Raw genomic sequence first — 89,284 nt, 5'->3', positions numbered from 1 at the left:
CGCTTGCGCCAATGGCTCAGGTCCGAGCGCTCGTGCGGGAACGCGTGCTGGAAGAACTCTTCGCCGGTGAAGTACTGGAAATACGGGTCGTGGACCCAACGCTCGCACACCCCCTCATCGGAGAGGCCGTAAATGTGCTTGAGCAGGAGCAGCCCAATCACGAAGCGGGTCGCGATGCCTGGCCGACCGTTCTCGCTATAGAGCGGAGCGATCTCGCCGTCGATCCAGTCCCAATCGACCTTGCCGGCGAGCTGAACCAGCTCGTGCTTCAAATTGATGATCTGGTCCAGCCTGGCCCGGAACAGATCGCCCGATCCCGTCGTCCTATGCTTCTTCGGTCGCATCGCCACCTCCGATGCGACCACCGAATCATGACTGGCGATTCGACGGAATCCTGAAAATGAAATTGCAAGGTTCCGATGCCCCAAGCATCAAAATCCTGCATTCCAAAAACAGTCCACAAAGTCAAATGCGATCCTAGCTCAATCGCTTAGCCGCTCTTCACGGACGACTCGACTAATCACAACCGGCTCGGAGTACTGGATCGCCCGCCTTCGCGGGCGATGACACCGAGAATGTAGCACCAGTCTTCCGCTACTCCGCCGCCACCGCAAAGCGGCTGTTCTCCAGTTCCGCTTCCAGCCGCGCCTTCTCCGCCGCCGCCACCTTGATGTTGGCTTCTTTGATATGCCCGAAGCCGCGGATCGTCTCCGGCAGCCGCGCGAGCCTCGCCAATAGCGGGATCTGCTCCGCTTTCAGCCCGGCGATCCGCTGATCGATCATGTCGAGATAATCCGCGACCAGCTTCCGCTCGGTCCGGCGCTCCTCGGTGCGGCCGAACGGATCGAACGCGCCGCCGCGGAGGAATTTCAGTTTGGCCAGCACGCGGAAGGCGTGGATCATCCAGCCGCCGAATTCCTTCTTCTGGAGATGTCCGGTGGTCTTGTCGCGCTGTGCGAAGATCGGCGGGGCCAGATAGAACTTCAGCTTGAAGTCGCCGTCGAATTTCTCCGAGACCTTCTTGGAGAAGCTGCCGTCGGTGTAGAGCCGCGCGACCTCGTACTCGTCCTTGTAGGACATCAGCTTGAACAGGTTTTTCGCGACAGCTTCGGTCAACTCCGTGGATGACGGCGAGACCGCCTTCTCCGCCTTCCGCACCTTGGCAACGGCCGCGAGGTAGCGGTCCGCGTAGGCCTTGTCCTGATAGCCGGTCAAAAACTCGGCGCGCGTCGCGATGATGTCGTCGAGCGACTTCGCCGGCGTGGAGGCCCGGCTCCTGAACTGCAGAACGCTGCGCACCCGCGACATGTCGTGGGCGGCGAGACGTTCCCAGGTGAAGGCGAGCTTGTTCATCTCGATCGCGGCGCCGTTGATCTCGATGGCGCGGAGCAGCGCTTCCAGCGACAGCGGGATCGCGCCCTTCTGGAAGGCGAAGCCGAGCATGAAGGGATTTGTCGCGATCGAATCGCCCATCAGCGCGGAGGCAATACCTGTGGCGTCGATGATGTCGAGGTTGTTGTCGCCGACGGCGTCGCGCAGCACGGTCTGCATCGTGCCCATCTCGAAATCGAGATCGGGGTTTTGCACGAAGCTCGCGGTCGGCTGGAGATCGGCATTGATATACGCCGCGTTCGGCGCGGCTGAGCGCCGAGGGACCTGCCGAGACGATCATGTCGCAGCCGAGGATGACGTCCGCGCCGCCGGTGGTGATCCGGACCGCGGAGATGTCTTCCGGCTTCGCGGCGATGCGCACATGGCTCATCACCGCGCCGTTCTTCTGCGACAGACCGGTGAAATCCAGCGCCGAGCAGCCGCGGCCGTCAACATGGGCGGCCATGCCGAGCAGCGCGCCGATGGTGATGACACCGGTGCCGCCGATGCCGGTGACAAGGATGTTGTAGGGGGCGTCCAGCTCACGCGCGGGTGGCAGCGGCAGGTCGACAAACAGCTGGCCTGAGTCGACTGTCGATGTCTTGATCCGCTTGAGCGTGCCGCCATGCACGGTGACAAAACTCGGACAAAAGCCCTCGACGCAGGAAAAGTCCTTGTTGCAGTTCGACTGGTCGATCTGGCGCTTGCGGCCGAACTCGGTCTCCAGCGGCTGCACCGAGACACAGTTCGAGGCTTGCGAGCAGTCGCCGCAGCCTTCGCAGACCAGCTCGTTGATGAAGGCGCGCTTGGCGGGATCCGGATACAGCCCGCGCTTGCGGCGGCGGCGCTTTTCCGCGGCGCAGGTCTGGTCGTAGACGATGACCGTAAGGCCCTTGATGTCGCGCAGCTCGCGCTGAACGGCGTCAAGCTCGCGGCGATGATGGATGGTCGCGCCTTGCGGGAAGTAATTGCCGTCAGGGTACTTGGTGGGATCGTCGGAGACGATCGCGAGGCGCTTGACGCCCTCGGCCCAGACCTGTTGAGCGATCTGGGCAACGTTGAAGCCGCCCTCGGCCGGCTGGCCGCCGGTCATCGCGACGGCGTCGTTGTAGAGGATCTTGTAGGTGATGCTGATGCCGGCGGCCGATGCCGCGCGAAGGGCAAGCAGTCCGGAATGGGTGTAGGTGCCGTCGCCGAGGTTCTGGAAGATGTGCTGCTCGGTGGTGAAGGGCGCTTGTCCGATCCAGTTCACGCCCTCGGCGCCCATATGCGAGATCAGATCGGTGCGGCGGGTCGGCATGCTCAGGGCCATGCCGTGGCAGCCGATGCCGGCCATGGCGCGGCTTCCCTCGGGCACGCGCGTCGAGGTGTTGTGCGGGCAGCCCGAGCAGAAGAATGGCGTGCGCGCCAGTTTGATTTGCTGGGAGGCCGGAACAGGAGTGTCGAAGGCCTCGAGCCGGGCGAGGCGCTGCTCAAGCACCGGGCTGTGGTGGCCGAGCTTGCGCAGCCGCGCCACCAGTGCGGCTGCAACGACGGTCGGCGTCAGTTCGCCCTCGCTCGGCAATAGCGGCGCGCCTCGCTCGTCGCGTTTTCCCGTCACGGTCGGGCGCCGGGACGCATCGATGTTGTAGAGGATGCGCATCAGCTGGTCTTCGATGAAACCGCGCTTCTCCTCGACGACCAGCACGTCCTGAAGCCCTTCGGCGAAGCGCTTGGCGCCGGTTTCCTCGAGCGGCCAGGTCAGTGCGACCTTGTAGATGCGCAGGCCCAAATCCTGCGCATCCTTGTCGGTGATGCCCAGATCGGCCAGCGCCTGCCGCAGATCGAGATAAGCCTTGCCGGTCGCGACGATGCCGAGCCGTGCCGGCCTGGAGTCGAGCACGATGCGATCGAGCTGGTTGGCACGCGCAAAGGCCTGCACCGCCGCCATCTTCGGGCCGAACAGGCGCCTCTCGGCGTCCAGCGGCGGATCGGGCCAGCGGATGTTGAGGCCGCCGGGCGGCATCTCGAAATCGTTGGGGAGCTTGATCTGGATGCGTTCGGGATCGCTGTCAATCGAGGCCGAACTCTCCACGGTCTCGCTGATCGCCTTGAAGCCGACCCAGCAGCCGGAGAAGCGCGACAGCGCAAAGCCGTAGAGGCCGAGGTCAAGATAGTCCTGCAGTGTCGCTGGGTTGATCACAGGGATCAGCGCCGCTGCGAAGACCTGCTCGCTCTGGTGCGCCAGTGTCGAGGACTGGCAGCCGTGGTCGTCGCCGGCGAGCGCGAGCACGCCGCCGTTGAGCGAGGTGCCGGCGGCATTCGCATGCTTGAGCGCGTCGACCGAGCGATCAACGCCCGGCCCCTTGCCGTACCAGATGCCGAACACGCCATCGACCTTCGCGCCGGGAAACAGGCCGACCTGCTGGCTGCCCCAGACGGCGGTCGCCGCGAGGTCCTCGTTCAAGCCGGGAACGAAGGCGATGTCGTGCTGCTGGAGGTGTGACTTCGCGCGCCACAATGCGTGGTCGTACATGCCGAGCGGGGAACCGCGATAGCCCGAGATGAAGCCGCCGGTGTTGAGGCCCTGAAGCCGGTCGCGTTCGCGCTGCAACATGGGCAGGCGGACCAGCGCCTGCGTGCCAGACAGGAAGATCCGCTTCGATTCGAGCCGGTATTTGTCGTCCAGCTCGACCTGCATCAGCGTCATTCGGAAGTCCTCGTCTCTTGTTTGGCTTTTCTTCGACTTGGGGTTTGCGCTGCGGGAGGGAGGAGCGGCTGCGCGACGCGAATTGTGACAGTCAAAGGCATGCACAGGCGAAGTCAATATCGCTGGCCGCATCCGTGGCGCTCCTGCTGGTCATGGCTTGCTTGCGGAGGACATCGTGACTGCAAGCGCGCTCGACACTGAGATCACGGAGACAGCTGAGGCTCCGATCGGGCCATGGCGCCACCCGCGCCAGATGCTCCAAGCAGAGGTATTGCGCGGTACGGCCGATATCGTTGCTGCGCCGACAGCCCTCGACGTCTTCGCGAACTCATGCCGCTGGCGACCCCATGATCCTCAAGACCTGAAGGTCGCTCTACATGACGACGCTGAAGGCCTCTTGCGCGCACCATGGGGAGGAGCATCGGGGGCTGTATGGAGCGGGTCGCTAGCGCCACCTTCGTCGTTCCGGGGCGCGCGTCGCGCGAGCCCGGATCGATTTCAGCGCGTGTTTAGCCGCCCGATGGATTCCGGGTTCGACGCTTACGCATCGCCCCGGAATAACGACGGAGAGCGCTCATCCTTTGGGCAAATGCACGCCGCAAAGCCGCCGCACAGCGAATAAGCAGACCCCGGCTTTCCTAATAACATTCTGACAGCGCAGTAAATTTTCCTGCGCCGTCGGCTTAATCGCAATTGTACACAATGGCATGGCGCTTGCAGAACTCCTGCAGAGAGAGTTCTCGCGGGGGCCTTGAGTCATGTTGAACTCAACCAAGCCGACACTGGGTGTCATCAGCGCCGAACCGGAGCCGGTCAAGCTCGACTGGCCGGCCACCGCGCTTCTCATCATCGACATGCAGCGCGACTTCATGGAGCCCGGCGGTTTCGGCGAGACGCTGGGCAACGACGTCAGCCAGCTCGCGCGTGCGGTGAAGCCGATCGGTGCCGTGCTGAAGGCCGCGCGGGATACCGGCATGCTGGTGATCCACACGCGCGAGGGCCATCTGCCCGATCTCTCCGACGCGCCGCCGGCGAAAGTCGAGCGCGGCGCGCCATCCCTTCGCATCGGCGACCCCGGTCCCATGGGACGCATTCTCATTCGCGGCGAGGCCGGCCACGACATCATCCCGGAACTCTATCCGCTCGACAGCGAGATCGTGATCGACAAGCCCGGCAAGGGCGCATTCTACGCCACCGAGCTCACCGACGTGCTGGAGAAATACGGCATCGAAAATCTGCTGGTGTGCGGCGTCACCACCGAAGTGTGTGTCAACACCACCGTGCGCGAGGCCAACGACCGCGGCTATCGCTGCGTCGTCATCTCGGACGGCTGCGCGTCCTACTTCCCCGAATTTCACGAGATGGGCCTGAAGATGATCAAGGCCCAGGGCGGCATCTTCGGCTGGGTCGCAAGCTCAGCCGCGGTTCTGGAGGCGATGAAGATTTCCACATCAGCGTAGGGGCATCACCATGAGCACAAGCACGACGGGGACGGCCGGCACCTTCGAGTTCAAGCCGGCACTATGGACACCGGGCGACTGGAACGCGTTTTTCGGCTTCGGCACCAACATCCTCGTCAACATGCTGGTGCTCACGGGCCTGCTGCGCTTCGTCCTGAAGATGCCTGACAGTCTCGTGTTCGGCCGCATCCTTCCCGCACTCGGGTTGATGATGTGCCTTTCCACCTTCTACTACGCGTACCTCGCCTATCGTCTCGCGCAGAAGACCGGTCGCAACGACGTCTGTGCGTTGCCGTCAGGCGTCAGCGTGCCGCATATGTTCATCGTCACCTTCGTGATCATGCTGCCGATCACGATCAAGACCGGCGATCCGCTCAAGGGCTGGTCGGCCGGCCTGGTCTGGGTGTTCTTCCAGAGCTTCATCCTGATGATCGGCGGGTTCATTGCGCCTTTCATTCGAAAAATCACGCCGCGCGCGGCGCTGCTCGGTACGCTCGCCGGCGTCTCCGTCACCTTCATCTCGATGCGACCGGCGCTCGAAATGTACATGACGCCACAGATCGGCCTGGTCTGCTTCGCCATCATCCTGGTGAGCTGGTTCGGCGGCGTGAAATATTGGCGCGGCATTCCCGCCGGTCTCGTTGCGATCGCGGTGGGCATGGTTATCGCCTGGGGCTCGAACCTGTTCGGCCTTGGTCTCGGCGGGCTCAGCGTCAAGGGCGTCAGTGATGCCTTCGCGAATTTCGGCTTCTCGGTGCCGATCCCGGCGGTGGGCTACGTCTTCTCCGGATTCGAATTCCTTGGCGTCATCCTGGTCACTGCCATTCCGTTCGGCATCTATGATCTCGTCGAGGCCATGGACAATGTCGAGAGCGCGGAAGCCGCCGGCGACGAATATCCGACCACGCGCGTGCTCACCGCCGACGGAATCGTCAGCCTGATCGGCTGCCTGATGGGCAACCCCTTTATCAACGCCGTCTATATCGGCCATCCCGGCTGGAAGGCGATGGGCGGCCGCATCGGCTATTCGGCCGCGACCGGCATCATGGTGGTGGTGCTGGCCTGGTTCGGCATCATCTCGGTGCTGCTGGCGCTGGTCCCGGTCGTCGCGATCTCGCCGATCCTGCTCTATATCGGCATGCTCATTGGCGCGCAGGCGTTCCAGACCACGCCGGTCAAGCACGCGCCCGCGATCGTGCTGGCGCTGACGCCGCATTTGGCCGCCTGGGCCAAGCTCCAGATCGACACCATGCTGGGCTCGACCATGAACGCGGCTGCGACCGTCGGCGGAATGGCCGCCGACAAGGCCGACGCGGTCAAGGCTGCCGCGATTGCAGCGCTGCCGCAGCAGGGCGTGTTCTATCACGGACTCGAAGTGATGGGCGGCGGCTCCATCCTCGGCGGCCTGATCCTGGGTGCGATCGGCGTCTTCATCATCGAGCGCGACTTCGAGAAAGCCTCGGCATTCGCGCTGGTTGGTGCGGTCCTGACTTACTTCGGCTTCATGCACGGCGAAGCCGTCGGCATCGGCGGCGGATTTGGCGTCACGCCCGCGGTCGCGTTCGCCTATGCCGTGATGGCCGCCGGTCTGTTCGCGGCCAGCAGGCTCGGCGCGAGCGAGCCTTACATGCCGCACGCGGACATGCACGCGGCACCGGCGGAGTAGCTACCCGCCCTTGACGGCACCAGCGGTGAGCCCGGCGACGATCTGTCGCTGGGCGAACACCGTCAGCAGCAGCACCGGGAGGGTGACGATCAGCGCGGCGGCCGCGAGCGGCCCCCAGCTCAACTGGTCGAACGAAATCATATTGTAGACGGCGACCGGCAGGGTGCGGGTCTCGCGTCCGGCCAGCACGATGCCGAACACAAAGTTGTTCCAGGAGAAGATCACAGCCAGGATGAAGGCAACGGCGATGCCGGGCTTGGCGATTGGCAGGGCAACGTGCCGAAAGACCTGCCAGCGCGTGGCGCCGTCGATGAGGGCTGCTTCTTCCAGCTCCATCGGCGTCGTCTCGAAATAGCCGATCATAATCCAGATCACGATCGGCACCGTGACCACGAGGTGGATGATGATCTGCGGCACCAGCGTGCCCAGCAATCCCAGCCATTGAAACATGAGAAACAGCGGGATCAGATAGGACAATCCCGGCGTGATACGGGCGATCAGGATCACGATCGCAGATCTGTGCGCGGCCATCCGCGCGATGCCGTAGCCGGCGGGAACGCCGACGAGCAGCGCAAGCAACGTCGCGCTGCCGGTCACGATCAGGCTGTTGATGAAATAGGTCAGGAAGCGGTTGGAGGCGAGCACGTCGGCATAGTTCTTCCAGGCGACATGCTCGGGGAAGAACACCGGCGGGTAGGCGGCGTTGTCGATCTCGAATTTGAGCGACAGCGACAGCATCCAGAGAAAGAACAGGATCGCCGGCGACACGATGACGAACACCGAGAACCACAGGCCGATCTTGCCGACGATTTGCCTTGGAGTCATGTGCCGCTCGCGATCTCGGTCCACAGCATGCGCTGGCGCGCGTAGAGCATCACCGCCGCAAGCAGGACGATCAGCAGGAAGAACACGACAGCAATCGCCGAGCCGTAGCCGAGGTCGTAGTAGGAGAAGGCGACGCTGTAGAGATAGATGTTGATCGTCTCCGACGCCGATCCCGGTCCGCCCTGGGTGATTGCGAAAATGATGTCGAAGCTCTTCACGGCGTCGATCATGCGGATCATGCCCGCGATGAACAGGAACGGCATGATCAGCGGCAGGGTGATGAAGCGGAACACCTGCCAGATGCTGGCGCCGTCGATCTGTGCGCTTTCATAAGGCTCGGTCGGGATCGCGGCGAGGCCGCCGAGCACGATCAGCATGACCAGCGGCGTCCATTGCCAGGTCTCGACCAGCACCAGCGAAGGAATGACGGTCGCGGGATGGAATACCCAGAGCTGCGCAGGGATTCCGACCAGTGACAGCAGATAGTTCAGCACGCCGAGCTGCGGGTGGAACATCATGGTCCAGACCAGCGCGATCGCCACCGGCGTCGCCATCATCGGCATGATGAAGACGCCGCGCAGAAAGCCGCGGCCGGGAAATTTCTGGTGAAACACCACGGCCGCAAACGTGCCGAGCACGAGCGGCAGCAGCACGGACAATATGGTGTAGACCAGTGTATGTCCGACGGCCTCGATGAAGCGGGGATCGCTCGTCAGCCGCAGATAATTGGACAACCCGACGAAGGTGGTCGAGGAGCCGACCTTCCACTCGTTCAGGCTCATCCAGATCGTGAAGACCCACGGGAAGATGATGATCGCGATCACGACGACCAGCGCCGGCACCACGAACGGCCAGTACGACGGCGGCCGCAACGCTTTCTCCGGCGCGACATCAGACTGTGCCGCGCCCGGAGTCGATTGTGTCAACGCACTCACGCCTTCTCGCTACGCTCCAGGATCGGCCGGTACTGATCGTTGGCCTTCTTCAGCTCGGCGGCAGGATCGGCGCCGGACAAGGTCGCAGTGACGGCCGCGCCGACGATGTCGCGGAATTCGGCGACCGGGATCACGACGGGCAGGCCCAGCTTGCTGATCTTGCCGGAATCGATCACCGATTGCAGCCACTCCTTGGTCTTGACGCCCTTCTGGACCTCGGCATCGCCAAGGATCGAGTTGCGGAACGGGACGCCGCCGCCGGCCTGCAGCAGCCGCGCTCCTTGCGTTTTCGAGACCACCCATTGGCAGAGCAGATAGGCGGCTTCCTTGTTCTTGCTCGCAGCGGCAACGCCGATGCCGTCGCCATAGGTCGAGGAATATTGTCCCTTGGGGCCGGCGGGCACGACGGTGTAGCCGACTTTGCCGACAACGCGCGAGGCAGCCGGATCTTCCAGCGGCGGCGCCCAGCCGACGCCGTCGATCCACATCGCGGATCGGCCTTGCGTGAACGAGGCCATCGACTCCATCCAGTTAAAGCCGGCGACGCCTGGAGGTGCCGATTTGGTCAGGAGCGTCTGATACAGCTTGGTCGCGGCAATGGCTTCCGGACCGTCGGTCAGGATGTTGCCCTTGGCGTCGAGGAATTCTCCGCCATAGTTGAGGAAGAAGTTGCTCCACATCGCCATGTTGGCGTTGCGCAAGCCGCGCCCGACAAAGCCGTAGATGCCTTCCTTGGTATCGGTGAGCTTCTCGGCCGCCGCAGCCATCTCATCGAGGGTCTTGGGAACGGCGACGCCCTTCTTCTCGAACAGCTCCTTGTTGTAATAGAGGATGAAATAATCGACCGACCACGGCAGCGACAGCATCTGGCCCTTGTCGTTCCTGGCGTATTGCAGGCCCGCGGCCGAGAAGTCGCTTTCGACGAGATCGGGCGCGGTCAGCGCCGGGTCCTTCATGAAGGGCGTCAAGTCGGCGAGCCAGCCGGCCTTCTCGAACTGCCGCTTCTGCACGTGGTAGCTGAGATGGACGACGTCGAAGCTCGGCCGGCCCGAGGTGAACTCGATCACCACCTTCTGGCGCTGCTGCTGCTCGGGAATCTGCTCCGCTTCGACCTGGATGCCGGTGAGCTCGGTGAACTCCTTGACGTATTTTTGCAAGTTGTCGCCGCGGGGCCCCTTGGCGAGGATCACCTCAAGCTTGGTCCCTGCGTATTTCTTCCAGTTCACCTCGGCGCGCGCCGGCAGGCCTGTCAGGCTGAGCGCGCCAGCTGCAGCGGTGCCCGTCAAGAGCGTACGACGCGAGATTTTGTGGTTGACCACTTTTAGGTCCCTCCCTGTGACTCAATTTGGGCGGATACTAGCGGCCGTTCCGCGTCTGCCTAGCCCTAATCTGTGGAATTCAGGGCCGCACGGCCGGCGTCTCCATCGGCAAGCCATGCGCCCGCGACATCAGATAGAGTTCGAGCGCGACCAGCTCGGGCGCGCCGAAATCATAGGCCTGGGCGCGGACGCCCGTCATGCAACTGCGTAGCCGGCGCTCCAGCGATCCCAGCGTCTGCCATTCCAGGCGATAAAGCGGATAGCCGGTCGGCTGTCCCTGCGTGATCGGCGCGCCGGCAAGTCGCTTGTTGAAATTGTCATCGTGGCAATTGGTGCAGGCAAGGTTGAGTTGGCCCTCGCGCTGCATGAAGAGGTCGCGGCCCTGGTCGACGAATGGCTTCAGTTGCGGATCGTCGCCGGCCGTGATCGCGACCCCGCGCGATTGATGCGCGACGAAGGCGGACAGCGCCAGCAGGTCGCGGCTCTCGTAGGGCAGCGCCGGTGCCTGCTGATGATTGCTGCGGCAGAGATTGATGCGCTGGTCGAGCGTGACGGGGCGCGCCAGCGCCTTGTCGAAGGCCGGATAGCGCGCCGCGACGCCTTTCATGCTGCCACGTGCATCGCCATGGCAATCCGCGCAGGCTTTGTCGGCGCTGCCGGTCCTCTTCGTCCACAACGCCTCACCATCGAGCACGAACAGCATCCCGGGATTTGAGGTGTCGTCATCCTGCATCGCGCGGGTGTCGGGCCCCATGAACGAATAGCCGGAGCGGCGCGCGTCCGGCGGAATCTCGCCGGCGAGCAGGGCAGGGCCGGTGGCGAGGAGCGCCGCGGCCGATATCGTGCGCCAAAAACTCATTCGACCGTGATCGACGCCGATGCGCTGGACGAATAACCGTTATCGCCGATCCACTCGAACTCGAGCTTGCCGCTCTCCTTCGCGACCGTGAAGAACGACAGATAGGGATTGGCCGCAATCGCCGGAAAGAGATCGGCGCGAAAAATCTCGGTGCCGTTATAGCGGCACGTAAAGCTCGTGATGATGTCGCGCGGTACCAGCGCCCCATCCGCGGTGTGGCGGAAGCCGGTCTCCATGATGTGCGAGGTCAACGTGCGGATCTCGATGATTTCGCCGCGTCTGGCTTTCGTGGGAACGTTGATGAGCGCAGCCATCAATTCATCTCCTCGGTGCAGGCGGCCAGCGTCACGACGATTTCGGTCGTGACCTGCCAGAACGTGTCGTCGGAAAGGCGCGCGATCGCCACCACCTTCTGGGTGTCGGCGAGCCGAATCCGGGTCGAGATTTGGGCGCGGCCGGAGGAGGGGCCGAGATGGAAGTTGCCGATGTTCGGCTGCGGGTTCTTCTCGTTGAACACGTGGATGCTCTTGACGTAGTCGTCCGCCGTCATCGGGCTCGCGACGCTCACGGTCATCGGCACCGTGTTGCCGTTCTCGACCAGCGGCGGAATGTCGAGCTTCACCTTGCCGGTGCGGACAGGTGCTTCGCCGACGACGTTGCGGATCGCGGCGGTGAGCATCGCCGGTGTCGCCTCGAGCGGCCGCAGCGTGAGGATCGGGATCGTCCCGGCGAACGTCACGCTTCCGGCAAGAGTCACGAATCGGCGTCGCGTGGTTGGCATGAACAGTCCTAGTCCCGAAGCGTTGCAAGAAAAGCCACGATGTCCTCGATCTCGGCGGCGGACAAGATCGGTTTGCCGGCGAAATTTCGCCCGACCCGCACGAGGTGGTCGGTGCGATAATAGGACGGCATGATGGTCTCCGGGTTGAAGCGCGCCGCATCGACCAGTCGAAGCCGCAACTGGCTCACCGTCCAGCGGTTCCCCGCACCCGAGAGGTCTGGCGCGAGGTCGCCCTGGAACCGGGTTTCGGGGAAGGGACCGGAATGGCAGAGGATGCAGGTCGTCGTGCGTGCGAGCACGAGCGCGCGCCCGCGCGCGGCATCGCCGGGCGCGCCGGTGAGCGATTCCGCGATGCCGTCGCCGACGACGTTGTAGGGCACAAGCTCGTCCGCGTTAGCAGCGCCGGCAACACTTGCGGCGATCAGCGCTGCGATATGGACCAATGCTCTAGCCAAAGGTGTCCGCCGTAATGGTCTGAAACCAGCGCTCGGCTTCAGCCGCCTCGCGGGCGCGCAATTCGCGCGGCGCATCGACGGGGCTGGTCGCTCCGCCCTCGACCTCGGCGAAGATGTCGCCCCTGGGCTGGTACTTGCCCGCGAGTGAAAAGCCGTAGCCGGGTGCGACGATGTTGTAGCAGACGCCTATCAGTCGCGGCGTGTCTGGTGCGCGGCCGGCAAGGAGGTTCACGATCGCGGCAGCGCAGGCCTTGCCCTGTGCGCTTGCCGCGGATGCCGACTTGGGAATGCCCCCGCCGAGGCAGGCATCGCCGATGACGTGGATGTTCTGGACAAGTTTCGATTCGAAGGTAACGGGATCGATCGGGCACCAGCCGGTGGCATCCGCAGCGCCCGCGATCTCGGCGATGCGTCCCGCTCGCTGCGGCGGGATCACGTTGGCGACCTCAGGCGTGTAATTGCCGAATTCGGTGACGATGGTCCTTGTCGCGGGATCGACCGAAGTCACGCGGCCGCCTTGCGACAGCCCGATGCGTTCGATCATGTCGCCGTAAAGTTCCTTCCACGCGCTCTCGAACAGTCGCTGCTGGGAGAAATTGTCCTTGGCATCGAGGATCAAGACTTTTGAGCGCGGCTTCTTCGCTTTCAGGTAATGCGCAATCAGGCTGGCGCGCTCATAGGGCGCCGGCGGACAGCGCGAGGGATTGGCGGGGATCGCAATGGCGAGAGTGCCGCCGTCCGGCATGGCCTCCAGCTGCCGACGCAGCAGCAGCGTCTGCGCACCGGCCTTCCAGGCGTGCGGCATTTTTTCTGATGCCGCGTCGTCGTAGCCGGGCAGGGCTTCGAAATGGAAGTCGATGCCGGGGGAGAGGACGAGACGATCATAGGGCAGCGCAACGCCATCGGCCGTCACGACGCTGCGCAGTTGCGGCTCGATTGTGGTTACGGCTTGGCCGATCATCGTGACGCCCTCGGCGGCGACCTTGTCATAGCCAAATTGCTGAGATTCGATGTCGCGAAGGCCGGCAATCACCTCGTTGCTGAAGGGGCAGGAGGTGAAGACCGCATTGGGTTCGATCAGGATGACTTGCAAGTTTGCCTGCGCGCGCTTCAGCGCGCGGGCGCACGCTGCGCCGCCAAAGCCGCCGCCGACCACGACGACGCGGCCCGCCGATTGCGCGCGCAGGATCGAAGGGACGGCGAATGATGTGGCCGCGGCGGCGATGCCGAGGATGGCATCCCGCCGTGTCACCGGCGCATTCATGGGTCTTGTCCGGAAAGTGTGCCGCGGCGGCCGTTACGGCCGCCGCGGCGTGTCTCAGGCGAAGGTGATGTTCTGGTCGCGCAACGGCACCGAACGGATGCGTTTGCCCGTCGCCGCGAAGTACGCATTGAGCACCGCTGGCGCTGCGACGCCGATGGTCGGCTCGCCGACTCCGCCCCAGAACCCGCCGCTCGGCACCATCACCGATTCGACCTTCGGCATCTCGTTGATGCGCATCGAATTGTAGGTGTCGAAGTTGGTCTGCTCGATCTTGCCGTCCTTGACGGTGCAGCCGCCGTAGAACAGCGCGGAGAGGCCATAGACGAAGGAGCCCGCGATCTGCCGCTCCACCTGCGCCGGATTGACGACGTAGCCGGGATCGGTGGAGGCGACGATGCGATGCACCTTGATCTTGTTGCCGTCGGTCACCGAGATCTCGGCGGCGCCGGCGACATAGCTGCCATAGCCCATCACCTGCGCGATGCCGCGATAGATGCCTTGCGCCGCCGGGGTGCTCCAGCCGATCTTCTCGGCCACGGCATTGAGCACCGCCAGATGCTTGGGGTGATTGCCCATCAGCTTGCGGCGAAACTCGATCGGGTCCTGGCCTGCGGCCTGGGCCAGCTCGTCCATGAAGCATTCCATGTAGATCGCGTTGTGATTGATGTTGACGCCGCGCCAGAAGCCCGGCGGAACGTGCGGGTTGCGCATCGCATGCTCGACCAGGAGGTTTGGCACGGAGTAACCGAACGCGGCTTCGCCGGACTGGGCGACGCCCTGGAATGCGGCCGGATCCATGCCGTTCTGCAGCGCTTCGGGGCGGAGCGAGAACAGGATCGATTGCCCGGACAGGCGGTAGTGCAGCGCGACCAGATTGTTGTCCGCATCGAACGCGCCGGTCATCTTGCACTGGGTGATCGGGTGATATCTGCCGTGCGCCATGTCCTCTTCGCGCGACCACAACAGCTTGATCGGCGTGCCCGGCATCTGCTTGGCGATCAAGACGGCCTGACGGACATAGTCGGTCTGGCCGCGCCGGCCGAAGCCGCCGCCGGGCATCACCTTGTGCACGTCGCACTTCTCCGCCGGCAGGCCCGACGCTTCCAACGTGGCGGCGAAGGCCGCCTCGCCATTCTGCGTGCCGCACCAGACCTCGCACTTGTCGGCCGTGTAGAGCGCCGTGGCGTTCATCGGCTCCATCGTGGCGTGGTTCTGGTAGGGATAGCTGTAGACGGCCTCGATCTTCTTGGCGGCACCGGCGATCGCCGCCTTGGCGTCGCCGTTCTTGTTGCCGACATAGGCCGGCTGCGCGTTGTCGAGACCCTCGGCCAACCACTTTGCAATCGATTCGCTCGAGACCTTGGCGTTGTCGCCCTCGTCCCAGACGATCGGCAGCGCCTCCAACGCGGTCTTGGCCTGCCACCAGGTATCGGCAACAACCGCGACCGCGGTGTCGCCGACCTTGACGACCTTCTTGACGCCTTTCATGTCGGTGATCTTGGCTTCGTCATAGCTCTTCAGCTTGCCGCCGAACACCGGGCAATCCTTGATCGCGGCGTTCAGCATGCCCGGCAGCTTGACGTCGATGCCGTAGATCATGGTGCCGGTGGTCTTCTCGGCGGTGTCCAGCCGCTTCACGCCCTTGCCGATCAGCTTCCAGTCCTTGGGGTCCTTCAGCTTGACCTCGGCCGGCGGCGTCAGCTTGGCCGCGGCCTCGGCGACCTTGCCGTAGGTCGTGGTCTTGCCGGACGGCGTGTGGGTGATGACGCTGTTGGCGGCGGTGCATTCGGACGCCGGCACTTTCCACGCCTCGGCGGCGGCCTGGATCAGCATCACGCGTGCGGTGGCACCGCCCTTGCGGACATAGTCTTGCGAAGAGCGGATGCCGCGGCTGCCGCCGGTCGAGAAATCGCCCCAGACGCGCTTGCGGGCGACGCTCTGGCCCGGTGTCGGATATTCGGTCGAGACCTTCGACCAGTCGCATTCGAGTTCCTCGGCGACGAGCTGGGCGAGGCCGGTGAGCGAGCCCTGGCCCATTTCGGAGCGGGCGATGCGGATGACGACGGTGTCGTCGGGCCTGACCACGACCCAGGCGCCGATCTCGGGGGAGCCGTCGGCCGCGCGGACCACGGCGGGGCCGCCGAAGGGGATATCGAGGCCGATTGCGAGACCTGCGCCGACCGCGGCGGTGCCGATGACGAAGGCACGGCGGTTCATGCTGGGAGAGACATGCTTGTTCATGTGGCGGCTCCTTACGCGCTTGCGATCGTGTGGATCGCTTCGCGCACCTGCTGGAAGGTGCCGCAGCGGCAGATATTGGTGATGGCCTCGTCGATGTCGGCGTCGGTCGGCTTCGGCTTCTCGCTCAGCAGCGCCGCCACCGCCATGATCATGCCGCTCTGGCAATAGCCGCATTGCGGCACGTCCTGGGCAATCCAGGCTTCCTGCACCTTGTGCAGTGCGTTGCCGGAGGCGAGCCCTTCGATGGTCGTGATCTTCTTGCCTGCGGCCTCGCCGACCGAAACGCCGCAGGAGCGGGTGGCGACGCCGTCGATGTGAACGGTGCAGGCGCCGCATTGTGCAATGCCGCAGCCATATTTCGTGCCGGTCAGGCCGGCATTCTCGCGGATCGCCCAGAGCAGGGGCGTATCCGGCTCGACGTCGAGCGTGAAGGTTTTTCCGTTGATTGTTAGGTTTGCCATCGCAGTCCCCTGATTGGCCCAATCCACCGATTGGACTCAGGGGCGCAATGTGTCCGGCAAATTGGAAACGTTCAAATCAACAGTCCGGGGGGTAGCCGCCAGAGATTTGCTCCCTGGGCGGCCCGCGGCACGGCTTGGGGCGACGTCTACCGGCTTCCGTGCGCAGACGCCCTTGGAACCGGAGCGACAGTTTGTCTCTTTTGCCGGGGTGCAAGTCGACAATGCTCTGCTACAGTGGAATCAGCCAAAAAGAGGTTCCATGAACGTACCGCAGCCTTGCAAAGTCCTGATGCTCTATCCGCTGTTCTCGGCAGAGTCCTTCTGGAGCTTTGGCGAATCCTGCAAAGTGTTGGGCGTGAAGCGCCCTGCGGCCCCTTTGGGGCTGATCACCGTTGCCGCGATGTTGCCCGAGCACTGGACGGTCCGGCTGATCGATTGCAACACGGAAGCCTTCAGCGACGAGGATCTTTCCTGGGCCGACGTCGTCTTCACGGGCGGAATGATGCCGCAGCAGGCCGACACGCTGCGCCTGATCGAAATTTGCCGTGCCGCGGGCAAGCCGGTGGTCGTCGGCGGTCCCGATCCCACCTCAAGCCCCCATATCTATGAGAGGGCCGACTTCCAGGTGCTCGGAGAGGCCGAGAGCGTTCTCCACGAATTCGTCGCGGCCTGGGACAGTGGCGCCCGCTCCGGCGTCTTCATCGCGCCAAAATTCCAGGCCGACGTCACCAAGACGCCGGTGCCGCGCTTCGACCTGCTGAAGTTCGAGGACTACCTTTATCTCGGTGTGCAGTATTCCCGCGGCTGCCCGTTCACCTGCGAGTTCTGCGACATCATCGAGCTCTATGGCCGGGTGCCGCGAACCAAGACGAATGAGCAAATGCTGAACGAGCTCGACAGGCTCTACGCCATGGGCTACCGCGGCCATCTCGACTTCGTCGACGACAATTTCATCGGCAACAAGAAGTCGCTGCGGCTGTTCCTGCCCCAGCTCGCCGAATGGCAGCGTGCTCACGGCTATCCCTTCGAATTGTCGACTGAGGCCTCGGTCAATCTGGCCGACGATCCCGAGCTGTTGGAGCTGATGGGTCAGGCGAATTTCTTCGCCATCTTCGTCGGCATCGAAAGTCCGGATCCGGCGACGCTGGTCGCGATGCGGAAGAAGCAGAACACGCGGCGCAACATCGCCGAGAGCATCCACAAGATCTACGCCGCGGGCATGCTCGTCACCGCGGGTTTCATCGTCGGCTTCGACAATGAGAAGCTCTCGATGGCGGATGCCATGATCGACTTCATCGAAGAGGCGGCGATCCCGGTCAGCATGGTCGGCCTGCTCTATGCCTTGCCGAACACGCAGCTGACGCGCCGCCTCGAGCGCGAAGGCCGGCTGCACCCCGGCCACGATTTGGCGCCGACCATCGGCGCGGATCAGTGCACCGCCGGGATCAACTTCGATCCGGTGCGCCCGTTGCGCGACATCCTGACGGACTACAAGCGCGTGCTGGAGCACATCTACAGCCCAGAGGCCTATGCAAGGCGCGTTGATCGCCTGATGACGCTGCTCGACCGGTCCAGGCAGCGCCAAGAGCTCGCCGAGGGCGATATCCGCGCCGGGCTCGGGGCGATGGAAACGGTGCACAAGGTGGTCACAGCCCTTCCCGAGGCGCGAGGGCCGCTGTGGCAGACCTTCATGAACTGCGCCAAGCGCGACACCTCATCGGCGCGGATTGCCGTGCAGATGATCGCGGCTTATGCGCATCTCGGGCCGTTCTCGCGCAAGGTCATCGCTGCCATCGATGAGCGCCTCGCTGCGCTCGACGAGGAGACCGTCATTCCGGCCGCGACTGTCGACGTAACGGCGGCCCGGCATCTGGCCTGACGGTCTACTTCACCGCCAGCCGCAAAAAGCTCATCACGCTGCCGAGCGCGGCGAAGCCGGCGCCAAGTGCCAATGCCACGACTGCGCCGTCGTGACCGGCCAGCGAGAAGCAGGCTGCGGCGAGCGCGGCCCCCGTCGTCTGCCCGGTCAGGCGCGCGGTGGCGACGATGCCGGAGGCGCTGCCGCTGCGATGTGGCGGCGCGCTCGACATCACCGCCTTCATGTTCGGCGCCTGGAAGAAGCCGAATCCCATGCCGCAGATCACCATCCGCCAGATGATGTCGGGGATCGCAGGATTGGCCGGCAGCATCGCCAGCAGCGCCATGCCGAGGCCGAGCATCACGAGCCCAATGCCGCCGAGCAGTCCGACCGCGTGCCGGTCGGAGAGGCGCCCCGCGATCGGCGCCATGATGCCGACCACCAGCGGCCACGGCGTCATGAAGAAGCCGGTCTCGACCTGCGAACGCCCCAGCACGTCCTCGAAATAGAACGGCAGCGAGACAAAGGCGAGGCCCTGCACCGCGAACGAGCATACCGCGGTCGCCGCCGACAGCGCGAACATCGGCCGACTGAACAGATCGATCGGCAGCATCGGCGCGGGATGGTCGGCATGGCGGCGCGTCAGGATGAAGCCGAGCACCAGGGCCGTGAGCAGCTCGATGCCCACGACCACTGGTGACAGATTGTGCGCAGCACTGCCGATGCCCGTGATGAACAACCCGAGACAGGCCGACGCCAGGATCGCGCCGAGGAAGTCAAAGCCGTGATCGGCGCGCGGCGTTTTCGGCAGCATCGCAAAGCCGATGCCGATCGCGACGAGGCCGAACGGGATGTTGACGGCGAACAGCCATGGCCACGGGCCGAGCGCGAGGATGGCGGAGGCGATCGAGGGACCGAAGGTGAAGGCGGTCGCGACCACCAGCGCGTTGTGGCCGAAGCCGCGGCCGAGCATCCGGCCGGGATAGACGAAGCGCACCAGCGCCGTGTTGACGCTCATGATGCCGCTCGCACCTAACCCTTGCAGCGTGCGCGCAACCAGCAGGCTCTCCAGCGACCAGGCCACCGCGCAGAACAGCGAGGCGATGGTGAACAGGATCAGGCCGCCGAGATAGATGCGCTGGTGCCCGACGATCTCGCCGAGTGCTCCCAACGGCAGCAGCGTCGCCACCAGCGCGATCTGGTAGACGTTGACCACCCAGACCGATTGCTCAGGGCTGACATGCAGGTCGCCGGCAATGGCGGGCAGCGCGATGTTGGCGATCGCGGTGTCGAGCGAGGCCATGGCCAGCGCGGTGAAGATCGCGGCAATGGCCCAGCGCCGCTGTGCGGGCGGAAGGCCGTCGGAAATGGTGTGGTCGGGCTTGCGCGCGGCGGCGGGTAACGTGATTGTCATTGCGTTAGCGCGTTGCTCCGGCGGCCGGCTCCAGGGGACTTGGCATGTACTACGGCGCGGCCGCCTTCCACAGGCATATGCTTGCATGCAGTGTATGCGCGAAGGCTGGGCGATGATTCCTGGCGCCGGCGTATGATCGCATGAGCTGCTGCAATGTCAGGGGAGCGCCATGCACATCGTCGTTTTGCCCGGTGACGGCATCGGGCCCGAGATCACGACCGCGACATCAGGCGTGTTGCGTGCCGCCTCCGAGCGCTTCCAGCTCAATCTGCGGCTGGAGGAGCACGCAGTTGGCCATGCGAGCCTCAAACAATTCGGTACGACGGTGCGCCCCGAGCTGCTCGACATCGTCCGTGCCGCCGACGGGCTGATCCTCGGGCCGACCGCGACTTTCGACTTCAAGGACGAGGCCCATGGCGAGATCAACCCGTCGCGGTATTTCCGCAAGAACCTCGACCTCTACGCCAATGTCCGGCCCGCACGCACCTATGCGGGGCTGTCCGGCCGGGTCGGTGATTTCGACCTTGTCGTGGTGCGCGAGAACACGGAAGGGTTTTACGCCGACCGCAACATGGAGCAGGGCAATGGCGAGATGCTGGTCACATCGGATGTCGTGATCTCGCTGCGCCGGATCACGCGCCATTGCTGCGAACGCATCGCGCATGCGGCGTGCCGGCTGGCGATGAAGCGGCGCAAGCATCTCACCATCGTGCACAAGGCCAATGTGCTCAAGCTCGGCGACGGCATGTTCCTCGACATCTGCCGCGAGGCGGCGAATGCCTATCCCGGCCTCGCCCTCGACGACATCCTCGTCGACGCCATGATGGCGCATGTTGTACGCAACCCCGACCGCTTCGACGTCATCGTCGCCACCAACATGTTCGGCGACATCCTGTCCGATCTCACCGCAGAGCTTTCCGGCAGCCTCGGCCTCGGCGGCTCGCTCAATGTCGGTCACAGCCACGCCATGGCGCAGGCCGCGCACGGTTCGGCGCCTGACATTGCAGGCCAGGACGTCGCAAATCCGGTCTCGCTGGTCCTGTCGACGGCCCTGCTGCTGGCCTGGCACGGCGAGAACAGCGGCGCGGTACGGTACGAGGAAGCCGCTCGTGCGATCGAGGTGGCGGTGGCAAAAGCGATCGGCGAAGGCAGGGCAACGCGCGATGTCGGCGGCAAGCTCGGGACCATCGCGGCGGGGGCCGCGATCGCAGAGATCTTGCAGGCGGAGTGAGGTGGTCCTGCGGGTCTTGCGTGTTTTTTTTAAAGGCTCAAAACAAAAAACGCGAAAACAACCCCATGCACAGTAGAAGGCCCCTTGATTAATAAGGGATTTCCGAAACGCGCAGCGACGACATTTGCCGCGGCCATGACGTTGACGCGTCGGGCAAAACACTGGCAGGATGCCAGGACTGCACCGGTCCGCAAAAGACCATGTGTGCTTCCCGCGAAGGAGCGATGCCCGCTCCTGTGCTGAAGCAGATCTACGCGGGCAGCTCCGGCATTCACCTTTTGGACCCGTTGCAGACGTTAGGCTGGATATGTTGCCTTTTCCACCGCACGTTGAGGTATCATAAATTCTGAACTGCTAGCTGGGTTGTATGGCCTGGATTGTTGCCTTCGCAGTCTTAGTGTTTGTTTACCGTCGCGCGACGCGTGCTGGCGACCGGCTTGCGGAACTGAAACCGACGGGAATGCTGCGCTCGCCGCTGTTCTACTCACAAACGGCGCTCCTTTGCGTTCTAGTGGTGCTTATGTTGGCTCCGGGTTACCTGCCACACGAGCGGTGGGCTGTTGCCGCCTATCTTGTCGTCCTGGTGATCGTGGTAGCAGCGCTCTTGTTCGTGCGGCGCGCATTGAAATGGCGCTACCCCGTTTAATGTGATCACTTCCGCTTATGGCCCTTATCGTCGCTTGGCATACGGCATCGGCAGGTCCGGAGTCTGGCTAGAGCAGAAGTCATCGCCTCCGGTGCAGACTGCCGCCTTTGACCTGACCCGGTCATCAGTGCAGCTTGGACCAACGTAGAACAATGGCTGTTCTCAGCCGGGGTGTATGAGATCGGATTGATAATGAAACGACGAGAATTCCTGACTTTGGTTGGTGTGGCGTCTGCGTTGCCTCTGGCAGCGCGAGCACAGCAAGTGAAGCGAATGCCCCGAATTGGCCTTCTCCTCCCCCCACCGCGGAATTTGGAAGTAGACTCATTCCTCAAGGGGCTCAGCGATCTCGGTTGGGTTAACGGCGCGAACATTCATGTCGAATATCGCGACGCCGGTGGCGACGACGCCAGGCTGCCGGCGCTTGCGAATGAACTTGTCGCTCTTGATATTGACGTTCTCGTCACAGCCACATTCCCCGGGATTCTTGCCGCTCATAACGCGACGGCAAAAATTCCGACCGTAATGATCGTGGGCCCCGATCTGGTGACCATAGGCCTTGCAGCCAGCATGGCTCATCCTGGCGGCAACATCACGGGGCAAACCTTTTTCCTCACAGAACTGGCTGCAAAGCGCCTGGAGATTCTCGCAGGCTTGGCTCCCTCGACCAGACGCGTGGGGGTGCTCATGCAGCGAGGAAATCCCCTGAACAACGCTACAATGAGCACCATGAGGAACGCGGCGCAGGCATTGAAGATGGAGCTACTACCTATCGAGGTCGACGTTCCCGGCGATCTCGAAAGCGCGCTGTCACTCGTCGGCTCTAACCCGATGGACGGCCTCGTGATCACGGACGCAAACGCGTTTGTCACCAACACGTCCATGGTGGCCGCGATTGTGGACAAATGCAGGGTGCCATCGGTTGCCGCACCCATCGTCGCCTCCCGCGGGGCCGCCCTGATGGGTTACGGTGTGGACTTCACCGCAATGTTCCGCCACGCGGCTGTTTTCGTCGACAAGGTATTGAAGGGTGCCAACCCCGCCGAGATTCCCATCGAGCAGCCGACGCAGTTCAAGACCGTCATCAACCACAAGACCGCAAAGGCGCTCGGCGTCGAGATACCTCCGTCGTTGCTGGTGCGCGCGGACGACGTGATCGAATAACTGCGGCGGCCTTTCGGCGAGCGGGCGAGCCAATTCGCTCAGAACTGATACCTCCTCAGCCCCCCATCCACCGGGATCACCGTGCCCGTGATGTAGCGCGCCACGGGCGACGCCAGAAAGACCGCGAGCGCGGCGAGGTCTTCGGGCTCGCCCCAATAGCCGACAGGAATCTCCTCCTCCGCGAACCGCTCGCGATAATCGGGCGCGTAGTTGCGGCGGATCTGTTCGCTCATGATGCGGCCGGGCGGGATGCAGTTGATGGTGATGCCGTGCTCGCCGATCTCACGCGACAGGCCCTTGGCCCAGGCGTGCACGGCGGCTTTGGCGGCGAACGCGGCGTTGAGGCCTTCCGGCTCGGACTTGCCGGTGATGTTGACGATGCGGCCCCATTTGCGTTCGATCATCTGCGGCAGCAGCGCATGCGCGATGCGGCGATAGCTGGTGAAGTTCAGCGCGATCGCTTCGTCCCATTGGCTGTCGGGCGCATCGACGGGGAGGGGGCGGCTGCCGCCGGCATTGTTGATGAGGATGTCGACATGGCCGAGCTCGCTCACGGCGAAGGCCGAAATCCTCTCCGCCGCGTCCTTGGCCATCACGTCCTGCTCGAATGGCGTGATCAGACCGGAGCCGACTTCGCTCACCAGCTCGGCGAGCAGGTCGGTGCGCCGTGCCACGCCGACGACGCGCACGCCTTCAGCAGCCAAGCCCTTGGCGATGGCACGGCCGATACCGACGCTCGCTCCGGTGACGACGGCGGTTTTCGATTTGAGCCCGAGATCCATGGTGACACGCCCTCTTGTTTGCTTTTCTGCTTGTCGCTGTTCGTTCGGCTGTTCGTTTTTCTGTTCGTTTCCTGCCCTGTCCCGTCAGCCTGATTTGCCCGACCGGGACGAGCAGTGGTAACCAAGAGCCGCGTTGAAGGAAACACGAAAAAGAAAAGGCGCCGAGCGATGGTCTGGGATCCGCAGCAATATCTAAAATTCTCGGGGCACCGCCTCCGGCCCGCCGTCGACCTCTTGATGCGGATTCCGGATTCTGGCCCGCGTGCGGTTGCCGATCTCGGTGCCGGCGCCGGCAACGTCACCAGGCTGATCAAGGAGCGTTGGCCGGACGCGACGGTGACCGGTGTCGAGGGATCAGCCGAGATGGTTGCCGCCGGCCGCAAGGCGGCGCCGGACGTGGAATGGTCGCACGAGGATCTCGGCCATTGGCGCCCGACGAAGCAATATGACGTGGTCTATTCCAATGCCGCGCTGCACTGGCTGCCCAATCATGCGGCACTGTTTCCGTCGATCATGGAGAAAGTGACGCCCGGCGGAATGCTCGCTGTGCAGATGCCGCGCAACTTTCTGGCGCCCTCGCATGTGCTGATTGGCGAGACGGCGCTGAACGGTCCCTGGCGGTCCAAGGTCGAGCATCTCGTCACGCCGCCGCCGGTCGAAGCGCCGGCCTATTATCACGGTCTTCTTGCTCCTATGTCGGCCAATATCGACATCTGGGAGACCGAATATCTGCAGGTGCTGGAAGGCGAGAACCCCGTGAAAGAGTGGACCAAGGGGACTTGGCTGACGCGCTATCTCGACATCCTGCAGGGCGACGAGAAGGCAGCGTTCGAAGCCGCCTATGGGATGAGGGTCGCGAAAGCCTATCCGAAGAACGCCGCGGGACAGACGCTGTTTCCCTTCCGGCGTCTGTTCATGGTCGCCCAGCGCAACGGCTGATCGTACTGCCGCAATGCGACATAAGCGCTCGCTTCCGGGAACGCAGCAGGTGCCGGGTTGCGCAAGACAGCTTGGCTGCGGCAAATTGGGCTTAGGTCTAGTTGTTCGGGTGGCGGATTGCTGTCAGTACTGAAATCGGAAAACAAAAAAGACCCGGTTTTAGAGGTTGTTGGGAGGTTCGTTCATGCGCAAGCTGCTTCTTGCGGTCGCCGCCGCAGCTGTTCTCGTGAGTCCCGTCTTGTCTCCGGTCTTGGCCCAGGCCCAGAGCCCGATCGTCATCAAATTCAGCCACGTCGTTGCCAACGACACTCCTAAGGGCAAGGGCGCCCTGAAGTTTAAGGAACTCGCGGAGAAGTACACCGACGGCAAGGTCAAGGTCGAAATCTACCCGAACTCCACGCTGTACAAGGACAAGGAGGAGATCGAGGCGCTGCAGCTCGGCTCGGTGCAGATGCTTGCCCCCTCGACCGCGAAGTTCGCACCGCTCGGTATCAAGGAATTCGAGGCGCTCGACCTGCCCTGGTTGTTCAAGGACGACCAGACCTATTCCAACGCGATGACGGGCACGATCGGCAAGTGGCTGTTCCAGAGGCTCGAGACCAAGGGCATCACCGGGCTCGCTTATTGGGACAACGGCTTCCACATGCTCTCCGCTAATCGTCCCCTGATGAAGCCGGCCGATTTCCAGGGTCTGAAATTCCGCATCTCCGGATCGAAGGTCGCCGACCAATATCTCCGGATCATGGGCTCGATCCCCCAGATCATGGCGTTTTCTGAAGTCTACCAAGCTTTGCAGACAGGCGTGGTCGACGGCTGCGAGAACACCGCCTCCAATTACCTGACGCAGAAATTCTACGAGGTGCAGAAGGACATCACCGTGTCCTATCACGCGCACCTGCAATATGCTGTGATCGTCAATTCGAAATTCTGGTCCGGCCTGCCGCCCGATATCCGCGCCCAGCTCGAGAAGGCGATGAACGAGGCGACCGACTATACCAACTCGATCGCGCGCCAGGAAAACGAGGATGCGCTGGCCGAGATCAAGAAGACGGGCAAGACCACGCTGCATTATCTGACTGACGCCGATCGCAAGGCGTGGCAGGAAGCGATGCAGCCGACCTACAAATGGGCGAAGGGGCGGGTCGGGCAGGAGGTGCTCGATCTCGTCGCCAAGGAACTCGACGTCAAGATGAACTGACGCCGGCGCGCTATAAGAACAACCATGAACGGTCGGGGGTGATCGCACTCCCGGCCGTTGCTCTTGAATGATGAGCCAAGCTGAGGGGACCAAGTTGCTGCGTGCATTGAATCGTGTGCTCGATCATCTCGAGGAATGGCTGATCGCGACGATGATCGCGGCCGCGACATTGCTCATCTTCGTTGCCGTGCTGCACCGATATGGCGCCGGGCTGTCGATCGACATCGCCAAATGGGCGGAGGCCCGCAACCTGGCCTTGCTGGCCGTCCCCGCGCGAGCGGCGTTCGTCTGGCTTGCCGCTCTCGATTTGTCCTGGGCGCAGGAACTCTGCATCTACATGTTCATCTGGATGGCGAAGTTCGGTGCGGCCTACGGGGTGCGCACCGGCATCCATGTCGGCGTCGACGTCCTGGTCAATGTCCTTCCCGGCGGATCGCGCCGCCGCGTCATCACGTTCGGCCTAATGTGCGGCGCCCTTTTCACTGCCATCGTGTGCTATTTCGGTGCCGCGTTCGTCGGCCAGATGTGGCAGACCGGCCAGCAATCCAACGATTTGGAAGCGCCGATGTGGCTGGTGTATCTCACCATCCCGCTCGGCTCCGGGCTGATGTGCTTCCGCTTCCTGCAGGTCGCCTGGTCGTTCTATCACACCGGCGAGCTGCCGCATCACGACATGGCCGGCGTCGAGGGCGTCGAAATAGACCCGGTCCATCCGGCCCCGGTCACGCGCAGTCAGGTCGTCCGCGACGAACGCAGCCCGCTCGGCTGGGTCCTGATGTTGTTGCCGGTCCTGATCGTCGCCGTGTGCTTCGCCCATTCGGCGCACGTGATCACGCTGCCGCAGGGGCTGCGTGTCGCCGTGGTTTTCGGCCTTCTGCTGTCGTTGATGCTCACGGGCATGCCGATCTCGATCGCGCTCGGTCTGACCGTGCTCAGCTTCATGTTCACGCTAACCGACGTGCGAACGGAATCGGTGGCGCTGAAGCTGTTCACCGGCATCGAGAGCTTCGAGATCATGGCGATCCCGTTCTTCATCCTTGCCGGCAACTTCCTGACCCATGGCGGCGTGGCGCGCCGGATGATCACGTTCGCGACGTCGCTGGTCGGCCATTGGTATGGCGGCCTTGCGCTCTCGGGCGTGGTCGCCTGCGCGCTGTTCGCCGCGATTTCCGGCTCGTCGCCGGCCACCGTGGTGGCGATCGGATCGGTGATCCTGCCCGCGATGGTCGCGCAGGGATTCCCGAAGAGGTTCGGGGCGGGCGTGATCACGACCTCGGGCTCGCTGGGAATTCTCATTCCACCGTCGATTCCAATGGTGCTTTTTGCCGTCTCCACCAACACCTCCGTGGGCAAGCTGTTCATCGCCGGCATCGTGCCGGGAATGGTGCTCGCCATGCTGCTCGGCGCAACGACGTTCTATCGGGCCTGGCGTAACGACTATCCGAGGATGCCGAAAGCAACCCTCTACGAGCGCTTCGATGCGTTCCGCAAGTCGATCTGGGGTATCCTGCTGATCGTGATCGTGATCGGCGGCATCTATAGCGGCCTGTTCACCCCGACCGAAGCTGCCGCCGTCAGCGCGGTGTACGCCTTCATCGTCGCAGTCTTCATCTACAAGGATCTGAAGCTGCGAGACGTGCCGCGCGTGCTGCTGTCGTCGGCAAATCTTTCGGCGATGCTGCTCTACATCATCACCAATGCCGTCTTGTTCTCGTTCCTGATGACTTACGAGAACGTGCCGCAAGCGCTCGCGCAATGGATGATCGACCAGGGCCTCGGCTGGATCGGCTTCCTCCTCGTCGTCAATCTCCTGCTGCTATTGGCCGGCAACGTGATGGAGCCATCCTCGATCATCCTGATCATGGCGCCGATCCTGTTTCCGGTTGCGATCAAGCTCGGCATCGATCCGATCCATTTCGGCATCCTGATGACGGTCAACATGGAGGTCGGGCTGTGCCATCCGCCGGTCGGCCTCAATCTCTACGTCGCCTCGGGCATCGCCAAGATGGGCATCACCGAGCTCACGGTGGCGGTGTGGCCGTGGCTCCTGACCATGCTGGGATTCCTGGTGGTCGTGACATACTGGCCGGGTCTGTCGCTGTGGCTGCCGAGGCTATTGGGCATGTAACCGGGCACAGGCGATGCATGGCTAACGCGCGGTAAATCCGCTCGTTCAAATGCCACCGCTGTGCGATGCACACATTTTTACAGATGTGCGGTAGGACCATGCGAGCGGATGAGGCTGGCATGTCGTTCAATAGAATGGAATCCGGACGGGCGTCGATTTCCGATGTCGTCTACATGGAAGTGATCACGGGCCTGCACGGCACGACGGTGCCCACCATTCTCGCCGCCGTCTGCCAGGTGATGGTCGGCGCGATCACGACCTACGAGACCGGTGACGCGGTCACGGCAGCCCTTACGGTCGCCGGTGTCGTGGTGGCCATGATCCGTCTGTTCGAAATCGCTGCGTTCCGCCGTCGCCTCACGCAGCCGCCGCGGCTGGATCGGGCCGAGGCCGCGCGCTGGGAACGGCGGTACATTTCCGGCACCGTCATGACGGCCTTGGTGCTCGGCGTGTTTGCGGCGCGCAGCATTGTGCTGGGCGACGCGCTCTGCTGCGTGATGGCGGTCGGCATCGGTTTCGGCTTCGGTGCCGGCGTGGTGGCGCGGCTGGCGCTGCGCCCGGTCGCAGCGCTGCTCGATCTGGTTGCGATCGCCGCGCCTGCCGCGATCGTGACGTTCATGGAGCCCGATCTGCGCCATGTCGGGCTCGGACTCCTCATCCTGATGTATGTGGCTGCGAGCTTCGAGATGGTACGGCTGAGCTTCAATGCCTCGATCAGCCAGATCACGCTCAAGCGACAGTTCGAACAGCTCGCGCGCTCGGATTCGATGACCGGCGTCTTCAACCGTTCGGTGCTGGCGGAGGATCTGCCGCGCATGCTGGCGGACAGAACTTCCGGCATGATCGCCGTCCACGCGCTCGATCTCGATCGCTTCAAGGAGGCCAATGACCGCTTCGGCCATCCTGTCGGCGACGCGCTGCTCAAGCAGGTGGCCGGGCGGCTCAAGGCGCTTGCCGCAGCTCATGATCTCGTGGTCCGGATGGGCGGCGACGAGTTCATCCTGGTGCAGCGCGCGGCGACCGATGCGGAAGCGATGGCACGGCGGATCGTGCAATCGCTCAGCGCGCCCTATGATGTCGACGGGCAGGTGATCGGGCTCGGCGTCAGCGTCGGCGTTGCTGTCGCGCCGCAGGATGGGCGCACGGTGGAGGGGCTGTTGTCGCGCTCCGACCGGGCGATGTACCGCGCCAAGCAGGACGGCGGCGGCTACGTGCTGGCGCGGGAGCTGCGGACGGCGGACATGCGCGCCTCCGGTAAGCCGGTGGCCGGAGGTTTGGCTGCGTAAGGACTTGTTGGAACCGCAATCGAGATGCGGTTAGATGCCTCCCAAGAGACGAGCCGGGAGGGCATTATGAGCAGCATCGAAGCCAGCGACACGCCGAAGGGCGCAACGCCGTCCGTCATCGCGCAGCAAACAGCGATGCTGAACGCGCTGCCGTTCTCCGACACGCGGGATTTCGACGATTCCGCGCGCGGCTTTCTCGGCACGATCGAGAACGCGGAGATCGCCAATCCGCAAGGGCGAACGGTCTGGAGCCTCGAGCCTTACGGCTTCCTGTCGACTGAAGAGGCGCCAGCCACCGTCAATCCGAGCCTGTGGCGGCAGTCGCGGCTCAACATGCAGCACGGCCTGTTCGAGGTCGTGCCCGGCGTGTACCAGGTGCGTGGGCTCGACATCGCCAACATGACGCTGATCGAAGGCGACAGCGGCGTGATCGTGGTCGACACCCTGACCTCGATCGAGGGGGCGCGCGCCGCGCTCGATCTCTACTACAAGCATCGCGGCCAGCGACCGGTCGCGACCGTGATCTTCACGCACACCCACACCGACCATTGGGGCGGTGCGCGCGGCGTGCTGGAGGAGGATGCACTCGCGAGCGGCCGCGTACCGATCATCGCGCCGAACTTGTTCATGGAGCATGCCGTCTCCGAGAACATCATCGCGGGACCTGCGATGCTGCGCCGGGCGCAGTACCAGTTCGGGCCTCTCCTCGCCAAGGGCGCGCGCGGGCAGGTCGATTGCGGGCTCGGCAAGTCGATGGCGACTGGTTCAGTGGCGCTGCTGCGGCCGACCGATTTGATCATGGCGACCGGCGACCGGCGCGTGATCGACGGCGTCACATTCGAATTCCAGATGGCGCCGAACAGCGAAGCGCCGGCGGAGATGCATTTCTTCATCCCGCGTTACAAGCTGTTGAACCTGGCCGAGAACTGCACCCACAATTTCCACAATCTGCTGCCGTTCCGCGGCGCCGACGTGCGCGACGCGCTGGCCTGGTCGAAATATCTGGGCGAGGCCTTGCAGCTCTGGGATGGCAAGGCGGAGGCGATGTGCGGCCAGCATCACTGGCCGGTGTGGGGACACGAACGCATCGGCACGATGATCCGCCAGCAGCGCGACCTCTATAAGTTCGCGCATGACCAGACCATCCGCCTGATGAACCACGGCCTCACCGCGGCCGAGATCGCCGAAACGATCCAGCTGCCCAACAGCCTCGAGGGCGCCTGGCACGGCCGCGGCTATTACGGCCACATCCGGCATAACGTGAAGGCGATCTATCAAAAGTATCTGGGCTGGTACGACGCCAATCCGGTCAATCTCGATCCGCTGCCCCCGGTTGAGTCGGGCAGGAAATATGTCGAGTACATGGGCGGCGCCGACGCCATCCTCGCGCGGGCGCGTGTCGATTTCGACAAGGGCGAATTCCGCTTCGTGGCGCAGGCGCTCGGCCATCTCGTCTTTGCCGAGCCGGACAATCAGGCTGCGCGTGCGTTGCTGGCGGATACGTTGGAGCAGCTCGGCTATGCCGCTGAAAGCGCGACTTGGCGCAATGCCTATCTGTTCGGCGCGCAGGAATTGCGCCAGGGCATGCCGAAGGTGCCGGCACGCCCGCCGATGCCGCGCGAGACGCTGGCGGCGCTGCGTACCTCACAGCTCTGGGACGTGCTCGGCATCCGCCTCAACGGACCCAAGGCGGAAGGAAAGCACATCGTGCTGAACTGGAGCTTCTCCGACACCGGCGAGACCTTCGTGCTCAATCTGGAGAACTGCGCGCTCACCTACACGGAGGGCATGCAGGCGGACAATGCCGATGCCAGCTTCACGCTCGCGCGGTCGACGCTCGATGAGGTGATCGCAAAACTGACCAGCTTCCCGGAGGCCGTGACCGCCGGCAAGGTCAAATTCGCCGGCAACCCGATGCGCCTGGCCGAGCTGATGGGCCTGATGGACGAATTCCCGCGCATGTTCGAGATCGTCGAGCCGAAGCGGGCGGTGGTGAGGTAGGGCAGCCGTCACCGCGTTCCCACTGTCATCGTCCGGCTTGACCGGACGATCCAGTACTCCGCGGCGGGAGTTGCGTGAGCAAACTGCTGCCGCGGCGTACTGGATGCCCCGCCAGCGCGGGGCATGACAGCGGCTACTCCGCGCTGCTCACCAGCTTGATCCGCGGCGCCTGTTCCTCGCCAAGGCTCCGATAGGCCGCGAGATAATCCAGCGCCATCCGCCGCGCCGTGAAGCGCGTCTCGAATTGCTTGCGGATGACGGAGCGGTCGAGTTGCGACAGGCGACCGACGACGCCGGCTGCGCTGAGGACGTCCTCGACGACGAAGCCGGTGAGGCCCTCGTCGATGATCTCCGGCACCGAGCCGCGGTTGAAGGCGATGACCGGCGTTCCGCAGGCCATGGCTTCGATCATCACCAGGCCGAACGGCTCCGGCCAGTCGATCGGCAACAAGAGGCCGAGCGCGCCGCTCAAAAAGTCCGACTTCTCGTGATCGCTGATCTCGCCGATGAATTCCACCAGCGGATTGTTCTCGATCATCGGCCGGATCAGCTCGTCGTAGTAATCCTGGTCAGCACGATCGACCTTGGCGGCGATCTTGAGCGGAATGCCGCAATGCGTCGCGATCTTGATGGCGCGGTCGACGCCCTTTTCCGGCGCGATGCGGCCGAGCACGGCGAGGTATTCCTGTTTCGCCGGCTTCGGCGTCAGCAGGTTCTCGGGTAGGCCGTGGTGGATCGTCCTCACCCAATTCGCCTGCGGCACCGGCCGGCGCTGCGCGTTCGAGATCGAGATGACGGGGACCTTCGAGAAGGTGTTGAAGACCGGTTGATGCTCCGGCAGGTCGAGCCGGCCGTGCAGCGTGGTCAGGAACGGCGTCGGCTGCCGGTAGAACAGCGACCACGGATAATAATCGAGATGGAAGTGGAGGAAGTCGAACTCCTCGTCGTCACATTTCTGCCGCACCCGCTCCAGCATCACCATGTGCAGCGCATTGGGATCGCGCACGGAACCGTCGAGGCGGAGCGCCCGCGGCCACAGCGCATCCAGCTTTGCCGAGGTTTGCGAGTCGCCGCTGGCGAACAGCGTCACATCGTGCCCAAGGGCCACCAGCTCTTCCGTCAACCAATGCACCACCCGCTCGGTGCCGCCATACAGCTTGGGTGGAACAGCCTCCGTCAACGGAGCTACCTGCGCGATGCGCATCTCACCATCTCCTCTGTGCGATCATGATTGTAGAAAGCCCCCGCCTGTTCAGCACCGGCACGCCAGACAAGGGAACGTTCCCGCACTTGCGAAGTTCCTCCTTCCGAACGTTACTTATTCGACACGTCGGATGCCCGTCGCGATGCTGCCATCACATCTTCGCAGAACGCCCGCATCCGCATGTCGTGATGAGTGTGCCCGGGAACCGAGGCGAAGTGGTCGATGTTCAGTCGGCTAACAACAAAAGTTTGAATCATCACGACGGGGTCAATAGTCACATGGATCATCTTTCTGGGTATGCGCACCGGCCGTTTGCCTTTGTTTTGCGCTATCTTCGGCGTCGGCTCGCATCGCATCTCGTGATCCTGACGGCTGTGGTGGCGGCCGTTGCCTGCTCCGTAGGCACGCAGTACGGCGTCAAATCCCTCGTCGACAGTCTGTCGGCGGGCGCTTCTCATGGTGGGAGCGTATGGCTGGCATTCATTTTCCTCATGACGCTGATCGCCGCCGACAATTTCCTTTGGCGGATCGCGAGCTGGACCGCCAGCTTCACCTTCGTTCGTGTCACGGGTGATTTACGCCGTGACATATTTCGTCATCTGACCGGCCATGCGCCGAGCTACTTCTCCGACCGCATGCCCGGCATGCTGACCAGCCGCATCACGGCGACGTCGAATGCGGTGTTCACGGTCGAAAACATGTTCGTCTGGAATGTGTTGCCGCCGTGCATCGCAACGGTTGCGGCCATCGCGCTGATTGGAACCGTCAGCCCTTACATGGCACTCGGCCTGATGGTGATTGCCGGCGGCATGGTGCTTGCGATGTTCCGCCTTGCGGCCGCAGGGAAACCGCTGCATGACGACTTCGCCGACAAGGCCGCCGTCGTGGACGGCGAGATGATCGACGTCATCAGCAACATGCCGCTGGTGCGCGCGTTCTGCGGCATCGGGCACGAGCATGAGCGGTTCGACGCGACTGTGAACCGGGAGCTCACCGCGCGCGGCCGCAGCCTGCGCTATCTGGAGAAGCTGCGGCTTATCCATGCCGGCGTCACTGTCGTGCTCACGATTGCCCTGATGGCCTGGGCGATCATGCTCTGGCAGGATGGCCGGGCAACCACCGGCGACGTCGTGCTGGTCTGCACCCTCGGTCTCTCCATTCTGAACGCGACGCGCGATCTCGCGGTGGCGTTGGTCGACGTCACCCAGCACGTTGCGCGGCTGACCGAGGCGATCGCCACGCTGCTGGTGCCGCATGAATTGCGCGACCATCCCGAGGCCGAGCCGCTGGTGAAGAGCGGCGCCGCGATCGCGTTCAACAATGTCACCTTCGGCTATCCCGGCGGCGAAAAGATCTTCGAGCGCTTCAGCCTGCGCCTGCAACCCGGCCAGCGCGTCGGCCTGGTCGGCCAGTCGGGCGGCGGCAAGTCGACGCTGTTCACGCTGCTCCAGCGCTTCTACGATACCGACGAGGGCAGCATCACCATCGACGGCCAGGACATTTCCAAGGTGACGCAGCAGAGCCTGCGCGAGGCGATCTCCGTCGTGCCGCAGGACATCTCGCTGTTCCACCGCTCGATTCGCGAGAACATCCGCTATGGCCGCCCGAACGCGACCGACGACGAGGTGCTGCGTGCCGCGATTGCGGCGCGCTGCGATTTCGTCGAAAGCCTGCCTGGCGGTCTCGACACCATGGTCGGCGACCGCGGTGTCAAGATGTCCGGCGGTCAGCGCCAGCGCATCGCGATCGCGCGCGCCTTCCTGAAGGACGCGCCGATCCTGCTGCTGGACGAGGCGACCGCCGCGCTCGACAGCGAATCCGAGGAGGCGATCCGTGAGGCGTTGTCGCGGCTGATGCGCGGCCGCACCGTCATCGCGATCGCCCACCGCCTCGCGACCCTGCGCAATTTCGATCGCGTGGTCGTGTTGAGGGGTGGTAAGATCATCGAGGACGGGTCGCCCGAGCGTCTGATGCAGGGCCACGGTCCCTATCGTGAGCTGGTCACGCAGGAAATGAGCCGGCTCGCCCAAGCCGCCGCGTAAACCAACAGTCGCGTTCGAGTCGGTTGCGTGTCGAAACAAGCGCAGGGGAGCTGCTGATGTCGGCTGAAGCCGTTACCCAATTCGTCTCCGTGACGCGGACCGTGGACCAGGTCGCGGAGCAGCCTTTCTATATTCCGATGACGGGACCGTCGGCGCGGCCGCGGCGTTCGCTCAAGCACGACGACACCTTTATCGTGCTCGACAGCCATGGCGACATCGGCGCTTCGGCTGGCGGGCCCGATGGCCTGTTCCACCACGACACGCGCTACCTTGCGAGGCTCGAGCTCGTGCTCGACGATCTCCAGCCGCTGCTGCTGGGCTCGAACCTGCGCGACGACAATTCAGCCCTGACCGTCGATCTCACCAATCCGGACATCTACCGGCAGGGCAGCCTCGTGCTGCAAAAGGACCTGCTGCACATCGTGCGCACGATCTTCCTGTGGCGCGGCACCGCCTATCAGCGCATCGGCGTGCAGAACCACGGCGACCGCCCGGCCGGCTTCGCGCTGACGCTGCTGTTCGATAACGACTTCGCCGATCTGTTCGAAGTCCGCGGCGAGCGGCGCCCGCGCCGCGGCATCGGCTCGAGCCGGCTGTTGGGACCGACCGACGTGCTGTTCGACTACCGCGGTCTTGATGACGCCGAGCGCACCACGGGCCTGCATTTCGATCCGCGCCCGACCAAGTTGTCGGTGAACGCCGCGACCTGGCAGCTCGAACTCGACCCGCATGAGTCGAAATCCCTGTTCGTGGCCGTATCCTGCAACCGGCCGGTCGCGGAGAAGCCGGCGCGCTTTTTCAGAAGCCTGCTCGCCCACCGCCGCGAGATGCGCCGATCGACGATGGGCGCTGCCAGCATCGAGACCTCCAACAACATCTTCAACGAGGTGCTGTGCCAGGCCATGGCCGACCTCAACATGCTGATGACGGAGACGCCGCAAGGCCGCTATCCCTATGCGGGGATTCCCTGGTACTCGACGACGTTCGGCCGTGACGGGCTGATCACCGCGTTGCAGATGCTGTGGGTCGATCCGCGGATCGCCAAGGGCGTGCTGCGGCGGCTCGCCCATTTCCAGGCCAAGGCGGTCGATCCGCTCGCCGATGCCGCGCCGGGCAAGATCCTGCATGAGATGCGCGGCGGCGAGATGGCGGCGCTGCGGGAGGTACCGTTCGCGCAATATTACGGTAGCGTCGATTCCACGGCCTTGTTCGTCCTGCTGGCAGGAAGCTATTTCGAACGCACCGGCGACGAGAAGACATTGACCGAGCTGTGGCCGGCCATCGAAGCGGGGTTGGCCTGGATCGACGGCCCCGGTGACCCCGACAAGGACGGCTTCGTCGAATATCAGCGCGCCACGGAAAAGGGCCTCGCCAACCAGGGCTGGAAGGATTCCTACGACGCGATCTTCCATGCCGATGGCCAGCTTGCGGAAGGCAATCTCGCGCTGGCCGAAGTGCAAGGTTACGTCTTTGCCGCCAAGCGGCTCGCCGCGCGCTGCGCGCTCCGGCTCGGCAAGCCTGATCTCGCCAGGAAGCTCGAGGCCGAAGCCAAGGCGCTGGCCGAGCGTTTCGAGACCGCGTTCTGGTGCGAGGAGCTCGGCACCTATGCGCTTGCGCTCGACGGCAAGAAGCGGCCCTGCAAGGTGCGGACCTCGAACGCCGGCCAGATCCTGTTCAGCGGCATGATCCGCGAGGACCGCGCGCGCCTCGTCGCCGCCGATTTGATGCGGCCGCATTTCTTCTCGGGCTGGGGCATCCGCACCGTCGCTGTCGGCGAGGTGCGATACAACCCGATGTCCTATCATGACGGGTCGATCTGGCCGCACGACAATGCGCTGATCGCGCTCGGGCTCGCGCGCTACGGGCTCAAGCATTCGGTCGCGCATGTCTTCAAGGGACTGTTCGACGCCGCGACCTACATGGACCTGCGCCGCTTGCCCGAATTGTTCTGCGGCTTCCGGCGCGAAAAGCGGCGCGGCCCTACGCTCTATCCGGTCGCCTGCGCGCCGCAGGCCTGGGCCAGCGCAACGGCGTTCACGCTATTGGAGGCGGCGCTGGGCATCGAGTTCGACGTTGCGCGCGGCGAGATCCGGCTGCGCAATCCGCATCTGCCGGCGTTTCTGCACGAGGTGATCTTGCGCGATCTGCGCCTGGGCGAATCCAGCGTGGACCTGCGCGTCAGCCGCCATGGCGACGACGTGGCGCTGGAAGTGTTGCGCACGCGTGGCCAGATCCAGGTCTCGATCGTGCTGGCGCGCTAGCGGCGCGCCGTGAGGAGGGTGCATGCGTACCGCCGGATGGTTGGCCCTGGGCGTCGTGATCGTCGGCGGGATGACGCTCGCCGTGTCACGTGCCGCGGAGGAGTCGCCCGCGCCCTCGACCGAAGCGAATGCACCGCCGACGGCGCAGCCGCCGGCGTCATCGGTCCCCGTCACGCCAAAGAATGCAGCGCCACCGCCGTCGGTCACGATCATCGGCGCGAGCGATGCGCACGGTGTGCTTGGCCGTGACGTGCTCAGCGCGGCGAACGAGGACATGGGCCGCATCGTCGACGTCATCGTCGATCGGAGCGGGCACGTGCGCGCCGCCGTGATCGATTTCGGCGGCTTCCTCGGCGTCGGCAGCCGCAAGATCGTGGTGGACTGGAACGCGATGCGGTTCGGCAAGATCGTCAACAAGAAGGACAGCATCACGCTGGAATTGACCAAGGCACAGGTCGCAGCCGCGCCGGAATACAAGGAGGACACGCCGATGGTGGTACTCGGCGCGTCCGGCAGCCTGCAGCCGCTGCAAGCTGTTCAGTAAGGCGCGGGGAGGGATGGCCGCCGGTGCTGTTGTCAAGGAAGCCGAATCATGCGGATCGCAAGGACCGCGTTGAGCAGGACAACGTTTCCACGCCGTCGCCTGCCGGCATTCCGGCGCCGTCGCGCCAGAGCCTGCGCGGCCTCGACTGGTTCATCTTCTTCCTCGCCGACGTGCAGACCGGATTCGGGCCGTTCATCGCGGTCTATTTGACGACCCAGAAATGGACCCAGGTCGAGATCGGCCTCGTGTTGTCGATCGGCGGCATCGTTGCCTTGATCGGCCAGATGCCGGGCGGCGCCATCATCGATGCCGCGAAATCCGAGCGACTGGTCGCAGGCCTCGCCATCGCCACCATCGGCTGCTGCGCGCTCGCCTATGCGGCGATGCCGATCTTCCCCGTGGTGGTGGCTGCGGCCACCTTGCACGCCGCCGCGAGCTGCGTGCTCGGACCGGCGATCGCGGCAATCAGTCTCGGTCTGGTCGGCCCGCTCGCGATCGGCGAGCGTCTCGGCCGCAACGCGCGCTTTGCCTCGCTTGGCAACGGTGTTGCGGCCGCGGTGATGGGAACGGCCGGCTATCTGCTGTCGAGCCGCTCGGTGTTCCTGGTCACCTTCCTGCTCGCAATCCCCACCTTGATCGCCCTCTCTCGCATCCGCGAGCACGAGGTCGACATCGCACGCTGTCACGGCGAGATGCCGCGCGAGGCGGAGGATCGCGGCGACACCAATATCTGGCACTTGATCCGGCAGCGGCCGCTCATTGTCTTCGCGCTCAGCGTGCTCTTGTTGCAGCTCGCGAACGCCTCGATGATGCCGCTGATGGCAAGCGCGGTGACGGCGCGATCGAGCGAGTGGGCGACGGTGCTCGTCGCGTTTTGCATCGTCGTGCCGCAGGCGATCGTGGCGCTGCTGTCGCCGAGCGTAGGGCGCAAGGCGCAAGCATGGGGCCGCAGGCCGCTGCTGCTGATCGGATTCGCGGCGCTGACGATTCGCGGTCTGCTGTTCGCGACCGTGCGCGATCCGTATCTGCTGGTGCTGGTGCAGGTGTTCGACGGCCTCACCGCGGCGGTGTTCGCGGTGATGATCCCGTTGATCGTGGCCGACGTCGCCTTCGGCAGCGGCCATTTCAACCTCGCGCAGGGCATCGTCGGCACGGCGATGGGCATCGGCGCGTCGATGAGCACCGCGCTTGGCGGCTATGTCAGCGATAAATTCGGCAATGCCATGGCGTTCACCGGATTGTCCGGCGTCGCGGCGACGGGACTTCTGCTTATTCTGCTTGTGATGCCGGAGACGCGGCGCAAGGGCATGATCGCAGCAAAAGAAATGGCCGGCTGAACCAATTCAGCCGGCCATGAGCGGGTGGGAGAGGGGAGATCAGGCGTCGAGATTGTGCAGGCGTGCGCGGTTGCGCAACACGATCTGGCGGGCGCCGGAGAAGCCGAGAATGCCTTGGGCGTGAAGCTGTGACAGCGCGCGCGAGACGGTCTCGAGCGTGAGACCGAGATAGTCGCCGATGTCGCGGCGGCACATCGGCAGCGCCATCATGCCGGCAACCGCGAGGCGGCGGTCCATTTCGAGCAGGAAGGTTGCGACGCGCTCCATCGCGGTCTTGCGGCCCAGCAGCAGCATGTGGTCTTCGGCGTGGCGAAGCTCACCGGCGGTCATGGCCCAGAGCTTGCGGGCGACCTGGACGTCGGTGGCTGCGGCCTTCTCGAGGCTCGCGCGCTTCACGAGGCGCACCGTGGTGTCGATGATAGCTTCAGCAGCAAGGCGGTGGGTGGTGCCGGATTCGAGGCCGAATACGTCGCCGGGAAGGTGGAAGGAGCCGATCTGGCGGCGGCCATCGGAGAGAAGCTTGTAGCTGCGCACGGCGCCGGTGACGACCTGATAGACATACTCGGCCGGCTCGTCCTCGCCATAGATCTCCTCTTCCTTGCGGTAGGAGAACTCGGTGGCAACGAGACCGACATGGCCGGCAATCGCACCGAACTGGTCGGAGACGGGATGGCCCGGGGCGATCTTGCTGCCGTTGATCTGGGTCTTGATCGCCTGGGTGTTGATCGTCTGGGTCAGCATCTGCGCCATCTCCGTTGTGATGACGCTTTGGTACGCGGTATCGGATGCCTCGAAAATTTCGCGAGATATCTTAAGGGGGGTGCCTTACGTAGAATCCCGTAGGTCAGCTATGGACCCGGTTCTGGATGGCGTGGCGAATGCGTTTGACCAGGTTTTCGTCCAGAAGCGGCTTCAGAATTACCTCGTTCACGCCTGCGGCCGCCGCCCGGGCCGAGATATTCGGGTCGGGATAGCCGGTGATCAGGATCACCGGGGTACCGCCCTCGGAGAGGCGCAGCCGCCCGGCCAGCTCGATGCCGTTGATGTCGGGCATTTTGTAGTCGATCACGTAACAGTCTGCACCGGACGGGCTCGCCGCATTGAGCAGCGCCGTGGCATTTCGAAAGGTCCGCACGGCAAAGCCGTCGGTTTCCAACAGGAAGCGGAGGGAGCCCAGCACGGCGGCGTCGTCGTCCACCACATAGACGGTTGGTTTCGCGGGTGACGACATCGGGAGCCGCTCAGGATGGGAGCTGATCGCAATCATTCCGATCTGGTAGCACAGGGCGAGCGACCGGTTTTGACTTGCCTCAATCCTGGTGACTTCAATCGTTGAGCATTCCGGCGCGCATCGCCAGCCGGACCAACTCCGACAGGCTGTTGGCCTGCATCTTGGTCATCACGTTGGCCCGGTAGACCTCGATGGTACGCGGGCTGATGTCGTACTCGCGGGCGATCAGCTTGTTGGAGAGGCCCGCGATCAGCCCCTCCATGACCTGGCGCTCCCTGGGGCTCAGGGAAGCGACGCGAGCGGCGAGGTCCTGGGCCACGGCCTCGTTCCTGGCCGCCGGCTCGCCCTCGCGGATCGCGGATTCGATCATGGCGACGAGGCGGTCATCTTCGAACGGCTTTTCCAGGAAATCCATGGCACCGAGTTTCATCGCCTCGACCGCGAGCGGCACGTCGCCATGGCCGGTCATGATCAGGATTGGAAACCGGCTGCGCTGCGCCTTCAGGCGCTTGAGAAGCTCGATCCCGTCGATACCGGGCATCCGCACGTCGGAGACGACGCAGCCGAAGGCGAGGCCGGGCAGGGCGTCGAGAAAACTCTGCGCGTTGTCGAACAGTGTGACGCCGAAGCCAGCTGAATCCAGCAGGAAATTCAGCGAATCCCGCATCGCCTCGTCGTCGTCAATGACGTAGATGATTCCCTTGGTCGTCATGGATCAGTTCTCGTCGGCTGCCGGCAACGTGAAGCGGAATGTCGCTCCACCCGATGCGTTGCTCTCGGCCCACATCCGGCCGCCGTGAGCCTCGATGATCGAGCGGCTGATGGACAGTCCTACGCCCATGCCGGTGTCCTTGGTGGTGAAGAAAGTCTGAAACAGGTTTGGCATGACGTCGTCCTGGAAGCCGGAGCCGGTGTCGGAGACCTCGATCTCGATCATGTCGTCGGCGGCGCGGGTGTTGGTGACGACGAGCTCGCGCCGTGGCGACTGCGCCATCGCTTCCAGCGCGTTGCGGAACAGGTTGACCAGCACCTGCTGGATTTGCACCCGGTCGGCGAGCACGAGATCGGCATTTGGATTGAGGCCGAAACGGAGCTGCACATCCTGCTCGCGCGCGCCTGCCAGCCCGAGGGCGCCGGCCTCTTCGATCAGTCTGGACAGACTCTCGACCCGTTTCTCCGACTCGCCGCGGGAGACGAAGTCGCGCAAGCGCCGGATGATCTGGCCGGCGCGCAGCGCCTGTTCGGCGGCGCGGTCCAGCGCGCTCTCGATCTTCGGCGCATTCGGATCCTGGCTTCCGGCGAGCAACCGCCGCGACCCCTTCATGTAGTTGCTGATCGCTGCCAGCGGCTGGTTCAGCTCGTGGGCGAGCGCGGACGCCATTTCGCCCATCGCGCTCAATCGCGAGACATGGACGAGCTCGGATTGCAATTCCTGGAGCCGCGTCTGGGTTTTCTGATGCTCGGTCAGATCGCGGACGAAGCCGGTAAAATAGGGCTCGCCGCCCGACTGCATCTCGCCGATCGACAGGTGCATCGGAAAGGTCGTGCCGTCGCGGCGCTTGCCGGTCACGATGCGACCGATGCCGATGATGTGTGGGTCGCTGGTGGTCCGGTAGCGCGCGATGTAGCCGTCGTGACGTGAGCTGTCGGGCTCCGGCATCAGGATGCGGACGTTCTGCCCGATCGCCTCCGACTCGACCCAGCCGAACAGGCGCTCCGCCGCCGTGCTGAAGAGCTGGATGATGCCATGGCCGTCGATGACGATCATGGCATCGGGAATCGTCTGGAGGATCGAGCGGAGGTGACTCTCGCGGGTGCGCAGGGTTTCCTCGACCTGCTTCTCCTCATCGACGTCAAGAAAGATGCCGCTGAGATGTCGAGCGGCGCCGGCGTCGTCTCGAATCAGCCCCGCGCGGGCGCGAATCCACTGCGCTCTGCCCGACGCCCCCGCGACCCTGAACGACACGTCGAAGCTGCCGCCCCGTTCGGAGACGCGCCGGATCGCGATCTCGATCCGCTCGCGGTCGTTCGGCTCCAGCCGGGACAGGAACAGCGCGTAACTCACCGATTGGCCAGATTCGATTCCGAATAGGCTTCTGGCCGTCTCCGACCACTCCAATTCCAGTGTCGTGAGATCGAGATCCCAGGTCCCGACGCCAAATCCTTCGATTCGAACGCGGAAATGTTCGCCCCGGCCGTCATCTTGCGGATGAATCACACGGGTCGGCGCCAAACGATCACTCCCATTCTGATGCGGGGAACCGCACAGCGTTACCGTCGGCAATGTACCCAAGGAGGGGCCAGAGGCAAGTTCCGATGTCTTATACCATTGGCAGATTTCAGGCCGGCGCGGTGATCCAAGGTTTTGATCTATCTCATCCTGCCAGGCAGCGGCCGGCTTACGATCGGATCAAAGCCCATTGCTTCGGAGAATCTCGATGACATACGCGACCGTGATGGTCAGCCTGGCGCTCGATCAGCCCAACGAGGCGCGGCTTCAGGTCGCGGGCGAGCTTGCCGAACGATTTGAGGCGTCGATCATCGGCGTTGCTTCGGCGCAATTCGCCCCGCCGCTCTATTTCAGCGATGGCACTGCAGCGCAGGCACTGATCGATGAGGGGGAAGCCTCGGTCAAGCGACGCCTGGGCGAGCTCGAGGCGCAATTCCGCGCCGCGATCCGGAATCGCGGCGGACATGTGGAATGGCGCAGCGCCATGGATTTCCCGGCGCGCTTTACGTTCACTCAGGCGCGTTGCGCCGACATGGTCGTCACCGGCGGCCAGAGCCCGGCCTTCTCCGACGCCTTCGCGCTCGCGAGCCCCAAGGATCTGGTGATGCAGGCCGGCCGGCCGATCCTGGTCGTGCCTGACGGGGTCAACTGGCTCGATCTGCGCAGCGTCCTGGTCGCGTGGAAGGATACGCCGGAAGCGCGGCGGGCGCTCGCCGATGCGCTGCCGATACTACGCAAGGCCAGGGATGTCACCGTCCTCGCAATTCCCGAAGGCGACGACGACCGCCCTGCCGCGGTCGCTGGCGTGACCGACGTGACGGCGTGGCTTGCCCGCCACGGCGTGACCGCGATCGCGCGCGTTTCCGAAGCGGCCCGGAACGAAACCGTCGCCGGGCAACTGGAGAAAATTGCCGGCGATGTCGGCGCCAGTCTGATTGTCGCCGGTGCCTACGGTCATTCGCGCTTCCGCGAACTGATCCTCGGCGGCGTCACCCAATATCTGGTCACTCAATCTGCCCGCTGCGTGCTGCTGTCGCACTGACGCGGGAGCGATGCAAGACGAATCAAAGAGGACGCGCCGTGTACAGATTCCTTGAACAGACCGTCGACGGCTACATGACGCACGACGTCAGGACTGTGAGGCGCGACCTCGACCTGCTCGCGCTCAGCGAGATGTTCGAACGCGATGATTTCAATTCCTACCCCGTCGAGGACGACGGGCAGGTCGTCGGCATCGTCACCAAGTTCGACATCCTGAAGTGCTTCGCCTTCACGCCGAGCCAGATGCTGCCGCGCTACCACGACCTGATGAGCCGCAAAATCGGCGACGTCATGACGCCCGACTTCATCTATGTCAGCCCCGACACGCGGCTGACGCGCGTGCTCCAGATCATGGTCGAGCACCGCATCAGGAGCATCATCGTGCTCGACGGCGCGCAGAAGCTGGTCGGTATCGTCGCGCGCGAGGACGTCATCACGGCGCTCAAGGCGACGGCGCGGGAGTGAGAATTGTCGGCTCCATAATTACGGGAGAGTCTTTTTCTTCCCTTCTCCCCTTGTGGGAGAAGGTGGCATAGGCGGCTTTCGGCGCCGTTCTTAAGAACGCCGAAGCGAAGCTTCGGCTATGGCGCCGGATGAGGGGTTTTCTCCACCGAAAGAGTCTTCGTGCGGGGACCAACCCCTCACCCAAGTGAGTGCGCGGCATGGTCCTCGCTGCCCTCTCCCACAAGGGGATAGGGCACTTTAACAACCGCCTCACATTAACAGAAATCCACATAGCTTGATTTCAATCAATTCCCCGCGAGGGCGAATGTGGTTTCTGGCCCTGTGTTCTTTCAGAGAGAATCCGCATGAGCCAGCCCTCCATCTCCAAGTCCATGACGTCAGGTGAAAGCGGCCTGGCTGTCGTGTTCGCGGTCACCGCCTTCCTCTGCGTGATTGCCTCGGCCAAGGCGCTCGATGCGCCCTTCGCCTTCCATGCCGCGCTGAGCGCGGCGGCCAGCCTCGCGGCGGTCTTCTGCATCATCAACCGTTATCTCGATCGACCGGCGGCGTTGCCGCCTGCAGAGATCAGCGGCCGGCCCAATTACAACATGGGCCCCATCAAGTTCTCCTCCGTCATGGCGATGTTCTGGGGCATTGCCGGCTTTCTCGTCGGCCTCATCATCGCCTCGCAACTGGCGTGGCCGGCGCTGAACTTCGATCTGCCCTGGACCAGCTTCGGCCGCCTGCGTCCGCTGCACACGTCCGCAGTGATCTTTGCCTTCGGCGGCAACGTCCTGATCGCGACCTCCTTCTACGTCGTCCAGAAGAGCTGCCGCGTTCGGCTTGCAGGCGATCTCGCGCCATGGTTCGTCGTCGTCGGCTACAATTTCTTCATCCTGATCGCCGGCACCGGCTATCTGCTCGGCGTCACCCAGTCGAAGGAATATGCCGAGCCGGAATGGTACGCCGATCTGTGGCTGACCATCGTCTGGGTCACCTATCTGCTGGTCTTCCTTGCCACGATCATCAAGCGCAAGGAACCGCACATCTTCGTCGCGAACTGGTTCTATCTCGCTTTCATCGTGACGATTGCGGTCTTGCATCTCGGTAACAACCCGGCTCTGCCAGTTTCGGTGTTCGGCTCGAAATCCTACATCGCCTGGGGCGGCATCCAGGACGCCATGTTCCAGTGGTGGTACGGCCACAACGCGGTCGGCTTCTTCCTGACCGCCGGCTTCCTCGCCATCATGTACTACTTCATCCCCAAGCGCGCCGAGCGGCCGATCTATTCGTACCGCCTCTCGATCATCCACTTCTGGGCGCTGATCTTCCTCTACATCTGGGCCGGCCCGCACCATCTGCACTACACGGCGCTGCCGGACTGGACCCAGACGCTCGGCATGACATTCTCGATCATGCTGTGGATGCCGTCCTGGGGCGGCATGATCAACGGCCTGATGACGCTGTCGGGCGCCTGGGACAAGCTGCGCACCGATCCCGTGCTGCGCATGCTCGTGGTCTCCGTCGCCTTCTACGGCATGTCGACCTTCGAAGGACCGATGATGTCGATCAAGGTGGTCAACTCGCTCAGCCACTACACCGACTGGACCATCGGCCACGTGCATTCCGGCGCGCTCGGCTGGGTCGGTTTCGTCTCCTTCGGCGCGCTCTACTGCCTGGTGCCCTGGATCTGGAATCGCAAGGGCCTCTACAGCCTTAAGCTCGTCAACTGGCACTTCTGGATCGCGACGCTTGGCATCGTCCTCTACATCTCGGCGATGTGGGTGTCCGGCATCCTCCAGGGCCTGATGTGGCGCGCCTACACCTCGCTCGGCTTCCTCGAATATTCCTTCATCGAGACCGTCGAAGCGATGCATCCCTTCTACATCATCCGCGCTGCCGGCGGCGGGCTGTTCCTGATCGGCGCGTTGATCATGGCCTACAATCTCTGGATGACCGTTCGCGTCGGCGAACAGGAAGTCCAGATGCCCGTCGCTCTTCAGCCGGCGGAATGAGGAGTTTTCCATGTCGTTCTGGACACGCCACCAAATCTTCGAAAAGAACTCGATCATCCTGATCGTCGGCATCCTGCTGGTGATCGCGATCGGCGGTCTCGTCGAGATCACCCCGCTGTTCTACCTCAAGAGCACGATCGAGGCGGTCGACGGGATCAGGCCGTATACGCCGCTGGAGCTCGCCGGGCGCAACGTCTACATCCGCGAAGGCTGCTATCTCTGCCATTCGCAGATGATCCGGCCCTTGCGCGACGAGGTCGAGCGCTACGGCCATTTCTCGCTGGCCGCCGAGAGCATGTACGACCATCCGTTCCAGTGGGGCTCGAAGCGCACCGGTCCCGATCTTGCCCGCGTCGGCGCCAAATATTCCGACGACTGGCACGTCACCCATCTGACCAATCCGCGCGCAATCGTGCCGCAATCGGTGATGCCCGGCTACCCGTTCCTGAGCCAGACCGAGGTCGATCCGGACACGATCGCCGACCACATGCGCACGCTGCGGACCGTCGGCACGCCCTACACCGACGACCAGATCGCCAATGCGGGCGCCGACATGAAAGCCCAGGCCGATCCTGACAATGCCGGCTCCGACGCTTTCACCAAGCGCTACGCCAAGGCCGTGGTGCGCAACTTCGACGGCAAGGCCGGCACGCCGACCGAGATGGACGCGCTGATCGCCTATCTCCAGATGCTCGGCACGCTGGTCGACTTCAAGATCTACAACGAGAAAGCCAATCTTCGCTGAGAAGGCACAACGATGAAAGCCATCCTGACCCTCGACAATCTCGCGTCCGGTCTCGTGACCACGATCTGGACGCCGGTGTTCGTCGCGATCTTTGTCGCGATCATCGCCTACGCATTCTGGCCCCGTAACAAGGCAGCTTTCGACGAAGCGGCACACCTGCCGTTGCGGGAGGAGTAAGAGATCATGACCGATCATCATAGCGACATCGATCCCGTCTCCGGCAGGTCCACGACCGGACATGAGTGGGACGGCATCAAGGAGCTCAACACGCCGCTGCCGCGCTGGTGGGTAATCACCTTCTACCTCACCATCGTCTGGGCGGTCGGCTACTGGATCGTGTATCCGGCCTGGCCGCTGATCTCGGGCAATACCACGGGCCTGTTCGGCTACTCGACACGCGCCGACGTCGCGGTCGAGCTCGCCAACCTCGAGAAGATCCGCGGAGCCAAGATGGTTGCCTTGGGCGCGGCCTCGCTCGTCGAGATCGAGAAGGACCCGGCGCTGCTCGCGCTCGCCCGCGCCAAGGGCAAGACCGTGTTCGGCGACAATTGCGCGCCGTGTCACGGCTCAGGCGGCGCCGGTGCCAAGGGCTATCCGAACCTGAACGACGACGACTGGCTGTGGGGCGGATCGCTCGACCAGATCATGCAGACCATCCAGTTCGGCGCACGTTCCGGCCACGCCAAGACGCATGAAGGCCAGATGCTCGCATTCGGCAAGGACGGCGTGCTGAAGCCGGAGGAGATCGTCACGGCCGCCAACTATGTCCGGGCACTGTCGGGCCTTCCGACCCGCAAGGGCTATGACGCGGCCAAGGGCGAGAAGATCTTCGCGGAGAATTGCGTCGCCTGCCATGGCGACGGCGGCAAGGGCAACCCGGAGATGGGCGCCCCCAATTTGACCGACAAGATCTGGCTCTATGGTTCGGACGAGGCGACGCTGATCGAGACCATCAGCCAGGGCCGCGCGGGCGTGATGCCGGCCTGGGAAGGGCGGCTCGATCCCGCCACCATCAAGGCGATGGCAGTTTACGTCCACTCGCTGGGCGGCGGAAAATAGCCAATTGGGAACAAGCGGGGGCGAACAAAAAACGCTCCCGCTTGCGCTGGATCAACTGACGCGGCGGCGTCGGGTCTAGGTTTTATCGCACCTCCCGAAAAGCTGCAGGCGATGAACAGGACCGTGAACCCAAAAGAGCTCCCATTAGACGATGACAACGGGCCGCTCTATGTGGCCCAGAAGAAAGTCTATCCCCAGAGCATCTCCGGCACCTTCCGCCGGATCAAATGGGGCCTGATGGCGTTCTGCCTCGGCGTCTACTACTTCCTGCCGTTCGTGCGCTGGAACCGCGGCCTCGGTGCTCCGAGCCAAGCGGTGCTGATCGATCTTCCCAACAGCCGCTTCTATTTCTTCTTCATCGAGCTGTGGCCGCAGGAGGTCTACTACTTCACTGGCCTGCTGATCGTCGCCGCGGTGGCGCTATTCCTGATGAACTCGGTCGGCGGCCGCATCTGGTGCGGCTATCTCTGTCCGCAGACCGTGTGGACGGACCTGTTCTATGCGGTCGAGCGTCTGATCGAGGGCGACCGGCGCGAGCGGATGAAGAAGGACAAATCGTCCGACCCGATGAAGCTGGAGCGCATCTCCGAGATCGTGCTCAAGCATTCGATCTGGCTCTTGATCGGGTGGTGGACCGGCGGCGCATGGGTGCTCTATTTCAACGACGCACCGACGCTGGTCAGGGAACTCGTCACCTTCCAGGCGCCGATGATCGCCTATATCTGGATCGGCATTCTCACCGCGACGACCTACGTGCTCGCCGGCTTCATGCGCGAGCAGGTCTGCACCTATATGTGCCCGTGGCCGCGGATCCAGGCCGCGCTCACCGATGAATGGGCGCTCAACGTGACCTATCGTTACGATCGCGGCGAGAAGCGTACGTCGGTCAAGAAGGCGGCCGAGCTGCGCGCGCTCGGCGAGCAAGTCGGCGACTGCGTCGACTGTTATCAATGCGTCGCCGTGTGTCCGACCGGCATCGACATCCGCAATGGACCGCAGCTCGAATGCATCCAGTGCGGGCTCTGCATCGACGCCTGCGACAACGTGATGACCAAGATCGGCCGGCCGAAGCGGCTGATCGGCTACGACAACGACGTCAACATCCAGCGCCGCCAGGAAGGCAAGGCGCCGGTCTACCGCATTGTCCGGGCTCGCACCGTCGCCTACAGCGCGATCATCGCGGCGGTCGGTGGCATCATGATCTATACGCTGGCGACCCGCAGCCTGCTCGACGTCAACGTGCTGCACGACCGCAACCCGGTCGCGGTCAGGCTCAGCGACGGCTCGGTCCGCAACGCCTACACGGTGCGGTTGCTCAACAAGAGCGGCTACGACCGCGTCATTGCGATCGACGCGAGCGGTCCGGTTAATGCGACGATCCATGTCATCGGGATCGATTCCGTGACGCAGGACCGGCCGATGATCGTGGTTCCGCGCGACTCCACCAGCGAGCTGCGGGTGCTCGTGACCGCGCCGGTCGAGGGCAATCCGGAAAAGTCGATCCCGGTTCGCTTTCACGTCACCGATATCGGTCTCGGCGAAGTCGCCAGCGCCACCGACAATTTCGTCGCGCCCTAGGATCAGGAGTTTGCCATGGCAACCAAGCCGCTGACCGGAACCAAGGTGTTTCTGATGCTGGTCGCCTTCTTCGGCGTCGTGATCGGCGTCAACGTGACGATGATGAAGCTCGCGATCGCGACGCTGCCAGGCACGGACGTCCACAGCCCCTATGCCGCGGGCCTCGCCTATGATCGCGAAATCTCGGCGGCGCAGGACCAGGCCGCGCGCAAATGGAAGGTCAACGCCCATGTCGAGCGCCGCGCCGATGGTGGCGCCGTGCTTCAGGTCGAGGCGCGCGACGCGAGCGGCCAGCCGATCGCCGGACTGAAATTCGGAGGCCGCCTGGAGCGGCCGACCGACAAGCGCGCCGATCTCGCAATCGAGCTCTCGGAGGCCGGCATCGGGCTCTATCGCGGCAATGCCGCATCGGTCGCACCGGGCCAGTGGGACCTGGTGATCGAGGGCGAGACGCGGGGAGCGCGCGTGTTCATGTCGCGCAACCGCGTGATCCTGAACTGAAGGATTTTGCCATGCACGTCTCGCGCGACTTTTCGCATTACGTCCGGACTGCGGGCGAGGGCGTCCAGCACATCGATCTCGCGGTCGAGGGCGTTCACTGCGCCGGCTGCATGGCCAAGATCGAGCGCGGGCTGTCCGCGATTCCCGACGTCACGCTGGCGCGCGTGAACCTCACCGACCGGCGCGTTGCGCTGGAATGGAAGGCGGGCACGCTCGATCCGGCACGCTTCATCGATCGCCTCGAAGAGCTCGGCTACAAGGCCTATCCTTACGAGACCGAGAGCGCGGAGGCGACCGAGGTCGCCGAATCGCGCTTCCTGCTGCGTTGCCTCGGCGTCGCCGCGTTCGCCACCATGAACGTGATGATGCTGTCGATTCCGGTGTGGTCCGGCAACGTCTCGGACATGCTGCCGGAGCAGCGCGATTTCTTCCACTGGCTGTCGGCGCTGATCGCACTGCCGGCGGCGGCCTATGCCGGCCAGCCGTTCTTCCGCTCGGCCTGGCGCGCGCTGTCGGCCAAGACCACCAACATGGACGTGCCGATCTCGATCGGCGTGACACTGGCGCTCGGCATGTCCGTGGTTGAGACCATCAACCACGCCGAGCACGCCTATTTCGACGCGGCGATCATGCTGCTCACTTTCCTCCTGGTCGGCCGCTTTCTCGACCAGAATATGCGGCGGCGGACCCGCGCGGTCGCAGGCAATCTCGCCGCGCTCAAGGCGGAGACCGCGGCCAAGTTCGTCGGGCCTGGCGAGATATCTCAAGTGCCGGTGGCCGCGATCTATCCCGGCGACATCGTGCTGCTGCGGCCCGGCGAGCGCTGCGCGGTCGACGGCACCGTGATCGAGGGCCGTTCCGAAATCGACCAGAGCCTGATCACCGGCGAGACGCTCTACGTCACGGCAGGCCAGGGCACGCCGGTCTATGCGGGATCGATGAACATCTCGGGCAGCTTGCGGGTGCGGGTCTCGGCGGCCTCCGAGGCGACGCTGCTCGCCGAGATCACGCGGCTGCTCGACAACGCGCTGCAGGCGCGCTCGCGCTACATGCGGCTCGCAGACCGCGCCTCGCGACTCTATGCGCCCGTGGTGCATGCCACCGCGCTCGTCACCATCCTCGGCTGGGTCATCGCGGGCGCCGGCTGGCATGATGCGATCGTGACCGGCGTCGCGGTGCTGATCATCACCTGTCCCTGCGCGCTCGGGCTCGCCATTCCGACGGTGCAGACGATCGCCTCGGGCGCAATGTTCAGATCGGGCGTACTGCTCAATTCGGGCGATGCCATCGAGCGTCTCGCAGAAGCCGATCACGTCATCTTCGACAAGACCGGGACGCTGACGCTGCCCGATCTCGACGTGATGAACGCCGCCGATATCCCCGCTGATGTCTTCGAGCTTGCCGGACGGCTCGCGCTGTCGAGCCATCATCCGGTCGCCGCCGCCGTCGCGCAGGCCTCCGACGCCAGATCGCCGATCGTCAGCGCGGTAGAGGAAGCCGGCCAGGGCGTGCGCGCTGTGGTCGATGGCATCGAGATTCGCCTTGGCCGTCCGTCCTTCTGCGGCGCCGAGACGCTGGTGTCCGACGTGACAAATCTCGATCCCGAAGCCTCCGTCGTGGCTTTCAGCAAGGGCGGCGATAAATTCATCCTCTCTGTGCGCCAGGGCCTCCGTCCCGATGCGCAGGCTGTGATCGCAGCGCTGAAGGCGCGCAATATCGGCATCGAGATTCTCTCCGGCGACCGTGAACCGGCGGTGATCGCGGCGGCCCACGCGCTGGGCATCTCGGAATGGCGCGCCGGGGTGACCCCAGCCGACAAGATCGCGCGGATCGAGGTCTTGAAGCAGAGGGGCATGAAGGTCCTGATGGTCGGCGACGGCATGAACGATGCGCCCTCGCTGGCGGCAGCGCACGTCTCGATGTCGCCGATCTCGGCCGCGCATTTGAGCCAGGCGACCGCCGATCTCGTCTTCCTCGGCCGGCCGCTGGCCCCGGTCGTCGCCGCCATCGACGCTTCGCGCAAGGCGCTGCACTTGATGCGGCAAAATCTCTGGCTTGCGATCGGCTACAATGTCCTCGCGGTGCCGGTGGCGATCAGCGGCGTCGTGACGCCCCTGATCGCGGCTGCCGCCATGAGCGGATCCTCGATCCTGGTGATGCTGAATTCGCTGCGCGCGCGCAGCGCCTCGCGGGAGATCGCGTGATGGAAATCCTGGTCATCCTGGTGCCGCTGGCGCTGATGCTCGGTCTCGCCGGTCTCGCCGCCTTCCTCTGGTCGCTCCGGAGCGGCCAGTACGACGATCTCGACGGCGCCGCCTGGCGCGCCATCGCCGACGACGAGCCGCCGCAGGAAGCGCCGGCCAAGCGCTAGCGCTTCAAGGCGAGCGTCAGCAGGGCCGCGACCGCGAGCGCCAGGCCCACCCCGGCCACGCAGGCATGCCAGCCATACGCGTCGAACAGCCGGCCGAGGACGGCGGTGCCGATGAGCCCGCCGCAGAAATAGCAGGCGAGATAGGTGCCGCTGGCGATGCCGCGGTTTTCAGCCGCAGCCTGTCCGACGAATCCTGTCGCAGCCGCTTGCGCGGAAAAGGTGCCGATTCCGACCAGAACCATCCCGGCGAGGACCGCGCCCAGGTGTGGGGCCAGCATCAGCGGCAAGCCGATCCCGGCGGTCGCGAGCGAGCCCCAGATCGTCGGACGCGTTCCGAGGCGCGACGCCACTTTGCCGGCCAGCAACGTCGTGACCACCGAAGGCAGGAAGACGAAGTAAACGAAGCCGAGGTCCATCATGCCCAGCGACAGCGGTGGCCGAACCAGAACGAAATTGACGAATGTGAAAGTGCCGATGAATGCGAACAGGATGCAGAAGCCGATGCCGTAGGCGGCACGCAGCCGTGAATCCCGCCACTGCGCGATCGTCGCGCCAAGCGCCGACGCCTTCGGCGTCGTTGCACGCGTCGGCTGTACGCGCGCAGTGGTGAAATAGACCAGTGCGGCGCCGGCCAGATTAAGGGCTGCAAAGAAATAGAAATTCCATGCCAGGCCAAGGCTATCGGCGATCGCGGCCGAGACCAGCCGGCCGACGAGATTGCTGGCGACGTTTCCCGTGATGTAGGCGGCAAAGGCGCCGCCGGAATCCATTGCGCTGCATTGCTCGCCGAGATGAGCCAATGTCAATGCGAAGGCGGATGCCATGCAGAGGCCCTGCGCGACCCGCAGGCCGGTGAAGACGGCAAGATTGGGCGCAGTCGCCAGCAGGCTCGTCGGAATCGCGAGCAGGGTCAGGCTGAGCAGGATGCCGATCCGCCTGTCGATGTGCGGGCTGAGAAAGCCGACGACGAGGCCTGCGACGGCCATGCCGAACGTGCTTGCGTTGACCGCCAGGCTCATCGCCGCTGGTGCGACACCGTAGTGACGTGTCAGCGAGGGCAGGATTGCCTGTGTCGCGAACAGGTCGACGACGGTGAGGAAGGCAGTGAGGCCGATCACGAGGGAGCGAAGCGCGAGACCTGGTGAATGCGCGTCCATCGTCATCGCGGTCGGTTTGATCGGCGCGGAAAGATCGGTCATGGCAGGCCTTCCTTGTGATGAATGTGGCGCCCGCATGCGGGGCAGCATGGGGATCCCGGGCGCCACATTCCGTCAGGCGTGCTGGGGTCGCGCACCCGTTACATGTTGTGGTCGTGCGGGTCCTTGCGGACGTCGCCGACATAGAGGATGACCGTTTCCTTGCCGAGGTTCTTCCACCAGTGCGAGGTGCCGGACACCTCGGGGCGGATGTCGCCGGCCTTGTGCACGATCGGATCGACGCAGTTGGACGCGTGTTCGACGATCTCGCCTTGCTGCACGAAGATCAGGGCAGGGCGGTCGTCATGGCTGTGCCAGGGCACGATGCCGCCGGGCTCGATGGTCAGCTTGCGGAAGCGCAGCTCGCGGCCTTCGATATGCGCCGGCTGTTTGCCGAGGTCGATGGCGCCGAGCGTGACGTCGGTGACGCCGACCGGCTTGTAGTCGACCATCTGCTGCGCGTTCGGCTTGATCTTGTCGGCCGGGCATTCGCCGGCGGAGACTGGCTGCGCCGAGAGTGTCAATACGCCGAGGATGGCAAGGCCGGGCCAGACCGCGCGCGACAAGGTGTGATGCTTGAACATCGGGACGTCTCCTGTGTTGGCCGCAACCGCAATGGTCGCCGGCTATGTCGGGACTTTCGTCGAAAGAGTGCTCGTTCTGAAATGCTCTTTCGCTCTCGCTGCGATAGACCGGCGCTATCGGGCCCGATACGCGCTCGCTATCGAACCGATTGGGGATCGGCATTTCCGCTTTCCCAGCGATTGGCGTTCGATGGCAGGGCGCCCGATTGGCGGGCGTTCACGTCAATCCGGAGGAGCATCTCATGACGACATTGTCCAAGACCTTGATTGCCACGGCTGCGTTCGCGGTCATCGCCACATCGGCCTTCTCGGAGGCCACATGGGACTTCAAGGCCGGCATGGCCTACATGTATGGCGGTCCCGGCAAGATGTCGGCGATGGCCATGGCCCCGGCGGAGAAGAACCACGAGGCCATGATGAAGAGCGCCAAGAAGGTCCCTGACAACACCGTCTTCTTCATGGACAACGGATCGCTGTATTCCACCTCGGGGCGGCTGGACCCGACCGGCAATTTCTACGTGAACTGAGCGCGTGCGCATGACGGCCGCCCCTTGCGGGCGGCCGGATCGGGCACCTAATATTCGTCCCCTGAACGCTGGAGCGCAAGATGACCTCTCTCTCGCCGGCCGATGCCGAGCGGCTCAAACTCGCCTTCCGGCGCTGCCGTGACATGGATGGCACGCTGAACGAGCAGCTCCGCGCCTATGTCGACGCCAGCCGCGACGTGTTCCCGGCCTATGGCGAGGCAGTCGATCATCTGGTGACCAGGTTGAATGGAAACGGCGGCGGCGACACCGCGCCGCGTCCGGGCGAGGCGATGCCGCCGTTCATGTTGCCGGACGAAAGCGGGCGTCTCGTCGCGCTGTCCTCGCTGCTGGAGAGCGGCCCGGTCGCCGTGATGTTCTTCCGCGGCCATTGGTGCCCCTATTGCCGGCTCAATGTTCGCGCGGTGGTCCAGGCGCTTGATCGCATCGAGTCCATGGGTGCGCGAATCGTCGCGGTCATGCCGGAGACGCAGGAATATACCCAGCAGCTCAAAGCGGAAGCTGATGCGCCATTTCCGATCCTGACCGACCTCGACAACGGCTATGCGCTGTCGCTCAATCTCGCGATCTGGCTAGGTGCCGAGATCCAGAGCCTGTTGTCCTACCAGGACATGGCGAAATTCCACGGCAATGATGGCTGGATGCTGCCGATCCCGGCCGTGTTCGTCGTCGGCCGCGACGGTCTGGTGAAAGCCCGCTTCGTCGATCCGGACTTCCGCAAGCGGATGGAGATCGATGATCTGCTTGAGGCGTTGGAAGGCGCGAGCAGGGAAGCCTAAAAGGGTCAGCAGCGAGCGTCGCCGCTAACCCGCAATCTCCCGCCAATCCGCACCGCGCAGCATGCGCATCACGGCGTTGGCCACCGCCGTACGCTGCCGGCCGGCCACCCCGTAGAGGCTGACGGTGCGACGGGCGTCCAGCCCGGCGACCGCAGCGCGCGTCAGCGTCTCCGGAACGGGCGAGGTGTGCGGCACCATGGCGATGCCGATGTCGGCCTCGACCAGCTCGATCAGGTCGCGCTCGTTCGAGATTTCGTGACCCTGTTCGACCGCGATGCCGTGCTCGCGCAGGCTCGCCGAGATACGGGCGGAATGCTCGCAAAATGTCCGGCTCAGCAGCTGCTCCGCGCGCAAATCGTCCAGTTCGATGCTGCTGCGGCCTGCGAGCCGGTGTCCGTCGCTGACCACGAGCTCGAAGCTCTCGGTGAACAGCGGCCAGACATCGAGCCGCTCCCAGGCCTCGTCGATGTCGGCGGCAATCCCGAGCTCGGCCTCGCCCTTCTTCAGCAAGTCGGCCACTTCACGACTCGAGCCGCGCAGGAAGCGGAATTCGAGCCGGTTGAACTGCCGTTTGATCTGGTTGAGATGCGGGATGAGGAGCGAAAGATCGATCGAATGCGTCAGCGCGACGCGAAGCGCGCCGATCTCGCCGCTGCGGAAAGAGGAGGCCAGCGAGCGTGCGCCGGTGGCCGCATCAAAACACTGCTTCAGCAGCGGATGCATGCGCTGGCCGAGCTCGGTCAATTGTGCCGCAGGCCGTTCGCGGCGAAACAGATCGCCGCCGAGTTCGGCCTCGAGCTGCTTGATCGCGCGCGTCAGCGAAGGCTGCGTCACGTTGCAGTCCTCGGCGGCACGCGTGAAGTTCAAGAGCTGCGCCACCGCGAGGAAATAGCGGACCTGGTGCATTTCCATGGATCGGCTCTCCAGGAAGACTAGGCGGAGGCTAACCGATCGGGGCGGAGAATGACATCCCGGCCGCAATAGCGCACGGGCATGGTTTCGGAAGCCAACGGGCATTTCCGTCTAACCGGGCGATGCTTCACAGTCGGCTTAACACCAGTCGTCATGTCGGAGGATTTGCCAGTGAATATGTCCGTCAAGCCGCAGACGTCCGCCGCCCGGGCGCTCGCCGGCAAGGTTGCCCTGGTCACGGGCTCAACCAGTGGCATTGGCCTCGGTATCGCGCGGGCACTTGCCGCGGCCGGCGCCGACATCGTGCTGAACGGTCTTGGTGTGGCGGCCGAGCTCGATCGGACGCGCGAGCAGATCGCGACGGAGTTCGGCGTCAAGGCAAGCTTTTCGCCGGCCGACATGACCAGGCCGAATTCGATCGCCGAGATGATCACGGCGACGGTTGCGCAGGCCGGCCGGCTGGATATCTTGATCAACAATGCCGGCATCCAGCACGTTGCGCCGCTGGAGCAGTTTCCGGTCGAGAAATGGGACCAGATCCTCGCGATCAATCTGTCGTCGGCCTTCCACACCACGCGGCTCGCGCTGCCCGCAATGCGACAGAACGGGTTCGGGCGGATCATCAACATCGCCTCCGCGCACGGCCTGGTCGGCTCACCGTTCAAGGCGGCCTATGTCGCGGCCAAGCACGGCATCGTCGGGCTCACCAAGGTGACTGCGCTGGAGACAGCAGAAGAGGGCATCACCTGCAACGCGATCTGTCCCGGGTATGTCTATACGCCGCTGGTCGAGGCGCAGATCGACGGACAGGCCAAGGCGCACGGGATCTCGCGCGACCAGGTGATCCGCGACGTGCTGCTGGCGCAACAGCCGAACAAGCGCTTCTCGACCGTCGAGGAGCTCGGTGCGCTCAGCGTATTCCTGTCGACCGACGCGGCGGCCACGATCACCGGGATTGCGTTGCCCGTCGACGGAGGCTGGACCGCGCATTGAAGGCGAGCGCGTAACAAAGCATCGCGAGGAACGAACATGGCAAGGATACGGGCTCTCAGGGAGCAGGATATGAACGGCGTAAAGCGCGATACCAGCGTGTCGAAGGATCTGCCCGGCCAGGTGGTGCTGGTGCTTCAGGGCGGCGGTGCGCTCGGGTCCTATCAGGCCGGGGTGTACCAGGCGCTGCACGAGGCCGGCATCGAGCCGGACTGGATCATCGGCACCTCGATCGGCGCCATCAATGCCTGCCTCATTGCGGGCAACGCGCCCGACCAGCGGCTGCAGCGCCTGAAGGAGTTCTGGAAACGAATGGAGCAGAATCCGGTCTGGAATCTGCGCACCGCGTTTCCCGACTTCAACGAAAAGCTCGCCTATTGGTCGACCGTGACCCACGGCATTCCCGGCTTCTTCCGTCCCAATCCATTGGCGCATGCGGGCGATTCCTATCCCCTCGGAGCCGATCACGCCGGCTTCTATTCGACCGCCCCGCTGGAGCGGACGCTGCTCGAGCTCGTCGATTTCGGCCGGATCAATCGCTGTGCGCCACGGTTGACGGTCGGCGCCGCTCACGTCCGCAACAGCCAGATGCGCTATTTCGACAGCCGCGACGGTGAGCTGACGGTGAAGCATGTCATGGCGTCAGGCGCGCTGCCGCCGGCGTTTCCGGCCGTGCGGATCGATGGCGAGCTCTATTGGGACGGCGGTATTTTGTCGAACTCGCCGACCGAGGCGGTCTTTGATGATAATCCGCGTAAAAATTCGCTGATCTTCGCCGTGCATTTGTGGAATCCCGTCGGCGCCGAGCCAGCCACGATGGCGGAGGTCTTGAACCGGCACAAGGACGTGCAGTATTCCAGCCGCATCGCGAGCCAGATCACGCGCCAGCAGCAAGCCCATCGCTTGCGCCATGTCATCAACCAGCTCGCCGCGCGACTGCCCGAGAGCGAGCGCAGCGATCCGGCGGTTCGTGAATTGGCGAGCTATGGTTGCCCGACACGCATGCATGTCGTGCGCCTGCTTGCGCCGCAGCTCGATCGCGAGAACCACACCAAGGATATCGACTTCAGTCCGTCCGGCATCATGCGGCGCTGGGATGCCGGCTATTCGCACACAAAGTCCGTGTTGGAGCGAAGGCCTTGGGTTGGCGAGTTCGATCCGCTTGCGGGCGTGGTGCTGCACGAACATATGGACGTCATGCCGATTGCGGCGGAGTGAGGGCTTCGTCCGTCATTGTTTCTCGCAGTGACGATTTCACGGGAAGGCCGTCCGGGTTATTGTCGCCCGCTGTCTTCGTCGCGAGGCCTTGCAATTGATCGCTGAGAGAGATCTGGAATCTGCCCTCGATCAGGTTCGTGCTGATATGGCGGGACCGGTTGCTGGTGTGTTCGGCCCTGACACGATGACCTGGCAGATCGACCGCGAGGCCGTGATCTTTCTCGGCGCCGGTCGTGCGCTGTTGCTGCAGCTGGCGCATCCCTGGGTCGCTGCTGCCATCGCCGAGCATTCGAAAACCTTGGCCGATCCGATCGGACGATTTCATCGCACCTTCGACATCGTCTTTGCCATGGTGTTCGGCTCGCTCGACCGCGCGCTGTTGTCGTCGCGGCAACTGCACCGGCGCCACAGCATGATCGTCGGCGAGATGCCGGAGACCGTCGGTCCGTTCGCGGCAGGCTCGCGCTACTGTGCCAACGACATCCCGTCGCTGCGCTGGGTTCATGCCACGCTGGTCGAGACCGCGCTGATGTCGCATGATCTGGTTTTGCCGCCGCTTTCGGCGGAGGAACGCGAACGCTACTGGGCCGAGAGTCGGTTGTTCGGTGCCCTGTTCGGGTTGACGGCACACGATCTGCCCGCGGACTGGTCAGGCTTTGCGGCCTACACCGCGGCAATGACGCACTCGGATACGCTGACTGTCAGTCCGGCGGCGCGCGAGATCGCCGCGCAAATCTTTGGTGGCGCGCGCCCGTGGTTGCGTCCGCCGCGCTGGTATCGCGCGCTCACGGCAAGCCTGCTGCCGGAACGCCTGGGTGTGGGATTTGGGTTCGAGCTTGATGAGCGCGAGAAGAGGTCAGCCGACAACGCGCTGCAATGGATCCGACGCGTCTACCCGAAGTTGCCGGATCGCTTGCGCTATGTCGGTCCCTACCAGGAAGCGCAGGCGAGGCTGCGCGGCGAGCTGCAGCCGGACTGGATGACGCGGTGCCTTAACCGTGCCTGGATCGGACGGTCGCAGATGGATCAGCGCCGGAAGGGGTGAAGTCCTCCGCCGTTGCCACAAACCACCGTCATTGCGAGGAGCCCTTGCGACGAAGCAATCCAGGCTGCTGCCACGGAAACAGTCTGGATTGCTTCGCTACGCTCGCAAGGACGGAGCGCGAAGGACACGCCGTCGCCGCGCGCTCACACCGCCGCCAGCTTCCGGTACAGCGCGTTGTAGCTGCCGGCCGGGATGCTCCAGGAGAACGACCGTCCCATCGCACTGCGACGCATGGTGTCGAGCTGGTCCTGTGCCACGAAGGCGGAGAACGCCCGGCGGACGCCGCCGAGGAAGGACTCGTGCGAGGGTTTTGAGAACAGGAAGCCGGTTTCGCCGTCGGTAATGGTCTCGGCGAGGCCGCCGGTCTGGTGGCCGATCGGCAGCGAGCCGAAGCGCTGGGCGTACATCTGGCTGAGCCCGCAGGGCTCGAAGCGTGACGGCATCAATGTGAAATCGCTGCCGGCGAAGATGCGGCGCGCCTGGGCCTCGTTGAAGCCGATCACGACCCCGATCGCGTCAGGGCGCCGGCGATGCGCGTCGATCAGCGCCTGCTCGAGCGCCGGCTCCCCGGAGCCGGTGACCACGATCTGCCCGCCGGCATCGACGATCTCGTCGGCCGCCGCCAGCACGAGATCGATGCCCTTCTGGTGCACCAGCCGGGCGACGATGCCGAACATCGGGCCGCGCGACACCGCAAGCCCGAACTGCTTGCGCACATAGTCCGCATTGGCCTTCTTGCCTATCCAGTCGCCGGCGCCGAACTGCTGGGCAAGCTGGGCGCAGGAACGCGGGTCCCAGCTCTCGTCGATGCCGTTGAGGATGCCGGTGAGCTCGGCCGCGTCGGAGCGGACTCGAAGCAGGCCTTCGAGACCGCAGCCGAATTCATCCGTGGTGATCTCCCGCGCATAGGTGCCGCTGACTGTCGTGAGATGCGAGGCGTAGACCAGCCCGGCCTTGAGGAAGGAGAGCTGGTCGTAGAACTCGACGCCGTCGATATGGAAGGAGCTCCCCGGTGCGCCGATCCGCCGCAGCGAGTCCTTCGGGAAGAGGCCCTGATAGGCGAGGTTATGAATGGTCAGGATCGACGGCAGCTTGGAGCCGCGCCAGGCGAGGTAGGCCGGCACGAGCGAAGCCTGCCAGTCATTGGCATGGATCAGGTCTGCTGCCCAATCCTTGTCCAGCGTGCCCATCGCGAGCTCAGCGGCGGCCGAGGCAAAGCGAGCGAAACGGATGTCGTTGTCGGGCCAGTCGCGCCCGGACTCGTCGCCATAGGGGTTGCCGGGCCGGTCGTAGAGTTGCGAACACAACAACACATAGACCGGCAGACCGTCCTTGGTCGCGGCGCGGCCGAGCGAGCAGGCCGGCATCTCCGCGAACGCCGGACAGCGGCCAACGATCTGAATATGCGTGAGTTGTTCGATGATGTCGCGATAGCCAGGCAGCATGACCCGGATGTCGGCGAAAGGACGAAGCGCTCGGGGGAGTGCAGCGGAAACGGCTCCGAGTCCGCCGACGCGGACAAAGTCGTCCATTTCTGTCGTAACGAACAAGACCCTCAAGAACTGCTGCCCTCTGCCGGAGCCCGATTGCTGCTATGCAAGAACGGGTCCAGTTGCCCCCTGGAATTCCCAAGGCCGCCCGCCAGACGCGTCTGTTCGGTAAAGACTTTCCTACTCAGCCGCCGCCCTCTAGGGTCGGCGCACGAACAACAGAGAACTTCGATAAGTTCCTAAGTGACTCGAGGACGCAAGCAGGCATGCAGCTATCAGATAAGCATGAGGGGACGACGACAAAGGCCTTCGCCGGCCTCCGGGTCCTGGATTTTTCGACCACCATTGCCGGTCCCCATTGTGCGCGGATGCTAGCGGACATGGGCGCCGAGGTCATCAAGATCGAGACCGACGGCGGCGAGACGATGCGAACCCGGCCACCGCTGCGCAAAGGCTGCAGCACCGTGTTCGGCCAGCTCAATGTCGGGAAGAAGAGCGTCGTGCTCGACCTCAAGTCCGAAGAGGGCAAGGAGGCGGTCCGCCGGCTGGCCGCGACCGCCGACATCCTGGTCGAGAACTTTCGCCCCGGCGTGATGCACCGGCTGCGGCTCGACTATGACAGAATGCGCGCCGTCAACCCGAAGCTGATCTACTGCTCGATCTCCGGCTACGGCCAGAGCGGCCCGTCGGCCGAGCTGCCGGCCTACGCGCCCGTGATCCATGCGGCCTCCGGCTACGACATGGCGCATCTCGCCTACCAGCCCGGCCGCAGCCGCCCGGATTATTGCGGCATCTACCATGCCGACGTCGTCACCGGCACCTACGGGTTCGGCGCGATCGCGTCGGCGCTCTACCAGCGCACGGTGACTGGGCTCGGCCAGCACATCGACGTTTCCATGCTGGAATCGATGCTGACGCTGACATTGATCGAGTTACAGAACTCGCAGTTCACCGTGAAGCCGCCGCCACGCCCAATGTTCGGGCCGACCGAGACGGCGAGCGGTTATGTCATGATCACGGTTGCCAGCGAGAAGACGTTTCAGGGACTGATGGGAGTGATCGGCCGCCCCGAATGGATCTCCGATCCGCGCTTCTCCACCTACGCCGCGCGTCGCGACCATTGGGCCGACTTGATGGACGGTGTCGAGGCCTGGTCGCGGCAGCTCTCGACCGATGCCTGTCTTGTCGCGCTAGGTGCGGCGGGCGTGCCGGCCTCGGCCTACCGCACGGTGTCCGAGGCACTGGCCGATCCGCAGCTCGCGCACCGTGAGGCGCTCTCGTCTGTCGAGGATGAAGGCGGCTCGTTTAGGGTTCTCAATCTGCCGTTCCGGATGTCCGGTGCCGACACGACACCGGGCAAGACGATGGCCGTGCTTGGCGAGCACACGGACGGGCTGCGCGCGGAGATCGGGCTCACCGACGGTGGACCAATTCCGTCGGGCAAAACAGCCGTGCAAGGCTGACGATAAGGCTGACGGCAGTCTGACAGGCAGCATCCTGCAGCAAGCAATCCGGCTTTGCGCGTGGCCGGCTTGCCATCATCCGTCAGCCTCAACTAGACAGGTCCGAGTTTGTCTCGTCCTGTCGCCCATGCCATGGTGGCGACGACAAGAAAAGTATCCGGGAGGACGCCAATGAAAAGTTTCAAGGTCGCCGACTTCAAGGCGCCGCTGCAGGAGTTCGACGAGGCGACGCCGCAGCCGTCCGGCACGCAGGTGCTGATCAAGGTAAAGGCCGCCGGCGTCTGCCATAGCGACCTTCACATCTGGGAAGGCGGCTACGATCTCGGCCACGGCCGCAAGCCGCTCTCGCTGAAGGACCGCGGCATCAATTTGCCGCTGACCATGGGGCACGAGACGGTCGGCGAGGTCCTCGCCTTCGGCCCGAACGTGAAGTCGTCGGACCAGGGCGACGTGAAGATCGGCGATGTCGGGCTGGTCTATCCCTGGATCGGTTGCGGCAAATGCGCGACCTGTCTCGCCGGCGATGAGAACATGTGCCTGACGCCGCGCTCGCTCGGCGTCTACTGCGACGGTGGCTATTCCGACCACATGCTGGTGCCGCATCCGCGCTATTTGCTCAATCTGAGAGGCCTCGATCCCGCGTCGGCCGCACCCTACGCCTGCTCGGGCGTCACGACCTATAGCGCGCTGAAGAAGCTCGAGCAGCACTTCGACACGCCGATCGTGATGTTCGGTGCCGGCGGACTTGGCCTGATGGCACTGTCGCTGCTGAAGGCGATGGGCGGCAAGGGCGCGATCATGGTCGACATCGACGCGAAGAAGCGCGAAGCCGCGGAGCAAGCCGGCGCGCTCGCGACCGTCGATCCCAAGACGCCCGACGCGCTGGAGCAGCTTGCCAAGAAAGCCGGTGGTCCCATCCGCGCCGTGCTCGATCTCGTCGGCAACGCCGCCACCACCCAACTCGGCTTCGACTGCCTGACGAAGGGCGGCAAGCTCGTGCTCGTCGGCCTGTTCGGCGGCGGCGCGACCTGGGCGCTGCCGCTGATTCCGATCAAGGCGGTGACGATCCAGGGCAGCTATGTCGGCAATTTGCGCGAGACGCAGGAGTTGCTCGACCTCGTGCGAGCGAAGAACATAGCGCCGATCCCCGTGACGCGGCAGCCGCTCGCCAAGGCCAACGACGCGCTGGTGCAGCTGCAGCAGGGCGCGGTGGTTGGCCGCACGGTGCTGACGCCGTAGCCTCGGTCTATCCTCCGTCATTGCGAGCGCAGCGAAGCAGTCCAGAATCCCTCCGCGGAACAGTCTGGATTGCTTCGTCGCAAGAGCTCCTCGCAATGACGAGTCTCTCTCTCCTTCATTCGGAAGCCCCATGTCCGCAAATAACGCCTTCCACATTGCCGTGCTCGCCGGTGACGGCATCGGTCCCGAAGTCATGGCGCCGGCCATCGAAGTCCTGCGCAAGATCGAGACGAAATCCGGCCTGAGCTTCCGCTTCACCGAGGCGCCGGCGGGCGCCAATCATTATCTCGCCACCGGCAAGTCGATGCCCGATACCACCATCAAGCTGTGCGAGGAGGCGGACGCGATCCTGCTCGGCGCCTGCGGTCTGCCGTCGGTGCGCTACCCTGACAACACCGAGATCGCGCCGCAGATCGAGCTGCGCTTCATCTTCGATCTCTATGCCGGTGTGCGCCCGGCGCGGCTCATTCCGGGCGTACCGAGCCCGATCGTCGGCGCCGACCAGCGCGGCATCGATCTCGTCGTGATCAGGGAGTCCACCGAAGGCCTGTTCGCCTCGATGGGCAAGGGCGTCGTCACCCATGAGGAGGCGCGCGAGACCATGGTGATCACGCGCAAGACGTCCGAGCGCCTGTTCGAGTTCTCGTTTCGCCTCGCCGAACGGCGCAAGGCGCGCGGCAAGCCCGGCGCGCTCGCCTGCGTCGACAAGGCGAACGTGTTCAAGGCCTTTGCGTTCTTCCGCGGCATCTTCGACGACATCGCCAAGCGTCATCCGGAGGTGAAGACCGACCGGCTCTATGTCGATGCCTGCTCGGCGATGCTGGTGAAGCGTCCCTGGGATTTCGACGTGATGGTGATGGAGAACATGTTCGGCGACATCGTCTCCGACATCACCGCGAGCCTGATCGGCGGCCTCGGCATGGCGCCGTCGGCAGACATCGGCGACAAATACGCCGTGTTCCAGCCGTGCCACGGCACCGCGCCCGACATCATGGGGCAGGGCAAGGCCAATCCCACCGGGATGATCCTGTCGGCCGCGATGATGCTGGACTGGCTCGCCGACAAGCACGGCGTTGAGGGCGCGGCTGAGGCCGGCGAACAAATTGAGCGCGCCGTGGACAAGGTCTATGCCGGCGGCCTGAAGCCGATGGAATTCGGCGGCAGCAACGGCACCGCCGACATCACGAAGGCGGTGCTCGCGGCTTTGTAGGAAGAGAGGCCTCGCGGCCCCTTGCAGTTCACCAGCGACGCCAGTGGCGATGGCCCCAGCCCCACGGACGGCCGCCGTAGAAGCGTCGCGGGCCGCCGTAAAAGCCGTAGGCGCCATAATAGTTCGGACGCCAGAAGCAGCGACCCCAGGGGTTGCAGACCCAGCGCACCTGGTCGACGTCGGCTGCCGGGCCGCTCGCGATACGGTCGGCCTGCGGAATGCCGTTCGGCATCGCTGCGAGCGCCTGTCCTGATGCGAGCGTTGCGCCGCCCAGGGCAGCCAGACCAACAACAGCAAATTTGAGTTTCATCGCAATCTCCCTCGTTTGATGGCGAGAGAACTTCCAGCAAATCAGCTGGTTGCTATGGTGTTGCAGCGGCGTGGGAATTTAATCTTCGTGAATGCATGTTCACGTTGGCGGCCGTCATCGCGAAGAGCCAAGCGACGAAGAGGCAGAGGCACTCTGGATTGTTTTCATTTTGCTCGCTGACGACGGAATCACCGTCCCTGGAACTGCGGCTTGCGCTTCTCCATGAAGGCCTGCCGGCCCTCGCGAAAATCCGCGCTGTCCATGCAGGCCGTGCCGGCCGCCTTGATCGCGTCCATGTCGCGCCCGCTTTCGTCCTTCAACACTTGCGCGATGGTGAGCTTGGCAGCCTTGATCGCGAGCGGCGCATTTTGCGAGATCGTCTCGGCGATGGCCATGGTCTCGCCCCAGAGCTGATCCTCCGGAACCACGCGCTCGACCAACCCGATGCGCAGCGCTTCCGACGCATCGATGCGCATGCCCGTATACATCAGGAGCCGGGCCCAGGACGGGCCAACCAGCGACACCAGGTGCTTCAAGCCGTCATAGCCATAGGCGATGCCGAGCTTCGCCGCGGGAATGCCGAACTGGCTGCCATGGGAGGCAATGCGGATGTCCGCGAGCATCGCCACTTGCATGCCGCCGCCGAGACAAAAGCCCTGGATGCAGGCAATGGTCGGCTTGGGATAATCGGCGAGCAGCGCGCGCTGGGCGGCGCTGCGTTTGCCATATTCCTCGGAAGCGGCGGCGTTATGGCGTGCCTTCTCGAACTGGCTGATGTCGGCGCCCGACACGAACGCCTTGCCGCCGCCGCCGCGCAGGATCACGACGTGCACGGCAGCGTCATCGCGTAAGGCTGTCAGCGCCTCGCCAAATCCCTCCCACATCTCCAGCGACATCGCATTGCGCTTGTCGGGATTGTTGAAGGTGATCACGCCGACGCCACCGGCTATGTGCTTGAGGATCTTGCCGTCGGCGTAAGGAATTTCGGTCGTGCTAGACATGTCGGACATCGCGCTCGCTTTCGTTGGCGAAGCGCAATGTTCGGCCGGGGCGAGGCCAGGGTCAACCGCGGCAACGGAGGTGGCTTTGCAGCCGCCTGTGCCGCGATTGCATGGCGCGATCTATCTCGTCATATGCGCGGTCAGCGGATGGCTGCCGGCATTGCTGAAGAAGGCCGCCTCTTCGGCGGTCGCCTCGAGCAGCTGCTCGTCCTGGTTATAGACGTCGTTGCGGAACTGGACGGTCTGGTCCTTGGTCATCCACGCCGTGAGATAGATCCAGGCCACCGGCACTTTCTTCACCATGGCGATTTCGAGATGCTGGCCGCTGGCGATTTCCGCGTCGATTGCGGCGCGGCTCCATTTCGGCTGGTCCTTCAACAGCCACGCGGCAAGATCGCGCACGTTGTCGACGCGCGAGCAGCCATGGGAATCGAAGCGGTAATCATCGCTGAACAGATTGCGCTGGTTGGTGTCGTGCATGTAGACCGAATAGGAATTGGGCATGTCGATCTTGACCGCGCCGAGCGCGTTGAACGTGCCGTTGTGCTGGCGCACGGTGAAATTCGGTGTATGCGTGCCCGACCAGTCAACCGAATTCGGATCGATCGGATTGTCGTGGGCGTCGAGCACCTCCATGTGCATGCGCGACAGATAGGTAGGATCCTTGCGCATATGCGCGGAGATCTCGGTTTTGGCGATCGAGGAGGGCACCGTCCAGGTCGGATTGAGGACGACGCTGCTGATCTGGGCCGTCAGCGTCGGCGAGGGCTTTTCGGTCTTGCCGACGATCACGCGATAACGCCTTACCACGACGTCGTTCTCGACCGCTTCGGCGAAGGCGCCGGGGATGTTGACCACGACATAGCGCTGGCCGAAGCCGAAATTCATGTTCTCGAGCCGCTGCAGCGAAGCCTCCAGCTGCCGGATGCGCGTCTGCACCGGCACGTTCATCGCCGCGATCGTGCGTGGCGTCATCGTTCCGGTCGGTGCGAGGCCGTGGCGGGCCTGGAAGCGTTTCACGGCGTCGGCGAGATCCTGGTCGAAGGCGCCGCTCGCCCTGTCGGCGGCAAGATCGCCGGAGACGATCAGCCGCTTGCGCAGGAGATCGTCGTTGGCGCCCTGGGCGCCGGGCGCGAATTTGGCGTCTACCGGGATGGCCGGCCAGCCGCCGCGCACGGCCAGATCGGAATAGCTCAGCGCCGCATCCTTGATGCGCTGGGCGGATCCTTCGTCATAGGTCGGCTCATGCGTCAGCGCGAGCGCCGCGGCCGAGCGGCTCTCTGCCGTCGAAGCGGACGCCGGCGCGGCGGTTTTCGGGGCGGCTGCGTGGGCCGGATTGGCGGCGGCCGGCACGGTGCCAGCCGTAGTCGCCGGCTTAGGCCCGGCCTGCCCAATGGTCTCGGTCTGCGCAAGCGCGGAGGCGCTCGCAAGCATGCCAACGGCAATGATCATCGCATGGCGTTTCGACATGTGTCCCATATTCCCCATGAGAGCGAGGCCCGGACGGGCGATCGCGTCGGAAATTCCGGTGGTCGTGCTGATTCGAGAAATCGGCGAGAGGCTAGCGCCTCCCGGTTGCGGCTCCCTTAAGCACGGCGCATCACGAGCCCCGCACGTCGGACGGCGGTCTCTGGATTGGGTCGCGACAGGGCCGGAATCGGTTCGCGAAAACCGCCGGCGACGGCGGGAAAAATGGTCAACAAAAAGGGGCGGTCATGCCGCCCCGAGAAGTCTGCGCGAGCGCGCGGGCCGGATAGATCTCGTCCGGGTCTCGTCCAATCCAGCCGCGTCCCCGTGACGCGGCGGATTGAACATCGGGCGGAAAGGCGCGAACGCCGATCGGCTCAGGCTTCGTTCGCCGCGATCGATTCCATCAGAGAGACGAGCTGACGCTGCACCGTCTGGTCCTTGATCTTGCTGTAGGCGCGCAGCAGGCGGAGGCTGAAGGCCGAGTCCAGGAAGAGCAGGCTCTCGACTTCGCGCGCCTTGTTGTCGCCGTCATAGAAGAAGGTCACCGGCACATCGAGGGCGGTGGCGATCTGCTGGAGCCGGGCCGCGCCGACGCGATTGACGCCCTTCTCGTACTTCTGGACCTGCTGGAAACTGACGCCGAGCTTCTCGCCGAGCTCCGCCTGCGAGACCTTCATCTCGACGCGCCGCAGACGGATTCGCTTGCCCAACTCAATGTCCGGCTTGCCGGCACTGCGCTGCTTCATTCTCTTCGCCGCTGTCTTCATCTTTTTTCTCATCGGTCTTCGGTTGAAAACCCCCCGAAGAGGTGGGTCAGGGGTTCGCCCATATACTCGTCCTTGAATTCATGCGGGTGCACGAACTCTTCCTTAAACCACGGGAAACGCGCCGGATTGAAGGCTTCGATCAGCCAGTCAATCATGTGCCGCACTCGCGGAATCCGGCCGCTACCAGGATGGTAGGACAACCAGATATCCAGCGATCTGTTCAGCTCGACCTCCAGTGGAATCAACTTCCCGCCAAGCGCAACGGCGTAGCTCGGGAATACGCCAATTCCGGCACCATTCGCGACCGCCCAGTAATTGGCGCTTGAGACGTTGGTCTTCATGACCAGAAGGTCACGCTCCGGAACGCCGGGGAAGAAGCTCTCGAAAGTTTGCTTGGCGTCGAGCTGGTCGGCGAACTGCAGCACCAGGCGGTGCTTGATCAACTCCATCGCCGAACGCGGCGCGCCATGTTTTGAAATGTATTTCTCGGAGGCCCAGAACATCAGATGCATGCGGCCGAGGCGCACCAGCTTGACGTCGAGCGCGGAGGGCCGCGACAGGTGAATGGCGACATCGGCCTCATGGCGAGAGACATCGGCCGAGCGCATCGCGCAGTGCAGGTCGACCAGGATCTTCGGAAAGGCCTGCTGGAATTCGACCAGTCGCGGGGCGAGCCAGAATGTGCCCAGTCCCTCGGTGACGGCGACGCGGACCTCGCCGGACAGGGCGTTCGCCGTCGAATCGCTGGTGCGCAGCACGTCGAACGCGGCCGCCTCCATTTGCTCGACGGCGGAGACCACCAGCGCGCCTTCGTCGGTCAGATGAGTGCCGTGGACGTCGCGGGTGAACAGGGTGGTGCCGGTCTGGCGTTCGAAATCATCGATCCGGCGGCGGACGGCATTGATCGACAGCGACAGGCGCTCGGCCGCCGAACGGAAACTTCCGCATCGGACGACTTCCAGGAAAATGCGCGCCGCATCCCAGTCCGACAGGCCGCTGATGTTTGTCTTTGGGCGTTCCTGCAGTGGAACGCCCCTTTCCGCCAAGGAGTGCATACAAGTCCCTTCGGGTCGCTAAACTGGCAGAATCTGGCGCAAACCACAACCACTGCGGGTTGGGGAACGACGAGTTTTGAACGTCATCCTTACTACGCCGCAGGTGGTATTCCGGTGCTGCCAGGGCTGGGAACAAGGGCTGGGAATCGGGCAAGCCATCGCCCGTATGAGGGGTGTGGCGTGAGTTCCGTTGTGAGCCGTGACATGGCTGCGGGATCGTCGGCGCTGTCCGCGATGAACGTCCATGGGCGAGACCCGGCGCCGCGTTCCGCGATGGATCAATTGCAGCACGCCAGGCGTTTTACGACTGAGCGTTTCGACGACGGTCGGCGGGGCGACGCGATACGCGCGGGAACCGCGGTTTCAAGGCAGAAACACACTGAAATCCTGTTCGGGGGCGCAGCGGCCTCGTGTTATCCTCAACGCTCCATGGGGGCCAAAAGGGTCGTCACAACCACGTCTCACAGGCCGAATTAGCGGAAAGAACGCCGTGTCGCATTCAGACGAACAGTTGCAGTCGGTGCTGGAAACGCTCGAAGAGTGCCGCAGGGTGCTCAACGAGAGCAACAGCCGCGAGTCGGCCGAGCTGCTGTCCATTGTCATCCTGGACGTGCGGATGAAACTCAAAGGAATTGACAGTGCCGATCTCAAGGCACTGTGCGACGAAATGCTGCGGACGGCCACGAACGAACCGCAGCCCCCCTCCAAGCAGACGCAGGACCAGCCCCGGCGTCCGCTGCTCCGCGTGGTGAAGTAGCCGCGCCGCCGAGTTTCGCTTTTTGGCGAGATTTGTGCGTGTCCCGATGCCGCATCTGTGATCACAGACGGCATCGGGAGGAGCCCTGGTTTTGTGCGCCTCTGTTGCGCATTCGCTGGCATCGGCTACACCAGAGCCGGTTCGGCTCCGGGCCGCGCGCATTCCCCGCGCGCCGCACCGGGGCCTGAGATGGCTCCGACTGCATCATGCAAAACGTTTCGATCCCGGCGGCGCTGATTGCCGGCCTCGTCAGCTTCCTCTCCCCTTGCGTCCTGCCGCTGGTTCCGCCCTACCTGATCTATCTGACGGGCGCGACGATCGAGCATGTCGAAAGCAACGAGCCCGCTTCGACCTCCAAGCGCGCCATCATGATGTCGGCGCTCCTGTTCGTGCTCGGCTTCTCCACGGTGTTCGTGGCGCTCGGCGCCAGCGCCTCTCTGATCGGCGGACTGATCCGCGCCTGGTCGGCCGAACTCTCGATCCTCGCCGGCATCGTTATCATCGTCATGGGCCTGCACTTCCTCGGCCTGACGCGCATCGGCCTGTTGATGCGCGAGGGACGCTTGACCGCGCCCAAGCCCGTTGGCCTCTGGGGCGCTTATGTGATGGGGCTGGCCTTTGCCTTTGGCTGGACGCCCTGCATCGGCCCGATCCTCGCCGCGATCCTCTCGGTCGCCGCGGCCGAAGCCACGGTGACGAAGGGTGCCGGCCTGCTCGCGGTCTATTCGGCCGGCCTCGGCATTCCCTTCCTGATCGCGGCCCTGATGATCGAGCAATTTTCCACCCTGTTCGCGCGCATGAAGGGCCATCTCGTCAATGTCGAGCGCGCCATGGGCGTCCTGATGGTGATTACCGGCATTGGATTCCTCACCGGCGCGGTCTCGAACGTGAGCATCTGGCTGCTGGAGACGTTTCCGGCGTTGCAGACGATCGGCTAGGCCTCCGCCGCAAAGCGCGCCAGCGCCTCGCGGTCGATCTCGATGCCGAGGCCAGGCCCCTCGGGCACCCGCACGACGCCTCTCTCATGCTCGATCGGTTCCTTCAAAATCGCCTGCCGGATCGGATGTTCGGTGCGGTCGAATTCAAGCATCGGCTCGAGCGAGGACAGCGAAGTCGGCGTGTGCGACGGCAGCACGGCGAGGAGCTGAAGCGAGGCCGCGATCGCGATGCCGGTGCCCCAGACATGCGGATTGTAGCGGATGCCGAACGCCTCGCTCATGTCGGCGATCTTCTTGCATTCACTCAAACCACCTGCCGCGCAGCTGTCGGGCTGGGCGATGTCAAGTGCGTGCGAGACGAACAGCTCGCGAAAGCCGAAGCGCGTGAATTCGCACTCGCCGCCGGCGACCGGAATCGTGAGCGCGGATTTCACCGCGCGATAGCCCGCGACATCCTCCGGCGGCACCGGCTCCTCGAACCATCCGATGTCATGGCGCTCGATCAGGCGGCCGAGCCGGATCGCCGCGACCGCGTCATAGGCGTGGTTCGCATCGACCATCAGCGCGACATCGGCGCCGATCGCCTCGCGCACCGCGCGGGTGACTGCGGCATCCTCGGCGATGCCGAAACCGACCTTCAGCTTCACGGCGCGGAATCCTTCGGCGGCATAACCGGCCGCTTCCTCCGGCAGATAGGTCAGCGGATCGCCTGACTTGCGCCGGTAGAGACCGGTCGCATAGGCCACAACCTGCTTGCGCGCGGCACCGCCGAGAAGCTGATGCACGGGTACGCCAAAATGCTTGCCCTTGATGTCCCATAACGCGATGTCGATGCCGCTCATCCCCTGGATCACGACGCCCTTCTGGCCATGATCGCGCAAGCGCGCATAGACCATCTGCCACAGCACGTCGGTGCGCAACGGATCTTCGCCGATCAGCCATGGCTCGATGTTGCGAACCACCGCCGCCGTCATTCGTGCCGGGCCGTAGCATTCACCCCAGCCGACAAGGCCGTCGTCAGTCTCGATTTCGACCAGCATCGCGGTGCGCGTGTCGTACCAGGCGCGCGAATAGGCGAAGGGCTGCGACAGCTTTGCTTCGAGGATGTGCGTGCGAACGCTTGTGATCTTCATTGCCGGCCTCCGTTCATCGCGCCTCATCCAGCGCGCAAATCACCGTGCAGACCACGCCGCGCGGCAGGAAGTCGACCGTTGCCTCGCCGCCGAGCTGGTCGCGCGCGCTGCGTTCGATCAGGCGTGAGCCGAAGCCGCGTTGCACCGGCGCCGTCACCGGCGGTCCGCCGATCTCGGTCCAGATCAGGCGGAGCCGCGGCTTCGGCGCCTCGGCAACGACCTCCCACTCCAGCGTCACCCGGCCGGTCTCATTGGACAGCGCGCCGTACTTTGCAGCGTTGGTGGCGATCTCGTGCACGATCATCGACAGCACCACGGCGAGCCGCGGCGACAGCGGCACTGCGGGTCCGGCCATGCGGATGCGCTCTGGATTGTTCAGCAGGAACGGCTGGAGCGCGCGGGTGATCACGTCCCGCAGCTCGGAGCCCGCCCATTTTTCCTGGCTCAACAAATTGTGCGCTTCGGCCAGCGCGCCGAGCCGCCCCTCGAACTTCGTCCGCTCGTCCCGGCTGGCGCTGCGGAAGGTCTGCACCGCGATCGCCTGCATCAAGGCGAGCGTGTTCTTGACGCGATGGTTGAGCTCGTCGATCAGGAGATCGTGCAGCATCTCGCCGCGCGCGATCGTGGTCGCCATCCTGACCGCGAAGGTCAGGCCGGTCAGCAGCAGGATGCCGCCGATAAAACTGGTGATCGCGATGTTGCGCCAGAGCGGAGCGATCAGCGAGCTCTCGGCGACGCCGGCCACGATGGTCCAGCCAGTGAGCCGCGACCTCGTATAGACGGTGGACAACGCAACACCATCGAGCGAAACGGTCGAGAGTGCGGCCTCCGGTGTGCGCAATATACTCTCATACAGCGTGCCGGTAGCCCGTTTGCCGAACGTCTCCGTAGGGTTCGGCGTGCGCGCGAACACGAAAGCCTTGGTGTCGAGCAAGGAAACCGTCCAGTTCTGGTCGGGCCGTTGCTTCTCGACCAGGTCCTGAAAGGTGCTGACCGGCGGACTGAAGCAGAGGTCGTAGATCACCTCGCCATCGCGGAGCACCGGAACCTCGACCGTAAGCACCTGTCGGCCGTTGATCGCGCCGGTGAACAGGTCGGAATATTGCGGCGACCTGGTCGCAAACACCTTCTCGATGATCTCGAGATGACCGCGCGGCGGCAGGCTTGCGGTGTCCTCGGTCGCGGAGGAAAACAACAGCCGGCCTTTGCGATCGGAGATCAGCACCAGGCCGCCCTTGCCATATTGGTCGACGAAGCCGAGGGCCATGCGGCGGAAGCTCTGGAAGTCGTCATTGCGCAGCGAATTGGTCAGCGCAAGCACTTGCAGGCCGCCGGTCATCCGCTGCACCTCGGAGTCCAGCACGAGGCGCATGCTGCGCACGTTCTCCAGCACGCGGCGGGTCGCGTCGTTGCGGTCCTGCTTGTAATTGTAGACGGCAATACCGACCGCGAAGACGATCAGCGGCAACATCGTTCCCGTGACCAGAAGAGCGAGCCGGACCGGCAAAGTGAGCTTTGACAAACGCGGGCGTCCCGGTTCCAGCGCAAGGGAGCGCCGGATTTATGATTTTGGGAGACCATAGGGGCGGGATTTGCGCCGCGCCATAATTTTCGCGTCCGGACGAGCCGCCCAGAAGATTTTGCATCGCAGTCGGCGGCTGTGCCTCAGCTCATGCTGATTGCGGTTAGTAGCAGGCACATGGCGTACACGGCCGCCAGGCTGAGCCCGGCGATCCGGGCCTCTCGATGCGATCTCATAACGTCAACTCCCAGAGAGGGAGGCCGCCTTCAAGGCGGCCCCCTTACACCTGGATCAATCAATTTCCTGAACGACCGTACGCGAGCCGGGATCGACGAGCATCACGCGATCGCCGGAGTAGACGTAGCGATACTTCGTGAGGGACGGGCCCCAGTCGGCCGGAACGGCCTCGAGCTCGACGTCGCTCGGCACCTTCGCGCCGACGATAATCTTCTCCTTCGTCGTGACCGGGCGAATGCGATGCTCGGTGACGTAGGATTTGATCCTGGTCCGGTATTGCGGCTCGATCTGAACGGCCGCCGCGTGACCGGTTCCGGTCGTCGTTACGACGGTCGATTGCGCGAAAGCACCGGTCGAAATCAGGACCGCGGCGGCGGAAAGCAGGAACAACTTCTTCATCTCGTTCTCCTCATTCGAATATGCGCCGCAACAACCCCTCATCGCCGACAGCGTTCCCGGCTCTGGGAACCAATTACCATTTTTTCCCGTTTGTAGATGACCGGGCTGAACGGCTCGGGTTCTGGAGGAGGACGACCAATGAAGTTGAAGATAGTAACTGCAGCACTGATGCTTGCCGCGTTTTCCCTGCCGGCGTTCGCTGCCGACGAGTTCTATGTCGTGCAGGACGTCAAGACCAAGAAGTGCACGATCGTCGACAAGAGGCCGACGGACACGTCCATGACCGTCGTCAGCCCGTCGGGCACGATCTACAAGTCGCGCACCGAGGCTGAAAGCGGCATGAAGACCGTCAAGGTCTGCACGTCGAACTGAGGAGGATGACAAATGCCAGTTCTGATTCTCTGGGCCGTTCCTGCCGTGCTGGTGATCGGCGGCGGCATCTATCTGATCGGCCATTTGCATTAAAGCACAGTGGAAGGCGAGCGGATCTGTGCGTGCAGCGCACAGGTCCGCAAGCCTGTCTCCCCTCAGCCTGCCACGCGTCGCCAGGAGCGCAAGTTGCAGTGCAACAGTTCGCGCGAAGAGTGGCCCTGCGACGAAGAGGACCTCCCGCGCACGCGAAATGACTTCCGTCCCGCCGACGTTTTCCATACGCTTCCCTCTCGCAAGCCGCATACCGGCTGCGCTCACGGCCCGGCGACAGGGCCGGAGCATCAAAGGGAGGGGAGACGATGAAGCGAAGATCATTTCTCGCTGGGATCGGTGCGACCACTGCGGCGGCCGCGATTGGCATGCCGTCAATCGTCAGGGCACAGTCGCCGATCACGCTGAACGGCGCGGTCCAGTTCAACGACGACCACGCCTTTAACCGGGCCCTGCTCCGGTTCGAAGAGCTGGTGAAGAAGTATTACGGCAAGCCAGTCAACTTCACGCTGCACAGGAATTCCTCGCTTGGCCTCGAAAAGCAGTATTTCGAGTACATGTCGCAGGGCAAAGCCGTCGATTACGGCATCGTCTCGCCGGCTCACATGTCGACCTTCGCCAAGGCGGCTCCGTTCATCGACGCGCCCTTCGTGTTCAAGGGCATCGAACACATGAACAAGGTCGTCGAAGCCAATATCCTGGCGCCGATCGCTGACGAAGTCGCGGCCAAGGCCGAGGTCGTTCTGATCGGCTATTCCGGCGGTGGCATCCGCAATATCTTCGCCAACAAGCCGCTCAAGACTCTTGCCGACCTTAGGGGACTCAAGGTGCGCGTGCAGGGCGCGCCGATCTGGTCCAAGACCTTTGCGGCCGTGGGCATGAGCCCGACGGTGATCGCCTATAACGAAATCTACAACGCGATCCAGAACGGCGTGATAGCGGCCGGGGAGAACGAGGCGGCCGGCGTCGAGGCGATGAAGTTCTACGAAGTGGCTCCGCATCTCAACCTGACCCAGCACGCCGTGTCGATCCGGCCGATCTGCTTCTCGGTGAAGACGCTGAAAACCCTGCCGAAGGATTTGCAGGACGCGATCATGAAGGCCGGCAAGGAGGCCGGCGACTACGGCCGTCAGCTGGAGTCGAGCGAAGAGGTCGTCAAGCTCGACACGCTGGAAAAGGCTGGCAAGCTCAAGCGGGTCCCGTTCGAGGAGCGGGACGCCATGAAAAAGCTCGCCGATCCCGTGATGGCCACCTACGCCAAGGAAATCGGCGCGGAAGGCATTTTCGAGAAGATCAACGTCGTCTGAGAACTGTCGCCGCCCACGCGACAGCGGGGCAAGCCAGACGGCTTGCCCCATTGCGTGATTATGATCCCCCGGAGTCGTAATGACCGAAATATCGATGCCGCCGAACCCGTCGCCATGGCGCCGAGCAACGGCGGCCTATGCAAAACTGCTGGAAATCCTGCTCGCCGCCTCTGTCGGCCTTCTGGTCATTCCAGTCACGTTGCAGATCATCTCGCGCTACACGCCTTTGATTCCGTCCTACATCTGGACCGAGGAGATGGCGCGGTTCATGTTCATCTGGACGATCATGATCGGCGCCATGGTCGGCATCAGAGAGTCGCAGCATTTTGAAGTCGACGTCTGGCCTGACCTGTCACGCCGAAGCGAAGCCTTGGTGCGGATTCTTGCGCGGCTCGGCGTGCTGGTGCTGGCGCTGGTGTTCGTATCCGCCGGCATCGAGTTCACCCGCTTTGCCTGGAACAGAACTTCGGAGCTGGCCGATCTGCCGCTTTGGCTGATCCACGTCGCCTGGCCGGTTGCCGGCGTGACCTGGATCGTGTTCGCCGGTGAACAGATTGTCGACGAGATCCGGATTCTGGTTGGGGCAAATCAATGAGCGGCAATGTTCTTTCTGCCGGGCAGGCCGCGATGGTCCTGTTCGGTACTTTCGTTGGCCTGCTCATCATACGCGTGCCGGTCGCCTTCGCGCTTGGTCTGGCCTGCGTGCCGATCCTGCTGATCGAACCGCATCTGTCGCTGATGACGCTCGCGCAGGAAACCTTCAACGCCTACAATTCGTTCATCCTGCTGGCGGTGCCGTTCTTCCTGCTCACCGCCAATTTGATGAGCATTGGCGGCATCACCGATCGCCTGGTGGCGTTGTCGCGCTCGATGGTCGGGCACTGGCCGGGGTCGCTGGCGCAGATCAACGTCGTGCTGTCGGTGTTCTTTGCCGGCATCTCCGGCTCCTCCACCGCGGACGCGGCGAGCCAGTCCAAGATATTCATCGATGCCCAGACCAAAGAGGGTTACGACCTCTCGTTCTCCATCGCCATTACAGCGGTGTCGGCCGTGCTCGCCGTCATCATCCCGCCCTCGATCCTGATGATCGTGTGGGGCGGACTGATCTCGACTTCGATCGCCGCGATGTATCTCGCGGGCATCGTGCCGGGCTTGCTGATCGCCGGCGCGCAGATGGCAACAGTGCATGTCTATGCCGTGCGGCGTGGTTATCCGACCTATCCGAAGGACACCTGGAGGGAGATGTGCTGCGCCATCTGGCGCTCGATACCGGCGCTGCTGACGCCGTTCATCATCGTCGGCGGCATCCTGCTGGGGTGGTTCACCGCGACCGAATCCGCCTGCGTCGCGGTGCTTTATTCCGTGGCGCTATCGACATTCTTTTACCGTGAAACCGGCGCGCGCGAACTCTACAAGGCTTTGCTCGACACCGGCCGTCTCGCGGGTGTCGCGCTGTTCTGCGTGGGCACCGCCAGCGCGTTCGGCTGGCTGCTGGCCTACTACAGGATTCCGCAGGAATTGCTGGCCAACGTCTCGACCTGGGGCATGGGTGCGATCGGGGCCGGCTTCTTCATCGCGTTCTGCTTTCTGGTGGTGGGCTGCTTCCTCGACGCCATTCCGGCGATCATCATCGTCGGCACCGTTCTCGAACCGCTGGCGAAATCGGTGGACCTTCATCCGGTGCAGTTTGCGATCATATCGATCGTCTCGCTGGCCTTCGGGCTGGTGACGCCGCCCTATGGCCTGTGCCTGATGATCGCCTGCTCGATCGCCGGGGTGCGGTTGCGCTATGCGCTCAAGGACACGGTGATCATGCTGATTCCGATGCTGCTCGTGCTGGCGGCGGTCATCATCTGGCCGAGCGTTTCGCTGTTCCTGCCGCGCCTGATCGTGCCGGAGATGTTGAAATGAACGGGGCTTGATCCCGCGGTTCTGATGCCGCGGGATCGGTGATTTTGTCTAGAGATTGCTCTCGGTGATCGCGGCGTAGACCATGCTGCGCAGCTCGCGCCGGAGCGGGTAGGCGCTGGATGGCAGCACCTGCGTCATGAAGATGGTGATCAGCTCCTCCGCCGGGTCGATCCAGAACGACGTCGTGGCCGCGCCGCCCCAATTGTATTCACCGGGGCTGCCGGCGACCAGTGTCTCGGCCGGGCGCATGGTCACGGCGAAGCCGAGGCCGAAACCGATGCCGTTGTAGGTCGCTTCGGAGAACAGCGAGCGCGACACCTCGGGGAGAAAGCGCCCGCCGGGAATGTGGTTGGTCGTCATCAATGCCAGCGTCTTCGGCCCGATCAGCCTGACGCCGCCGAGCTCGCCGCCATTGAGCAGCGCACGGCAGAAGGTGAGATAGTCGGCCGTCGTCGAGCACAGCCCGCCGCCGCCCGAGATGAAGGACGGCGGTGACAGGAACGAGCTCTTGGTTGGATCGTCCTGTAATGTCAGTCCCTCGCGCCGCTGGCCGGCATGGAAGGTCATGCCGCCGCCCGGGTCGGCCGAGTAACAGGCGGCGAACCGGTGGGCCTTGGAAGCAGGCACGTGGAAATCAGTGTCGGTCATGCCGAGTGGATCGAGGATGCGTTGTTTCAGGAACTGCTCGAAGGGGATCCCGGAGATCTTGCCGACGAGGTAACCGATCACGTCGGTCGAAACCGAGTAGTTCCAGGCCTCGCCCGGCGAGAACTCCAGCGGGATTTTCGCGAGGCTCTCGATCATGGTCTGCAGCGTGCCTGATTTCTCGACCTCGCCGATCTTTTCAGCGCGGTAGGCGGCATCGACATTCGAGCGCTGCTGGAAGCCATAGGTGAGGCCGGAGGTGTGGCGCAGGAGGTCGACGATCAGCATCGGCCGCGACGGCGGCCGGGTCAGGAAGGACGGCGCGGTGCCGGCGACGAACACGCCGAGATCCTTCCATTCCGGAATGTACTTGGCGACCGGCTCATCGATCGCGACGAGGCCTTGCTCGACCAGCATCATGAAGGCGACGCTGGTGAGCGGCTTGGTCATGGAATAGATGCGGTAGATGGTGTCGTCCTTGACCGGCGCCTTGCGCTCGATATCGGCAAAGCCCTGCAGAGAGCTGTGGGCGACCTTGCCACGGCGATAGACCAGGAGATGCGTGCCCGGGAAGCGACCGGCATCGATGTACCGGCTCTTCAGATGCGCATCGATACGGTCGAGCGCGGACTTGGACATACCGACGGATTCGGGCGAGGCGGGGGTAGGGGCGAGCATCAGTTCCTCCGGGGCATTTTATCGGAAAGGTGATAGCCGAAATGGCGACCTCTTTCCAAGCCGGCTGCGCTTAACGCAGCCGGCCCGACTGGTGTAGGCTGCGCCCTGGAACGCCTCCAAGGAGCCCACCCGGGCCAACGAAAAAACCAGGGCAAACGCACCATGACCCAGTTCAACGAGACCGAACTCACTGAAGCCGTCGTCCGGAGCTTTGACCAGACACCCGACCCGCGCGCGAAATTCCTGCTCCAGGAATTGGTGAAGTCGCTGCACGATTACGTGAGCAAGACCGGCCTCACCTTTGAGGAGTGGGAATACGCCATCGATTTCCTGACCCGCACCGGCCAGAAATGCACGGACACCCGGCAGGAATTCATCCTCCTGTCCGACGTGCTCGGCGTCTCCATGTTGGTCGACGCGGTCAACCATCGCGAGCGCGAGGGCGCTACCCAGACCACCGTGCTCGGGCCGTTCTATGTCGGCGAGCACAAGGTGACGGCGCACGGCACCGACATCTCTCCGAACAATCAGACCGGCGAACGGATGTTCGTGCAGAGCCGTGTCACCGATCTCAAGGGCAAGCCGCTCGCGAATGTCCCCGTTGACGTCTGGCACGCCGACGATGACGGCTTCTACGACTCGCAGAAGCCGAACTATGATGAGGTCGGCGCCTCGGCGCGGGCGCGCTTCATCACCGATAGCGATGGCCGCTTTTTCTTCCGCACCATCCTGCCTTGCAGCTACCCGATCCCGACTGACGGCCCGGTCGGCGAGATGATCGTGCAGACCAACCGCCACCCGATGCGCCCGGCGCATGTGCACTTCCTGGTCAATGCCAAGGGCTACGAGCCGCTGATCACCCACGTCTTTATGGACGGCGACAAATATCTGGATTCCGACGTGGTGTTCGGCGTGAAGGACGACCTCGTCGCCAAGGTCGAGCCGCGCAGCGACCCGGAGATGCCCGACGGCTCCAGGGCAAGCGGGCAGTGGCACCTGATGACCTACGAATTCCACCTCAAGCCCGGCGGCGGCATGGCGCCCAAGCCGCTGGGGATGAAGGCGGAGGAGCCGGCCTGACCGTCAGGCGCGAGAGCACGCGCCGCCCTCTCATCTCCCGATAAAGGCCGCCAGCTCGTCAGGCGTCCCCATCGGAAAGGCTTCTTTCATGAAGTCGAGGAAGGCGGATACGCGCGCACTCAGGAGCCGGCGTGATGGATAAAGCGTCCACAGCGCGATCTCCGGTCCCTCGATATCGCCCCAAAGCACCAGCGTGCCCGCAGCGAGGTCGTGACTGACCAGTGACACTGGCAGGCGCGTAGCGCCGACGCCGGCCCGGACCGCATCGCGGACCATGATGAGCGACGACAGGCGGAGGACTGGATCAATCGCAATGCGCGATTGTCCGCCTGGCGTTGTCACGTCCCAGCTTGTTAGCTGATCGCCCGCGCCGCGCATGACGGCCGGCACGGCGATTCCGTCCCGCGGTCGTTCGAGGTCAGGGCTCGCCACCACCACCAGCCGATCGCGCAAGAAGATTCGTCCGACCAGGTTTTCATCCGGATCGGGATTGACCCGGATCACCAGATCATACCCTTCCTCCACCATGTCGACGGAGCGATCTTCCGTCGTGACCTCAAGACGGATCTCCGGATATCTGAGCGCGAACCCGGCCGCGAGATTTCCCATTGCAGTCTGCGAGAACAGCATAGGCGCGCTGATCCGCAAGCTGCCGCGCGGCCTGTCTCCACCCGAGGCGATCGCTGTCGCCGTCTCGTCGAGCTCGGTGAGCAAGGCCCCCGTCCGCTCGTAAAGGGCGCGTCCTTCCTGCGTGAGTTTCAGGGTGCGCGCTCCCCGTTCGAACAGGCGCAGGTCGAGCGCGGCTTCCAGCTCCGCGACCCGCCGGGACAGGGTGGCTTTCGGGCGTCCGGCGGCGCGTGCGGCCCGGCCGAACCCGCCGTGCCGGGCAACGAGATTGAAATCGGCGAGTGCGAGCAGGTCCATTGTTCCACCAGTGAGACAGTCTGTCCAGATATAGCGGCTATCGGTCCGAATGTGGATCAGTAATTTCCGGGATGTCTTCTGACCCCAACCCCGGAGTGATCCCCATGACCATCCTCGTTACCGGCGCAACCGGCACCGTCGGCCGCCATGTCGTCGAACAGCTCGTCAAGCGCGGCGCCGATGTCCGCGCTCTTGCGCGCGATCCTGCCAAGGCAAACCTCCCGGCAGGCGTCACCGTCGTGCAGGGCGATCTGCTCGACGTCGACTCGATCCGCAGCGCATTCAAGGGCGTCTCGACCCTGTTCCTGCTCAATGCAGTGGTGCCGGATGAATTCACCCAGGCACTGATCGCGCTCAACCTGGCCCGCGAGGCTGGCGTCGAGCGGGTCGTCTACCTCTCGGTGATCCACAGCGATCGCTACGTGAACGTCCCGCACTTTGCCGGCAAGTTCGGCGTCGAGCGGATGATCGAGCAGATGGGCTTCAACGCCACCATCCTGCGCCCGGCGTACTTCATGAACAACGACGTCACGATCAAGGACGTGGTGACCGGATACGGCATCTATCCGATGCCGATCGGGAGCAGGGGGCTCGCCATGATCGATGCGCGCGACATCGGCGAGATCGCGGCCATCGAGCTCGTCCGTCGTGAGCGCGCCGCAACACCGCTTCCGCTCACGCGCATCAATCTCGTCGGTCCTGATACGCTCACCGGCGCGAAAGCCGCCGCCGTCTGGTCGGAGGTGCTGGGCCGCACGATCGCCTATCCCGGTGACGATACCGCCGGCTTCGAGAAGAATCTCCGGCAGTTCATGCCGAGCTGGATGGCTTTCGACATGCGGCTGATGAGCGAGCGTTTCCTCACCGAGGGAATGATCCCGGAAGCCGGCGACGTCGAGCGTCTGACCGCGCTGTTGGGCCGTCCGCTGCGATCCTATCGCGACTTCGTCTCCGAGATCGCGGCCACTGCCTGACGGCAGGGGCGCATTCCCAATCACGACACGAGGAATCCTATCATGATCTCTTCAACCGCCACCGTTCCGGCGGATCCGGAAGGCGCAACGAAGATATTGCTGCTTGGAGCGACTGGTGCCACCGGTCGCCTGATCGTCAACCAGGCGGTGGCGCGAGGGCACGACGTCACCGTGCTGGTGCGCTCCGCCGGCAAGGCAAGTGACATCAGGGGGGCGAAGCTCATCGTCGGAGATGCACGCGATGAAGCAGCCCTGCGCGAAGCCCTCAAAGGCCGTGACGCCGTGGTCAGTGCGCTGGGTACACCGGTAAGTCCGTTCCGCGAGGTGACGCTGCTCTCGACCGCGACGCGCGCGCTCGTGAGCGCGATGAAGGCCGAGCAGGTCTCGCGGCTGGTTTGCATCACGGGGATGGGCGCCGGCGACAGTGCCGGGCACGGCGGCTTTGTCGCCGACAACGTGATCTTTCCGCTTCTCCTGAAGAAGGTGTACGCCGACAAGAACCGGCAGGAGGCGATCGTCAGAGACAGCGGGCTGGACTGGATTTTGGTTCGCCCCTCGATCCTCAATAACAAGCCCGGCCGCGGCTCGGTCCGGGCGCTGACGGATCTTTCGGGCTTCCATGGTGGCAGCATCGCGCGCGAGGACGTTGCGACATTCGTGCTGGATCAAGTGCGCGCCGATACCTGGCTGCATCGGTCTCCGCTGATCACGTGGTGACGCTTTGCGTGGCTAAACCCCTGATCAGCGCGCGTGCAACATCGCAAGCAGGACCACGACGACGCAGGCGAGCGCCGCCGTGGTCAATTTCCAGAACATCAGCGGGCTGCGCTCCAAAAGCGGCGTGATCCGCGTGTCGAGATAGGCCGGATTGGGCGTGCGAAGCTCGAAGACGAATTCGGACAGATCCTCGTGCCGCTTGTAGGGATCCGGATGGAGCGCACGTCTGAGCGCGCCGTCGACCCAGGCAGGCACGTTGCTGTTGTCGTCGGCCGGGCGATATTTGAGCCTCCGCACGTCCGCCTTGCGCCGGATCCTGGCGATTTGCGTGCCATAGGGAAGCTTTCCCGTCAGCATCTGGTAGCAGATCACGGCCAGCGAAAACATGTCGGAGCGCGGCGAACCGACTTGCCCAAGAAAATATTCCGGCGCCGTGTACTGGACCGTTCCCAAAATTTCGTCGGCCTCGTCCTGTGGCGCTGCCTCCGCGACGCCTGCCACCTTCACCGATCCGAAGTCGATGATCTTCGCGGTGCCGGTCTTGTCGATCAGGATGTTGTCGGGCCTCAAGTCCTGATGCAGCATCTCCATGCGGTGGAAGGCGCGCAGGCCCGCGGCGATCTGCTCGACCAGTCCGCGGACGGTTTCGAGATCGGGGCGCGGATTGTCTGTCATCCATTGCCGCAAGGTCTGACCTTCGACGAATTCGGTCGCGACATAGAGATAGCCACGCCGTTTCGACTGCGACAACGGCTTCAGCACATGCGGGCTGTCGATCCGGCGCGCGATCCACTCTTCCATCAGGAAGCGCTTCAGGTAGGCGGCATTGTCGCGCAGATCGATCGACGGAAGCTTCAGCGCGACCGGCTCCTCGGTCACCGCGTCGACAGCAAGGTAAATATGGCTGCGGCTGCTGGCGTGGATTTCGCGGACGATCCTGTAGCCGTCGAAGATCGCCCGCGGCTCCGGCAGCGGGGGAAGCGGCAGCTGGGAGGTCTGGTTGAAGATGCCGGCCGGCTCGCGCTGCGGCACTGCATCGATGCGGAGGATCTGGACCGTGATGTTGTCGTCGCTGCCGCGCCGGTAGGCTTCCTCGACGATCGCCTTCGCCGCTCCGTCGAGCTCGGCTGCATGCTCGCTGAGCGCGTTCGTGATGAAACGCGCGTCGACGAATTCATAGGCGCCGTCGGTCGCCAGCAGGAAGGTGTCGCCAGTCTCGATCTCGAAACTCTGGTAGTCGATTTCGAGTTGCGGATTGATGCCGAGCGCACGGCCGAGATAGGTCTGCTCCGAGGACACAATGATCCGGTGATCGTCGGTCAGCTGCTCGAGCGCCTTGCCCGCCACGCGGTAGACGCGACAGTCGCCGACGTGGAAGATGTGCGCGGTGGTCGCCTTGATGACCATGGCGCTCAGCGTGCAGACATAACCCTTGTCGCGGTCATAGGCATATTGGCTCTTGCGCGTCTGCGCGTGCAGCCAGGAATTGGTCGCATCCAGCACGCGGCGGGCGGAGGTCTTCACCGTCCAGGATTCCGACGTGCAGTAATAGTCCATCAGGAAGCTCTTGACCGCCGACTCGCTGGCGATCTGGCTCACCGTGCTGCTGGAGATGCCGTCGGCGAGGACGGCCGCAATGCCCTTCAGGCTGAGCATCGGCTCGTCCGGGACGAGGACGCCGTGAAAATCCTGGTTGATGGGCTTGCGACCCTTGTCGGAATGCTGGCCGACCGAGATCTGAAGTCCGCGGGTCATCGTCATCACCGGCAAAGGGGAGCCTCACCCTGATCGGGCGAGGCTCTCCTGTCGAGACGTTGTTTGCTCAGGCCGCGACGCGGGGCGACGAGGCCTTGCCCGCCTGGCGCTTCGGCTGGGTCAAGACGTGCGTGGCGTAGAGGGTCATGCCGGTGAAGGCGAGGCCGCCGACGAGATTGCCGAGCACGGTCGGGATCTCGTTCCAGATCAGATAGTCCATGATCGAGAATTTCGCGTGCAGCATCAGGCCGGAGGGGAACAGGAACATGTTCACGACGGAATGCTCGAACACCATGTAGAAGAACACCAGGATCGGCATCCACATCGCGATGACTTTGCCGGGGACCGAGGTGGAGATCATGGCGCCGACGACGCCGGTCGAGACCATCCAGTTGCAGAGCATTCCGCGGATGAACAGCGTCGCCATGCCGGCCGCGCCGTGCGCGGCGTAGCCGAGCGTGCGGCCTTCGCCGATATTGCCGATCGCCGTGCCGACCTTGTCCGGATCCTGCGTGAAGCCGAAAGTCGTGACGAAGGCCATCATGAAGGCCACCGTCAGGGCGCCTGCGAAATTGCCGACGAAGACGAGGCCCCAGTTCCGCAGCACGCCGCCGAAGGTGACGCCCGGGCGCTTGTCGATCAGGGCGAGCGGGGAGAGCACAAACACACCGGTCAGGAGGTCGAAGCCCAGCAGATAGAGCATGACGAAGCCGACCGGGAACAGCAGCGCGCCGATCAGCGGCTGCCCCGTGTTCACGTTGATCGTGACGGCGAACCATGCCGCGAGCGCCAGGATAGCGCCGGCCATGTAGGCCCGGATGATGGTATCCCGGGTGGACATGAAGACTTTGGACTCGCCCGCATCCACCATCTTGGTGACGAATTCCGAAGGCGCGAGATACGACATCAATGGTTCCTTTGCTTCCTGGTGAGATCGACACACTCTGCGTGAGCGCGACTGAACATCATTGGCCGTGCGGGCTGGTTGCCGCGCGTAAGCCGGAGAGATTTGGAAGCTCTGGGAATCGCGTCACGAGGATGAAGCCGGGAGGGCCGCGAAGCAGGTGAGCTTCCGTGCTGCAGCCGCCTGAGGCTGCAGCATTGCGGTCGAGCCGCAGTCTTCGTTGACGCGAACTCAAATGCAAATTGCGTGCCGTGCGCCTGGCCTATAAGAACCCAGCGATATCAAGAAGATACGACTTTTCCTGACCCGGCTTTTGCGGGCCGAGTGGCCTGTTGCTTAAGCGGCTGCACAAGACTTGTGCGCCGCACAAATGTTGGGCAGGTCGCAAATTTCACGAGCGGAGAAGACCTGCGACAGACTGGCGCGGCGTACATAAGCTATTGATATCGATTTGTTTTCGGCTGCCTCACGCTTGGCATGAAGCTTGAATAGTTCCACGCCGACGCCATTGAAGCCGTCCCGCGAGACTTCTCATCCGAATTGCCGACGCCACCAGACGGGGGTCTCCCCGTCGCGCGTTCGCATGCGCTGCTTCAGGCGTCGCCGGACGGACGGGCTGCTCGTGTGCACTGACACAATCATTCTGCAACGACGCAAAGGACGATACCGCCTATGACCAAGCGCACCCGCCGGCCGTCGGACACTGGCCTCAGCCGCCGTCAATTGTTGAAGGCCGCCGGCTCGACCGCCGCACTCCTGGCCGCCGTGAAGCTGAATTTCCCAGCGGGCGCTTTCGCGCAGGACGCCGGTCCGGAGGTCAAGGGCGCAAAGCTTGGCTTCATCGCGCTGAGCGATGCCGGTCCCTTGTTCGTCGCCAAGGACAAGGGCCTGTTCGCCAAATACGGCATGCCCGACACCGACGTGCAGAAGCAGGCCTCCTGGGGCACCACGCGGGACAATCTCGTGCTCGGCTCGGAAGGCAACGGCATCGACGGTGCGCATATCCTGACCCCGATGCCGTATCTGATCTCGGCCGGCAAGGTGACGCAGAACAACCAGCCGACGCCGATGTACATCCTGGCGCGGCTCAATCTCGACAGCCAGTGCATCTCCGTCGCCAGTGAATATGCCGACCTGAAGCTCGGCGTCGATGCGTCCACCTTCAAGGCGGCCCTGGAGAAGAAGAAGGCTTCCGGCAAGCCCGTGAAGGCGGCGATGACCTTCCCCGGCGGCACGCACGACCTCTGGCTCCGCTATTGGCTTGCCGCCGGCGGCATCGATCCGGACAAGGACATCGAGACCATCGTGGTGCCGCCTGCGCAGATGGTGGCCAACATGAAGGTCGGCACGATGGACTGCTTCTGCGTCGGCGAGCCCTGGAATCTGCAGCTGATCCACCAGAACATCGGCTATACCGCGATCACGACCGGCGAGCTCTGGAACAAGCACCCGGAAAAATCCTTCGGCATGCGCGCCGCCTTCGTCGATAAATACCCGAAGGCCGCGAAGGCGCTGCTGATGGCGGTGATGGAAGCGCAGCAGTGGTCGGACAAGGCCGAGAACAAGGCCGAGCTTGCTGCCATCATGGGGAAGCGGCAGTGGATGAACTGCCCTGTCGAAGACGTACTCGACCGCACCGCCGGCAAGTTCGACTACGGCCTTCCCGGCAAGGTGGTCGAGAATTCGCCGCACATCATGAAGTATTGGCGCGACTTCGCCTCTTATCCGTTCCAGAGCCACGACCTCTGGTTCCTCACCGAGGACATTCGCTGGGGCAAATACGAGGCGAATTTCGACACCAAGGCGCTGATTGCCAAGGTCAACCGCGAAGACATGTGGCGCGACGCGGCCAAGACGCTCGGCATCGCAAGCGCCGAGATCCCGACCTCCACCTCGCGCGGCAAGGAGACCTTCTTCGACGGCAAGGTGTTCGATCCGGAAAATCCGGCTGCCTATCTGAAGTCGCTCGCGATCAAGCGCGTCGAAGTCTGATGGAGCCAGCGGCCGCCTCCGGGCGGCCGCATCGCCTTTTGCAGCCGGAGAAATATTGCGATGAACATGCCCGCCACCAAGATCGAGGTTGAGACCGCGAAGCCCGCGAGCGCTGCCGCGCCGGTCGTCGCGATGACACCGAAGCGGCCGCCGCGTTCGGAGACTTACGCGCGGATGGCGCGGGAGACCGCCGTGCGCGTCATCCCGCCGCTGGTCGTGATCGCGCTCTTGCTTCTGGTGTGGGAGCTGGTCTGCCGCCGCGCCGGCTCGGCACTGCCGCCGCCGTCGAAGGTGTTCAAGGACACGAAGGAGCTGATCCTCGATCCGTTCTTCGATCACGGCGGCATCGATAAGGGGCTGTTCTGGCACCTCTCCGCTAGCCTCCAACGCGTCGCCTTCGGCTATTCGCTCTCGGCGATTGCCGGCATCGCGCTCGGCGTGCTGGTCGGGCAATCGGTCTGGGCGATGCGTGGGCTCGATCCGCTGTTCCAGGTCTTGCGCACGATCCCGCCGCTGGCCTGGCTGCCGCTGTCGCTCGCCGCGTTCCGCGACGGCCAGCCCTCGGCGATCTTCGTCATCTTCATCACCTCGATCTGGCCGATCATCATCAACACCGCGGTCGGCATCCGCAACATCCCGCAGGATTATCGCAACGTCGCCGCGGTGGTGCAGCTTAACCCGCTCGAATTCTTCGCCAAGATCATGATTCCGGCCGCCGCGCCCTATATCTTCACGGGGCTTCGCATCGGCATCGGTTTGTCCTGGCTCGCGATCGTCGCCGCGGAAATGCTGATCGGCGGCGTCGGCATCGGCTTCTTCATCTGGGACGCCTGGAACTCCTCGCATATCAGCGAAATCATCCTGGCGCTGTTCTATGTCGGCATCATCGGCTTCGTGCTCGACCGCCTGATCGCGGGTGCCGGCAAGATCGTCACCCGCGGCACCGCGCTGAACTGAAGGGGAAGCACATGACCGCTTATCTGAAGCTCGACCACATCGACAAGATTTTTACCCGCGGCGCTGCCTCCACCGAGGTGCTGAAGGATATCAATCTCACCATCGAGAAGGGCGAATACGTCTCGATCATCGGCCATTCCGGTTGCGGCAAGTCGACCCTGCTCAACATCATCGCAGGCCTGACCAACGCCACCACCGGCGGCGTGCTGCTCGAGAACCGCGAGGTGAACTCGCCGGGACCGGATCGCGCGGTGGTGTTCCAGAACCACAGCCTGTTGCCGTGGCTAACCGTGTACGAGAACGTCAGGCTCGGCGTCGACAAGGTCTTCGCTAAGACCAAGAAGCGCGCCGAACGCGACGCCTGGGTCATGCACAATCTCAACCTCGTGCAGATGGCCCATGCCAAGGACAAACGGCCCTCGGAAATCTCCGGCGGCATGAAGCAGCGCGTCGGCATTGCCCGCGCGCTCGCGATGGAACCGAAAGTGTTGCTGCTCGACGAGCCTTTCGGCGCACTCGACGCACTGACCCGCGCGCATTTGCAGGATTCGGTGATGGCGCTGCATCAGAAGCTCGGCAACACGATTCTGATGATCACCCACGACGTCGACGAGGCGGTGCTGCTGTCCGACCGCATTGTCATGATGACGAACGGGCCGAGCGCGCGCATCGGCGAGGTGCTGGAGGTGCCGCTGGCGCGCCCGCGCAAGCGGCTCGAGCTCGCGACCAACACCACTTACTTGAAGTGCCGGCAGCGCGTGCTCGAATTCCTCTATGAGCGTCATCGCTTCGTCGAGGCCGCGTAAACGCGTCACCAACAGGTGCTGACGCAACGCCTAATTTTGAATCATCAAGCTCAATCCTTGTGCGCCGCACAGGGATTGAGCGAATCGCAAAATTTGCGTGCGAAATAGTCCTGCAAAAATTCGGAGCACTCCGAACAAGCTCCTGAATTTCCTGCGTTTCCGGAATGCGCGCAGTTGGCACGGAAATTGAAGCACCAACCGCGACGCCAACGACGACGTCCCTCAACATCATCAATCAGCATCGTAACTCGCCACCGGGGTGAAGCCTCGGAGCGCGCCTCCGTGGCCGGAGGCTGAGCCTGCAACGACGCAGCGGTGAGCCTGGAAGGGATTTTGCAATGACGAAGAGTCCGACTGGTAATCAGACTTGGATTT

The 89,284-nt window shown here is 63.9% G+C and carries 80 protein-coding genes and 2 pseudogenes (1 of these 82 running past the window's edge); 47 read left to right on the top strand and 35 right to left on the bottom strand.

Going from position 1 to position 89,284, the window contains the following annotated elements; translation table 11 throughout:
• Both BRA1253DRAFT_RS11305 and BRA1253DRAFT_RS11300 read right to left on the bottom strand, forming a co-directional pair.
• The coding region (locus tag BRA1253DRAFT_RS11305; RefSeq protein WP_007594067.1) for an IS5 family transposase at positions 1-344 on the bottom strand (344 nt) is incomplete at its 3' end.
• A 250-nt stretch (positions 345-594) separates the two neighbouring features.
• Positions 595-4,060 (bottom strand): annotated as a pseudogene (locus tag BRA1253DRAFT_RS11300) (indolepyruvate ferredoxin oxidoreductase family protein).
• Positions 4,061-4,818: 758 nt separating this feature from the next.
• Between BRA1253DRAFT_RS11300 and BRA1253DRAFT_RS11295 the strand changes: the two are divergent.
• Both BRA1253DRAFT_RS11295 and BRA1253DRAFT_RS11290 read left to right on the top strand, forming a co-directional pair.
• Positions 4,819-5,520 carry a cysteine hydrolase family protein gene (locus tag BRA1253DRAFT_RS11295; RefSeq protein WP_007594065.1) on the top strand — a complete coding sequence of 234 codons (702 nt, stop codon included), beginning with the start codon at positions 4,819-4,821 and terminating at the stop codon, positions 5,518-5,520.
• Between the two features lie 10 nt (positions 5,521-5,530).
• On the top strand, positions 5,531-7,186 hold the full coding sequence (locus tag BRA1253DRAFT_RS11290; RefSeq protein WP_007594063.1) for a hypothetical protein: 1,656 nt from the start codon (positions 5,531-5,533) through the stop codon (positions 7,184-7,186).
• Here BRA1253DRAFT_RS11290 and BRA1253DRAFT_RS11285 read toward each other — a convergent pair whose 3' ends face one another.
• The 10 genes from BRA1253DRAFT_RS11285 to BRA1253DRAFT_RS11240 all read right to left on the bottom strand — a co-directional run bounded on the left by BRA1253DRAFT_RS11285 (position 7,187) and on the right by BRA1253DRAFT_RS11240 (position 16,326).
• A complete protein-coding gene (locus tag BRA1253DRAFT_RS11285) occupies positions 7,187-8,011 on the bottom strand; it encodes a carbohydrate ABC transporter permease (RefSeq protein ID WP_007594061.1) in 825 nt (274 codons plus the stop codon). It abuts the gene before it with no gap.
• Positions 8,008-8,946, bottom strand: coding sequence for a carbohydrate ABC transporter permease (locus BRA1253DRAFT_RS11280; protein WP_007594059.1), 939 nt, complete (start codon positions 8,944-8,946; stop codon positions 8,008-8,010). Before BRA1253DRAFT_RS11280 ends, BRA1253DRAFT_RS11285 begins: the two co-directional genes overlap by 4 nt.
• Complete coding sequence (locus BRA1253DRAFT_RS11275; RefSeq protein WP_007594058.1) at positions 8,943-10,265, bottom strand: ABC transporter substrate-binding protein; 1,323 nt, start codon at positions 10,263-10,265, stop codon at positions 8,943-8,945. Before BRA1253DRAFT_RS11275 ends, BRA1253DRAFT_RS11280 begins: the two co-directional genes overlap by 4 nt.
• A 79-nt stretch (positions 10,266-10,344) precedes the next feature.
• On the bottom strand, positions 10,345-11,124 hold the full coding sequence (gene soxA / locus BRA1253DRAFT_RS11270; protein WP_007594056.1) for a sulfur oxidation c-type cytochrome SoxA: 780 nt from the start codon (positions 11,122-11,124) through the stop codon (positions 10,345-10,347).
• Positions 11,121-11,438, bottom strand: a complete 318-nt coding sequence (gene soxZ, locus BRA1253DRAFT_RS11265; RefSeq protein WP_007594055.1) for a thiosulfate oxidation carrier complex protein SoxZ — start codon at positions 11,436-11,438, stop codon at positions 11,121-11,123. Before soxZ ends, soxA begins: the two co-directional genes overlap by 4 nt.
• A complete protein-coding gene (locus BRA1253DRAFT_RS11260) occupies positions 11,438-11,905 on the bottom strand; it encodes a SoxY-related AACIE arm protein (protein WP_007594054.1) in 468 nt (155 codons plus the stop codon). The genes soxZ and BRA1253DRAFT_RS11260 overlap by 1 nt, the downstream gene beginning before the upstream one ends.
• Positions 11,906-11,913: 8 nt before the next feature.
• Positions 11,914-12,360 carry a sulfur oxidation c-type cytochrome SoxX gene (gene soxX / locus BRA1253DRAFT_RS11255; protein WP_007594053.1) on the bottom strand — a complete coding sequence of 149 codons (447 nt, stop codon included), beginning with the start codon at positions 12,358-12,360 and terminating at the stop codon, positions 11,914-11,916.
• Entirely contained in the window at positions 12,353-13,624 is a 1,272-nt protein-coding gene (locus tag BRA1253DRAFT_RS11250; RefSeq protein ID WP_007594052.1) for an NAD(P)/FAD-dependent oxidoreductase, read from the bottom strand. Before BRA1253DRAFT_RS11250 ends, soxX begins: the two co-directional genes overlap by 8 nt.
• A 54-nt stretch (positions 13,625-13,678) precedes the next feature.
• Entirely contained in the window at positions 13,679-15,865 is a 2,187-nt protein-coding gene (locus BRA1253DRAFT_RS11245; protein ID WP_007594051.1) for a molybdopterin cofactor-binding domain-containing protein, read from the bottom strand.
• 11 nt (positions 15,866-15,876) lie between these two features.
• Entirely contained in the window at positions 15,877-16,326 is a 450-nt protein-coding gene (locus tag BRA1253DRAFT_RS11240; RefSeq protein WP_007594050.1) for a (2Fe-2S)-binding protein, read from the bottom strand.
• A 259-nt stretch (positions 16,327-16,585) separates the two neighbouring features.
• Here BRA1253DRAFT_RS11240 and BRA1253DRAFT_RS11235 point away from each other — a divergent pair, with 259 nt between their 5' ends.
• Positions 16,586-18,205: a B12-binding domain-containing radical SAM protein gene (locus tag BRA1253DRAFT_RS11235; protein WP_007594049.1), complete on the top strand. Its 1,620-nt coding sequence runs from the start codon at positions 16,586-16,588 to the stop codon at positions 18,203-18,205.
• Between the two features lie 4 nt (positions 18,206-18,209).
• Here BRA1253DRAFT_RS11235 and BRA1253DRAFT_RS11230 read toward each other — a convergent pair whose 3' ends face one another.
• Complete coding sequence (locus BRA1253DRAFT_RS11230) at positions 18,210-19,598, bottom strand: MFS transporter (protein WP_007594048.1); 1,389 nt, start codon at positions 19,596-19,598, stop codon at positions 18,210-18,212.
• Positions 19,599-19,767: 169 nt separating this feature from the next.
• On the opposite strand from BRA1253DRAFT_RS11230, the gene BRA1253DRAFT_RS11225 reads away from it, so the two are divergent.
• From BRA1253DRAFT_RS11225 to BRA1253DRAFT_RS11215, 3 genes are all read left to right on the top strand, one after another.
• Positions 19,768-20,829: an isocitrate/isopropylmalate dehydrogenase family protein gene (locus BRA1253DRAFT_RS11225; protein WP_007594047.1), complete on the top strand. Its 1,062-nt coding sequence runs from the start codon at positions 19,768-19,770 to the stop codon at positions 20,827-20,829.
• A 367-nt stretch (positions 20,830-21,196) separates the two neighbouring features.
• On the top strand, positions 21,197-21,475 hold the full coding sequence (locus tag BRA1253DRAFT_RS11220; protein WP_007594046.1) for a hypothetical protein: 279 nt from the start codon (positions 21,197-21,199) through the stop codon (positions 21,473-21,475).
• A gap of 192 nt (positions 21,476-21,667) precedes the next feature.
• Positions 21,668-22,639 (top strand): ABC transporter substrate-binding protein, encoded by a 972-nt coding sequence (locus tag BRA1253DRAFT_RS11215; RefSeq protein ID WP_007594045.1) that lies wholly within the window; start codon positions 21,668-21,670, stop codon positions 22,637-22,639.
• 38 nt (positions 22,640-22,677) lie between these two features.
• Here the strand turns inward: BRA1253DRAFT_RS11215 and BRA1253DRAFT_RS11210 are convergent, their stop codons facing one another.
• Entirely contained in the window at positions 22,678-23,421 is a 744-nt protein-coding gene (locus tag BRA1253DRAFT_RS11210) for an SDR family NAD(P)-dependent oxidoreductase (protein WP_007594043.1), read from the bottom strand.
• Between the two features lie 168 nt (positions 23,422-23,589).
• Between BRA1253DRAFT_RS11210 and BRA1253DRAFT_RS11205 the strand changes: the two genes are divergently transcribed.
• From BRA1253DRAFT_RS11205 to BRA1253DRAFT_RS11185, 6 genes and pseudogenes are all read left to right on the top strand, one after another.
• Positions 23,590-24,360: a methyltransferase domain-containing protein gene (locus BRA1253DRAFT_RS11205; RefSeq protein WP_007594041.1), complete on the top strand. Its 771-nt coding sequence runs from the start codon at positions 23,590-23,592 to the stop codon at positions 24,358-24,360.
• Between the two features lie 184 nt (positions 24,361-24,544).
• Positions 24,545-25,558: a DctP family TRAP transporter solute-binding subunit gene (locus tag BRA1253DRAFT_RS11200; RefSeq protein WP_007594040.1), complete on the top strand. Its 1,014-nt coding sequence runs from the start codon at positions 24,545-24,547 to the stop codon at positions 25,556-25,558.
• 67 nt (positions 25,559-25,625) lie between these two features.
• Positions 25,626-26,183: pseudogene (locus BRA1253DRAFT_RS46180) on the top strand (TRAP transporter small permease); the annotation flags it as partial.
• Positions 26,184-26,405: 222 nt separating this feature from the next.
• Complete coding sequence (locus BRA1253DRAFT_RS46175) at positions 26,406-27,686, top strand: TRAP transporter large permease subunit (protein ID WP_245286081.1); 1,281 nt, start codon at positions 26,406-26,408, stop codon at positions 27,684-27,686.
• 119 nt (positions 27,687-27,805) lie between these two features.
• Entirely contained in the window at positions 27,806-28,972 is a 1,167-nt protein-coding gene (locus tag BRA1253DRAFT_RS11190; protein WP_007594038.1) for a GGDEF domain-containing protein, read from the top strand.
• Positions 28,973-29,038: 66 nt separating this feature from the next.
• The gene (locus BRA1253DRAFT_RS11185) at positions 29,039-30,973 is read left to right on the top strand and encodes an alkyl/aryl-sulfatase (protein ID WP_007594037.1); all 1,935 of its coding nucleotides are present in this window, start codon (positions 29,039-29,041) and stop codon (positions 30,971-30,973) included.
• Between the two features lie 133 nt (positions 30,974-31,106).
• On the opposite strand, the gene BRA1253DRAFT_RS11180 is transcribed toward BRA1253DRAFT_RS11185, so the two are convergent.
• Positions 31,107-32,177, bottom strand: coding sequence for a glycosyltransferase family 4 protein (locus BRA1253DRAFT_RS11180; protein WP_007594036.1), 1,071 nt, complete (start codon positions 32,175-32,177; stop codon positions 31,107-31,109).
• 278 nt (positions 32,178-32,455) lie between these two features.
• Here BRA1253DRAFT_RS11180 and BRA1253DRAFT_RS11175 point away from each other — a divergent pair, with 278 nt between their 5' ends.
• From BRA1253DRAFT_RS11175 to BRA1253DRAFT_RS11160, 4 genes are read left to right on the top strand one after another with little or no spacing between them, the layout of a single operon-like run.
• Positions 32,456-34,219, top strand: coding sequence for an ABC transporter ATP-binding protein (locus BRA1253DRAFT_RS11175; protein WP_035993152.1), 1,764 nt, complete (start codon positions 32,456-32,458; stop codon positions 34,217-34,219).
• 56 nt (positions 34,220-34,275) lie between these two features.
• On the top strand, positions 34,276-36,480 hold the full coding sequence (locus BRA1253DRAFT_RS11170) for an amylo-alpha-1,6-glucosidase (protein WP_007594034.1): 2,205 nt from the start codon (positions 34,276-34,278) through the stop codon (positions 36,478-36,480).
• Between the two features lie 22 nt (positions 36,481-36,502).
• On the top strand, positions 36,503-37,024 hold the full coding sequence (locus BRA1253DRAFT_RS44410; RefSeq protein WP_007594032.1) for a PRC-barrel domain-containing protein: 522 nt from the start codon (positions 36,503-36,505) through the stop codon (positions 37,022-37,024).
• A 23-nt stretch (positions 37,025-37,047) separates the two neighbouring features.
• Positions 37,048-38,361 (top strand): MFS transporter, encoded by a 1,314-nt coding sequence (locus BRA1253DRAFT_RS11160; protein WP_007594030.1) that lies wholly within the window; start codon positions 37,048-37,050, stop codon positions 38,359-38,361.
• Between the two features lie 39 nt (positions 38,362-38,400).
• Here BRA1253DRAFT_RS11160 and BRA1253DRAFT_RS11155 read toward each other — a convergent pair whose 3' ends face one another.
• The 4 genes from BRA1253DRAFT_RS11155 to fixL form a co-directional block, all read right to left on the bottom strand.
• On the bottom strand, positions 38,401-39,102 hold the full coding sequence (locus BRA1253DRAFT_RS11155) for a helix-turn-helix domain-containing protein (protein ID WP_007594028.1): 702 nt from the start codon (positions 39,100-39,102) through the stop codon (positions 38,401-38,403).
• Positions 39,103-39,205: 103 nt separating this feature from the next.
• Positions 39,206-39,628: a response regulator gene (locus tag BRA1253DRAFT_RS11150; protein ID WP_035993149.1), complete on the bottom strand. Its 423-nt coding sequence runs from the start codon at positions 39,626-39,628 to the stop codon at positions 39,206-39,208.
• Between the two features lie 58 nt (positions 39,629-39,686).
• The gene (gene fixJ, locus BRA1253DRAFT_RS11145) at positions 39,687-40,304 is read right to left on the bottom strand and encodes a response regulator FixJ (RefSeq protein ID WP_007594024.1); all 618 of its coding nucleotides are present in this window, start codon (positions 40,302-40,304) and stop codon (positions 39,687-39,689) included.
• Between the two features lie 3 nt (positions 40,305-40,307).
• Positions 40,308-41,825, bottom strand: a complete 1,518-nt coding sequence (gene fixL, locus BRA1253DRAFT_RS11140) for a sensor protein FixL (protein ID WP_007594022.1) — start codon at positions 41,823-41,825, stop codon at positions 40,308-40,310.
• Between the two features lie 205 nt (positions 41,826-42,030).
• On the opposite strand from fixL, the gene BRA1253DRAFT_RS11135 reads away from it, so the two are divergent.
• The 10 genes from BRA1253DRAFT_RS11135 (at position 42,031) to ccoS (ending at position 51,576) form a co-directional block, all read left to right on the top strand.
• Positions 42,031-42,864 (top strand): universal stress protein, encoded by an 834-nt coding sequence (locus tag BRA1253DRAFT_RS11135; RefSeq protein WP_007594020.1) that lies wholly within the window; start codon positions 42,031-42,033, stop codon positions 42,862-42,864.
• 38 nt (positions 42,865-42,902) lie between these two features.
• Positions 42,903-43,328 carry an HPP family protein gene (locus BRA1253DRAFT_RS11130; RefSeq protein WP_007594019.1) on the top strand — a complete coding sequence of 142 codons (426 nt, stop codon included), beginning with the start codon at positions 42,903-42,905 and terminating at the stop codon, positions 43,326-43,328.
• 344 nt (positions 43,329-43,672) lie between these two features.
• Positions 43,673-45,322, top strand: coding sequence for a cytochrome-c oxidase, cbb3-type subunit I (ccoN, locus tag BRA1253DRAFT_RS11125; RefSeq protein ID WP_007594018.1), 1,650 nt, complete (start codon positions 43,673-43,675; stop codon positions 45,320-45,322).
• A 10-nt stretch (positions 45,323-45,332) separates the two neighbouring features.
• Positions 45,333-46,067, top strand: a complete 735-nt coding sequence (ccoO, locus tag BRA1253DRAFT_RS11120; protein ID WP_007594017.1) for a cytochrome-c oxidase, cbb3-type subunit II — start codon at positions 45,333-45,335, stop codon at positions 46,065-46,067.
• A 12-nt stretch (positions 46,068-46,079) separates the two neighbouring features.
• Positions 46,080-46,244, top strand: a complete 165-nt coding sequence (locus tag BRA1253DRAFT_RS11115) for a CcoQ/FixQ family Cbb3-type cytochrome c oxidase assembly chaperone (protein WP_007594016.1) — start codon at positions 46,080-46,082, stop codon at positions 46,242-46,244.
• 6 nt (positions 46,245-46,250) lie between these two features.
• Entirely contained in the window at positions 46,251-47,126 is an 876-nt protein-coding gene (ccoP, locus tag BRA1253DRAFT_RS11110; RefSeq protein ID WP_007594015.1) for a cytochrome-c oxidase, cbb3-type subunit III, read from the top strand.
• Between the two features lie 111 nt (positions 47,127-47,237).
• The gene (ccoG, locus tag BRA1253DRAFT_RS11105) at positions 47,238-48,704 is read left to right on the top strand and encodes a cytochrome c oxidase accessory protein CcoG (RefSeq protein ID WP_007594014.1); all 1,467 of its coding nucleotides are present in this window, start codon (positions 47,238-47,240) and stop codon (positions 48,702-48,704) included.
• A gap of 15 nt (positions 48,705-48,719) precedes the next feature.
• On the top strand, positions 48,720-49,205 hold the full coding sequence (locus BRA1253DRAFT_RS11100; RefSeq protein ID WP_007594013.1) for a FixH family protein: 486 nt from the start codon (positions 48,720-48,722) through the stop codon (positions 49,203-49,205).
• A gap of 11 nt (positions 49,206-49,216) precedes the next feature.
• Positions 49,217-51,409: a cation-translocating P-type ATPase gene (locus BRA1253DRAFT_RS11095; RefSeq protein WP_007594009.1), complete on the top strand. Its 2,193-nt coding sequence runs from the start codon at positions 49,217-49,219 to the stop codon at positions 51,407-51,409.
• Entirely contained in the window at positions 51,409-51,576 is a 168-nt protein-coding gene (gene ccoS, locus BRA1253DRAFT_RS11090) for a cbb3-type cytochrome oxidase assembly protein CcoS (RefSeq protein WP_007594007.1), read from the top strand. The genes BRA1253DRAFT_RS11095 and ccoS overlap by 1 nt, the downstream gene beginning before the upstream one ends.
• Here the strand turns inward: ccoS and BRA1253DRAFT_RS11085 are convergent.
• Together BRA1253DRAFT_RS11085 and BRA1253DRAFT_RS11080 are read right to left on the bottom strand one after the other, a co-directional pair.
• Positions 51,573-52,775 carry an MFS transporter gene (locus tag BRA1253DRAFT_RS11085; protein ID WP_007594006.1) on the bottom strand — a complete coding sequence of 401 codons (1,203 nt, stop codon included), beginning with the start codon at positions 52,773-52,775 and terminating at the stop codon, positions 51,573-51,575. The two genes, ccoS and BRA1253DRAFT_RS11085, sit on opposite strands and share 4 nt — an antisense overlap.
• A gap of 98 nt (positions 52,776-52,873) precedes the next feature.
• Positions 52,874-53,356: a cupin domain-containing protein gene (locus BRA1253DRAFT_RS11080; RefSeq protein ID WP_007594004.1), complete on the bottom strand. Its 483-nt coding sequence runs from the start codon at positions 53,354-53,356 to the stop codon at positions 52,874-52,876.
• A gap of 242 nt (positions 53,357-53,598) precedes the next feature.
• Here BRA1253DRAFT_RS11080 and BRA1253DRAFT_RS11075 point away from each other — a divergent pair, with 242 nt between their 5' ends.
• Both BRA1253DRAFT_RS11075 and BRA1253DRAFT_RS11070 read left to right on the top strand, forming a co-directional pair.
• A complete protein-coding gene (locus tag BRA1253DRAFT_RS11075) occupies positions 53,599-53,883 on the top strand; it encodes a hypothetical protein (RefSeq protein WP_007594003.1) in 285 nt (94 codons plus the stop codon).
• A gap of 80 nt (positions 53,884-53,963) precedes the next feature.
• A complete protein-coding gene (locus BRA1253DRAFT_RS11070) occupies positions 53,964-54,680 on the top strand; it encodes a peroxiredoxin-like family protein (protein WP_007594002.1) in 717 nt (238 codons plus the stop codon).
• 24 nt (positions 54,681-54,704) lie between these two features.
• Here BRA1253DRAFT_RS11070 and BRA1253DRAFT_RS11065 read toward each other — a convergent pair whose 3' ends face one another.
• On the bottom strand, positions 54,705-55,592 hold the full coding sequence (locus BRA1253DRAFT_RS11065) for a LysR family transcriptional regulator (RefSeq protein WP_007594001.1): 888 nt from the start codon (positions 55,590-55,592) through the stop codon (positions 54,705-54,707).
• A gap of 177 nt (positions 55,593-55,769) precedes the next feature.
• Here BRA1253DRAFT_RS11065 and BRA1253DRAFT_RS11060 point away from each other — a divergent pair, with 177 nt between their 5' ends.
• From BRA1253DRAFT_RS11060 to BRA1253DRAFT_RS11050, 3 genes are all read left to right on the top strand, one after another.
• The gene (locus BRA1253DRAFT_RS11060; protein WP_088940931.1) at positions 55,770-56,585 is read left to right on the top strand and encodes a 3-hydroxybutyrate dehydrogenase; all 816 of its coding nucleotides are present in this window, start codon (positions 55,770-55,772) and stop codon (positions 56,583-56,585) included.
• A 69-nt stretch (positions 56,586-56,654) separates the two neighbouring features.
• Positions 56,655-57,800 carry a patatin-like phospholipase family protein gene (locus BRA1253DRAFT_RS11055; RefSeq protein ID WP_088940930.1) on the top strand — a complete coding sequence of 382 codons (1,146 nt, stop codon included), beginning with the start codon at positions 56,655-56,657 and terminating at the stop codon, positions 57,798-57,800.
• A gap of 145 nt (positions 57,801-57,945) precedes the next feature.
• Positions 57,946-58,845, top strand: a complete 900-nt coding sequence (locus tag BRA1253DRAFT_RS11050) for an oxygenase MpaB family protein (RefSeq protein ID WP_007593997.1) — start codon at positions 57,946-57,948, stop codon at positions 58,843-58,845.
• Positions 58,846-58,988: 143 nt separating this feature from the next.
• Here the strand turns inward: BRA1253DRAFT_RS11050 and glgA are convergent, their stop codons facing one another.
• On the bottom strand, positions 58,989-60,404 hold the full coding sequence (gene glgA / locus BRA1253DRAFT_RS11045; RefSeq protein WP_007593995.1) for a glycogen synthase GlgA: 1,416 nt from the start codon (positions 60,402-60,404) through the stop codon (positions 58,989-58,991).
• 197 nt (positions 60,405-60,601) lie between these two features.
• Here glgA and BRA1253DRAFT_RS11040 point away from each other — a divergent pair, with 197 nt between their 5' ends.
• The 3 genes from BRA1253DRAFT_RS11040 (at position 60,602) to BRA1253DRAFT_RS11030 (ending at position 64,247) form a co-directional block, all read left to right on the top strand.
• Positions 60,602-61,798: a CaiB/BaiF CoA-transferase family protein gene (locus BRA1253DRAFT_RS11040; RefSeq protein WP_007593993.1), complete on the top strand. Its 1,197-nt coding sequence runs from the start codon at positions 60,602-60,604 to the stop codon at positions 61,796-61,798.
• A 171-nt stretch (positions 61,799-61,969) separates the two neighbouring features.
• Positions 61,970-63,037 carry an alcohol dehydrogenase gene (locus BRA1253DRAFT_RS11035; RefSeq protein WP_007593991.1) on the top strand — a complete coding sequence of 356 codons (1,068 nt, stop codon included), beginning with the start codon at positions 61,970-61,972 and terminating at the stop codon, positions 63,035-63,037.
• Positions 63,038-63,167: 130 nt separating this feature from the next.
• Positions 63,168-64,247, top strand: coding sequence for an isocitrate/isopropylmalate dehydrogenase family protein (locus BRA1253DRAFT_RS11030; RefSeq protein WP_007593989.1), 1,080 nt, complete (start codon positions 63,168-63,170; stop codon positions 64,245-64,247).
• A gap of 28 nt (positions 64,248-64,275) precedes the next feature.
• Here the strand turns inward: BRA1253DRAFT_RS11030 and BRA1253DRAFT_RS11025 are convergent, their stop codons facing one another.
• The 5 genes from BRA1253DRAFT_RS11025 to BRA1253DRAFT_RS11005 form a co-directional block, all read right to left on the bottom strand.
• Positions 64,276-64,557: a hypothetical protein gene (locus BRA1253DRAFT_RS11025; protein WP_007593987.1), complete on the bottom strand. Its 282-nt coding sequence runs from the start codon at positions 64,555-64,557 to the stop codon at positions 64,276-64,278.
• A 188-nt stretch (positions 64,558-64,745) separates the two neighbouring features.
• Entirely contained in the window at positions 64,746-65,567 is an 822-nt protein-coding gene (locus BRA1253DRAFT_RS11020; RefSeq protein ID WP_007593985.1) for an enoyl-CoA hydratase, read from the bottom strand.
• A 111-nt stretch (positions 65,568-65,678) separates the two neighbouring features.
• Positions 65,679-67,028, bottom strand: a complete 1,350-nt coding sequence (locus BRA1253DRAFT_RS11015) for a murein L,D-transpeptidase (RefSeq protein ID WP_007593984.1) — start codon at positions 67,026-67,028, stop codon at positions 65,679-65,681.
• 374 nt (positions 67,029-67,402) lie between these two features.
• On the bottom strand, positions 67,403-67,774 hold the full coding sequence (locus BRA1253DRAFT_RS11010; RefSeq protein WP_026233304.1) for a helix-turn-helix domain-containing protein: 372 nt from the start codon (positions 67,772-67,774) through the stop codon (positions 67,403-67,405).
• A gap of 29 nt (positions 67,775-67,803) precedes the next feature.
• Positions 67,804-68,850, bottom strand: a complete 1,047-nt coding sequence (locus tag BRA1253DRAFT_RS11005; RefSeq protein WP_007593980.1) for a LysR family transcriptional regulator — start codon at positions 68,848-68,850, stop codon at positions 67,804-67,806.
• 490 nt (positions 68,851-69,340) lie between these two features.
• Here BRA1253DRAFT_RS11005 and BRA1253DRAFT_RS11000 point away from each other — a divergent pair, with 490 nt between their 5' ends.
• Together BRA1253DRAFT_RS11000 and BRA1253DRAFT_RS10995 are read left to right on the top strand one after the other, a co-directional pair.
• Positions 69,341-69,607 (top strand): hypothetical protein, encoded by a 267-nt coding sequence (locus tag BRA1253DRAFT_RS11000; protein ID WP_007593979.1) that lies wholly within the window; start codon positions 69,341-69,343, stop codon positions 69,605-69,607.
• Positions 69,608-69,813: 206 nt separating this feature from the next.
• On the top strand, positions 69,814-70,545 hold the full coding sequence (locus tag BRA1253DRAFT_RS10995) for a cytochrome c biogenesis CcdA family protein (RefSeq protein ID WP_007593977.1): 732 nt from the start codon (positions 69,814-69,816) through the stop codon (positions 70,543-70,545).
• Here BRA1253DRAFT_RS10995 and BRA1253DRAFT_RS10990 read toward each other — a convergent pair.
• The 3 genes from BRA1253DRAFT_RS10990 to BRA1253DRAFT_RS10980 all read right to left on the bottom strand — a co-directional run bounded on the left by BRA1253DRAFT_RS10990 (position 70,542) and on the right by BRA1253DRAFT_RS10980 (position 73,836).
• Positions 70,542-71,678 carry a mandelate racemase/muconate lactonizing enzyme family protein gene (locus BRA1253DRAFT_RS10990; RefSeq protein WP_007593975.1) on the bottom strand — a complete coding sequence of 379 codons (1,137 nt, stop codon included), beginning with the start codon at positions 71,676-71,678 and terminating at the stop codon, positions 70,542-70,544. The two genes, BRA1253DRAFT_RS10995 and BRA1253DRAFT_RS10990, sit on opposite strands and share 4 nt — an antisense overlap.
• Positions 71,679-71,691: 13 nt before the next feature.
• Positions 71,692-73,149, bottom strand: a complete 1,458-nt coding sequence (locus tag BRA1253DRAFT_RS10985) for a sensor histidine kinase (protein WP_007593972.1) — start codon at positions 73,147-73,149, stop codon at positions 71,692-71,694.
• A 342-nt stretch (positions 73,150-73,491) separates the two neighbouring features.
• Positions 73,492-73,836: a DUF1236 domain-containing protein gene (locus BRA1253DRAFT_RS10980; protein ID WP_007593970.1), complete on the bottom strand. Its 345-nt coding sequence runs from the start codon at positions 73,834-73,836 to the stop codon at positions 73,492-73,494.
• A 138-nt stretch (positions 73,837-73,974) separates the two neighbouring features.
• Between BRA1253DRAFT_RS10980 and BRA1253DRAFT_RS10975 the strand changes: the two genes are divergently transcribed.
• The 4 genes from BRA1253DRAFT_RS10975 to BRA1253DRAFT_RS10960 all read left to right on the top strand — a co-directional run bounded on the left by BRA1253DRAFT_RS10975 (position 73,975) and on the right by BRA1253DRAFT_RS10960 (position 77,477).
• Complete coding sequence (locus tag BRA1253DRAFT_RS10975; RefSeq protein ID WP_007593968.1) at positions 73,975-74,208, top strand: hypothetical protein; 234 nt, start codon at positions 73,975-73,977, stop codon at positions 74,206-74,208.
• A gap of 359 nt (positions 74,209-74,567) precedes the next feature.
• Entirely contained in the window at positions 74,568-75,566 is a 999-nt protein-coding gene (locus BRA1253DRAFT_RS10970) for a TRAP transporter substrate-binding protein (RefSeq protein WP_007593966.1), read from the top strand.
• 79 nt (positions 75,567-75,645) lie between these two features.
• Positions 75,646-76,161, top strand: a complete 516-nt coding sequence (locus BRA1253DRAFT_RS10965; protein ID WP_007593965.1) for a TRAP transporter small permease — start codon at positions 75,646-75,648, stop codon at positions 76,159-76,161.
• Positions 76,158-77,477, top strand: coding sequence for a TRAP transporter large permease (locus BRA1253DRAFT_RS10960; protein ID WP_007593964.1), 1,320 nt, complete (start codon positions 76,158-76,160; stop codon positions 77,475-77,477). The genes BRA1253DRAFT_RS10965 and BRA1253DRAFT_RS10960 overlap by 4 nt, the downstream gene beginning before the upstream one ends.
• A gap of 48 nt (positions 77,478-77,525) precedes the next feature.
• Here BRA1253DRAFT_RS10960 and BRA1253DRAFT_RS10955 read toward each other — a convergent pair whose 3' ends face one another.
• A complete protein-coding gene (locus BRA1253DRAFT_RS10955) occupies positions 77,526-78,800 on the bottom strand; it encodes a serine hydrolase (RefSeq protein ID WP_007593963.1) in 1,275 nt (424 codons plus the stop codon).
• 162 nt (positions 78,801-78,962) lie between these two features.
• Between BRA1253DRAFT_RS10955 and BRA1253DRAFT_RS10950 the strand changes: the two genes are divergently transcribed.
• Complete coding sequence (locus BRA1253DRAFT_RS10950) at positions 78,963-79,880, top strand: intradiol ring-cleavage dioxygenase (protein ID WP_007593962.1); 918 nt, start codon at positions 78,963-78,965, stop codon at positions 79,878-79,880.
• 30 nt (positions 79,881-79,910) lie between these two features.
• Here the strand turns inward: BRA1253DRAFT_RS10950 and BRA1253DRAFT_RS10945 are convergent, their stop codons facing one another.
• Positions 79,911-80,804 (bottom strand): LysR family transcriptional regulator, encoded by an 894-nt coding sequence (locus BRA1253DRAFT_RS10945; RefSeq protein ID WP_007593961.1) that lies wholly within the window; start codon positions 80,802-80,804, stop codon positions 79,911-79,913.
• Between the two features lie 104 nt (positions 80,805-80,908).
• On the opposite strand from BRA1253DRAFT_RS10945, the gene BRA1253DRAFT_RS10940 reads away from it, so the two are divergent.
• Positions 80,909-81,778, top strand: coding sequence for an SDR family oxidoreductase (locus tag BRA1253DRAFT_RS10940; protein WP_007593960.1), 870 nt, complete (start codon positions 80,909-80,911; stop codon positions 81,776-81,778).
• Positions 81,779-81,820: 42 nt separating this feature from the next.
• Complete coding sequence (locus BRA1253DRAFT_RS10935; protein WP_007593959.1) at positions 81,821-82,495, top strand: NAD(P)-dependent oxidoreductase; 675 nt, start codon at positions 81,821-81,823, stop codon at positions 82,493-82,495.
• A gap of 24 nt (positions 82,496-82,519) precedes the next feature.
• On the opposite strand, the gene BRA1253DRAFT_RS10930 is transcribed toward BRA1253DRAFT_RS10935, so the two are convergent.
• Both BRA1253DRAFT_RS10930 and BRA1253DRAFT_RS10925 read right to left on the bottom strand, forming a co-directional pair.
• Positions 82,520-84,256: a bifunctional protein-serine/threonine kinase/phosphatase gene (locus BRA1253DRAFT_RS10930; RefSeq protein WP_035993136.1), complete on the bottom strand. Its 1,737-nt coding sequence runs from the start codon at positions 84,254-84,256 to the stop codon at positions 82,520-82,522.
• Between the two features lie 61 nt (positions 84,257-84,317).
• On the bottom strand, positions 84,318-85,157 hold the full coding sequence (locus tag BRA1253DRAFT_RS10925) for a formate/nitrite transporter family protein (protein ID WP_007593957.1): 840 nt from the start codon (positions 85,155-85,157) through the stop codon (positions 84,318-84,320).
• 669 nt (positions 85,158-85,826) lie between these two features.
• Between BRA1253DRAFT_RS10925 and BRA1253DRAFT_RS10920 the strand changes: the two genes are divergently transcribed.
• From BRA1253DRAFT_RS10920 to BRA1253DRAFT_RS10905, 4 genes are all read left to right on the top strand, one after another.
• A complete protein-coding gene (locus BRA1253DRAFT_RS10920) occupies positions 85,827-87,146 on the top strand; it encodes a CmpA/NrtA family ABC transporter substrate-binding protein (RefSeq protein ID WP_007593955.1) in 1,320 nt (439 codons plus the stop codon).
• Between the two features lie 60 nt (positions 87,147-87,206).
• On the top strand, positions 87,207-88,103 hold the full coding sequence (gene ntrB / locus BRA1253DRAFT_RS10915; RefSeq protein ID WP_007593954.1) for a nitrate ABC transporter permease: 897 nt from the start codon (positions 87,207-87,209) through the stop codon (positions 88,101-88,103).
• An 11-nt stretch (positions 88,104-88,114) separates the two neighbouring features.
• A complete protein-coding gene (locus BRA1253DRAFT_RS10910) occupies positions 88,115-88,909 on the top strand; it encodes an ABC transporter ATP-binding protein (RefSeq protein WP_007593952.1) in 795 nt (264 codons plus the stop codon).
• A 338-nt stretch (positions 88,910-89,247) separates the two neighbouring features.
• Positions 89,248-89,284, top strand: the 5' portion of a protein-coding gene (locus tag BRA1253DRAFT_RS10905) for an MFS transporter (RefSeq protein ID WP_007593950.1). The gene runs 1,355 nt beyond the window's last position; the window shows 37 of its 1,392 coding nt (coding positions 1-37); its start codon is at positions 89,248-89,250; its stop codon lies beyond the right edge, outside the window.

Origin of the sequence: Bradyrhizobium sp. WSM1253, assembly GCF_000244935.1 — a bacterium.
GTDB lineage: Bacteria > Pseudomonadota > Alphaproteobacteria > Rhizobiales > Xanthobacteraceae > Bradyrhizobium > Bradyrhizobium canariense.
The sequence above is the reverse complement of the archived record's forward strand: the minus strand, read 5'-3'. Positions and strand labels throughout refer to the sequence as shown.

Bases quoted from the DNA above. Each gene is read 5' to 3' on its own strand.
- BRA1253DRAFT_RS11080 (WP_007594004.1), bottom strand. From the start codon at position 53,356: ATGTTCAAGCATCACACCTTGTCGCGCGCGGTCTGGCCCGGCCTTGCC.
- BRA1253DRAFT_RS11215 (WP_007594045.1), top strand. From the start codon at position 21,668: ATGAAACGACGAGAATTCCTGACTTTGGTTGGTGTGGCGTCTGCGTTG.
- BRA1253DRAFT_RS11155 (WP_007594028.1), bottom strand. From the start codon at position 39,102: ATGCTGACCCAGACGATCAACACCCAGGCGATCAAGACCCAGATCAAC.
- BRA1253DRAFT_RS44410 (WP_007594032.1), top strand. From the start codon at position 36,503: ATGCGTACCGCCGGATGGTTGGCCCTGGGCGTCGTGATCGTCGGCGGG.
- BRA1253DRAFT_RS11290 (WP_007594063.1), top strand. From the start codon at position 5,531: ATGAGCACAAGCACGACGGGGACGGCCGGCACCTTCGAGTTCAAGCCG.
- BRA1253DRAFT_RS10960 (WP_007593964.1), top strand. From the start codon at position 76,158: ATGAGCGGCAATGTTCTTTCTGCCGGGCAGGCCGCGATGGTCCTGTTC.
- BRA1253DRAFT_RS11190 (WP_007594038.1), top strand. From the start codon at position 27,806: ATGTCGTTCAATAGAATGGAATCCGGACGGGCGTCGATTTCCGATGTC.
- BRA1253DRAFT_RS11245 (WP_007594051.1), bottom strand. From the start codon at position 15,865: ATGAACAAGCATGTCTCTCCCAGCATGAACCGCCGTGCCTTCGTCATC.
- BRA1253DRAFT_RS10920 (WP_007593955.1), top strand. From the start codon at position 85,827: ATGACCAAGCGCACCCGCCGGCCGTCGGACACTGGCCTCAGCCGCCGT.
- BRA1253DRAFT_RS10985 (WP_007593972.1), bottom strand. From the start codon at position 73,149: ATGTTGCCGCTGATCGTCTTCGCGGTCGGTATTGCCGTCTACAATTAC.
- BRA1253DRAFT_RS11225 (WP_007594047.1), top strand. From the start codon at position 19,768: ATGCACATCGTCGTTTTGCCCGGTGACGGCATCGGGCCCGAGATCACG.
- BRA1253DRAFT_RS11030 (WP_007593989.1), top strand. From the start codon at position 63,168: ATGTCCGCAAATAACGCCTTCCACATTGCCGTGCTCGCCGGTGACGGC.
- BRA1253DRAFT_RS11075 (WP_007594003.1), top strand. From the start codon at position 53,599: ATGACGACATTGTCCAAGACCTTGATTGCCACGGCTGCGTTCGCGGTC.
- ntrB (WP_007593954.1), top strand. From the start codon at position 87,207: ATGAACATGCCCGCCACCAAGATCGAGGTTGAGACCGCGAAGCCCGCG.
- BRA1253DRAFT_RS10935 (WP_007593959.1), top strand. From the start codon at position 81,821: ATGATCTCTTCAACCGCCACCGTTCCGGCGGATCCGGAAGGCGCAACG.
- ccoN (WP_007594018.1), top strand. From the start codon at position 43,673: ATGAGCCAGCCCTCCATCTCCAAGTCCATGACGTCAGGTGAAAGCGGC.
- BRA1253DRAFT_RS11180 (WP_007594036.1), bottom strand. From the start codon at position 32,177: ATGCGCATCGCGCAGGTAGCTCCGTTGACGGAGGCTGTTCCACCCAAG.
- BRA1253DRAFT_RS11020 (WP_007593985.1), bottom strand. From the start codon at position 65,567: ATGTCCGACATGTCTAGCACGACCGAAATTCCTTACGCCGACGGCAAG.
- BRA1253DRAFT_RS11285 (WP_007594061.1), bottom strand. From the start codon at position 8,011: ATGACTCCAAGGCAAATCGTCGGCAAGATCGGCCTGTGGTTCTCGGTG.
- BRA1253DRAFT_RS11230 (WP_007594048.1), bottom strand. From the start codon at position 19,598: ATGACAATCACGTTACCCGCCGCCGCGCGCAAGCCCGACCACACCATT.
- BRA1253DRAFT_RS10930 (WP_035993136.1), bottom strand. From the start codon at position 84,256: ATGACGATGACCCGCGGACTTCAGATCTCGGTCGGCCAGCATTCCGAC.
- BRA1253DRAFT_RS10925 (WP_007593957.1), bottom strand. From the start codon at position 85,157: ATGTCGTATCTCGCGCCTTCGGAATTCGTCACCAAGATGGTGGATGCG.
- BRA1253DRAFT_RS11025 (WP_007593987.1), bottom strand. From the start codon at position 64,557: ATGAAACTCAAATTTGCTGTTGTTGGTCTGGCTGCCCTGGGCGGCGCA.
- BRA1253DRAFT_RS11295 (WP_007594065.1), top strand. From the start codon at position 4,819: ATGTTGAACTCAACCAAGCCGACACTGGGTGTCATCAGCGCCGAACCG.
- BRA1253DRAFT_RS11015 (WP_007593984.1), bottom strand. From the start codon at position 67,028: ATGTCGAAACGCCATGCGATGATCATTGCCGTTGGCATGCTTGCGAGC.
- BRA1253DRAFT_RS11095 (WP_007594009.1), top strand. From the start codon at position 49,217: ATGCACGTCTCGCGCGACTTTTCGCATTACGTCCGGACTGCGGGCGAG.
- BRA1253DRAFT_RS11070 (WP_007594002.1), top strand. From the start codon at position 53,964: ATGACCTCTCTCTCGCCGGCCGATGCCGAGCGGCTCAAACTCGCCTTC.
- ccoS (WP_007594007.1), top strand. From the start codon at position 51,409: ATGGAAATCCTGGTCATCCTGGTGCCGCTGGCGCTGATGCTCGGTCTC.
- ccoP (WP_007594015.1), top strand. From the start codon at position 46,251: ATGACCGATCATCATAGCGACATCGATCCCGTCTCCGGCAGGTCCACG.
- BRA1253DRAFT_RS11050 (WP_007593997.1), top strand. From the start codon at position 57,946: ATGGCGGGACCGGTTGCTGGTGTGTTCGGCCCTGACACGATGACCTGG.
- BRA1253DRAFT_RS11115 (WP_007594016.1), top strand. From the start codon at position 46,080: ATGAAAGCCATCCTGACCCTCGACAATCTCGCGTCCGGTCTCGTGACC.
- BRA1253DRAFT_RS10990 (WP_007593975.1), bottom strand. From the start codon at position 71,678: ATGAAGATCACAAGCGTTCGCACGCACATCCTCGAAGCAAAGCTGTCG.
- BRA1253DRAFT_RS11250 (WP_007594052.1), bottom strand. From the start codon at position 13,624: ATGAATGCGCCGGTGACACGGCGGGATGCCATCCTCGGCATCGCCGCC.
- soxA (WP_007594056.1), bottom strand. From the start codon at position 11,124: ATGAGTTTTTGGCGCACGATATCGGCCGCGGCGCTCCTCGCCACCGGC.
- BRA1253DRAFT_RS11040 (WP_007593993.1), top strand. From the start codon at position 60,602: ATGCAGCTATCAGATAAGCATGAGGGGACGACGACAAAGGCCTTCGCC.
- BRA1253DRAFT_RS10940 (WP_007593960.1), top strand. From the start codon at position 80,909: ATGACCATCCTCGTTACCGGCGCAACCGGCACCGTCGGCCGCCATGTC.
- BRA1253DRAFT_RS11175 (WP_035993152.1), top strand. From the start codon at position 32,456: ATGGATCATCTTTCTGGGTATGCGCACCGGCCGTTTGCCTTTGTTTTG.
- soxZ (WP_007594055.1), bottom strand. From the start codon at position 11,438: ATGGCTGCGCTCATCAACGTTCCCACGAAAGCCAGACGCGGCGAAATC.
- ccoO (WP_007594017.1), top strand. From the start codon at position 45,333: ATGTCGTTCTGGACACGCCACCAAATCTTCGAAAAGAACTCGATCATC.
- BRA1253DRAFT_RS10970 (WP_007593966.1), top strand. From the start codon at position 74,568: ATGAAGCGAAGATCATTTCTCGCTGGGATCGGTGCGACCACTGCGGCG.
- BRA1253DRAFT_RS11200 (WP_007594040.1), top strand. From the start codon at position 24,545: ATGCGCAAGCTGCTTCTTGCGGTCGCCGCCGCAGCTGTTCTCGTGAGT.
- BRA1253DRAFT_RS11220 (WP_007594046.1), top strand. From the start codon at position 21,197: ATGGCCTGGATTGTTGCCTTCGCAGTCTTAGTGTTTGTTTACCGTCGC.
- fixJ (WP_007594024.1), bottom strand. From the start codon at position 40,304: ATGACGACCAAGGGAATCATCTACGTCATTGACGACGACGAGGCGATG.
- BRA1253DRAFT_RS11065 (WP_007594001.1), bottom strand. From the start codon at position 55,592: ATGGAAATGCACCAGGTCCGCTATTTCCTCGCGGTGGCGCAGCTCTTG.
- BRA1253DRAFT_RS11055 (WP_088940930.1), top strand. From the start codon at position 56,655: ATGAACGGCGTAAAGCGCGATACCAGCGTGTCGAAGGATCTGCCCGGC.
- BRA1253DRAFT_RS10950 (WP_007593962.1), top strand. From the start codon at position 78,963: ATGACCCAGTTCAACGAGACCGAACTCACTGAAGCCGTCGTCCGGAGC.
- BRA1253DRAFT_RS11100 (WP_007594013.1), top strand. From the start codon at position 48,720: ATGGCAACCAAGCCGCTGACCGGAACCAAGGTGTTTCTGATGCTGGTC.
- BRA1253DRAFT_RS11240 (WP_007594050.1), bottom strand. From the start codon at position 16,326: ATGGCAAACCTAACAATCAACGGAAAAACCTTCACGCTCGACGTCGAG.
- BRA1253DRAFT_RS11005 (WP_007593980.1), bottom strand. From the start codon at position 68,850: ATGCACTCCTTGGCGGAAAGGGGCGTTCCACTGCAGGAACGCCCAAAG.
- BRA1253DRAFT_RS11185 (WP_007594037.1), top strand. From the start codon at position 29,039: ATGAGCAGCATCGAAGCCAGCGACACGCCGAAGGGCGCAACGCCGTCC.
- BRA1253DRAFT_RS10995 (WP_007593977.1), top strand. From the start codon at position 69,814: ATGCAAAACGTTTCGATCCCGGCGGCGCTGATTGCCGGCCTCGTCAGC.
- BRA1253DRAFT_RS10945 (WP_007593961.1), bottom strand. From the start codon at position 80,804: ATGGACCTGCTCGCACTCGCCGATTTCAATCTCGTTGCCCGGCACGGC.
- BRA1253DRAFT_RS11260 (WP_007594054.1), bottom strand. From the start codon at position 11,905: ATGCCAACCACGCGACGCCGATTCGTGACTCTTGCCGGAAGCGTGACG.
- BRA1253DRAFT_RS11205 (WP_007594041.1), top strand. From the start codon at position 23,590: ATGGTCTGGGATCCGCAGCAATATCTAAAATTCTCGGGGCACCGCCTC.
- BRA1253DRAFT_RS11035 (WP_007593991.1), top strand. From the start codon at position 61,970: ATGAAAAGTTTCAAGGTCGCCGACTTCAAGGCGCCGCTGCAGGAGTTC.
- BRA1253DRAFT_RS10910 (WP_007593952.1), top strand. From the start codon at position 88,115: ATGACCGCTTATCTGAAGCTCGACCACATCGACAAGATTTTTACCCGC.
- BRA1253DRAFT_RS11170 (WP_007594034.1), top strand. From the start codon at position 34,276: ATGTCGGCTGAAGCCGTTACCCAATTCGTCTCCGTGACGCGGACCGTG.
- BRA1253DRAFT_RS11210 (WP_007594043.1), bottom strand. From the start codon at position 23,421: ATGGATCTCGGGCTCAAATCGAAAACCGCCGTCGTCACCGGAGCGAGC.
- BRA1253DRAFT_RS11060 (WP_088940931.1), top strand. From the start codon at position 55,770: ATGTCCGTCAAGCCGCAGACGTCCGCCGCCCGGGCGCTCGCCGGCAAG.
- ccoG (WP_007594014.1), top strand. From the start codon at position 47,238: ATGAACAGGACCGTGAACCCAAAAGAGCTCCCATTAGACGATGACAAC.
- BRA1253DRAFT_RS10955 (WP_007593963.1), bottom strand. From the start codon at position 78,800: ATGCTCGCCCCTACCCCCGCCTCGCCCGAATCCGTCGGTATGTCCAAG.
- BRA1253DRAFT_RS11150 (WP_035993149.1), bottom strand. From the start codon at position 39,628: ATGATTGCGATCAGCTCCCATCCTGAGCGGCTCCCGATGTCGTCACCC.
- BRA1253DRAFT_RS11010 (WP_026233304.1), bottom strand. From the start codon at position 67,774: ATGAAGCAGCGCAGTGCCGGCAAGCCGGACATTGAGTTGGGCAAGCGA.
- BRA1253DRAFT_RS10965 (WP_007593965.1), top strand. From the start codon at position 75,646: ATGACCGAAATATCGATGCCGCCGAACCCGTCGCCATGGCGCCGAGCA.
- BRA1253DRAFT_RS11135 (WP_007594020.1), top strand. From the start codon at position 42,031: ATGACATACGCGACCGTGATGGTCAGCCTGGCGCTCGATCAGCCCAAC.
- BRA1253DRAFT_RS10980 (WP_007593970.1), bottom strand. From the start codon at position 73,836: ATGAAGAAGTTGTTCCTGCTTTCCGCCGCCGCGGTCCTGATTTCGACC.
- BRA1253DRAFT_RS11235 (WP_007594049.1), top strand. From the start codon at position 16,586: ATGAACGTACCGCAGCCTTGCAAAGTCCTGATGCTCTATCCGCTGTTC.
- BRA1253DRAFT_RS11085 (WP_007594006.1), bottom strand. From the start codon at position 52,775: ATGACCGATCTTTCCGCGCCGATCAAACCGACCGCGATGACGATGGAC.
- BRA1253DRAFT_RS10975 (WP_007593968.1), top strand. From the start codon at position 73,975: ATGAAGTTGAAGATAGTAACTGCAGCACTGATGCTTGCCGCGTTTTCC.